The organism is Bartonella sp. AP3QHHD (assembly GCF_042195765.1).
Lineage (GTDB): Bacteria > Pseudomonadota > Alphaproteobacteria > Rhizobiales > Rhizobiaceae > Bartonella.
This window is the reverse complement of record NZ_JBHIPC010000085.1, coordinates 1-115,343: the sequence shown is the minus strand read 5'-3', so window position 1 is coordinate 115,343 and position 115,343 is coordinate 1. Positions and strand designations below refer to the sequence as shown.

Sequence of the window (115,343 nt, the reverse complement as noted above, 5' to 3'; positions counted from 1 at the left end):
AAAAGAAAACAGCACATATTAATCTTGTTGAAAGTAATGGGAAAAAAGTTGCTTTTTTGCGAACAGTTATTGCTCAACTTAATCTTCCAGCAACGGTTTATCACGCTAGAATTGAAGATATATATCAAAAAATTCCCATATCTGATATTATAACGGCACGGGGATTAGCGCCGCTTGATACTCTTTTACAACTCATTTTTCCTTTATTAACAGAAAAAACAATAGCTCTTTTGCAAAAAGGTCGGGATTACGCTACAGAAATAAAAAATGCCTCTGCCAATTGGCACTTTGATCTGTTAAAACATAAAAGTAAAGTTGATGAAAATTCTGTTATTTTGGAAATTTCTCATATTCGATCATATAGAGGGTAGAGCAAAATGAGCGAAACACGAATTATCGCTATTGCAAACCAAAAGGGTGGAGTCGGAAAAACAACCACAGCAATTAATCTTGCTACAGCTTTAGCGGCTATTGGTGAAAATGTCCTTATTATGGATGTTGATCCACAAGGTAATGCTAGTACAGGTTTAGGGATTGATCGTAATAGCCGTCCTTTATCTTCTTATGATGTTTTGGTTTCGGGCGTTTCAATTACACAGGCGGCTTTAAAAACAGCCGTACCCAATCTTTATATAGTTCCCTCTACACTTGATCTCTTAGGTGTGGAAATGGAAATTTCTTCATCAAAAGATCGCATACAACGCTTACGTAAAGCTCTCTATGATGATCCGGAAATGGAAAAAAAATTCAATTATATTTTAATTGATTGTCCTCCCTCCCTTAATCTTTTAACACTTAATGCTATGGGGGCTGCGGATTCTGTTTTAGTGCCTATGCAGTGTGAATTTTTAGCACTTGAAGGTTTAAGTCAATTACTTGAAACAGTAAAACAAGTGCGATCCGTACTTAATCCATCTTTAGAGATCCAAGGTATTGTTCTAACAATGTATGATGGACGTAATAACCTTTCAAATCAAGTTGTTGAAGATGTACGTTCTTTTATGGGAGATAAAGTTTATCGTACTGTTATTCCACGAAATGTAAGAGTATCAGAAGCGCCTTCTTTTGGCAAACCTGTATTGCTTTATGATCTTAAATGTGCTGGGAGCCAAGCTTATTTGCGTCTAGCATCAGAAATGATTCAACGTGAAAAACAAGCACGTGCTGCTGCTTAAAAATGTAAAATTTTTTGTAAGAAAACTCAAAGAGCAAAATTATGAACGATGATCTATCAAAAAAAAGACTAGGACGTGGATTAGCGGCATTGATTGGAGATATCAATTTAAACAACAATATTGCACGTTCATCAAGCTTTGATAAATTAAATGAATCCGGTAGTCTTTCTGAGCGATTTATTTCTATTGAATCTATTTCATGTAATCCTCACAATCCTCGGCGTCATTTTACTGAAACAGAGCTTGATAATTTGACACAATCAATTCGTCAACACGGTGTGGTTCAACCGGTTATTGTGAGGCCTTTAAGAGATCATCCTCATCGGTTTGAATTGATTGCGGGTGAACGGCGCTGGCGTGCAGCACAACGTGCAAATTTAAGTCAATTACCCGTTATTATTCGTGATGTGGACGATAAAACGGCTTTGGAATTGGCAATTATTGAAAATGTTCAACGTGCAGATCTTAATCCTATCGAAGAAGCAAAGGGATATGAGATGCTTCTAAATGAACATGATTATACGCAAGTAGATTTAGCGCAAGTTATAGGAAAAAGTCGTAGTCATGTTGCAAATACGCTTCGTTTGTTAAAACTTCCAGAAAAAGTACAACAATTCTTAACTGATGGACAACTTTCTGCAGGTCATGCACGTTGTCTTATAACCGTTGATGATCCACAAAATTTAGCTGAGAAAATTATTCGTGAAGGGCTTTCAGTACGTCAAACAGAAATACTTGCATATGAGCAAGCTAATCCTAAAACTAAAAAGCGTACCAATACGGAGAAAGATGCTGAAACAAAATCTTTAGAAAAATTACTTGCAGATGTGATAGGAATGAAAGTTATTATTCGACATGGTAAAAAAGGTGGAGATTTAAAAATACATTACTCTTCATTAGAACAATTAGATGAAATTTGTCGGCGTTTACAAAGTTAATCAATTGTTCTAAAAAGTTTTTTAACAGTTATCTTTTAAAATTTTTATTATTCTATACATATGCTCTTTAGCAAATTCTATATTGCTTGGAGGTAAAAAGTTTTTTTCATAAGTAGAATTTCCTTCATCAGTAAGTACATACAATGTCGCTTGAAGTGCTAGGTGAGCAATAACAAACTCTTTCGGTGTTATATTATTTTCTTTTAAAATATTCACAAGTTTTGGATTATTAGAAATATAGGCAGCGTATTTTTCAATATTATCATTATAATTATTGAAATCACTTTTTTTATTTGTTTGTTCTGGTTCTGAAGATAAATTTTTACATTCTATTTTTATTTTTTCCAGCTTTAAAAGAAGATCTTCCGTTAAGGGATAATTTGCAATGAAAGGCGGTATAAAAGAAAGATCATCTATTTCTTGTTTTTTTTCTTGAGCGTATGATGCAAAAGGAAAAATGAAGAAAAAGCACAATAGAAGTTTAAACATGACTAAAAATTATCCTTTCTTTTTTGAATTTCAATAAATATTTTTTCGTCTGTTATTCTTTATTTTTATAAAAACATTTGTTAAATATAATCGAAATAAACCCAATTATTAGGAATGATAAAAACACGGTGATTTTTTAATGTGTCATAGCTGATTAGTTGCTCAAAATGAGTTTTTCACAGTTATCTAAAAGAATTGTCGCTTTAAAAAAATGTTTTTTAACAAATTCAAGATTGTTTAGAAATATAGTATTTTTCTCAGTAGAATATTCCTTTTCAGGTACAAATATGAGAAGCGTTGATATTTCTTTAAGAGCTAAGGTTCATGAAGCAAAATCTTTCGGTGTTATATTATTTTCTTTTAAAATATTCACAAGTTTTGGTTTACTAGAAATATAGGTAGTGTAGTTTTCAATACTAGAGTGGATACTAGAATCATAAGTTATAAGATTATTTTTTGTTTCTGGAAGTAAGTTTTTACATTCTTTTTCAATTTTTTCCAGCTTTAAAAGAAAATCTTCTGTTAAGGGATAATTTGCAATGAGAGGTGCTATAAGAGAAGAATTATCTGTTTCCTTTTCCTCTGCCATTGTTTGTTGAATATGTATCACGAAAAGAAAAAGCAGGAACAAACGTAATACGAACTTACGCATGGTTAAAAATTGTCCTTTCTTCTTCGAACTTCAGCAAAAACTTCTTCATCTGTTTTTTCTTCCATTACAAGGTTCTTTCGCAATACACTATCATCCCAGCGGAGAAAGGGATTGGTGGCTTTTTCTTGCCCTAAGGTTACTGGTAAAGTCATAGCGTTTTTTGCACGTAGCAAAAAAACTTCCTCTATTCTTTGGTGGAGTTTTTTATTATGTGGGTCAATTGTTAGTGCGAAAAGAGCGTTATTTTTTGTATATTCGTGTCCACAATAGAGAAGTGTTTCATCAGGAAGTTTACGAAGTTTTTTTAAAGAATTCAGCATTTGTGCTGGTTTTCCTTCGAAAAGACGTCCACAGCCCAATGAAAAAAGTGTATCTCCAGCAAAGAGTAAATTCTTTTCAGGAAAATAGTAAGATAATGCGCCTAGAGTATGACCAGGTGTTGAAAGAGCTAAAAGAAGGAGTGAGCCAAAAGAAAAACTTTCATCAGGTTGAAGTGTTTTATCAAGATGATTGATCTTTTCTTTTTCTGCTTCTGGTCCGATAACCGTAGCGTTGTAAACTTGTTTTAATTCTGATAGGGCTTCTACATGGTCGTGATGATGATGAGTTACAAAAATAGTGTTAAGTGTCCAATTGTGGCGCTTTAAGGCATTGTGAATCGCTTTGCCTTCAGGAGCATCTATTGCAGCTGTCATACCACTTTTTTCATCATGAAGAAGTACACCGAAATTGTCTTCTCGACAAATAAACTGTTCAATCAACATATTTTTTCTCCCGAACAGTGTTTGGCGATGAATCTATAAAATAATCGGTAGTGATGATTTTTTTAAGAATCAGATTTGTCCTCTTCTGTAAAAAGTCCTTTTGAATGTTTTATAATTATAGGCATTTGGGTAAGCATGAAAAGGACTGTTATAGGCATGACGCCAAATACTTTGAAACTTGTCCAGAAATTATCGCTAAAATTACGCCAAATTATTTCATTCAAAATGGCAAGAAAAATGAAAAAAAACGCCCAACGATAGGTAAGTTTTTGCCAACCTAAATCATCAAGTTTTAAGGTAGAATCAAGAGCATAACGTAAAAGTGGTTTTTTAAAAAACATCCCTCCAAAAAGTATAAAAGCAAATAAGCTATTAATGATTGTTGGTTTCATTTTTATGAAAGTTTCATTATGAAGCCAGAGAGTTAGAAAGCCAAAAACTAAAACAAATATTCCTGAAATAAGAGGCATAATAGGAATTTGTCTTGCAAGGATCCATGATAAGCTTAGGGAAATAATAATAGCCACCATAAAAATAGCTGTTGCAGGGAAAATAGGCTTACTAAAATTTTGAAAAAATCCAATGTTTTTTATCAGCCATTCTCCCTTATAATTGGCAAAAAAGAAGGCAACCAATGGACCCATTTCCAAAAGAAACTTAAGTGTTGGTGAGAGAGAAATTTTTTTATTGTTATTCATCTTTTTTTCAGAATTATTGTGTAAATTAAGATTAGATAAAGGCTGTTTCATGCGTGTTTTCCTGCAATAGTTTCGGCAAAGTCAGAAGCAGAAAAGGGTTGAAGGTCTTCAATATCTTCTCCTATACCGATAAAATAAACGGGTAATTTATATTTTGCTGCGATAGCGACAAGAATTCCTCCTCGTGCAGTCCCATCTAGCTTTGTCATAACTAAACCATTAACACCAGCAATATCACTGAAAATGTCCACTTGGTTGAGTGCATTTTGTCCGGTTGTTGCATCAAGAGTTTGAAGGATTGTGTGGGGTGCTTGGGGGGTGTGTTTTTTTAAAACACGAATAATTTTTGCCAACTCATCCATTAATTCAGATTTATTTTGTAAACGCCCTGCTGTATCAATAATTAATACATCACTGTTTGTTTTTTTTGCTTTTTCATAAGCATCAAATGCTAAGCTGGCGGCATCTGCACCCAATTTTGTCGAAATAACAGGAGAATTGGTACGTTCACCCCAAATGTGTAGTTGCTCAATAGCAGCGGCTCGGAAAGTATCACCTGCTGCCAGCATAACTTTTAATCCCCCTTCTGTTAATTTGGCTGAAAGTTTTCCAATAGTTGTCGTTTTTCCAGTGCCATTTACACCTACCAGCAAAATAACATGAGGTTTATGGCTGAGATCAAGTTCTAATGGTATTGCAACAGGTTCCAGAACTTTTTTGACCTCATCAGCTACAATAGTATGAATATCATCTGGGGAGAGGTTTTTTCCGTAACGACTGGAAGCTAAAGTATTTGTGATGCGTGTTGCCGTCTCTACACCTATGTCAGCTTGGATAAGAATATCTTCGAGCTCTTGCAGTGTATCTTCATCAAGTTTTCTTTTAACAAAGAGATCGCCAATTGATCCGCTTAGGCGTTGTGAAGAAAGGGATAGGCCTTTTTTAAGGCGCCCAAACCACGCTGTCTTTTTTTGTTCAACAGAAGGTTCAGATAAAATTTCTTCATTCTTTTTTTCACGGATGTTGTCTGTGACAATAATTTTACCAGAAAAGGGAATTTTATCAGAATGGGATTCTAGAAATGGAGATTTTTCATCATATTTTGTAAGTATTGACTCTGGATTTTTTGTTTGTTCTTCTTTTTCTGTGTTTATAGAGATTTGATTATTTTTTGTCTTTTCATTTTTGTCTTTATTTTCTTCTATTATATCGCTTTTATCAGGAATAGAAATCTGTTGTTCAATTTCTTGCTCTTGAGATTTGTTAAAAGAGAATATTTTTTTTATAAAAGATTTAGTCATAAGAATTCTCCTGCTCAAGCAGCGTTTAATTTTGGAGGGACAGCAATCAATTTATCGCCATCATGATCAACGATAAGGGCTTGAACAATTGTTCCTGCTTTTGCACCTTTAACTTGTACAAGAGTATAATCTTCTGTTCGTCCGATTTCATCTTTTTCAACGAGAATTGTTTGTAGACTGTTTTGTAAATGAGCAAGATGCTTTTGGTAAGCCATATCACCTGCTTTACGCAATTTTTCAGCACGCAGCTTAACTATTTTACGGTTGATTTGTGGCATACGTGCGGCAGGTGTTCCTTCTCTTGGACTAAAGGGGAAGACATGGAGATGGGTTAAATTACAATCTTTGATTAAGGCAAGACTATTTTGAAACATCTCTTCTGTTTCTGTAGGAAAACCAGCAATTAAGTCGGCACCATAAACCATTGTAGAACGTTTGGCACGCAATTCTTGGCAAAATTGAATGGCATGTTCGCGCAGATGACGCCGTTTCATCCGTTTTAAAATCATATTATCACCTGCTTGCAAAGATAAATGCAAATGGGGCATGATTCTTGTTTCATAAGCTAAAAGATTTATGAGTTCTTCGTCTGCTTCAATAGAGTCAATAGATGAGAGGCGTAATCGGGCTAAGTCAGGGACATGATGCAAAATAGCTGAAGTTAATTTTCCTAGAGTAGCTTTTCCAGGAAGATCGTGGCCATAACTTGTAAGGTCAACACCTGTAAGGACCACTTCTTGGATACCCCCACCTATCAGCTTTTTAATTTGTTCTATGACAGCACCCATGGGAACTGAACGAGATGGTCCTCGTCCATAAGGAATAATGCAAAATGTACAGCGGTGATCGCATCCGTTTTGTACCTGTACAAAAGCGCGGGTGCGCTCTTGCATTGCACTGACCATATGTGGAGCAATTTTTTGTACTTCCATAATGTCATTGATATGCACCTTTTCAGAATGATTAATACCAAAATCAGGAAGTTGACGATAAGAATGAGCGTGAAGTTTATCTTCGTTTCCTAAAACAAGATCTACTTCTGTCATTGAGGCAAAATTTTGTGCTTCTGTTTGGGCTGCACACCCTGTTACAATGATACGCGCATGAGGATTTTCACGTCTTGCTTTGCGGATAGCTTGTTTTGCTTGTCGTACGGCTTCGGCAGTGACAGCACAGGTATTAAAGATAATAGCACCATCTTTAAGTTGATCTAGCCCTGAAGAAGTACTTTCTTTGCGAATGATTTCCGATTCGTAGCTATTAAGTCGACAACCAAAAGTTACAATTTCTATTGCCATCAGGAGTGATCCTTTTTGTAACACCCTGTTAAAGGGCTTAAAAAACCACTAAAGTGATATTTAATTGGTCCTGTCATGATAATATGATCGTCTTCTCGGTAAAAAATATTAAGTTTTCCCTTTGGTAAATTTACATCAACATGGCGCTCTGTAAGTCCACGACGATAAGCAGCCACTGCACTTGCACAAGCAGCACTCCCACATGCTTGTGTTAATCCTGCCCCTCGCTCCCATGTACGTAAATTTAGACTTTTCTTTGACGTTATGCAAGCAATGGAAATATTGCACCGTTCGGGAAACAGGGGATCATGTTCAAGTTTTGGCCCATATTTTTCTAATGGAATATGTTGAATATCATTTTCAACAAAAAAGATAGCATGGAGATTGCCAATGGATATGAGACAAGCGTCTTTTAGGGGACCAGCGATAATTTCTACGTGATTGGTATCAACTATTTCACGTGAAACAGGCATCTCTTTTGCATTGAAATTTGGGCATCCCATATCAACAGAAATGAGATTATCGGTTTGGTATTTTCCTTCAATAATTCCAGCGGGAGTTTCTAAATGAAATTTTTCACCAAAATTGTGATCTTTAAGCCATGCGATGACACAGCGGGTACCATTGCCACAAGCTTTAGCCATTGATCCGTCGGCATTCCATATTTCTATGCGGAAGTCGGTTTTTTTCTGGGTTGGTGTGTGGATAGCCATGATTTGATCAAAATGCATTTCAGGATCTGCCGACAAAGCAAGGATTGCTTGTGGTGTAAGAGCGTATGTGCTTTCACGCATATCAACAACAATAATTTGATTTCCAAGACCGTCCATTTTGCTAAATGGCGTTTTCATGAAATTTCTCTATTTCTAATGATTACTTATAAAAAGATATATGACTGAAAATATTATAAATTTCTAGTGTTTAATAAATATAAAATTGGGCACATAAATTATTTCTTTTAAAATAAGTGATTTTAACCTGTTTTTTTTAATTTGTTAATTTATCTTTGTAACTATAACAAATATTCGCTTAATTTTTTTGTGAACTTATTTATTGTCGTGGGAGAGAGTACAGACATGGCGTTTTCAAAAGTTTCGTTTTTCGTTGCACTATCAACTGTAATGTTTTTAGGGGGATGTTCAACAACACGGTTTGATGGTAATGACGATGGTAACGCATTAGAAGTTTTTTATCCATCTCAACAAATGACAATATTAGAAGCGTCTGATCTGTCGTCTACTTCTTCGTCGATATCTGAAGATGCAAACGCTCCGATGTATGAAAAAGGAGATTCTCAGAGCGATGGACGAATGGCTAGTCTCGAATTGCCAAGTAATGCTACTGATTTATTTCCTGCAAGTGTTGCTGGGGTGTGGAATCTTTCTATGGGAGGAAAAGTTTGCCGGATTGCAACTCCACAAACAAAGTTTGGACAAGGGTACCGTGCTGGTCCTTTACACTGTCCAGGAATTGCTTCCCAAGTGAGATCGTGGGCTGTTAAAGGAAAAAGATTATATTTTTATAATAACTCTGGACGTGTTATCCTCGTTCTTTATTCTTCAAATGTTGATCGTTTTGAGGGACGTACACTTGATGATCATCCCGTTATTTTAAGTCGTTAAATCATTTTTGATCGTTTATGACAAACTAAACTAGACGGACAGATTCTTGAAAAGTATTTGTATTTTTCATTGAGATCGGTTTGAAAAAGGTTTTTTGGATGATTCTCGTTTCAACACGTTATAAGGAGCTTGTCGCTAAAGGAGAGGTTTGTTTTGATCCCGCTCAATTAGCTATAACAGAATATTTTGATCATTTATTAAAAAAAATTGCGGAACAAAATATCTCTCATCCTTTGCCTTGGATATTTTGCTCTTTCTTTAACAGAATATTTAAAAGGAAAAAACAAAATATTTCTTGTGTTGTAAAACAAGGAGATGAAACAGGTTTTTTTCAGGGACTGTATATTTATGGTGAAGTAGGACGGGGCAAAACCATGCTGATGGATTTGTTCTTTTCTTGTTTGCCTAAAGGTCATAAAAAGCGTGCCCATTTTAATGATTTTATGGCTGATGTGCATGAGCGTATTAATTTTTATCGTCAAGCATCTGGGTGTGCAAAATTTAAACAAGATAATCCTATTTTAGCTGTTGCTGAGGATCTTGCACGAGAAGCAAAAGTACTTTGTTTTGATGAGTTTAGTGTAACGGATATTGCTGATGCTATGGTATTGGGGCGGCTTATTTCTGCTCTGTTTGATAAAGGAATTTTCTTTATTGCGACTTCAAATGTGGCGCCAGATAACCTTTATTGTAACGGTTTAAATCGTGAGCTCTTTTTGCCTTTTATTCAAGTTTTGAAAGCATATGTTCGTGTTGTTAATCTTGATGCAAAAACAGATTATCGCCTTGAAAAATCAAATCTACAACAGATGTATGTATCGCCGTTGGGGGTTCAAGCAAATGAATATATGGATCAAGCATGGACACTTGTATTGCGAGGACATAAGGAGATGTCTGATGAGCTTTCTATAAAAGGGCGCTTTATTCCTATTCCGCGCTTTGGTGCAGGATGTGCTCGTTTTGATTATGGGGATTTATGTGAAAAGCCTTTGGCCGCGGCTGAATATTTGTTATTAGGGGAGCGTTATCATACGATTTTTATTGATAATGTACCGGTCATGGATGATACATGTCGCAATGAAACAAAACGGTTTATTTTGCTTATTGATATTCTTTATGAGCGCCACATACGGTTGTTTATGTCGGCTGCGGCAGGGATAGGGGCTTTGTATAAAGGGCATGCGCAGATTACGGAAACATTTGAATTTCAAAGAACACAATCACGTCTTTTCGAAATGCAAAGCTACGATTATTTAAAACTTTGGGAAGAACATTTTCTTTTGAAGAAGAAGCATTGATTATACTTTTACCTTTACGTAAACTGTCAAAACAATAACTTTTTGAAATTAAAGAAATATAATAATTCTGTTGTATTTTTTTAAAATTCACTTTATCGATACATCGTGATAATTTTCTAATAGTTGTTTCAGCGGAGGGTTGTTGTTTCTGTAAGGAGATAAATTTGTAAATTTCATTTCTTTACTCCTTTTTATGATATTGTTTGAATATGGTTGAAGTCAAAAATATTCAGTATACGGACGCTGATGGGTGTGCGCTGAATTATCTAAAAGTTAGGAAAAAATAAAATGGCACGGAAAAAAATAGCTCTCATTGGTTCAGGTATGATTGGTGGTACTTTAGCACATATTATTGGGCTTAAAGAGCTTGCTGATGTGGTCTTATTTGATATTACAGAAGGTGTGCCACAAGGTAAGGCTCTAGATATCGCCGAATCTTCTCCTGTTGATGGTTTTGATATCAGTCTAAAAGGTGCTAATGCTTATGAAGCAATTGAAGGTGCTGATGTTGTTATTGTAACAGCAGGCGTTGCGCGAAAACCTGGTATGAGCCGTGATGAACTTTTGGGCATTAATTTAAAGGTTATGGAACAAGTTGGAGCTGGAATTAAAAAATACGCTTCTTCGGCGTTTGTTATTTGTATTACTAATCCCCTTGATGCGATGGTGTGGGCATTGCAGAAATTTTCAGGTCTCCCTACACATAAAGTGGTTGGTATGGCTGGTGTTCTTGATTCAGCGCGTTTTCGTCATTTCTTATCTGAGGAATTTAAGGTCTCTATTAAAGATGTGACAGCGTTTGTTTTAGGGGGCCACGGTGATTCAATGGTTCCTCTCGTGCGTTATTCAACGGTTGGTGGTATTTCTTTGCCTGATCTTATAAAGATGGGCTGGACAACACAGGGAAGAATTGATCAAATTATCCAGCGTACCCGTGATGGCGGTGCAGAAATTGTTGGTTTGTTAAAAACAGGTTCTGCTTATTATGCACCAGCAGCTTCTGCTGTTTCTATGGCTGAGGCCTACCTAAAGGATACTAAGCGTGTTGTGCCTGTTGCAGCTTATCTTTCAGGAGAATATGGGGTTAATGATACCTATGTTGGGGTACCTGTTGTACTTGGTGCAGGTGGTGTTGAACGAGTCATTGAAATTGATCTTGATAAAGAAGAAAGAGGTGCTTTTGATCATTCAGTAAATGCGGTTAAAAAGCTTTGTGAAGCTTGTATTGCTCTTGTACCTAGTCTCAAGTAAATTGAACAAGATTTAATTCATTAAAATAAGTATTTAGAATGTTAAAACTTTAGGATTAATAAGATCCATAAAAGAAAAGGACAAATGCATGAATATCCATGAGTATCAGGCCAAACGTCTGCTTCATGAATATGGAGCACCAATTGCAAATGGTGTCGCTGTTTATTCTGTAGAGCAAGCTGAAAAATGGGCGGAAAAATTGCCCGGACCTCTCTATGTGGTTAAAAGTCAGATACACGCTGGTGGTCGTGGTAAGGGTAAGTTTAAAGAACTTGGTCCTGATGCAAAGGGTGGTGTTCGGCTTGCACAATCTGTTGAAGAAGTTGTTGCAAATGTTCAAGAAATGCTTGGAAAAACTTTGGTAACCAAACAAACTGGTCCAGAGGGTAAGCAGGTCAACCGCCTTTATATTGAAGATGGTGCCGATATTGAACGGGAGCTTTATCTTTCACTTTTGGTTGATCGTAGCGTTGGTCGAATTGCTTTTGTTGTTTCAACAGAAGGTGGAATGGATATTGAAACGGTTGCTGAAGAGACACCAGAAAAAATATTCACGCTTCCCATTGATGCTGTAGAGGGTGTTACTTCAGCTGATTGTGCAAGACTTTGTGATGCGTTGAAACTACAAAGTAGTGCGCGAGAAGATGGTGAAAAGCTTTTTTCGATTCTCTATAAGGCATTTTGTGAAAAAGATATGAGCCTTTTAGAAATCAATCCGCTTATTGTGATGAAAGATGGTCACTTGCGTGTTCTTGATGCGAAAGTTTCTTTTGATAATAATGCTCTGTTTCGTCATCCAGATATTTTAGAATTGCGCGATCTTTCAGAAGAAGATCCAAAGGAAATAGAAGCATCAAAGCATGATCTTGCTTATGTTGCTCTTGAGGGTACGATTGGTTGCATGGTTAATGGTGCTGGGCTTGCTATGGCAACAATGGATATCATTAAGCTTTATGGAGCAGAGCCAGCGAATTTTTTGGATGTTGGTGGTGGAGCATCAAAAGAAAAGGTGACAGCTGCTTTTAAAATTATTACGGCCGATCCAAATGTTAAGGGCATTTTAGTTAACATTTTTGGTGGTATTATGCGTTGTGATGTCATTGCTGAAGGTGTGGTTGCTGCTGTTCGTGAGGTTGGTTTAAAGGTTCCCTTGGTTGTTCGTCTTGAAGGTACTAATGTTGAGCAAGGTAAAGCAATTATCAATGAGAGTGGTTTGAATGTTATTCCTGCTGATGATTTAGATGATGCTGCCCAAAAAATTGTTGCAGCCGTGAAGGGAGCTTAAGCTATGTCAATTCTTGTGAATAAAGAGACAAAAGTTCTAGTTCAAGGGCTTACAGGAAAAACAGGAACATTTCATACAGAACAGGCACTTGCTTATCATGGTACGCAAATGGTTGGTGGCGTTAATCCTAAAAAGGGTGGAGAAACATGGGAAGGTTTAAAAGGCGAAACTCTTCCTATTTTCGCTAATGTTGCAGAAGCAAAAGAAAAAACAGGTGCAGATGCTTCCGTTATTTATGTTCCTCCTGCAGGGGCTGCGGCAGCTATTATAGAGGCTATAGAAGCTGAAGTTCGTTTAATTATCTGTATTACGGAAGGTATTCCCGTTATGGATATGGTTAAAGTGAAGGCGCGATTAGAAAACTCAAAGTCTCGTCTTATTGGTCCTAATTGTCCCGGTATTCTTACACCAAATGAATGTAAAATTGGTATTATGCCTGGTTCTATTTTTAGAAAAGGTTCTGTTGGGGTTGTCTCGAGGTCGGGAACTTTAACTTATGAAGCCGTTTTTCAAACGAGTCAGGAAGGTCTCGGACAAACAACTGCTATAGGGATTGGTGGCGATCCTGTTAAGGGTACTGAATTTATTGATGTGTTGGAAATGTTTTTAGCGGATGATGAAACCGAGTCTATTGTTATGATTGGTGAGATTGGTGGTTCTGCTGAAGAAGAAGCAGCACAGTTTCTGCAAGATGAAGCAAGAAAAGGTCGAAAAAAGCCAGTTGTTGGCTTTATTGCTGGCCGTACGGCTCCTCCAGGACGTACAATGGGACATGCTGGTGCTGTTATTTCTGGTGGTAAAGGTGGAGCAGAAGATAAAATTGCGGCAATGGAATCAGCAGGGATTCGTGTGTCTTCTTCGCCATCACAGATAGGTAAGACTTTGATGTCAGTTTTGAAAGGCTAAAAGAAAGTTTCACCTGAATAAGAAAAGGTTCTTAGATTCAGGTGAGAAAACTTGAGTATAAAAAGGTAAAACTTTTTTGAATGTTCGAATCACTGCTTGTTTGTAAGCATTTAAAGGTCAAAAAGAGATATAAGGAGACGGAATAAATGTTCCGGAGAAGTATATGGCAAGGCAGGACGAAATAAATAGCCTTTTTGCACAGACATCATTTCTTTATGGTGGGAATGCGGATTATATAGATCAACTTTATGCTCAATATGAAAAAGATCCTACCAGTGTTGATTCACAGTGGCGTGCTTTTTTTGAAGGACTTCATGATAATAAAGAAGATGTTCTTAAAAATGCTGAAGGAGCAACATGGCAGCGTGATCATTGGCCATTAAAAGCAGAGGGTGAATTGATTTCTGCTCTTGATGGTGATTGGTCTTCTCTTGAAAAATATTTTGGCGATAAATTAAAGGAAAAAGCAATAACAGGTGCTGCACAAAAGGGAAAAACTTCCAGTGAACAAGATATTATTCGTGCAACACGTGATTCCGTTCATGCAATTATGATGATTCGTGCGTTTCGAGAACGGGGACATCTTCATGCGCAACTTGACCCTCTTCAATTGGCCGAAAAACAAGAAGATTATAAGGAACTTTCTCCAGAAGCGTATGGTTTTACTCCAGCTGATTACGAGCGTCCCATTTTTATTGATAATGTTTTAGGGTTGGAATATGCAACTATTCCGCAAATGCTTGAGATTCTCAATCGTACCTATTGTTCAACAATCGGTGTGGAATATATGCATGTTTCTGATCCGGTTCAGAAAGTATGGCTTCAAGAACGCATTGAAGGGCGAGATAAAAAAAATTCTTTCACACACCAAGACAAGAAAGCTATTCTGAATAAGCTTATTCAGGCAGAGGGATTCGAACAGTTTTTAGACACTAAATATAAAGGCACAAAGCGTTTTGGACTCGATGGTGGTGAGGCGTTGATTCCCGCTCTTGAGCAGATTATCAAATGTGGTAGTGCTTTGGGGGTTAGGGAAGTTATTTTAGGGATGGCCCATCGTGGTCGTTTAAATGTTCTTTCACAAGTTCTTGCCAAACCGCATAGGGCTATTTTTCATGAATTCAAAGGGGGATCTTACAAGCCTGATGATGTGGAGGGATCCGGTGATGTCAAATATCATTTGGGAACTACCGCTGATCTGGACTTTGATGGTAAAAAAGTTCATTTATCGCTGTTGGCCAATCCATCTCATCTTGAGATTGTTGATCCGGTTGTTATGGGAAAAGCACGTGCTAAACAAGATCAACTTATGGGACATGCGCATACTGATTTACTCCCATTAAGTGAGCGTTCAAAAGTGATGCCATTGCTTATTCATGGTGATGCCGCTTTTGCAGGACAAGGCGTTATCCAAGAAACTTTTGGTCTTTCAGGTCTTAAAGGTTATCGTGTTGCAGGCTCACTTCATGTTATTATCAATAACCAGATTGGTTTTACAACATCTCCACGTTTTTCACGTTCTTCGCCTTATCCATCAGATGTCGCAAAAATGATTGACGCACCAATTTTCCATGTGAATGGTGATGATCCTGAGGCAGTTGTTTTTGTTGCCAAAATAGCAACAGAGTTTCGCCAGATTTTCCATAAACCAGTGGTTATTGATATGTTTTGTTATCGCCGTTATGGGCATAATGAAGGTGATGAACCTTCCTTTACGCAGCCGCTTATGTATAAAGCAATACGTAATCATAAAACAACACTTCAACTTTATAGTGACCAATTGGTAGCAGAAGGAATGGTTACTTCAGAAGAGATTGAGCAACAAAAAAAATTATGGCGCGATAAACTTGAAGGTGAACTTGAAGCAAGTGCTTCTTATAAACCTAATAAGGCTGATTGGCTTGATGGAAGCTGGACGGGACTCAAAGCTTTTAGTAGTTCTGATGAGCAGCATTCTAGAACAACTGGTGTTGAATTAAAAACTTTAAAGGAAATTGGTCAGAAAATTGTTGAAATTCCGGCAGATTTTCACGTTCACAAAACCATTCAACGTTTTTTAAATAATCGTGCTAAAATTTTTGAAACCGGTGAGGGTGTTGACTGGGCAACTGCTGAAGCTTTAGCTTTTGGTTCACTTTGTTTGGAAGGAGCACCGGTTCGTCTTTCCGGTGAAGATGTTGAACGGGGAACTTTTTCACAACGTCATTCAGTTCTTTATGACCAAGAAAATGAGGCGCGTTATATTCCTTTGAATCATTTACAAAAGGGGCAAGCGCTTTATGATGTTGTTAATTCTATGCTTTCTGAAGAAGCTGTTCTTGGTTTTGAATATGGATATTCTCTTGCTGAACCACGAGGATTAACACTTTGGGAAGCACAATTTGGTGATTTTTCTAATGGTGCACAGGTCATTTTTGATCAATTTATTTCATCCGCAGAGCGTAAGTGGCTTCGTATGTCTGGTCTTGTGTGTTTATTGCCTCATGGTTTTGAAGGGCAAGGGCCGGAGCATTCTTCTGCACGTTTAGAACGGTTTCTTCAACTTTGTGCGGAAGATAATATGCAGGTTGCTAATTGTACAACCCCTGCAAATTATTTTCATATTTTGCGTCGACAAATTAAGCGTGATTTCCGGAAGCCATTGATTTTGATGACACCGAAATCACTTTTACGTCATAAGCGAGCTGTTTCTTTTCTCAATGAAATGGGGCCAGAAACAAGTTTTTGTCGTGTGTTGCTTGATGATGCAGAATGTCTCAAAGATTCTGTCATTAAGTTGCAAAAAGATAATAAGATTCGCCGTGTCGTTCTTTGTACTGGTAAGGTTTATTACGACCTTTATGAAGAACGTGAAAAAAGGGGTATTGATGATGTTTACCTCCTTCGTGTTGAACAGCTTTATCCTTTCCCTGCAAAAGTTTTGGTGAATGTATTATCGCGCTTTTTGCAGGCGGAAGTTTTTTGGTGCCAAGAGGAACCAAAAAACATGGGGGCTTGGTCATTTATTGAGCCTTATTTGGAATGGGTTTTGACGCATATTAATGCGCAATATTCACGTGCTCGTTATGCAGGACGTCCTGCGAGTGCGTCACCGGCCTCTGGGTTAATGGTGAAACACCTTGAACAACTGGCTGCGTTTCTTAAAGACGCGTTAGGTTCTTAATTTATTACTACTCTGATGTATGGAAAAATATTATGACTACTGAAATTCGTGTTCCTACTTTGGGCGAATCGGTTACCGAAGCAACGGTTGGCAAATGGTTTAAAAAACTTGGCGAAGCTGTCGCTATGGATGAGCCTTTGGTTGAATTAGAAACTGATAAGGTAACCGTTGAAGTTCCTTCTCCTGTTGCTGGGAAATTATCTGAAATCATTGCAAAAGAAGGCGATACGGTTGAAGTAAATGCTCTTTTAGGAGTGGTGAAGGCTGGAGAAGCTGGTATCTCCCAATCACTTTCACCTTCTGCTACACTTGTTCCAGCGGCTTCATCTGAATCGGAGAAGCCTGCTTTGAGCAGTGCAATGCCTCCTTCTCCTTCAGCAGCAAAATTGATGGCTGAAAATAATGTTGCAAAAAGCGATATTTCAGGTTCTGGAAAACGTGGACAAATTCTTAAAGAAGATGTTCTTGGTGGATTAAAACAAAGTACAAATGCTCCTACACCCTCTTCTTCTGCGACGAGTTCTTCGGCAACTCCTGTCCAAGAAACACGTGAAGAGCGGGTTCGTATGACGAAATTGCGTCAAACAATTGCTCGCCGTCTTAAAGATGCACAAAATGTAGCAGCAATGTTAACCACATTTAATGAGGTTGATATGTCAGCAGTGATGGATTTGCGCAAGCGTTATAAGGATCTTTTTGAAAAGAAACATGGTGTTAAACTTGGTTTTATGGGTTTTTTTACCAAGGCTGTTTGTCATGCATTAAAAGAACTTCCTGCTGTTAATGCAGAGATTGATGGGACAGATATTGTTTACAAAAACTATGTTAATGTTGGAATTGCTGTTGGAACGGATAAAGGGCTTGTTGTTCCAGTGGTGCGAGATGCAGATCAAATGTCATTGGCAGAGATTGAAAAAGAGATTGGTCGTTTGGGGCGTCTTGCGCGTGATGGAAAATTAGCCGTTTCTGATATGCAGGGCGGAACTTTTACCATTACCAATGGTGGTGTGTATGGATCGTTGATGTCAACACCGATTTTGAATGCACCACAATCTGGTATTTTGGGAATGCATGCGATTAAAGAGCGAGCAATGGTTGTTGAGGGTCAAGTTGTGATCCGCCCCATGATGTATTTAGCGCTTTCTTATGATCATCGTATTGTGGATGGGCAAGAAGCTGTGACTTTCCTTGTGCGTGTTAAGGAAAGCTTAGAAGATCCGGAACGCCTTGTTCTTGATTTGTAAAATACAGTTTTCAGGATGAAAGGAGAAACGGATGTCTTATGATGTGGCTGTGATCGGAGCGGGTCCAGGTGGTTATGTAGCAGCAATAAAAGCGGCGCAACTGGGACTTAAAGTAGCAATTATTGAAAAGCGTACAACATTAGGAGGAACATGTCTCAACGTTGGTTGTATTCCTTCTAAAGCGTTGCTGCATGCTTCAGAAGTGTTTTCTGAAACCCAGCATGGTTTTGAAACGCTTGGTATTTCTATTGGTAAATCTAAGCTTAATCTTGAACAAATGATGGTTCATAAGAAAGCTGTGGTGACAGCCAATACGAGTGGTGTTTCTTTTTTGATGAAAAAAAATAAAGTTGATACTTTTTTGGGGACAGCCAAAATTTTGAGTGCGGGTCATGTGGAAGTTGTTGCCAGAGATGGTAATAAACAAACAATTGAGACAAAAAATATTATTATTGCTACCGGTTCAGAGAGTTCAGGCATTCCAGGGGTGAATGTTGAAATTGATGAAAAGACTATTGTTTCTTCTACGGGAGCTCTTTCACTTGAAAAAGTACCAACGCATATGATTGTAGTAGGTGCTGGTGTCATTGGTTCAGAACTTGGATCAGTTTGGAGCCGTTTAGGTGCTAAGGTGACCATTATTGAGTATCTTAATAAAGTTTTGGGCTCAATGGATGGTGAAGTTTCACGGCAATTTCAGAAATTAATGGAAAAACAGGGGATTGAATATAAAACGGGTGCAAAGGTAACAGCTGTTACACAATCTGGCTCAACTGCTCAGGTGAGCTTTGAATCTGTCAAAGGTGGTGAATCTGAAACTTTAGAGGCTGATGTTGTGCTTATTGCTACTGGACGTTCTCCTTATACAGAGGGGCTTGGATTACAAGAGGCTGGTGTTCAGTTAGATGAACGCGGATTTATTGCAATTGATGCTCATTGGCAGACGAATGTTCCAGGAATTTATGCGATTGGTGATGTCGTAAAAGGGCCAATGCTAGCACATAAAGCAGAGGAAGAAGGCGTTGCTGTGGCAGAAATTTTGGCAGGTCAAAAAGGGCATGTTAATTTTGATGTTATTCCTAGTGTTGTTTATACACAGCCGGAAATTGCGAGTGTAGGAAGGACAGAAGAAGAGCTAAAAACTGCTGGTATTGAATATAATGTTGGCAAATTTCCTTTTATGGCTAATGGTCGTGCACGTGCAATGCAAAAGAGTGATGGGTTCGTTAAAATCCTTTCTGATAAAAAAACAGATCGGGTATTAGGGGGGCATATTCTTGGATTTGGTGCTGGTGAAATGATCCATGAAATTGCAGTTTTAATGGAATTTGGAGGTTCATCAGAAGATCTGGGACGTTGTTGCCATGCACATCCTACCTTATCAGAAGCCGTGCGTGAGGCAGCTTTGGCAACATTTGCTAAACCACTTCATATTTAAAAAGCTTTTAAAAAGTAAATTTTAAAAGGTACGGGGGGCAGAAAATATTTGTGAAGCATGCAACAACATTTTAAAACTTAAAAAAAGAATATAACCAATTGTATTGAAATGTTCCATTTGTTGTATGCTTTTCGATAGTTAATGTTTTAGATATCTGTTGTGCAGTTTTGATTGATTATTCTGTTGTGCACTATCGTTTAGAGCGGTGGTGTTTAGTCTATGTAAAGTTTTATATATGGGGTAGTTTTTATACTGTTATAAAATATTTAAGATAGGATTCTGAGCCTATCTGCGTGCTTTGTGTTAAGAAAACATCTCTCAAAATGCTTAAATCTACTTCGCGATGGTGTTCATGAATGGTATAGCTGTAAAGTTCCTCTTGAAATATATGAAATTCATTCAAACTGTTATAAGACCTATTGTGCACTATAATCTTTATGTTTAGTAAAAGTACACGCTGGTATTATAATACACTTTTTCAGTTCTCAATATTGCTAAAGCTCTTTATTATTTGAGAGTTTTCATAAGAGAATTTTTATTCTGTTCTTTTATCATTTTACCTCACACGCTCGTTTTGTTTGTGATGTGCAGACAAAAGATTTTAATTGCTTCAATGTGAGAGAGTTTGTGATTAAGAGAATTTTACAGTATTCAGCGTTATAAATCAACATGTTGTATATGATGGTGAATCATATGAAGAGAGAAGCCAAGAGGAATTCACCCAAAGAAATTGAATTGTTTAATGATTGGTGTGGGTTAAGGATCTTTGTCATTTAAGATGAAGAGGGGGGAGGGATTGAATATTCTACAAAATACCGCTCTTCTTTAAAAGAGCGGTATTTTTATATCTTTTGTTTATGACACTATCTTTTTGATGATAATGACAAGTTATACAGTGTGATTAAATTAGTTTTTCTTCTCTGTTTTTCTTGATCATTGCTCGCTATGTCTTAAAAAGATGCTATGTCTCTTCTTTAGGGTTGTTAAGAAATCGCAATTTTGCCAAAATATAACGAATAGCTAAAATTTTTTTGAAAACCATAATTACACGAGAATATTAAGTTTGTTTTCATTGGGCAGTTTTGTGATAACTTAAAAAATCAAGCATATGCTTTCTATAGGTATTAAAATTGTAATTTTTTATCCTCTTGTTGTTCTCTTATAAAAGTGGGAAGCCCCATATGATCAAGATATTTAAGGAAAGGGTGGGGTGGTAATTCTTCCACATTGACCATAGTTTTAACATCCCATTCACCTGTGGCAATAAGAAGAGCTGTTGCGGCTGCTGGTACGCCAGCCGTATAGGAAATGCCTTGTGCCCCAGTTTCATGAAAAGCTTGTTTGTGATCGGCTATATTATAGATAAAAATTTCTCTCGGGTTTCCATCTTTTTCGCCTTTAATAAGATCTCCAATACAGGTTTTTCCTGTATAGTCTGGGGCGAGAGAGGAAGGGTTGGGTAAGACGGCCTTTACGACTTTCAAGGGCACGACTTCTTGTCCTTCTGCTGTCTTAATGGGCTGTTCAGATAAGAGACCAAGATTTTTCAGAACCGTAAAAACAGTGATATAACGATCACCAAATCCCATCCAGAAACGGACATTCTCTACATCAAGATTTTTGGAAAGTGAATGAATTTCATCATGTCCTGTCATATAGGCTTTTTGTTTTCCCACAACGGGAAGATCCCATTCATGGCTGACTTCAAACATTTTATTGGAAGTCCATTTTTTATTTTGCCATGACCATACTTGTCCTGTAAATTCACGGAAGTTAATTTCTGGATCAAAATTTGTAGCAAACCAACGTCCATGATTTCCGGCATTAATATCAATAATATCAATATCTGTGATTTTATCAAAATAATCATCGCGCGCTAATGCTGCATAAGCATTCACTACACCTGGGTCAAAACCTGCTCCTAAAATAGCGGTTATACCAGCTTTTTCACATTCTGGACGCCGAGGCCATTCATAATTGCCATACCAAGGAGGTGTTTCACAAATTTTCAATGGGTCTTCATGAATCGCTGTATCGATATAAGCGCATTTTGTTTCAATACAAGCTGAAAGAACAGACATATTAAGAAAGGCAGAACCAACATTAATGACAATTTCACATTTGGTCTTTTGGATGAGCTTTATAGTTTCTTCTACATTCATGGCATTGAGCGAATGGCTTTTGAGAACACCTTGCTCTTTCATTGTGTTTTTTTCTTTAATAGAAGCAATGATGGCTTCACATTTTTTGAGTGTTCGTGAAGCAATATGAATTTCACCAAGAATATCGTTGTTTTGAGCACATTTGTGTGCAACAACTTGTGCAACACCTCCAGCACCAATAATGAGAACATTTTTTTTCATTGTAGGTCCATCTCCCTTTTTAATACTGTTGTATGACGTTTTTTATGGTTTATCTTTATGAAAGGCTTTCCTGATAGTCGTTATAGCTGAATTGGCGTTGAAGTGTTAATGTACCATCGCACTCTTTGAGAACAATAGCAGGCATTGTAACGCCATTAAACCAGTTTTTCTTGACCATTGTATAACCTGCTGCATCCTGAAAAGACAGTCTATCGCCTATTTTAAGAGGTTTTTGAAATTGAAATGTTCCAAAAATATCGCCGGCAAGACAAGATTTTCCACAAATCATAATTTCGTGTGGTCCTAGATTGGGTTCTAATTTGGCATTTTCACGATAAATGAGAAGATCAAGCATATGTGCTTCAATTGAGCTATCAACGATGGCTAGATTCTTTTCATTATACAATGTGTCAAGAACACTGACTTCTAATGTGGTGCTTTTGGTAATAGCAGCTTCTCCTGGTTCTAGAAAAAGAGTGACACCATGAGTTTTAGAAAATTGTTTTAAGCGTTTTGCGAAAGCTTCTAGAGGATAATTTTCAGCCGTAAAATGGATTCCGCCGCCAAGGCTTATCCAGTCAACAGCAGAAAAAAGTTCTGCAAATTTTTCTTCCATATATCCAAGCATTTGGTTAAAAAGATTAAAGTCAGCATTTTCACAATTGTTATGGATCATCAATCCGTTGATAAGAGGCAGAACTTCTTTGATAGCGCTTTGGTTTGTTTCTCCTAAGCGGCTAAAAGGGCGAGAGGGGTTGGCAAGATCAAAATTTGATGCGCTGATTCCTGGGTTTAACCTTAAACCTCTTTGAATGGTTTTTGTTGCATCAGAAAAGCGTTGAAGCTGTTGGATGGAATTAAAGATGATTTTATCTGCATAACCACAGGCTTCATCAATTTCATCATCTGCCCAAGCCACTGAATAAGCATGGGTTTCTTTGCCAAATTTTTCTCTTCCTAAACGTAGTTCATAAAGGGATGATGATGTGGTTCCATCCATGAACTCAGACATTAAATCAAAAACACTCCATGTGGCAAAACATTTTAAAGCAAGTAAAATTTTAGCTCCGGACATTTCCCGTAAACGAGAAATTGTTTGCATGTTTTTGATGAGTTTCGATTTGTCTATAAGATAGTAGGGGGTTTTTATCATCATTTATTCATTCTTTTTTGAAGGATCTTATTGCCAAGATCAACGTTTAGTACAAAGAGTAACAGAATGTCTCAAGAAAAAAGAATCTTAAGAAAAGAATCTGTTTCTGTCTAGCAAGAGAAAGGCTTTCTGTAATTACTGTTGTTTATTATGTTGAGTTTTTTGTTATGAGTATGAAAAAAAAATTATATTATGCTTTAGCTTTTGTATTTGTTAGCAGTTTTTTCATTATAACAACCACTCTTGTTAATTGGGGGCAAAATAGAAGTGACGCTAAAGCCAAACTGGTTACTCAGACTTCTGTCCTAGATAGTTCGGTGCCTCTGATTTTTACGGGGCGTAGAGAACTTAATGGTTTCAAAGGTTATCGTCATTATCGGCGTGGTTATCGTAAATACAGTGATAATTGGTGGTATCCTGAAGTGGCATTTGTTACATCACCGCACTTAAGCACAAAAGGCGCATCATTAAAAGTTGTACCAGATGCTAAAAAAGTGTTTTTAACGTTTTCTTCGGAAAAATTAGAAAAAAAAGAGCCATGGATGCTTAAACAACATATTGAATCTTGCCGTGCGCGTTATCGCTCTTATAATAAAAATGATAATAGTTTTCAGCCTTTTCATGGGGGGCGTAGGCAGTGTTTATCCCGCTTTTTTAAAGGATAGAAATTAAATAAAATTTTAATTGCTTCTTGTCGTGGGCGTTATTGTTCTTACAATAAAGAGAAGACTTGTGTGGTGCGCAGTATTTTCATGCAAGCATTGTTTTTTTTAAAAATTTAAATGCTTTTAAGTTTTATTAAATCTTATTATCATTAAGTGTGGAATGGGGGGGTGAGAATATAAGTTTTTGTTTTGTCGATGACAAAATATTAAGGTAAAATGGAGTTTAAAGAATGACAACACGGGAAGCAATGTTGGTATTGCTCGTTTTGCTTCCCTTTGGTGGAAGTGCTGTCATTGGCTTTTTTCGTTCGACAGCAAAAAATAATGAAGCGTGGTTTGCTGGGGTCGTCGCACTTTTCTGTCTTATTTTTACAATAATGCTTTATCCGGAAGTTCGCGGAAACCACATAGTGCGTTTAGATATTTCTTGGCTTCCAGAATGGGGAAGCGATTTTATTCTCCGCATAGATGGTTTGTCGTGGCTTTTTTGCTTGCTTATTACAGGGATTGGGCTGCTTGTTGTCATTTATTCACGTTATTACATAGATCCAGCGGATTCTGTACCGCGTTTTTTTTCCTTTTTTTTGGCCTTTATGGGATCAATGATAGGAATAGTTTTATCAGGTAATCTCGTCTTTTTGGTTGTTTTCTGGGAACTCACCAGTATTTTTTCTTTTTTGCTGATCGGCTATTGGTACCATAATGCAAGTGCGCGTGAGGGTGCGCGTATGGCTCTAACGATCACAGGTTTTGGCGGCTTTGCTCTTTTTATTGGAGTTTTATTGATTGGGTATACTGTTGGCAGTTTTGATTTGGATAAGGTGCTACAGTCTGGAGATATGATCCGGTCAAGTTCTCTTTATAGTCCTATCCTTATTTGTATTTTATTGGGAGGGTTAACAAAAAGCGCGCAATTTCCCTTTCATTTTTGGCTACCTAACGCGATGGCTGCTCCAACTCCCGTATCGGCTTATTTGCATTCGGCAACAATGGTAAAAGCGGGATTGTTTTTGCTTGTTCGTTTATGGCCTGTGCTCTCTGGAACAGAATCTTGGTTTTGGCTGGTTGGCTTTTCAGGACTCTCAACTCTTCTTCTAGGTGCTTATTTTTCGATGTTTCAGCAAGACTTGAAAGGACTGCTTGCGTACTCGACTATTAGTCATCTTGGATTAATTACAACACTTTTAAGTCTTGGTAGTCCACTTGCATGTGTTGCGGCAATCTTTCATATGGCCAATCATGCTACTTTTAAAGCTTCTTTATTTATGGCTGCTGGCATTATTGATCACGAGACGGGAACACGTGATATGCGTAAACTGTCAGGGCTTTATCGTTCTATGCCTATCACAGCAACTCTTGCTTTAGTTGCGAGTGCAGCGATGGCTGGGGTTCCTTTGTTGAATGGTTTTTTATCGAAAGAGATGTTTTTTGCTGAAGCTGTTGAAACGCATATGGAATCATGGCTCGATTGGATTGCGCCTTATGTGGCAACGCTAGCTAGTCTGTTTAGTGTGACCTATTCTATACGCTTTATTCATGGCGTTTTTTTAGGACAAAAGCCTGACAATTTACCCAAGACTCCCCATGAACCACCGCATTTCATGCGTTTACCAATGGAGCTTTTGGTGTTTATTTGTTTAGCGGTTGGTATTTTTCCTAATTTAACAATAGGACCTATTTTAGATAATGCGGTCGTGTCTGTTTTAGGAACAATGACAATTCCTTATAGTTTGGCTGTTTGGCATGGGTTTAACACTCCATTAGTGATGAGTTTTGTTGCATTATTAGGGGGCGGATTGCTCTATGCTGTCGGGCATCGTTATTTTTTATCCTGTGATGATGGGGCTCCTTTTTTCCGTCACTTAAAAGGACCGCGTATTTTTGAACGCATTCTCGTAATTATTTCTTGGAAATGGGCCCGTGCGGTGGAATCTGCTTTGTCAACACGCCGTTTGCAGATCCAATTGCATTGGATTTTTTGGGTCTGTTTTGCCTTTGTTGGTCTTTTACTTTGGTGCGATGGTTTCATTCCAGTGGGGACATTACCGCTTTTTCCACTTGATATTCCTTTTCTCGCTCTTTGGCTGGTTGGCGGATTATGTGCGCTTTTAGTTGCTTGGCGAGCAAAGTTTCATCGTCTTGCTTCACTTATGCTTTTAGGGGGAGCTGGTTTGATGACTTGTGCAACCTTTTTATGGCTTTCTGCTCCTGATTTAGCAATAACACAATTGGTTGTTGAGGTTGTTACAGTCGTTTTATTATTGCTTGGTTTACGGTGGTTGCCTAAACGTTTGCATGACCCTGGGCCAGCTGCTGTTCGTTTTTGGGTTCGCTTGCGTCGTTTCCGTGATTTCATCATATCCCTTGTAGGAGGTGCTGGTGTAGCATGGCTTTCTTTTGCAGTGATGACACGTCCCCAAGGTACAACGATTTCTGATTTTTTTCTAACGCATGCTTACTCAGATGCTGGTGGTCGCAATGTTGTGAATGTGTTATTGGTTGATTTCCGTGGTTTTGATACCATGGGAGAAATTGTGGTTTTGGGTGTTGTTTCCCTTACTGTTTTTGCCCTATTACGACGTTTTCGTCCTGCGCCTGAGAGTATTGATGCGCCTTTTCAACAACGTATCCAGAAAGCCTTTGATATAGCACAGCCTAATCGAAATGTGGGAGATACAGTATTGAATTATTTAGCTGTTCCTGCTGTTATTATGGGTTGGCTCTTTCCGATTATTATCGCTTTTGCTATTTATTTATTCATGCGAGGGCATGATCTGCCAGGAGGTGGATTTGTCGGTGGTATTACTTTGGCAATAGGATTTATTTTACAATATCTTGCACGCGATATTCGGTGGGTGGAAACGCATTTGAGAGTTTTACCTTTGCGTTGGATAGGCTTTGGCTTATTGTTGTCAGTCGTAACGGGGATGGGCTCTTGGTTTTTTGGATATCCTTTTTTAACATCCTTTTTTCGATATATTCATCTTCCGTTAATTGGGAAAGTTTCCATGGCATCCGCTTTTTTGTTTGATTTTGGTGTGCTTTCTCTTGTGTTAGGAGCAACTGTTCTCATTTTAATTGCACTTGCACACCAGTCAATTCGGAGTTACCGAATCGGTAAGAAACCTATTTTAAAAGAGAAGGAAAATTAATGGAAATTGTTCTTTCTTTGGGTATCGGTGTTTTTGTCGGATCAGGTATTTGGCTTGTTTTGCGTCCACGTACTTTTCAAGTCATTCTTGGTTTGTCCTTGATCTCCTATGGTGTTAATCTTTTTATATTTTCAATGAGTAGACCGCGTAGTAATGCTGCTCCAATTGTTGATCCTACCCCTGTTATTAATCCAGCTAATTATGTCGATCCTCTCCCACAAGCCTTGGTTTTAACTGCAATTGTGATTGGTTTTGCAACAACAGCTTTATTTTTAGTTATCTTGTTGGTTTCACGTGGTTTAACGGGTTCTGATCACGTTGATGGACGTGAGGTGCAATAATGGAAATAGGAGTGCATCATCTCCTTATTTTGCCTATTCTTTTGCCGTTAATCACTGGAGCACTTCTTCTTTTTTATGATGAACGTCGTGCAAGACTTAAATCATTCATCAGTCTTTCTTCTGCGGGACTGTTGGTCGTTACTGCTATTTTATTGATTATACGTACTCTTGAAATAGCACCGGCTTGCGATGTTTATCGACTTGGTAATTGGCCGTCTTCTTTTGGAATTGTTTTAGTCCTTGATCGCTTAAGCGCTATGATGCTTTTACTTTCCAGCTTGTTGATGACTAGCGTGTTGGTTTTTGCGCGGGCTCATTGGTACAAAGCTGGTTCTCATTTTCAGTCACTAATGCAATTTTTTATGGTGGGGATAAATGGTGCTTTTTTGACTGGTGATTTATTTAATTTATTTGTGTTTTTTGAAGTTATGTTAACAGCTTCCTATGGGCTTGCTTTGCATGGTTCTGGTCAGACACGCGTGCGCGCAGGGTTGCATTATGTCGTGGTTAATCTTGTTGCTTCATTATTTTTTTTAGTTGGTATAGCGCTCATTTATGGAGTCGTTGGTACTCTTAATATGGCCGATTTGGCTGTTAAAATAAAATATATATCTTCTACAGATATTGTTTTGTTCGAAATAGGTGTTGCACTTTTAGGTATTGCTTTTTTGCTTAAAGCGGGTATGTGGCCGCTTAATTTTTGGTTGGTGCCAACTTACAGTGCAGCAGTAGCACCAGTTGGAGCTTCTTTTGCACTTTTGAGCAAGGTGGGTATTTATATTATTTTACGTTTAACGTTGCTATGGTTTGGTTCTGAAAGTGAATATTTTAACCATTTTGGTCATACGGTTTTGTTTTATGGTGGGCTTGCCACTATGATTGTTGGTTTTATTGGGGTATTGGCAAGCCAAGTTTTGGTGCGTTTGGCAGCTTATAGTGTCCTTGTCTCTTCTGGTACATTGTTGGCCGCGATCGGGATCGGCAATGCAGCACTGACAGCAGGTGCACTTTTTTATATTGTTTCTTCAACTTTAGCACTGGGAGCTTTTTTTCTTTTGGTAGAGTTGGTTGAACGCTGTCAAGATGTGGCTGCAAATGTTCTTGCTGTCACAATGGAGGTGTATGGTGACGATGAAGAGGAGGAAGAAGATGAAGTTGGCATCTATTTTCCGGTAACCTTGGCAATTCTTGGAGCTTGTTTTGGTATTTGTGCCATTTTGATTATTGGATTGCCGCCTTTTTCTGGTTTTGTTGCTAAATTTATGATGTTCATGGCAATTTTAAATCACAGTAGAGAGGATTTTTCTGTCTCTCTACCGGTTTACCAAGATTGGCTTTTTGTAGTTTTTGTCACTCTCTCTGGTTTTGCGGCTTTGATTGCATTGACACGAACGGGTATCCGAACTTTTTGGGTTTCTCTTGAAGGGCGTATTCCCCGTGTGCAAGTGATAGAATTTGCGCCTATTGCCGTTCTCCTTGCTTTGTGTTTTCTTATAACAATTGTAGCCAGTCCTGTTAGTCATTATATGTCTGAAACTGCTAAGACTTTGTATGAACCTCAAAACTATATTGGGAGCGTTTTAACGGATTTTTCTCTCGAAAATAGGGAGGTGAGTAAATGAATCGTTTTTGTCCTTCCCCTTTTTTCAGTGGTGTCATTGTCCTTATGTGGCTTATTTTAAATGGTTTTAGTTTAGGGCAATTTCTTTTAGGGATTTTAACCGCTTTGTTTTGTGGTTGGATGATACGGCTTCTGGAGCCGGAGAAGGCTGTTATTAAAAGCTGGAGTGCGGTTTTTCGTCTCGTTTTTCGAGTATTTATAGATTCTATATTCTCAAATTTTTCGGTGACTTGGTTTGTTTTAACAAAAAGGTCTCGAGAGCAGAAATCTGGTTTTATTGTAGTACCTCTTCTGCTTCATAATCGCACTGCTTTGGCTATTTTAGCATGCATCCTTTCGGCAACCCCTGGAACTGCTTGGGTTGCCTATAATAGTAAAAAGGGTGAACTTTTGCTTCATGTCTTAAATTTTAAAAATGGATATGATTACAAACAGTTGATCAAACAACGGTATGAGCAATTGCTTTTGGAGATTTTTTTATGAGTATGGTGATTCTTTATTGGGGGCTTTTCTTTTCACAGTTTTTTTTAAGTTTAGCGGTGATTTTCGCGCTGTTTCGGTTGATTCGTGGTCCACGGGCGCAGGATAGAATTGTTGGTTTGGATGCCCTTTATATAAGCACTATTCTTTTGTTTCTTACATTCGATATTCGTTCAGGAACAACCGCTTATTTTGTCGCAGCTCTCATTATTGGATTGTTGGGATCTGTCTCAAGCATCGCTTTGGCGAAATTTCTTATGCGGGGGGAGATTATTGAATGAAAGATGATATATCGCTTGTGGTTGCTATTGCTATCACAGTTTTCTTAATATTAGGGTCTGGATTGACATTGATCGCAACGATAGGTTTGGTGCGTTTTTCCAATTTTTATAAGCGTTTGCATATGCTTTCAGTATGTACGAGTTGGGGCGTTGGTAGTATTCTTATTTCTTCATTTCTTTATTCAATATTTGTGGACCATTATTTTGTTTTTCATGAAGTGTTGCTAATGTTTTTTTTATTTTTAACAGCACCGGTAGCTTCTATGTTGCTCTCACATACAGCAGCTTATCGACATCATTCAGAAGAACAGTCAGAAAAACCGCTGGCTCTTTTATTACACCAGACGGAGGAAAAGTCATCCACGTCAGAAGGAACATCAAGAGATGAGAGCCAGCGCGGTTCTTGAAATGTAAGAACCTTCTTTATTCTGTGCTTTTTTCTTCTACACAGTGGATGGGCTTTTCTTCTTTTGGATCATTAATAAGATCGTAAAATATGGCTTCATTTTTAGTTATCCACCAAATGTATTGACCACCCACATATTTTCCTCCAGAAGCGGCAATTACATTAGAACCAACGATGCGCTTACCGTTCCATTTTAAATCAACAAGCGCAATATTGCCAGCATTATGATAAGTTGCCTCAACATGCTCTTTGCTTGTTCCCATGTCGCATTGATAGGAGACGGTCTCTGTTGTTGGTTCTGGATCATTTGGTACTTCAATGACTAAAGAACTTGCTAATGCATTAATTGAACCGAGAAGGAACACACTTAAAGTAATGAAAAATTGTTTAGTAAAAGAAATTTTTTTCATAATATTTCCCGTGTTATTTAAAATAATAATGTTGACTCATCTTTACATAGGATAGGTTTTTTTTCTTCTGGATCCTGAGCAAGGTCATAAAGCGTGACTTCTTTGTTCTTCTCCCACCAGATGTACTGAGCTCCTGCAAATTTTGCTCCTGTTGCCGCGATGACATTAGCAGCAATGACACGATCACCGTTCCATTTGAAATCAACCAACGAAATATTGTCAGCATTAAGATAAACTGCCTCTACGCGCTCTTTACCTGTTTCAGTATCACACTGATAGGTAATGGTCTCTGTTTTGGGCTCTGGATTGTCTGGTACTTCAATGATTAAAGAACCAGCTAAGCTATTGTTTGAGCTGAAGAGTGATAAACTTAAAGCGGTGAAAAATCCTAAAATGTGCAAAGTTTTTTTCATGATGCTTCCCTATATTCCTAATATTGTGCACAAAGAATAATTTGACTGATACGATGGTGTCTACGGCAGGATTCGAACCTGCGACCCCAGGATTCATACCACTTCGATTTTCACCGCCAGCCTTATCGGCTGTTTGTGGTCTGGACTGTCTCTTCACCTTAAAGCTTTTGCTCTTTAGGTGCTGCCCGTTCAGTCTCTACACCTTTCTCTCATTTGAAAAGAGACTTGGCTCGGGATTGGCATATAGTCGCCCATGAAGCTTTCCCCGAATTTGAGCAGATTCACTTTGAGGATTTCTCCTCAAAGTGCCCAATTTCTTTAGGAATCCTGTGCTCTATCCTACTGAGCTACGCAGACATCATCATATTTAATCTTTAATAGAAGTATAAAAACGAATCAATTATATTCAATATGAATTAACGAATTTCTGTTAATTTTTGTTCCAAAAAGGATAAAACTGCATCTGGTGAAACATTTTTTGCAATAAATGATTGGCCAAGTCCGCGTGTTAAGATGAAAGTCAAATTGTTTTGCGAAACTTTTTTATCTTGGGCAATGAGATTCATTAAAGTTTCAGCATCTGGTAGACTCCCTGGGATATCCTTTAATTGTGTAGGCAATCCTATAAATTTGAAGTGCGCTTCAATGCGTTGTGTAAGCGTGGGGCTTATTAAATTTAATTGAGCAGAGAATTGATGAGCTAGAATCATCCCAATTGCTACGCTTTCGCCATGGATTAAACGGTTGGAGTCATAAGCGGTTGCTGTTTCAAGCATGTGTCCAAATGTATGGCCAAGATTTAAGAGTGCACGCTCTCCCGTTTCGTACTCATCGCGTGCTACAATGTCAGCTTTAAATTGGCATGAGCGAACAATGGCCTCTGTTCGCATAGGGCCATTAGAGAAAATTTTCTGCCCATTTTTTTCAAGCCACTCAAAAAAGTCAGGTTGGTTAATGAGACCGTATTTTACTATTTCTGCGTAGCCAGCGCGAAATTCGCGCGGCGGCAGGGTATCAAGAAGACACGTATCAGCAATAACGCATTGTGGTTGATAAAAAGCACCGATAAGATTTTTGCCATATTGGCTATTGATTCCAGTTTTTCCACCAACAGAGGAATCAATTTGTGCAAGAAGCGTTGTGGGCATTTGAATGAAGTTCATACCACGGCGGATTATACTTGCCGCAAATCCTGCTAGATCGCCAATGACACCACCGCCAAAAGCAATAACACAGTCGCCTCTTTCTAAACGCGCAGCAAGAATTTGATCGATGACAACTTGCAGGGTTGAAAATGATTTTGATTGTTCTCCCGCTTCTACAATAATAGGGACAGTATGAATTTTATTTTTTGTTAATTCTGCTTGCAATATCTCCAAATGAAGGGAAGCAACATTTGTATCTGTAACAAGCGCCAAGCGCGTTTGATGAGGATCTTTTTTATTAAGAGCATGTTTAATTTGTGAAGCAGCTTGTGTAATCAGACCCGGACCAATGATGATATCGTAACAGTGTTTGTCCAGTTTAACAGTAACGGTTTTGGTTTGCATGCTGGTTATCCCTATTGTTAATTTCTGTGTATAGGTAGTGCTGTACGGATCGTATAACATTTTGTGCTACGGTATGACGGCTTTCTTTATGACTGTTAATTGTTAAGTTTGCCTTTGCATAGATAGGATAACGCTGTTCCATGAGTTTTTGCATGGTTTCTTTAGGATTGGCTGTTTGAAGCAAGGGACGTGTCGGGTGCTTTGAGACACGTTGCATGAGGATATCAAGATCGACTTTTAGCCATATGGATATACCATTTTTGTGAATGGCTTTTCGGATATTTTCATTTATATAGGCACCACCACCTGTTGCTAAAACAAGGGGATTTTTTTTCATGAGGTTTAGAATAACACGCTGTTCAAGAGCACGAAATTCGGATTCACCATAAATTTCAAAGATTTCCGTAATTGTCATTTGTGCAGCTTTTTCAATTTCTTGGTCAGAATCATAAAAAGGTAAACGGAGCATGGTGGCGACGCGTTTTCCGATCACTGATTTGCCTGCCCCCATAAGACCAACAAGGACAAGTGCTCTTTTATCAAGGGACGATAAGAGCTGATTCTTTATTTGTGTTATGGGAACGCGTTTTGGTCGATTGCTTTTCATAACTTTATTTCGGCATTTATCCATCTTAAAGTCAATTCCTGTTAATCTTTGTGAGGCATAATACGAGATAGAATATTTTTGGGTAGGTTATTGTCTTATGCCAACATTGACTAGATTTTTGATGATTCTTTTCATTTTGCTTTCTGTTCTTTTCATTATAATGGGTGCTCTTGTGGTTTGGGTTGAACCAGTAACTGTGGATATGTACATTGATGTTCCCTTGGATTCATGGAATCTTTCTACGGAAGCGAATCAATGAAATGAAAAGTGGTGCTGTGATAGATCATTTTCTTGAGATGATGAGTGCGGAGAGAGGGGCTTCGTCTCATACGCTTGCGGCTTATCAGCATGATTTGCAGTGGGCACAAGACGAATTGTCTTCACACTCTGTTTCGCTTTTTTCAGCACAAAAAGAAGATTTAATTACCCTTTTGTCGCTTATGCATACTTTTGGTTTTGCGGCATCGTCGCAAGCGCGCCGTTTATCAACTTTGCGTCAGTTTTATCAATTCCTTTATGCTGAAGGGTTGAGAGCAGATGATCCCTCTCATGATATTGATGCACCTCGTCAGAGGCGTCCTTTGCCCAGAATCATGAGTGAAGATGCAGTGATAAAATTGCTTGATTTTGCGGAGTTAGAAGTCAATCAAGCAGACTATGGGTCCAAAGGTTATTTCCGTGCACTGCGTCTTCAGCTATTGATTGAAATGCTTTATGCAACAGGGTTACGTATTAGTGAGTTGGTGAGTCTGCCGGTTCAGTCTGTTCGAAGGAAGGAATACAGCGTTTTGGTTCGTGGTAAGGGCAAAAAAGAACGAATGGTGCTGTTATCAAAAAAAGCATGTCAAGTTCTTTCACAGTGGTTAAACTTGCGTGATCAGGGAAAGGATGCTACGAGTTCTTATCTTTTTCCTGCGCATTCCGAGACAGGATATATTGCTCGTCAAGTCGTTGCACGAGAGTTGAAAAATCTCGCTAGAAGAGCAGGGATAGGAAGTGATAGCTTTTCTCCCCATGTGTTGCGTCATGCTTTTGCTAGTCATCTTTTGCAAAATGGTGCTGATTTGCGTGCCGTTCAACATTTGTTAGGTCATTCTGATATTGCTACCACTCAGATTTATACCCATGTGTTGGAAGAGGGACTTTATCGTTTAGTCAATGAGCATCATCCACTTGCCGATGAGCAAAAGGCTCGTTAAAGAAAAGGTGATGTTTTTGAAAAAGACTTTATAAAGCAAATTATAAGTGTATAAGTGACACTGAATGAGTTGATACAAATGTATAATTATCTTGATTTTGAAAAACCAGTTGCTGATCTTGATGGGAAAATTCTTGAATTAAAAAAAATTTCTCAGGAAAAAGGCAGTCTTGATATGAGTGACGAGATTGCTCGTCTTGAAACGCGTTCCCAAACAGCGTTGCGCGATATTTATAAAAAATTATCGCCGTGGCAAAAAACACAAGTCGCTCGTCATCCGGATCGTCCCCATTTTATGGACTATTCTAAACGCCTATTGAGTGATGTTACGCCTTTGGCCGGAGATCGCAAGTTTGCTGAAGATGAGGCTATTCAAGCGGGGTTTGCACGCTTTAAAGGTGAGGCCATTGCTTATATCGGTCAAGAGAAAGGTCACGATACGGAAACACGTTTGCGCTATAATTTTGGTTCTGCACGTCCAGAAGGCTATCGTAAAGCTGTACGTATTATGGAAATGGCTGACCGCTTTGGTTTGCCACTCCTCACTTTTATTGATACAGCAGGTGCTTATCCTGGGGTAAGCGCTGAAGAACGTGGGCAAGCGGAAGCAATTGCTCAATCAACAGCTACAACTTTGCGTTTGAAAGTTCCTGTGGTTTCCGTTGTTATTGGAGAAGGCGGTTCTGGAGGGGCGATAGCAATCGCGGCTGCCAACAAAGTTTATATGTTGGAGCACGCAATTTACTCTGTTATTTCACCAGAAGGAGCAGCTTCTATCTTATGGCGTGATCCAGCTCGTGCAAAAGATGCTGCAATGAATATGCGTATTACCGCTCAAGATTTGTATCGCTTAAAGATTATTGATGGCATTATTTCGGAACCTTTAGGGGGAGCGCATCGTGGCAAAGAGATTGTCATTGATGCAACGGGTGATGTTATTTCAGAGGCTTTAAAAGCTATGGCTGGAAAAGATGGTCAAGTGCTTAAACAAGAGCGAAGGGAAAAATACCTTCAAATTGGTCGATCTCTAACATAGATTATTTTTTGTGAGGGGTGTTGGATTGGAGTTTTATTCGATGACATTTAGCAGATTCCTCGCTGTGTGTGTGTTGTTTGTAATGGGACTATTGACAGCATGTGAAGGAAGATTACCAGCCTCTATTCGCGCTAAAGTTGAGCAGCCGTTGCCGCAAGAAATCAAAAATAGAATGGTTCTGTATGATATAGATCCCTATGCACCGATTATGATGCGGTTTTTTAAGGAAGAAAATCTTGCTGAAGTTTGGAAGCAATCTCGTTCAGGACCTTTTATCTTGGTTGCTCGCTATGGCATTTGCAAATGGTCTGGTAAGCTTGGACCTAAATATAAAGAAGGGGATCTTCAGACACCAGAGGGTTTTTATACTATTAGCGCAAACCAAATGAATCCTTATTCAAAATATTATCTCTCTTTTAATATAGGATTTCCTAACCTTTATGATCAGGAAAATGGTCGCACAGGAAGCAATCTTATGGTTCATGGTTCTTGCTTTTCCGCAGGTTGTTATTCTATGAGTGATAAGAACATGGCTCAGATTTATGCGTTTGCACGGGATGCTTTTAAAGGAGGACAAAGAGAGTTTCAGTTGCAGGCTTTTCCTTTCCGCATGACCGAGGATAATATGTCACGTCATAGCAAGAATCCTCATTATCAATTCTGGATTATGCTTAAGAAAGGTTATGATTTTTTTGAAAAAAATCGTCAACCTCCAACTGTTGAGGTTTATGGAAAACGTTACGTTTTTAATCGCGATATTGATACAAATTCAGTTTCTCTAATGCAGTGAGTGGTATTGTATCCTACTGCACCGTAAACACTATCACTTAATAATGGTGATACAGGATATGCAAAAACTTTGCACATAAGATGTTTAAGTGAGTGGTCAATATTTTAAAGTGCAGAGTTTTTTCATAGAGCTTTATGTAAGTAAATCATATGAAGTGGGAAGCCAAGAGGAATTTTCTCAAAGAAGTTGGATTGTTTGCACATCGTTACTGGTATCAATCTTCGTTTTTAGTGAAGAGTAAGTTAATATAAAATGTACCTCTCTTTTTATTTCTTTCAAAGAGTTTTATTCTTTTATGCTGTGAAATATTGTCTTGTCGTGCTGTTATATAAGATACATTCACATATTTTAAAATGCGATATTGCCTCTGTCTAATTTTGGTTTTTTTCTTAACAGGGATTTTGATTTCAATTAGCTTGAATAAATATAGAGTTGAGCAGAATATTTTAGAACCAAGAATTTGGCCAATCGGTCTGTGAAATGAATCACATGAAATGGTTTGCAGATGAAGCGCATTTAGAGAGAAAACAATCTATTTGCAGATTGATGGGTATTAAATTTTGTATCATAACAATTTGATTTATAATGATAATTTAGTTTTTAAGTCAAATTAGAACCCTGAATACCGTAAGCTTCTCTCATTTCAAAGCCGTTCCATGTTGAATAAATTAAAACCATTTGCTTGCACGTTACAAGCGGGGATAGCCGCGTGGGTGAAACTGTGCAAGAAAGACTAAAATGCTTTTTACAAACCGTCTCAAGTACCAAGAGCTGTTTCAACATTGGGAATTAGCAAAGTGTGTAATGGTGCCGGTTTGCTCCTTTAAAAGCATAAAGATGGTGGTGCTAATGAATTTAATGTTATATCATTGAAGGGGAGAAAAAATTAAAATTTTATTCCTGGAATGACCAGGGGATTTTCTAAGAGAGCTGTTTTGTCTGCAGTATCTATTGCTGGTTTATTAAAAAAAGCATTGAGGAGCTTTTGTATTGCGTCTTTTTCAACACCATCGGCAATGATGACGAAACGTGTTTGTTTTATTCCTTTTGGCCATGCTGGCAATCTTATGGGAGGATGAAAAAATGTTTGTACGCCATGTAATACAAGTGGGCGATAAGGGTCATCACGTAATGCGATAATTGCTTTAATACGTAATAATTTTGTACCATAACGCTCTTGTAGGAGATCTAAAAAAGCCTCAATTGTGGCGTAATCAACAGGACCCTCACAGTTTAGTGAAAAGGTACGAATGGTTTTATGGGGGCTATGATCATGTGGGGTAGTCGTAAGATTTTGTTTAAGTTTTGTATTTTCTACTTTTTCATCCCATAATGTGTTATTTATTAATAGATTTGAACAGAAATCTTTAGAATGGGCGTCAATGATTTGTGCTGTAGGATTCATTGTTTTAAGTGTGCTAAGGAGTGCATCTGAAAGCGTTTGTGGGTCTCTAAGATCTGTTTTGGTGAGAATGATTTTATCAGCAAATATTAATTGTTTATATATTTCAGGATAGCGCTCACATATGGAAAGTGGGCTTAATGTATCAAATGTTGCAAGAACAGCATTTATGGACAATGTTTGAATAAACAATGGGTGGCTTAAAAGTATTTGTAAAATAGGGGCGGGATCAGCCATCCCTGTGGTTTCAATGATAATATGATGGAGTTGTTTGATCTGTCCTGTCTGAACGCGATTTATTAAATCAATTAATGTGTCGATGAGATCACTGCGTAAATTGCAGCATAAGCAACCATTGGCAAGCTCAATAATTCCTTCTGTTGTTTTTTCAACCAGAAGGTGGTCAATACTGATTTCGCCGAATTCATTGATGATAACAGCACATTCTGTTAGAAGAGGGTCTTGTAGCATACGGTTGAGCAAAGTTGTTTTGCCAGAGCCTAAAAAACCCGTAATAAGCGTGAGAGGGATGCGCTTTATTTTCATGTTAATCATCAATCATAGTTTTGTTTTTAAAAAATATATCTCAGTATGTCTAACCAATTTATAATGATGTCCGTGAGGGATGTAATGGTTAATCCCTCATGAGATCCATTGTACCACTATCTTTACGCTTATAAAGGTAGGTGCACGTGGGTATATTATACACTTTTTAGCGTCAATGTTATGATAATTCTTGGTTCTTGAAAGGACTTATAGGAAGGATTTTTATTCCTTGTTTTAATTATTTTATCTACATGTTCATCCACCTTGTGGCGCGCAAGAGACTGGTTTTATTGATTCAACAAATACAGATTTGAAATGAGAGAATCTTACAATACTTGTGGTTTTGACATAAGGTACAAAATAATTAATTATCATTATAAATCAAAGTATTATAATTAATTGTAGATTATGATTTATGGCTTTTTATAGAATGGTTTGCGTGCCTTTTATACGGAATATAGGGTTTTCTTAGTGGTTTTACTGTCATTTTAGGTGTTTGTGGCGTACGAATGAGGTGTACTGATAAAGGATGAGAAAAAGAAGGTGGAGCAATGATAAAAGGTGAGGTGAGAATAATATTTCCTTGATCATCATATGATTTTGCATGCATTTTTATGGCTTCAGGTGTGCATGTTTGTTGTCTCATATTGTTGGCTTTTGTTATGTTGCTCCCATAAGGTTTTAATGTTGCTAGTGTTAATTGGGGGTTTCCTTGGTGCAAAAATCCTATTTCAAGAAGTTGTGCAGCTTTTTCTTCTCTTTCACTTATGTTGTTAGCACCTAGAATGACAGCAATAATTGTACGTTTATTGCGGGTGGCTGAGGCAACAAGATTAAAACCAGAGGCACAAATAAAGCCTGTTTTCATACCGTCTATCCCATAAAAACGGCCAATGAGGTTGTTTGAGTTATGTTGGATTTTTCGATTATTACCAAAATCAATGGCTGGAATAGAAAAATAATGAGCATATTGTGGAAATTCTCTACGTATTTGAACGGCTAAAAGAGCAATATCGCGTGCCGTGGAATAGTTTTGAGGATCTGGTAAACCACTTGCGTTCGCAAAATGGGTGCCAAACATGCCTAAACGTTTAGCTTCGCTATTCATTTTATGTACAAAATCTTTCTGTGAACCCGCAACAGCTTCACTCATGGCAATGGCTAAATCATTGGTAGATTTAACCATGGTGATACTTAAGGCTGTATCAAGTGTGAGTACAGAACCAGCTTTATAGCCTGAACGATATGAGGGAGCTTTTGCGGCGTATTCGCTGATGGTGATATGTTTGTTTGGTGAAACTTCTCCTCGGCTCATGGCACGAAAAATAACATAAGCGGTCATTAATTTTGTCAAGGAAGCAGGATACCAACGCTCAAAAGCTTGATTATGTTTTAAGATACGCCTCGTTGTAACATCAACAGAAATAAAAGGCTGCGCTAAAGCAACAGCGCTGGATAAACTCAAAATCACAGAAAAAAATAAATTATAGAAGAGACGTTGCATTAATTTAAATCTAGTTCCCTCTTATTCGTTATTTAGAATTGTTTTAATGTAGCACACAAAGCTTTTAAGTCTAGGATAGGGAGGAAAGATGGTTAATTGCTGTATCCGTTGTGTCTGTGGGATAAAAACCAACACTCATTTTTATTTTCCCCTTGAATTTGGTTTGATGACTTAAGTATCTCAAGAAATACTTTTTAAATAATGAAGATTGTACAAGATTTCATGTTCTTGGAGGGATTGAATTTCTCAGAAAGGAATGAATCTGTATAATCATGCATTTTTCTTGCTCTCCTGTTAGGATAGCCCTTGGCACTTGAGACGGTTCGTAAAAAGCATTTTAATCTTTTCTTGTATCGTTTTATTCACACAGATATCCCCGCTTGTAATGTGTAAGAAAATGATTCTAATTGATTCAACCTAGAATAGATTTGAAATGAGAGAATCTTACGGTATTCAGGGTTCTCATTCAAGTTGAATAACGCTAAAACATCCTTATAAGTCAATGAGATGTATGTTATTTAAATGATTTTAAAGAGAGGAAGAATTCTTTTTCAAAAAAATTTACACATTGATTATTTCTTATCATGTACATGTGTTTTATAATTTTGAATTAGAAAGTTTGAAGTATCTTTCTTATATTTTTGTTCCCTATACTCCGCTCAATATACAAAGTTATGCATTATTCTTATCAATTAGTGCATTGTTTCATGATGATTTAGTTTTTGAAGTTTCTGAACAGCGTATGGTGGCATAGGAGGAGGGGTAGGATCTTGAGCTGCTAAGAGAAGCAGTTCATCACACGCTTTTTCAGTTTTTTGGACAAGTTGATCTAGAAAATCACGTTTGCTTAAACCCGCTTCTATCGGGGGAAGAATACGGACACGAATTGTTCCGGGATAGCGGCGAAAATTATTGCGTGGCCAATATAAACCCGCATTGTGTGCAATAGGGACAACTTGAAGTCCTAATTCATTATAGAGCGCGACAATTCCTGACTTATAATCTGGTTCTTGACCGGGTTGTCGGCGTGTTCCTTCGGGAAAAATCAAGATTTGGCGCCCTTGTTTTACTTTCTCTTTTGCTTTTTGTATAATCATTTTTAAAGCTTTGATGGGTGTTGTGCGGTTAATGGGGATAATTTGCGTTTTTGCCATATACCAGCCAAACAATGGAATCCACATCAATTCACGTTTTAAAATGAGAGTGGGATCATCAAAATAAGGAACAAGACTGAAAGTTTCCCAAGCTGATTGATGCTTTGGAGCAATGATATAGGGGCCTTTGGGAAGATTTTCTAAACCTTCAATCTCATAACTTGTGCCTGCGATGTATTTTTGCAAAAAGAGTGTAACGCGTGCCCATGTTTTAGGGACAATCCATGCCTTTTTGCGGGGCATTAAAAAATAAACGGGAGCGTAAAGAATCATTTGTATGAAAGTTGTTGTATAAAAAGCGAACGTAAAAAGAATAGAACGAAGGATAAGCACTACATTTTCCATTTTATATCTATAAGAAGACTTCATATATAATATAATTCACATGAGAAAACATCTTCTTTATGTTTTCTCAAGCATCTATTTTTTCGGTAACTCATTTTCCGATATTTAAAAACAGAAGGAAAGAGGTTAATGGAATTACAAAAAGATAAACTTTTTATTCCACGGATTTTATCTATTGCGGGAACAGATCCTTCTGGTGGCGCTGGAATGCAGGCGGATTTGAAGGTTTTTTCAGCTATGAAAACTTATGGTATGAGTGTGGTTACAGCTGTTGTTGCACAAAATACTCAGGGTGTGCGTTCTTTTCAGGCATTAGATGCTTCTTTTGTTGCAGATCAAATTGATTCTGTTTTTGAGGATATCCATGTTGATGCCGTTAAAATTGGTATGGTTGCAAATGCTCAGATTGCACAGGTTATTGCAGAACGTCTTGCTTATCATAAAGTGCGTTTCATTGTTTTTGATCCGGTTATGGTTGCAAAAAGTGGTGATGTTCTTTTAAAGTCTGATGCAATTGAAATTATGCGTGATGTTCTTGTGCCGATGTCAACTTTGATCACGCCAAATTTGCCTGAAGCTGCACTGTTATTGGGGGGTGAAGTGCAATGGTCTTTAGAGACTATGTATCAATATGCTCCACGACTCTTGGCGCTAGGGTGTCATGCAGTTTTGTTAAAAGGGGGACATTTGAATACGCTTACCAAAAATAGCACAGAAAATTACGATTGTTCTAGTCCAGACCTTTATTGTGATTGTGAAAACCTTTTTATACTTGAAGCTTCTCGTCTTTCAACTACTCATGATCATGGGACAGGGTGTACCATTTCTGCTGCCATTGCAGCTCTGTTACCTACTCAACCTTTGGATTGCGCTGTTAAACAAGCAAAAGATTATTTGCATGGCGCTTTAACTGCTTCAGATGCTTTAAAAGTAGGGAAAGGGCGAGGGCCGCTTCATCATTTTTATGCATTATGGAAAGATTAATACAACGATTGATTGTGAAAAATCTTCACTCTATGAATTTGTTTTGTCATTATATGATGTTTTGGACTTATGACTGATAAGTGTTAGCGCATTGTAGCTTAACAGTTATTTTGTATTAAGAAGGATAAGAAAAAATGTTATAATTTGCTTCTTTTATATATTTTTTACGATTAATCTATCCTGTTTCAGAGGCAATTTTGAGTATAAAAAAGAGAGCAAGGAATTGTAAAATCAGGATTTGATAGCAAAAAGAGTAGAGGGAAAGACCTTTTACAAGGCGATATTAAAGCTGGCGGATCCTGCTATATTCGCTGTTTCTTATATTGGTGGCAAAACAGGGTGAGTCAAAATCGTCATCAAAATTATTATATATCTAACATTTACATAGTTTTTGTCAGCATGGATAGGGTTTTCTAAATAGAAATTGATACTTCCTGATGGAATTATTAATGATCTTTCAGGTGATGTGGTAAATTTTTTTCGGATATTACAACGTCATTATCCTTTTTTATGGAACTGCTTTATAGAATTATTGGCGTTTCAGATGAGTAGCTATGAGGAGTTTCAACATTTAATACAGCAAGATCTAGAAACTTTTACGAATTTAGAGCGGATTTTAAGGTTTTTATATTTATAGTGATTCAGTTTTAGCGAGAAGGTAGTCGATTGCACAATCGGAGTTTCAATAGACCTGTAGCGTATGGTTTAATCTTTTCAAAATTGAATTTTTATTCTGTTGTTTAGCTGATGTTACCATTAAACATTTAAAATGGTCTGATTTTATTGTGCACTATGACGGTTTCAATACTTTATGTTACCTTATCTTGATTTGAAGTTATGTTCCTCATGTAAAATAGAATGCACTTAATATTGTTAATTCACATGTCTATTTTAAAGAGATTTCTCTCAAAGTGTGTCACATCCATTTTATAATAACGTTCGTGAATGGTCTAAAGCCTTTATGAAGTGTATAAAGCTATTATGCTTCCCATTTTTACGTTTTCAAGGTGAAAGGGGTACCTCCCTATACTATTTTAGCTCCCAATGTTGCGATAATCTTTGGTATTTCAGAGCGTTCAGAAGAAGAGTTTTTATTCCTTTCTTCAAGTGAATTTTATTGATGCCTCAATTTTTCCTGTTATGCGTGAGTAGATGATTGTGAGTGATTTTAATGTATAGAGATTTGAAATGAGATAATCCTATGATATTTGAGACGCTTGCTCAATATGAATAATGATAAATTATCTTTATAAATCAAGTTATTAATTTATTTTTGTGTTGAAGATTATTCTGGATAAGAATTTGTTCAAGAAAGAGGATTATCAAATGATGTGCCAGAAATCCCAAAAACTTAATTTACTCTAAATAATAGGTGAAAACAGTTTATTTCGTTTGAAAATAATTACAATTAGCGTGAGGGATTTTTCATCATCAACTGTGACATAGAAAAAGAAACAATACACATAAAGGACCTTTAAATGATCTTTGAAAGATTTTTTAAGCTCCTTTGGTTATTTTATAAAGCGAAAATTTTTTCTATTAATTAACTAACAGACTAACCATCTAACAAATTATGATGCAACTGTCGTTTTAAATGTTTGCTTTCGAGCTCTTCATAAATATCAGTAACAGACAGTAGATTATCGATCATATAAAAAAATTACATTTGTTCAACTTAGATTTGTGATAGATATATTTATTTAAGACAAAGTAAAAAATAAGAAAATTTGAGTGAGCCATTTGAAACAATTATGTTTATAAAACTGATTTTAGCTTTTCACTATCAGTATTAAAGGCGATTGGCCAAGCTTTCTTGGTTATATCGATTGCTTGATCATATTTGAGTTCTGCTGAAAATAATAAATTCTTTTAATTGATGAGCAAAAAAGAATTCAGAGCTAAACCACTATGTGTTTATTGGAATAAATTTTAAATTCACCAAAGTTTGTAAAGCCCAATTTTTTATAAATGCTAATTCCCTCGTGAGAGGCTTGCATACCAATAACATGATATCTCTTTCTTTTTAAATGCTCAATAGCAATTTTTGTCATGAATGTCCCAATACCTTTTTTCTGAAAATCTGGCTTGGTGACAATATCATACAATCCACCAATCCCATCCGCTTTAATACAAAAACATATTGCTATAGGATTGTTATTTATATAACCAACGAACATCTCTACATCAGAGTCTTTTTTATAACAACGCCCTATTGTTTCATAAAATATAACTGCTTCTTCATTAAAAGGCTCGAAGACTGATGCCATAACATTTCCATAATCTCTAAAATCTTGAAGTGATTCAACTTCCTTGATTTTGAAGCTATCTGGCATAGAAGTAACATGTGAGTCTATATCTTGCGCTAAAGCTGCCATTCCTACCTCTGTTTCAACATGCTCTAAGCCAATAGATAAGAGAACTTCATCAACTTTATAATGAGATGAATGAGGTCCAACCCACTAAACTAAAGGTAGTTTCTGCGCATTAAAGGAAGCGATTATAGATTTTGCCTGCTCTACAGGTATAGTTTCTTGTAAATTTTTAGAAGAGATAATATTGAATGTATCTGAAGCGAATGTTGAATTAATAGAAGACACGCCATTTGAAAAATCAACAACCTTCATTTTAGGGCACAATTTTGGTAAAAAACGTACTTTTGAACAAAAATTATTCATCTAATGATAAGTCAATTTTTGATTTGTTTAACATTTGTTTTTCTTGTCATTGCTCATCATTTCTAATTAATCTTTTATACGGGGGCTGTAAAAAATCCGTCTAAGTTAAAAATTATTATCTTAAATCTAAGCCCCCAATCCAATAGATGCTTCATAAGAAATTACGAATCTTAGAAAAACTTTGAAAAAAAATAAATTGATACAAGATCGAGTGGAAAAATATACAAAACCTGCTGGCAAGCTACATACAGCTACAACAACCGATGACAAGCTATAACTCCACACAAGAACGAATAAATACAAAATTCAATGGAGCGGGCGATGGGATTCGAACCCACGACCCCAACCTTGGCAAGGTTGTGCTCTACCCCTGAGCTACACCCGCTTACCGATTCGATATATGTCTTGTCTGTATGGCGTAGGCTTCTACGAATTGCAACAAAAAAATATCATTTTAGTTTGATTTATTTTGTCCATGTTTAAATAAAATGAAATAAAGATTGATTTTAGAAAATTCTTCAGTAATAGATTATTCTTTTTTTAATTTTTGCATGGAGAGGGGTGGAATATAATGTTGAAGAGAATAAATATATTAGGGATTATCATTGCAACTGTTTTTATGATGAACAGTGTTGCAAAGGCAGATGACCAAGTTAAACGCGTTAAAGTTGCAATAACGCAAATTATGGTCCATCCTGCTGCGGATGCCGTTCGTAAAGGTGTGGAAGATGTTCTTACAGAAAATGGTTATAAGCAAGGTGAAAATTTTCAACTTACCTTTTTATCAGCGCAGGGTAATATTTCAACAGCAACGCAAATTGCACGTAAATTTGTTGGTGATAAACCCGATGTTATTGTAGCAATTACCACGCCTTCAGCACAAACGATGCTTGCGGCAACAAAAACAATTCCTATCGTTTTTGCGGCGATTTCTGATCCTATCGGAGCTAAAATCGTTTCTTCGCTTACCAAACCTGGCGGTAATATGACGGGGAGTTCTGATCGTATAGATGTTGCAGAAAGTGTTAAACTTTTACAAGAAGTAAAACCAGATTTGAAAAAAATTGGTTATCTCTATAATGCTTCTGAAGCAAATTCTGTTTCAACACTTAAGGTGTTAAAAGATGCGGCAAAAAAAGTTGGAATTGAAATCATTCCTTCATCAGCACCAAAACCTTCAGATGTTCAGGCGGCAACACGGGCTTTAATAGGTAAGGTAGATATCATTTTTATTCCCGCTGATAATACGGTTCTTTCTGTTTTAGAGGGGGCAGTAAAGGTCTCACAGGAAGCAAATGTTCCTGTATTTACTGTTGATGCTAATTCTATTGGACGCGGTCCCTTTATGACGCAAGGTGTGAATTTCTATGATGTAGGGGTTGATGCTGGGAAGTTGGTTGTGCGTATTCTAAAGGGTGAAAAGCCTGGTGATATTGATGTTGTGCAGGCGGCTAATAATGACATTCGAATTGATATGAAAGCAGCAAAAAAAGCGGGGATTGTTATTCCGCAGGCAGTTATTGATCGTGCAACAAAAGTGATTCAATGACTTTCATTGATAGGATGTTGATACAATAAAATACGTTAAGTTTTCATGGGGATTGTCTTTACATGAATATATTTGCGTTTTCTGGCGCTGTAGAATTAGGTCTTATTTATGCGTTTGTGGCTATAGGGGTTTATCTCTCTTTTCGCGTTTTGGACTTTCCTGATTTAACAGTTGATGGCTCATTTCTTCTTGGGTCTTGTGTCTGTGGCGTCTTGATTCTTTTAGGTTTTAATGCATGGACAGCTATGGCATGTGCTTTTTGTGCAGGCATGGTAGCTGGTTTATTAACCGCTCTGTTGAGTTTGCATTTTGGTATTTTGAATCTTTTAGCTTCTATTTTAACAATGTCGGCACTTTATACGGTTAATCTTCGTATTATGGGAATTATGGGAGGGTCTAATGTTAATTTAGCTCTTGCTGATACGGCGTTAACGCCCTTTTATAATCTGTTTGGTTTGTCTGATATTTTTGTGCGTCCTCTTTTCGTTGGTATTGTGTTGCTCGTTATGGCGTTTTTGATTTGGCGCTTTTTGGAAAGTGAGATTGGTCTTGCTATGCGTGCAATGGGCGCTAATCCACGCATGGCGACGGCGCAAGGTGTTCATACATCAGCATTGATATATTTTGGAATGGGGCTTTCCAATGCGTGTGTGGCACTTGGTGGTTCTCTTTATATTCAAACTGCGATTGCAACAGATATTACCGGTGGAATTGGAACAATTGTTTTTGGATTGGCAGCCGTGATTATTGGTGAAACTCTCTTTCGTACGCGCAATATTTTTTGGATTATAATCAGCTGTATTGTAGGGTCTGTACTTTATCGTGTGGCGGTGCAATTTGCATTTGAAGCAAATGGCATTGGTATTGATACGTCGACAGATCTTCAGTTGATTACTTCGTTGTTGGTTGTTTTAACCCTTATTGTGCCACGCTATTGGAGGAGGCATAAACGTGATTGAATTTTTTCATGTTGGGGTCACATTTAAACCGCAAACACCTTTGGAAAAACAGGCTTTAATTGATATTAACCTGAAAATTGATCAGGGTAGTTTTGTTACGGTTATTGGTTCAAATGGTGCTGGTAAATCAACTTTGCTCAGTGTTTTAGCGGGTGCAACGCTTCCCTCAACGGGGAAAGTGGTTATCAATGGACAAAATGTTTCTAGGCAATCAGTCAGTGAACGCGCTGGAAAGATTGCTTGTGTTTTTCAAGATTCTTTAGAGGGAAGTTGTGGTTCTTTAACAATTGAAGAAAATTTGGCTCTTGCTGCTCTTCGAGGAAGTCGTCGTGGTTTACGTGCGGCTTTAAATCATGAGAAACGGCAATTTTTTCGAGAGAAAATTGCTCAATTAGGCATTGGTCTTGAAGCATATATTCATAATCCTATGGATAGTTTGTCAGGTGGGCAACGCCAAGCAGTTTGTCTTGTGATGGCAACATTAGCACATGCGGATGTTTTATTGCTTGATGAACATACCTCAGCGCTTGATCCTGGAATGGCTGATTTTGTGATGCGGTTGACTGAAAAAATCGTTGAAGAGAAAAAATTAACGACTATCATGGTGACTCATTCTATGCGTCAGGCTCTTGATTATGGCGATCGTACCTTGATGTTGCATGGTGGAAAAGTGATTTTGGATGTCTGTCATGAAGAGCGTAAGGGCTTGGATGTAAATGATTTAATTGGCATGTTTCAGAAAGTTCGCGGGGAAGTTCTTGATGATGATGAACTGTTAATGGATTAATAGTGTGGCTCAGAAAAAAGCACATGAAGTTGATCAGTTTCTAATGCGCTTTTCACGTGCTTTTCCTATTGTTCTCATTTATGGGCCAGATCGTGGTCTTATTTGTGAGCGTGCACAATGTTTTGCAAAACTTACACGGGTAGCAATAGAAGATCCATTTTCGACAATTCGTTTGGATGCTGCTGAAATTGATAAAGATCCTGCACGTTTAGAAAATGAAGCGCGTACGTTATCGCTTTTTGGGGGAGATCGTTTGATATGGATCTCTAATGCTGCTAACCAAAAAGGTTTTCTTGCTGCCTTAAAGCTTTTAATTGAGAAACCACCAGAAGCTTGTTTTATTCTCATTGAGGCAGGGGATTTAAAAAAAGGAACAGGGTTGCGCAATGCTGTTGAAACAGCATCAAAAGCGATGGCTTTGCCCTGTTTTGCCGATGATATGCGTTCTCTTGACGGTTTGATTGATGAGGTTTTAGGACAGTTTAAGAAGACTCTTTCTTTAGATGCACGTAGATGGTTGCATGAATGTTTAGGGGCGGATCGCCTTGTATCACGAGGTGAATTAGAAAAGCTTTGTCTTTATGCTGCAAATGTTCGTATTACTCTTGAAGATGTGAAAGCTGTTGTAAGCGATGTCAGTGCTCTTTCTCAAGATGAAGTCATTGATGCTCTTTTATTGGGCGATATATCAGGCTTTGAAGCGCATTTTAACCGACATGCAGCAGTGCAGGGGGCACTTTTTTTAATTTTGAGTACAGCTCAAAGGCATTTTCAGCAATTACAGCTATTGCGTTATCAGGTAGAGGTTGAAGGAAATTCACCTTTTACGGTGGTTTCTCAGGCACGTCCTCCCATTTTTTTTCAACGGAAAAAGATCGTTGAACAAGCTTTAAAATATTGGAAGTTAGAACAAATTTCTTATGCAATGGAAAGAATTCAGAGTGCTGTTTTAGACAGTCGTAAAAATCCACTTTTGGGCGAAGCTATCATTCGTCAAGTTTTGTTAGGGCTTACAATTATTGCACGACGCCAGATGGCAGCTTAACAGCCTAGAAATATAATGATTTTTTATTTTTGGTATACCACAGAGGTATTTTCAGTAATTAAAACTGTTATGCTATCAAGTAGAGGTTGAGGGAACTTGTATTTTTGAGGATGTATTTTAGGAGCTTGAAAGCTTGATAGAAATTTTTCTTCAAAAGAAATAGTTTATTTTCAAAAGGCCATTTTGAAACAGTTTTATTATTTTGTTGTGTCGTAAAATACTGTTTTTTAGGGTAGTGATACGAGGCCCATATCAAATTTTATGTGTTCGATGTTTTTTTGTGTGGGTATTTGGTGAATATTAGGTTGGTTCATAGAGTCTTAATGGAGTAACACCCCCGTGTAAAAAAGAGTATCTCAAACAACAGAAGACACTTGTATGGTAGATTCATACGCTTTCTTAGAAATATTTTTCAATGCGCGTCATATCTATTTTGCGGCGGTGTTTATGAATGGTGTAGAAGTAAAGTTCCTTGTGAAGAATATAAAACCCATAGAGCAACTCTATCTTTATGCTTAATAAAAGTGCAAGTCGACACTCATTATATACTTTGCTAGCCTCTAATGTTGCTACAGTTTTTAGCATTAGAAAGCGTTTTTCATCATTTTTGCTCACATGTCTTCTTGTGATGTGTAGACAAGAGATTTTAATTGATAAGAGGGTTTGTGATGGAAGAATTTTACAGTATTCGAAGTTATGATTCAAATTGAAAAAAGTATTATTTTTATAAATCAATGTATTATAGATTAATTGAATCACATAAAATAGTGAGCCAGAGGAATCTTTTAGACAAGAAAATGAATTATTTGCAGATTGGTATGAATTAAGAATCTTCGTGGGATGAGGAGAAAGTCAAAATAGATTATGATGAAAATGACAACACCTATGGGGAAACTTTTATGTTTGATATAGAGATGATTATCTTAGCAATGAATGTGTCTCATAAACAGAGCTAGCCATTGTTTATTATTAATAATTTATTATTTTTCATATTGAATCAATCAGAACAATGTCTTTTGCACGTCATAAGTGGGGGCGTGTGGATAAAAATTGTGCAAGAAAGCACTAAAATGCCTCTTATGAATGCTCTCAAATTCCAAGGTTTTTTGCAACATTGGGGGTAGGAAAATATAATGATAGTGTTTTATTAAGTGTGAAGAGGGTCGTGCTTAATAGATTTATAGTTATAACATTTACGAACACTGTCGTGAGATAGGCTAGAGAGCGAGATGCCTTTTTAAAACAAACGCATGAATTTGTAATCCAAATCTATTCTATTTAGGGCGTTCTGTTTTACGTGAGGGGTGTGATTCCATTAAAGGGATATTCGGTGTTTTTATTATCAAACTTTTTCTTTATTGAGAGGTCGTGTTTTTCTCATATTTATTTGATTTATGGTATCCGGAATCTGGAGAGGAAAATGTTTTTAATGGTATCTTTTGGTATGCGTTGTTTTACGGTGTTTTCAATATTCGCGAAACTTATGTTGTTGTTGTAGGTGGAGGCTTAATACGTTTTTATATAGGTCTGATGTACAAATTAATGAACGTATCGGGATAATTGGAGAAGAGCTAGTGTCTGCTTACGCTTTTGATGTGTTTTTTTGTGAGTAAAATTAGTAAGATAAAGTAAACTGATGGGATTTTATGTAGAGTCGTTGTTATCCTCATTGAGAGTGCATTTTATTTTGTTTCGGTGATGCGCTTTGATCAGTAATTAAGAGGGAGTTTTAGAGCGTGATGTTAGATTTCTCGTCATTTATTTTTTATGTGTTTTCTAGGTAAAGTGATCTGTTGTCAGCTTGCGCAGGTGATAATTGGTAAACTGCGTTATTCTTTATTCCCTAGTTGTCATTTTTTAATGTTTTACGCATAACTCTTGAACAAACAAACAAGAAAATTGTGATTTTACAATTAGTCTTTATTGCCATTTGCAAAGAATCTTTGAAGGTGAAAGATGCTCCATATTCAGTTTGAAAAAATAGCACTCATTGGGATCGGTCTGATTGGGTCTTCTTTAGCAAGAGTGATTAAAAAGAAAAATCTTGCGGCTCAGATTTCTATTGCAACACGTCGTCCAGAAACCCTGAAAAGAGCGCGTGAATTGGAGCTTGGGGACTTTTATACGACAGATAATACAAAAGCTGTTGAAGGAGCAGATTTGGTTATTCTTTCTGTTCCTGTTGGGGCTAGTGCAGAAGTGGCAAAAACCATTCGTGATCATTTAAAACTTGGAGCGATTGTGAGTGATGTTGGTTCTACGAAAGCGTTGGTTATTGCGGAAATGGCACCTTTATTGCCAAAAACGGTTCATTTTATTCCAGGGCATCCAATTGCTGGAACGGAATATTCAGGACCGGATGCTGGTTTTGCTGATTTATTTATGAATCGTTGGTGTATTTTAACGCCTTTTGCGGATAGCGATGCTGCTGCTGTCGCACAATTAACAGCGTTTTGGGAAGCTTGTGGTGCGCGTGTCGAAAAGATGGAACCTAAGCATCATGATCTTGTTTTGGCTATTGTTTCACATTTACCCCATTTGATTGCGTATAATACTGTTGGGACAGCGAGTGATTTAGAAAAAGTAACAAATTCGGAAGTAATTGCTTATTCCGCTTCCGGTTTTCGTGATTTTACGCGTTTAGCATCTTCTGATCCCGTTATGTGGCGAGATATTTGTTTGCATAATAAGGATGCTATTTTAGAAATGTTGAGCCGTTTTAGTGAGGGGCTTACTTTTTTAGAACGGGCAATTCATTTAGGAGATGGTGAGACACTGTTTAACTTTTTTACACGTACGCGTGCTGTACGTCGCAATATTATTGATGCTGGACAGGAAATTGATGCTCCTGATTTTGGACGTCAGAGTGTTTCTAAAAAAGGGTGAATAAAAGCAAGGGTTTTTTGTTGAATTTCGTTGGTTTTTTCTAGAAATCGATAAGAAGTTTTTTCTTTATTCAGTCATAGATTGCAATAAAAAAGAGTGACGATTGCTCCGATACAGATAACCATGACTTTAAAAGGTTTTATGTGTGCACGATCATCTTGCTTAGCTCTCTATAGGGCATATAATGTACAGAAGAGGTTACTGATCTGTAGAAGTAACAAAAAAATGAGGTCGTTGTAGAACTTCATAGAGTGGGTTATTGTTTTTGTTTTGGTATAAAGTCGGGCTTGACCGTATTGATTATTGACCGTTATATTGCAACATTGCAAAATGTTTATTTGCAGAGCTTTGATGATTTTTATAAAACTTGAAATAGACTGAGGAAGAGTTTTACCAGAAAGTATTGAGTTTTGTTAAAAAATATCTTTTGGTATAGCTATCGTATTTTGGGTGACGCAGTAAGTCATTATTGGCGTGATAATGGGAGTGCTTTTGCAAGCCATGTTGCGCTATCGGGGCTTTTAGCATTTTTCCCTTTTTTTATTTTTGGAACATCGTTTGCTCGTTTTCTAGGTGCTTTTACCTATACACCGCAAAAAATTAAAGCACTGGTGCAGTTATTGCCTGATGTTATCGCAGAGCCTTTATCTCAGGAAATTGTCAATGTTTTAACCATTCATCGAGGAGGTGTGTTGACGCTTTCTGTCATTGGAGCGGCTTATTTTGCTTCTAATGGGATAGAGGCTTTGCGTACGGCTTTAAATAAAGCTTACCGTGTTACTGATCGACGGAGTTTGTTGTTTTGTCGTTTTCAAAGTCTGTTTTTTGTAATCCTTGGAGCTGTTGGTCTTGTTGTGATTAGCTTTTTATTGATTCTGGCGCCTTTGTTGATCAAAATTATGCAAAATCATTCTTTTTTTATGACTGAATATATTGCTGCTATTCGTGTATGGCGTTATACAGTTGCAATCATTATTTTGTTTATCAGTCTTTTGATTGTTCATAAATGGCTTCCAGCAGGGCGGCGGAAATTTATAGATATTTTACCAGGAATAGTGGTGACAATGTTTATATGGTTTATGGCTTCTATCGCTTTTGCGCAATATTTAACGATGTTTGATTATATTTCTACCTATGCAGGGTTGGCATCTATTATGGTTGCTATTATTTTTCTCTACATATTGAGTGCAATTTTTATTTTGGGAGGAGAAATAAACGCGGCGATAATGTTTTATCGCAAGGATTTGCAACATTCAGATGAATGAAAGAGTTTATTATTACTTGAAAGCCAAGGTATGAGTATCCCAATAAAGCCTGCTATCACTTTGTTGATTGATGCAGATGCTTGTCCCGTAAAAGATGAAGTTTATCGTGTGATGAATCGTTATCAGCTTAAGACATTTGTTGTGGCAAATCGTTCTTTGTCCCTTCCAGATGAAGCACTCATTGAAAGAGTGGTCGTTTCTGGTGAATTCAATGGTGCTGATGATTGGATCGTAGAACATGTGCGTGAGGCAAGTATCGTTATTACCAGTGATATTCCTTTAGCAGCGCGGGTTGTGCAAGCTGGGGGTTTTTGTCTTTCGCCAACGGGGCGTATTTTTGATGTAAATTCAATTGGTCAGGCTTTGGCGATGCGCAATTTGATGGAAGATTTGCGTGGACAGGGCAGTATAATAGGTGGTCCCCGTCCTTTTTCTCGTAAAGACCGTTCTGCTTTTTTGTCAGCACTGGATCTTGTTATACAACGTTTAAAAAGACGCGGTTATTAAAGTTATAGGGCTTCTTTAATGACTGCTTTTATAAGTGCTTTGGCATCGTCATTGGCCCATGGAGCTACACCATTGAAAGAAGCAATGAGATATCCTTCTTTATCAATGAGCAATGTAATGGGGAGTCCTAAAGCGAGCCCCTGTTTTCTAACATTGTTGAAAATATCCATTGTTTCATCGCGATAGTAAAGCAAATTATCTGAATGAATATTCTGTAAAAATTGCTGAATTTTTTCAGGAGAAGCAGTTTTATCGATATTAATAGCTATGACATCAAAGTTTTCTCCACCTAATTCACGTTTTAATTGCGCAAGTTCAGGCATTTCTGTGCGGCAAGGTGCACACCAAATAGCCCATAGATTGACCAGCATTGGTTTTCCGGTAAATTCGCTGAGTGTGCGCTCTTTTCCTTGAATATCCTTGAAAGAGAGTTTATTCATATCTGAGAGCGTATCAGCAAATCGTATGTGGCTAAAAAAGCCTTTTGCTGCTTTTCGTATCGCCATCATTTTTTCTGCTCGTGCTTTATTAATGTTTATTTCTTGTGCTTGTGCTGCTGAAATGAAATTGAAAAGAAAAAACTCTCTTTTGGTATCGTAGTTTATGGTTGCGTATAAACTCAGTGCAATGATAAAGAATGCAAGGGAGAGTTGCCTTTTTTTATTGTTTTTTTCGCTGATGAAAATTTGAAAAATCATAATTTTGTCCTTTGGATGGGTGTTTTCAGAATATGACAGATGAGAAGTTAAAGAACCAAATGTGGGGTGGTCGGTTTGCGGCAGGTCCTGCTGCAATTATGGAAGAAATTAATGCCTCTATTGATTTTGATCAAAAACTTTATCGACAAGATATTGAAGGTTCTCTTTCTCATGCAGCTATGTTAGCGCAAACGAAAATCATTTCACAATCAGATTATGAAAAAATTGTTCATGGTTTGAAACTTATTCGCCAAGAAATTGAAGACGGTAAATTTGTTTTTTCACGAAAGCTTGAAGATATTCATATGAATATTGAAGCGCGGTTGAGTGCGTTGATTGGTCCTGTAGCAGGACGTTTGCATACGGCGCGTTCACGCAATGATCAAGTTGCTGTTGATTTTCGCTTGTGGGTACGTGAAGCAACGCAAAAAATAGCACAAGCTTTAAAAGGATTGATAGAGCAATTACTTATTCGCGCAGAACAACATGTTGATACCTTTATGCCAGGCTTTACGCATTTACAATTGGCTCAACCCGTAACATTGGGTCATTATATGATGGCTTATGTTGAAATGTTTGGTCGAGATTTATCGCGGATGCGTGATGCTGTTGAGCGAATGAATGAATCGCCTTTAGGGGCGGCTGCTTTAGCGGGGACAGGCTTTCCAATTGACCGTTTTATGACAGCAAAAGCGCTAGGCTTTCGGGAACCTACACGCAATTCAATTGATAGTGTTTCAGATCGTGACTTTGCATTGGAATTTTTAAGCGCTGGCGCTCTTTGTGCAACACATCTTTCGCGATTGGCGGAAGAAATTGTCCTTTGGTCAAGTGCACAGTTTTGTTTTATTCATTTATCAGATGCTTTTTCAACAGGGTCTTCCATTATGCCACAAAAGAGAAATCCTGATGCGGCAGAGTTAGTACGAGCGAAAGCAGGTCGATTGAATGGTGCACTTATGGGATTGTTAACGGTGATGAAAGGATTACCGCTTGCTTATTCAAAGGATATGCAAGAAGATAAGGAATATGTGTTTGATGGGGCTTTGAGTTTGGAATTATCACTAGCAGCAATGATAGGGATGATTGCTGATTTGAAAGTGAATAAAAAAGCCATGAAACAAGCAGCGGATTTAGGGTATGCAACAGCTACAGATTTTGCGGATTGGCTTGTACGCAATTTAGGGATTCCTTTTCGCAAAGCACATCACATCACAGGGTGTGCTGTGGCATTGGCAGAAAAAAAACAGTGTCGCCTTCATGATTTATCATTAGATGAACTTCAAGCAATTTGTCCTGATATCAATGCGACACTTTTTGATGTTTTGACCGTTGAAAAATCTGTTGAAAGTCGTAAAAGCTTTGGGGGAACAGCGCCTTCAGAGGTTCTTCGGCAAATTGCGTATTGGAAAAAGCGTCTCGTGAGCGCTTGAGTGATTGTATTTTAAAGGTAAAAAAGAAATCGAGATGAGGAAAGAGGACAGATGAAAATTATATTAAAGGGGTTGGTGATTGTCCTTTTGGGGGGCTTGGGTATCGTTGGGTGTGGGCGTAAAGGGTCATTAGAGTTACCTCCTTCAACAGGAGTGAATTCTTCACAAGGAACTTTTGTTTCTCAAGGCAAAACAGATAAACCTTTTATTCTTGATCGGTTAATACAATAGGAATTTTTATGCGTTTTTTTTCTTATCATCAGGGTGTGCTTCACGCTGAAGATCTTTCTCTTTTGGAACTTGCGCGGGAAGTTGGAACACCTTTTTATTGTTATTCAGCTAGCGCAATCGTTGCACATTTTAAAGATTATCAGAATGCATTTCATGATATGCCGAGTTTAATTGCTTATGCGGTTAAAGCGAATTCCAATCAAGCAGTTTTACAACTTTTAGCTAACAATGGAGCGGGAGCTGATGTGGTCTCAGAAGGGGAATTACGGCGTGCACTTGCTGTTGGTATTCCTGCGCAGAATATTGTTTATTCTGGTGTTGGTAAAACAGTGAGAGAAATAGATTTTGCTCTTGCACAAGATATTTATTGTTTTAACGTTGAATCAGAGCCAGAACTTGAACAATTATCGGCGCGGGCTGCTGCGCTTTCAAAAACAGCTCGTATTTCTTTACGCCTTAATCCTGATGTGGATGCTAAGACTCACAAGAAAATTACAACAGGTAAGTCTGAGAATAAATTTGGTATTCCACTGTCTTTGGCGGGTGATGCATATAAAAAAGCAGCTCAATTGCCCGGTCTTCATGTGTGTGGTGTTGATCTCCATATTGGCAGTCAAATTTGTGATTTAAAACCGTTTGAGGATGCATTTGTTATTGTTGCAGATTTTGTGCGTCAATTATGGAATAATGGTTATGCGATAACCCATATCGATATTGGGGGCGGGCTTGGTATTCCTTATGGTTATGAGCAGAATCCAGTACCTTCTCCTTTTGAGTATGCAGCACTGGTAAAGAAACATATTGCGCCTTTAGGGATCAATATTATCCTAGAACCTGGGCGTAGTATTGTTGGTGAAGCCGGTGTGTTGGTGTCATCGGTTGTGTATTTAAAAAAGGGGGAAGGACGAAATTTTGTTATTGTTGATGCGGCGATGAATGATTTCATGCGTCCAACACTTTATGATGCGTGGCAAAATGTAATGCCAGTGAAAAAAACACCAATAGATGCCCCTCTGATTAATGCTGATATTGTTGGTCCTATTTGTGAAACTGGTGATTATTTAGGCTTGGAACGTTCTTTACCAGTGTTGAAAGCGGGTGATGTTTTGATGTTAACAGGAGCAGGAGCTTATGGCGCAGTGATGGCAAGCACTTATAATAGTCGACTTTTGGTGCCGGAAGTTCTGGTTCAGGATACGCGTTATGCAGTCATTCGTCCACGCCTTGATTATGCACAATTGATAGGCTGTGATCATATTCCAGATTGGATTGAGCCCAAATTAGATTGAGCATTATTAAATATTTTGGGTCTTATTTTTACTAAACTTTGATGAAACAATTTATTTTCTAGAAATTGTTTTGTATGGGGTTTATGATCTTAATGCACCACGATAAAAGGGGATAAATGCTTGTTTATGAAAAATAAAAACATCAAAGGTTTTGCAATGAAGCTTTTGTGTGTGCGCATTTTGATGTGGGGGATCCTTTCATTTGAACGGATGTGGGTACGGTTGTTGCCATTTTTCCTCGTTCTTAGTCTCTTTTGTTCGTTTAGCTGGTTGGGACTTTTTGGTATTTTGGGCTATTGGTCACATTTGCTCTTACTTGGGGTTATACTTATTTGTGCTGGGGCGAGTTTATTTTTTCTTATTCGTTTTCGGTTTCCCACAATGCGGGAAGTAAATTGCCGCCTTGAACGCGTCAATGATCTTAGACATCAGCCTTTGAATATTCAGACAGATCGTTTATGTTCTGAAAATGATGAAGATTTTAGTGCTGTTATTTGGCGTGAACATCAACGCCGAATGGCAAAGCAATTATACCATTTAAAAACGGGATTTATCTCTCTTAATAGTGCGGATTATGATCCTTTGGCTTTGAGGGCTTTGTGTGCTCTTCTTTTTGTGTGCGCTTTTAGTTTTTCTTTTGGTTCACAAGGGGGGCGTTTGGCTGATGCCTTTGATTTTCGTCCTGTCGTTGATGAAAAACTCATGCGGATTGATGCTTGGGTAACACCACCTGCTTATACCGGTGTGGCACCGATTTATTTGACAAAAGATGAGAAAACACAACTAGAAATCCCTGAAGGGAGTAATGTTGTTGTGCGTGTTGTCAATGGGGCTGGCATTACAGTAAAAGCAAAATCTGTAGAAGATGGGAGGGAAGTTTCGTTTTCAGAGAAAACGGAACAAACAGCTTTGAATGATCCAATTGTTCATTTTGAAACACATTTAAAGCATTCAATAAATTTATTTGTATCATCACGTCGTAAAAAACAGCAATGGCATTTGCAGATAATTAAGGACACGCGTCCAACAATTCATTGGTTGGAAAAACCAGGGAGGATTTTAACGGGATCATTGGAGTTACGATATGTGGTGGATGATGATTATGGTGTGACAAAGGCTTTTGTTGAAATAGAGCCTTTTCTTCCTCAGAATAAAAGTGCTTCTTCTCTTTATAATGCTCCGGAAATAGAGCTTCTTCTTCCGCGTGGTGGAAAGGGGAAAATGCGAATGGTGCAGGATATATCAGCGCATCCATGGGCGGGTTCGCAAGTCAAAATTACTTTGGTGGCAGAAGATGGTGCGGGGCAGAAAGGGCGTAGCAAAACTTTTGTTATGATATTACCACAGTGTGTTTTTTCGAATCCTGTTGCACGCGCAGTGGTTGAACTGCGTCGTTTATTAGCTCTTAATCCTTTAGCGCGAGAGCGGGTACTTGATATGCTTTCTGCTTTGCTTGTGCGTCCAGAAAAGGGGTTGCAAAATGCATCGCATTTTATTGTTCTACAAAGTGCGTGGACAAGACTTTCTTTAGCACAAACAGACGAGGATTTGCGCGATGTGGTGGATTATTTATGGCAAATTGCTTTGGGTATTGAAGATAATCAGCTTGAATCCGTGCAAAAAAAGTTAAAACAAGCACAAGCTGCTTTACGTGATGCACTGCGTTATGGTGCTTCAGCGGCAGAAATTGAACGGCTTATGGCAGATTTACGTCAAGCTATGGATGAGTATATTCGTGCTTTGGCTGAAAAAGCACCGGATAGTCAAGTTTCTAAAAATTCTAAAAGCTCAAAAAGTCCTAATCTTTCTGAAGCTACATTACAAGAAAAGCTAAATTTAATTGAGGAAATGGCTAAAACAGGCTCTTCTTTAGCAGCTGAACAACTCTTGGCGGAAGTTGAACAGACGCTTGATCATTTGCATGTGCAAAAAGGCAATCAAAATGAGGGAGAAAAAAGCCAATCTGCACAAATGAAAGAAAAGATGGACCAGCTTGGAGATTTAATGCGTCGTCAGCAAGAAATTCTCAATGAAACACATCAGTTAGAGATGGAACAAAAACGCGGAGAAAATGTACCGGAAACACAAAAAAAATCTTTAAAAAAACGTCAAGCTGAATTGCAATCTGAATTATCAACATTAGAAAAAGAATTATCAGAACGAGGATTTGAAACAGGGGGCGCATTGAAAAGGGCAGAAGAAAAAATGAATTCTGCGGAAAATGCGCTTGATAATGGAAATCATCAGGTATCTATACAAAATCAGTCTGATGCTTTGGAATCTTTGAGGCAAGGTGCACAAAATGTTTTGAAAAAAATGCGCGAAACACTTAAAGAAACGGGAGATGAGCAAAATGCTGATTCTGGTCCTAAAGATCCGTTAGGACGTCCACTTTCTTCAAAAACAGATGAAGAACAAGAAGGCGAGGCACTACCACAAGAAAGTGATCAAATGCGTACGCGGCAGATTTTGGATGAAATTCGCAAACGTCTTGGTAAAGAGCATCTTTCAGAAGAAGAAAAAAACTATCTTGAAAGATTGCTTCATTTTAATTAACCAGTGTTGGCTTTTTTCTTAATTGATGTCAAAAACAGTGTATGAAGAACCTCTATGGGGTTTATCTCCAAAAAAATGATTAAAGTGCTTGTAAGGCAATAATCATCCTGTTGTACTGATTTTTTAATCATTTAAGTTTAAAATATGCAATATTGAAATGTTCGCTATTGCGGAAAAAAAGCAGAAGTCCATATAGGTTTGGTATATGAAAATCTGTAATGTTTGAAATTTGTTTCTACATGGTATGTTGAGTTGGATATCGTTACGCTGAAAGATTTTTATGCTTCTGCACTTGGACTACGTGTGCAAAAGACGCTGTGTGACCAATTGAATTTATGGTGGCCTGATCTTACGGATAAACGGATTATGGGATTGGGTTATGCACTTCCTTATCTTTCTACATTGCGTGAACGTGCCCAACAATGTTTTGCTTTTATGCCTGCTGCTCAGGGTGTTTCGCCTTGGCCTTGTTCTGAGCAAGTTGCTACAGCGCTTGTTTTTGAAGAAGATTTGCCGCTTCCTGATGCGTCAGTTGACTGTATTTTATTAGTACATGCATTAGAATATACAGAAAATTCATTTGAAACGTTGAATGAAATATGGCGTGTTTTAGCACCCAATGGCCACTTGATCGTTATTGTACCTAATCGCTCTGGCTTTTGGGCGCGCAATATTACTACGCCCTTTGGTTATGGCGAACCCTATAGTCGGCAACAAATTACTCGTTTGTTCGAAAAAACAAATTTTGTTTCTGGGCCAATACAAGAAATTGTACACTATATGCCCTCTACGGGGTATTTTTCGCGGTTGTTCTCATTTTTTTACGAGCCATTTGCTCGCTATCTTTTGCCTTATTTTGGTGGACTCTTAATGTGTCAGGCACAAAAACGTGTTTATCAGGGTTTGCTCGTACAGCGTCGTCAGTCGCGACGTATTTTTATTCCTGCTTTATCGCCACAGACAAGAAATATTTTAATTTATAAAGATAATTAATCATTTTGTCATTGTCATAAGAACCGCAAGTATAGAAGGATTCTCTTATTTCAATTTTTTGCATTTACAATTTAAAAATATTCTTTTGTACATTAATATGTGGAATTGGTATGTGAATAAAAATCTCAAGTATCTATATACCGAACCATATTTCATGAATAGTGGAAACATTTTAAAAGAAAAAAATACTGGTATCTTCGTAAAAATAGCAGAGATCCAAGGGATCTTGCATAATATGGTTTATGGTGGTTAAAAACTGTACAAGGAAGGATTAAAATGCTTCTTATGAACCATCTCAAGTATCAAGGGCTCCTCTGCAACATCTAGATCTAACATAAGTGTGTGATGGTGCTGGCTTATTCTTTTATAAACGTAAAGATGGTGGTGCTCAGTGGCTTTATCGTTAGGATAAACATTTAGCGTTATATCATTAATTATATAACCTCTTAAGAGGAGATAAAATCATAAAGAATAGAAGAAAATTATAAAGATAAAAAACATCTCTCAATTTAGGCTAGTGAATGTGAGATAAAGCAGTGCGTGGAGCGGTTTTTCTGAAAAAATAATCATAAATAGCAATCATCTAAAGATGATAGTTATGATCAAGAATGTTGCTAAAAGATATCACGATTATTTATATGCGAAACATATTAAAAACTTTAGAAAGAACAAAAGCATGTGAAACAGAAGTTACAAAGTATATCGTGAGGGTTGAAAGCATTTTTGTTTTTGGTTCTCATGTTGGAATATTTCGTTTTTTATTCATAATGTTATATATTTTGTCATAAGAGTACAGATAAGAGTAAGTTCTATGTATATGTAATAGCATTCGAATTATACGTGAAGTTTTTTCATCTCGTTTCTGTTTTCATTTAGGATATTAAAATTATTTTTGAAACAGAAAATCTCGAATTAAAGATTTAAACGGTAACCATTTTGATCTGTTATGAGAATTTGCGCATTGGACGGATCGTTTTCGATTTTTTGTCGCAAACGATAGATATGGGTTTCTAAAGTATGGGTGATAATATTTTCATTATAACCCCAAACTTGTTCTAACAATGTTTCACGGCTGACAATTTTATCATTGGCATGATAGAGACATTTAAGGATCGCTGCTTCTTTTTCTGTGAGACAGATTTTATTGTTGCATTGATCAAGAAGAAGTTTTTGTCTTAGTTTAAAAGTATAGGGACCAATATGAAAGGTTGCGTCTTCATTTTGTTCATATTGGCGCAACTGTGCCCGAATTCTCGCTAATAGCACCGCAAAGCGAAAGGGTTTTGTTACATAATCATTGGCGCCTGTTTCAAGATCTAAAATATTATCACAGTCTGTATCATAATTTGTTATCATGATAATGGGGGCACGAAATCCTTGGGTGCGTAATTGTTTAACGGCTTTGTAGCCATCAAGATCAGGAAGTTGAAATCCCAAAATAGTGAGATCAATATTTTCTTCTTGGATTATTCTCATTCCCGCTTCTGCTGTTTTTGCTTGGAAAATTTTAAACTCTTGATGCATTTGAAATTGTTCTACTAAAATGGGGCGTAGATCATCGTCTTCAACGATTAAAAGAGTATAGTGGTTCATGTTTTTCCTTATAGGCATGTTGATGCACTGATTGATATAGTTTCATGAAAAATGAGATTTCATGCAAGAAAAATTAAAAGAAGAAAATTAAAAAAGAACGCTTCTAAAAAATAAACTTTTATAATTTCTAATGGTTGCTTGCTGAAAAGAAGGTATTCCGTCTGCAGAGTATTTTACGTATTGGTTGGAAGCGTTTTTTATGTTCTAGAACGTGTTTTAGCTATTGAGTGTCATCATCTTTACGCTTATGGAGAAACAAGCTAGCACTATCATTCACTTTGCCAGCTCGTGGGTGTTGCGGACAGTCCTTGGCACTTGAGACGATTCATAGGAGGAATTTTTAGTGCTTTCTTTCACGTTTTTTATCTATATGGGACTTTCTCCGCTTAGAATGTGCAAGCAAATAGCTTTTGATTGATTCAATATAAAACAGGTTGGGAATGAGAGAATCCTGCGGTATGAGGCGCACTCGTCCAACATGCAAAACAATAAACACGCAATATGATTCGTTTTTTAAGTGTGAAGAGAATTGTGCAACACCTAGCACATATGCACTGTTTAGGAGAATTTCACGATCATTTTTATTGTTTTTTATCCACGTTCAGTTTTGTTTTTTCGTTGCATTTGTGTGCGAAGGGGGCTGTGTGTTATGTTCGTGGTGTTGCTTATTATAATTGTTGAGTAAGCCTTGCCTTTAGCAATGCCGAAAAGATGCATCATAAAGAGGTTTTTTGTGTAATTTGGAAGGAGACTGTATTGAGAAAGAGTGCAGGATAAAAAATGACAAAGAAAAATATCATATTTATACATTTAGCATGAGAATACCTCAACAGAAGGATGTGTTGAGCTTATTCTTCTGCGCTATGAAGCATCTTTTTATATGAGTTAATGAATAAAAATTATTGTTTTAAGATAAAAGCATTTCCTCCTTAAGGTTGCCCATTAAACAGACTTCTTTCCATTCATCTTCTGTTACGGGTTGCACTGATAAGCGGCTGGCTTTGACCAGCACCATATTTGCTAGTTTGGGATTGGCTTTAATTTGTTTTAATGAAACAGGTGTTGGCATGTCACAAAGTGCACGGATGTCCACACATTCCCAGCGTGGATCAGAGCTTGTAGAATCAGGGTGCGCTTCAGCACATATTTCTACAATTCCTACAATTTCTAAACCTTTATTTGAATGATAAAAAAAACCTTTATCACCATATTTCATAGCGCGCATATTGTTACGGGCTTGATAATTGCGTACACCATCCCATTGTTCGCCATCAGCTCCTTTTTTCTTTTGCATCTCCCATGACCATTTATGGGGTTCAGATTTAAAAAGCCAATAAGCCATGAGTTCTCCTTTTTCATAGACTGTTATGCATTTTTATAAGCATCTTTGTAATACCATCAACGATGATTTTTAAAATGGGGTAAAGAACGACTATTATCTATTTTTTCTTGTTTCAAAATAATGTGTAGTAGAGAGACACGCTCCATTGATATTTCATGTTGTATAAAAGTATTTTGCTCTTTGCTTATCTTTTCAGCTATGGTTTGAAATGCGGTTACTATAAGAGTTTGTTGGAAAAAATTAAGAAAATTGGTTCTAAAAAGCTTTAAGATTACAATGACAATGAAACGAATAAATGATCAAAGATGATGAGGTCAACGAATGGCATTCATATCTATGCTTAGTGGGAGAGAGTAGATCTTATTATGCTGTAAAATACCGTCATTTGAAGTGTAATGATATAAGGTAGTTTTTTGAAACATGAAGTTTTTAAGAATGTGTGGTGAATATTTAGGTTTACGTGTCGATCTTTGGGTTAAGTGAATTGTGTTAGTGGGAAGCAGGTGGAATCTGCTCGATAGAGAATTCGGACTATCTATAGACCGGATTGAGTAGAAATCTTCGTTCTTTAAGATGTGTGTAGGACGTCAATTTTATTATGCTTTTGTTCCACGGCGTCCCATCCCGATCAAGGGCGGGGCTTTTTCATCTAATGGCCAGCGTGAGCGGGGTGCAATGTCAAGAGAGTTTGTTTCTCCTCGTACGAGTTTTTGTGCACCGGCAAAAGCAATCATTGCAGCATTATCGGTACACAAGGAAAGAGGAGGGGCTATAAATTCAAAACCATGTTGATGGGCAAGTTTTTGCAACGTAGAGCGAATGGCTTGGTTTGCGGCAACACCGCCTGCGACAACCAAAGCAGGAGAACGCTTTTCTTGATCATGAGAGAGAGGATATTGGTGGGCAAAGTGCTGTAGAGCGAGGTGAACGCGATCACGTACTGTATCGGTTACGGCGGCTTGAAAACTTGCGGCAATGTCAGCAATATCATTTTCTGTAAGAGGAGCTATGGCTGTTGCGGCTTGTCGAACAGCAGTTTTGAGTCCTGAAAAAGAAAAATCTAATCGTTTTTCACCTTTTAAAGGACGTGGAAGAGGGATGCGATTTTTATCACCAAATAAAGCTGCTTTTTCAAGTGCTGGTCCACCAGGATAAGGAAGACCTAAAAGTTTTGCTGTTTTATCAAAGGCTTCTCCTAATGCATCATCAATAGTGGTTCCTAAACGTTGGTAGTTGCCTACTCCATGAACAATGATTGTTTGTGTATGACCCCCTGAAACTAAAAGTAATAAATAAGGGAAGCTGACGTTGTGCGTTAACACAGCTGTTAAAGCATGTCCCTCTAAGTGATTTACCGCAATAAATGGTTTGCCAGTGGCAAGAGAGAGTGCTTTTGCGCTCATAACGCCTACCAACAATCCTCCTATCAAACCAGGTCCACTGGTGGCTGCAATGCCATCAATATCTTTTAATTTTGTGTTTGCTTCTGTTAGTGCTTGCAGAATTAAATGATCAAGAACTTCAACATGGGCACGAGCAGCAATTTCAGGAACAACACCGCCGTAAGGTGCATGGTGATCAATTTGACTCCAAACAACATTGGAAAGAATTTGGCTGTTTGATTCATTGTTATACTCAATGACAGCTGCTGCCGTTTCATCACAACTTGTTTCTATTCCCAGCAGACGCATTTTAAACAAAACCTTATATTGAAGCTTCTTTCCTGCGTGCGTACCATGAACAGAAAAAGATGCAAAGTATTTCTCTTAGAATTGATTTTTCTATGAAAAATATGTGTTTTGGCATTTTCTTTGAATTTTATGATATCATGGATTAAAAAATAAAGCTGTATTTTCGAGTATAAAATGCAAATGTTTTTTTTAAAACTTGTCTATTAAAGGCGATAATTGTAAATATTATTGAGAAAAGCTGCGTTTTTAAAACTTTTTTCATTTTATTATTTTATCATTAAAAAAAGTGTGCACGAAAAGTGACAGAGATGGTCGATTCTTCAAAACCAAAAGTTAAACCACATTATGCTGGTACGCGCCGTAAGAAACCAGTTATTGAACATGAAGCTGTTCCCCATGATTCAGAGGAAAAAATCCATAATTCTGTAGAATCTCATGCGCGAGAAAAACAGAATATGCAAGGTCAGGATAAAAGTATCTCTAGTACAACTTGGCTTTTCTTGTCCCTTTCTGGGATTTTGGGAGGATTCATTGCTTTGGGAGTTTTTATGGGGCTTCAATGGGCTGGTTTTTTTCCTTCTCCTTTTGTGGAAAATTCTGCTGGAGGAGAAAAAGCTTTGCAGATTGCTGAAGCCGCAAAAAGTCAAGGTGAAGACACAAAGGAACAATTGAGGCGGGTCTTTCAAGAAATTGATACGTTAAAAACAGAGTTTTCTTCTTTTTCATCACAACAGTTTAAAACAACGAAAAATGATGAACTATCGAAAGAAGAAAGCAAAAAAGCTTTTGCGATTTTAGAGGAAAAAGTAAAAGCTCTTGAAGAAACTGTACAAACTTTTGTTAGAAAGTCGAAAGAGATAGAGACGGCTTTGTCTGTTGGGCAGAGCAATGCAAATGATCTTGCTGCGTTAAAACAACAGTTAGAAGCACTACAGGAAGAAACTGCTGTTAAAAATAGTGAGAAAAAAGAAATAGATACCGCGCTCTTTACTGCAATTAGTTCATTAAAAAATGCTATAGAGCGTGGTGGATCTTATAATAATGAATTAAAGCTGTTGCGGCAATTATCGCCTTCGATTAATGGACTTGATGTGTTGCAAAAAACAGCTACTGTGGGTCTTCCAAGTTCAGCACAACTTTCAGTTGATTTTGCTCATGTTGCTGATGCAATTGTTGGTACGCAAAATCTTGTTGCGTCAGATGCTGGTTTTTTTGACCGAATTTTAGCGTGGATAAAAGGGCTCATTGTTTCGCGACCGATTGGAAATGTTGAAGGGACAACGCTGGGGGCTATTGCGGCACGCATGGAAGTTGCCATTCAAGCTGGTGATTACGAAAAGGCTTTGAGCGAATGGCAATCATTGCCCCAAAGTGCAAAAGATGTTTCAATGGATTTTGTTAAGCAGCTTGAAAGACATATTGCTATTCAACAGTTGTTGCAGCAATTGTTATTGTCTGTGCAACAAGGATCTTTTAAAGCAACAAAGATGTAAATAGGCCCAAGATGATACGTGTTTTTATTTATATTTTTGTTGTTTGTATCCTCGGTTTAGCTTTCACGTGGGTTGCTAATCACAATGGTATTTTTGTTCTCACATTTTTGCATTTCAGATTTTCTGCTTCATTTCTTACAGTGTTAAGTGTGCTTATTTTATTTTTTGTAACGCTGGTGCTTTTATGGTGGTTATTGTCTTTCTTTTTTTCCATACCGAATGCTCTTTCCAATTATTTTTATAAACGCCATCAAAAGCGTGGTTACGAAGCTCTTTCAAAGGGGATTCTTGCAACTTTTGCTGGTGATAGTATGGTTGCGCAAAAAATGGAAGCACGTGTTGCTAAATATCTTGCAGGGAAACAAGAGCCATTGGTAAAACTCTTACAAGCGCAAACCTTGTCTTTACAAAATGACTCTGTTCGCGCCATCGGTCTTTATGAAGAGATGAGAAAGGAAGATCCGACAAAACTGGTTGGACTTTATGGTTTGTTTCGTGAAGCAATGAAGAGTAAAGCTTATGAGGCAGCGCAACAATATGCTGAAGAGGCACTGACTTTATCGCCAGCACTTTTATGGGCGCATCAGGCGGTGCTTGATCGGTTAAGTACTGAGGGTAAATGGGATAAGGCACTTACTATTTTTGAAAGAACGCAAAAAGCTCTCCCGCGTTCTATTCGCGCGATTCCAGAGCGGCAGCATATACAGGTTTTACTACTAAGTGGGCAGGCACTTTCTTTGTTTGATACACATCCTGTACAAGCACGTGAAGCTATTTTGAAAGCCCATAAATTGGCGCCTGATTTTGTTCCAATAATAGTTATTGCTGCTGATATTCTTTATAAATTAAACGAAACGCGTAAAGCGGATAAAATGATTATAGCGGCTTGGCAAAAGGAGCCTCATCCTGACTTGGGAGCGCTTTATCTTGAAAGAGAAGAAGGAGCCATTGGGCGATTGAAAAGGGCTAAGACACTTGCTTCTTATAATAAAGATGCATTTGAGTCGGCTTTCCTTATTGCTAAAGCAGCTTTGGATGCTGGTGAAACAGCATTAGCAAGAGAGAAGGCACAAAAAGCATTACAATGTCATCCACGGGAAAGTGTTTATTTATTGTTGGCAGATATTGAAGAGGCACAGGGAAACAATCAAGGTGCTGTGCGTCAATGGCTTTCTTTAGCACTTCGTGCTGAACGTGATCCAGTGTGGATGTGTGATGGGGCCATTTTTTCTTCTTGGTCAGTGGTTTCTCCAATCAGTGGACGTTTGGGCTGTTTTGAATGGAAGGCGCCTCCTTGTATGCCTTCTCTCACATTAGAGGCGGACAATATTGTGTCGAAAAGGCAAGACAAAGAGTATGTTATGGGAAAAAGTGATGATGTTGGAGATAAGAAGCTTGAAAAATTAACACCTGTAGATGATTCTCTTTTGCATAATGTGCAGGTGGAGAAACAAGATATAAAAGAAAAAGATGTAAAAATGTTCAGTCAAACTCACTTAAATGTTGATGATCCAGGGGTTAAAACAGAAGAAGAAACATCTTTATCGAGGAAAAAATTTCGTTTATTTTAAATTGCACCAATGTTGATAATACGAATGTTTTCTCAGAAGAAACAATTGACCTAGAAGAAAAAATATCGTTAGTCTTGTCCAATAAAATTATTCTCTTATGCTTTAAAAATAAAGTTTTGCTTGGTAGCAGAGGTGATTGGTTAAAAAATGTTTTTAAATCAGAGATGTCTTGATAAAAAACAAAAAAATAACAAACCAAGGATTGCTGTCGTTATTCATCGGCGCTCTACTTATACTGGTCGGTTGGGAAAATTTTTACAACAAAATGGTTTTGTTCTTGATATTTATCGTCCTATTTTTGGACAAAAACTCCCTGATACATTAGAGCATTATGCCGGCGTTGTTATTTTAGGGGGACCGATGAGTGTGAATGACAGCGAAGCCTATATTGGTGAGGAAATTGATTGGATTTCGTTATCACTAAAGGAAAATAAGCCTTTTTTGGGTATTTGTCTTGGAGCACAAATGTTAGCGCGAAATCTAGGGGGGCGCGTTGGTACAAGAAGTGATGGGACTGTTGAAGTCGGCTGGTATCCACTAGAAGCAACCCCACAAGGGAAGGAATTGATGAATTGGCCAGAGATGGTCTACCATTTCCATGATGAAGGTATTTATGATTTACCGAAAGAGGCAATGCTTTTGGCAACAGGGAATACATATCCTACACAAGCTTTTCGTTATGGAAACAATGCATGGGGCTTGCAGTTTCATGCTGAATTTACACGCGCTATGATGCGGCGTTTGGTCGTGCGTTCGGCACATAAATTGACTGAAAAAGGTGCTCAACCTGCTTGTGCACATTTGAAAGGTCGTTTAATCTATGATCGAGCTTTGAGCCAATGGTTTGAAAGCGCATTACACCAGATTTTTTGTACACCGCCCGTACTTGTGTGATTATTGACAAAGCATTGATTTATATAGGTAATTCATGGTTTTATATATTGAATGAGAACTCCGAATATAGTAAGGTTTTCTCATTCCAAATCTGTGTATGTTGACTCAATAAAAACTTCTTGCTTGCATGTCACAAGTAGGGCTGGTATGTGGGCAAAAACTGTATAAGAAAAGACTAAAAATGCTTCTTATGAACTGTCTTAAGTGTCAAGGGTTGTCGCAACATTTGGGGGCTAGCCAAATATAATGATGGTGCTGGCTTGGCTCCTCCATAAGCGTAAAGATGGGGGGCTCAATGGCTTTATCGTTAAGAGACACTATTCATTATCATTTTTGTTGTGCTGTAAAACAGTATGGTTTAAGGCAGAGGTAGAAAATCTATGTAAAACTTTACACATGAGGTGTTTTTTGTTAAAGGGTGTAATGGGTTTTTTTTAAGAAAATCTTGTTTATTAAGCTTATGAGATACTATACTTTAGAACGATGTATAGGGGCTTCTTGAAGTGATCAGTAGATAAAATCCGATCGATTAAGAAGTTGGATTGTGTATAAACTGAACGTGGTTGGGAATCTTTATCCTTTTTAGGGTGGGGAGGAAGTTAAGAGATAAAGAAAGTTTGAATATTGTCTAAATCCTTTCAAATACCATCATCACAAAAAAGTTTTTCTTTGAGTTATTTAATTTGTGGGCTCTTTTGTCTTGCTCTGATATTTATTTATAGCGCACTCTGGTTTTTTTTTCACGTAAAATAGAAGACTATGTTTCTGATATATTCACAAAAGTATCTTCCCATAATATGGCGGCGGTATGTGAGAATGTGCACAAGGATGGTTATCCTTTACGTGTCGGTGTTGTTTGTGACAAGTTTCAATTTTCTTGGCCTTTACATGGGGTTTCTTTATCGACGGGGCGTTTGACAGCTGGTGCACCAATTTACGCACCTCATTTGGTCGAGTTTAATGTTCATTCTCCTGCATTAATTGTTTTTTCCGGAAAAACTCCCATAGTATCGCATTGGCGCAATTTGGTGATTGAAACAGAGCCTTATTGGAAAACGGGTAAAACATTGAAATTTATAGCTGAAGGGCTTGATATTTCATCTTTTTCCTCTTCCCCTGAAGATCAAAAGCTTCAAGAAGCATTAAGAGCACAAACGGCAGATAAAAAAACGACACAAGAAAATATTGAAGATCCGGCATCTTTGCAAAATACGCATGACGTGATTATTCAGCCGTTAGAGCCACAAGATATGCCTCAAAAAATAACGGCAGAATTTTTGCGTTTTGATCTAAAACATGAAAAGAATAATTTATCGGGACATATAACTTTTGACGGTTTTGATGCTTCTCCTTTTTTAAAATCTTCTTTTGTTGATATTCCTAAAATTGATGGCAATTTGAAATGGATTTTAAATGACATCTCTTTTCAGTCTGAAGATGAAGAAAAAAATTGGCAACAGCGACTGTATGGAAAAAGTGGACTTTTAAAGCAAGGTGAATTGACTTTTCATACAGGTGGTGCAGTGCGTATTAGTGGACCTTTTTCTTTTGATGATGAAGGATATTTGACAGCAAAATTTGAACTTGTCCTTATTCAGTCCATGAAGCTTCTTGACACTCTGCAGCACTTATTTCCCGCGCAAGCCAATAATCTTCAAGCGTTATTTTTTATTTTGGGTGTTTTGCCTAAAAATGCGGACGGCACTCCCGTTCTTTCCTTGCTCATTAACAATGGGTGGGTAAAATTAGGCTTTTTAAAACTTGGTCGTCTTGCTCCGCTTTAGGTGTTGTACCAAAGTCTTTTTTCATTTTTACTACCAAATTTCGATTTTTTCTGATTTTCATACTTTTTTTGCAATTTTAGAGTGTCAAAATCTATTTTAACAAAATGCGTATTTAATGGTAAAAAAATAGCTATAAAAATAAAAAATTACCACCTACTCCTAATTCGTCCAACCTCTTTTCACTTAGTACAAAATCTTATGTCAAACTACATATAGCAACAGTGTTTGTATGGAAAAAGTGGCATTTTAAAGTATGCTGAATTGCCTTTTTATACAGGTGGTGTGGTTTTTGTTAGGAACCTTTTTCTTTATATATGGAATGAGCATATTGCATATATTTGTTTGGGTGTAACCTCTTAAAACAAGTAAATAGCCTAGTTGGAGGAAGATATGAAGTTGTAAAGGGGAAAATCAACATCCATCTTTACTGTCATTTTTTATTCGATTTTATGCATTTCAAAAGCAGTTACAGTTATATCTTTTAAATAATGGATTAAACTTATCCTTTTATTTCTGATATTTTTTAATGAAGCCATATGTCTTCCACGTAAAACAGAATATATTTGTATTGCATATTTACGTATTTATTAAAACAATATTTCTCAGTGCTTCTTATTTCACGATGTCGCCTATGAATGGTATAACGATAAAGCCATTAAACACCACCATCTTTTCGGTTATGGAGTAATAAGCTAGGGGGCAACACCATCATATTATATTTGCTAACTCCCAATGTTACTGCAGCTTTTGGCACTTGGGGCGGTTTATGAGGGGCATTTTTAGTCCTTTCTTTACTGTTTTTATCTATTCGGTTTTCCCATTTGCAATATGCAAGGGGAAATGGGGTTAATTGACAGTAAAATTTGAATTTATTTTTTATTTTGAGTGCTCTGTCTAAAAATGCAGGATAGGGCTTCCGTTCTTCCCTTGCTGATTAGTCATGGATGGATAGAACGGAGCAAAAGCTTAGCTGTTTTGTACAGCTTTTAAGTCTGAAAGTTTATGTTTTTAGGGTGAAAAATAAATCCTGTTGTTTGTTTGAAATTGTTGCAAACAATTCTATTGTGATAAATAGCGAGATTTTTATTTTTGGAACCTTGCCTAAAAATGCAAACTCCCGCTCTCTATTTTTGTTGGTTTGTTGTAGTGGTGGGATAGAACGGGAGATTGAGTGGGTCGTTTTGTATTTGCTTTAGGTTTGAAAGCCAATATTTTGAAGTTGAGAAATCAATCCTGCTGCAAAGGTAAAACGAGAAATATTGAGATCATTTTCAATAAGGGCGCTAATGCGGTTTGTAATGTTGTGAATATGATCTTCTTCTGTTTTTTTCCAAGTGTCAAAAGGATCTTTTTTCTTTCCATGATTTTTGAGGATTTTCATAACGATTTGCCGAAAGCTTTCAGAAACATTTTCTTTGGCTTGGCTTAAAGCCATACTATCATAATAATCTACTACAGGGATTATACGACTTGCTTCGTTAATGCGGTTTATACGAATGATTTGCGCAAGTGAAAAGTAGATCTCTGCGGTTTTAATAAGATCACTGTTGCTTTTTTTTGCAATTAAAGAAATATCACAGATTGTTGAAGCAGCTTCCAAGAGGGCTAATTGTTTCGCTAATGCTTTTGGTGCTCCCTCTTCGCTGTAGTGTAATGCTTTTTCTTCAATCTTTTGCTTAATATCGTTGTCGTGAGAATGCATAAGCTCTTTTTCAATAACGCTACGGGCTTGCTTTATTGTTTTTACAATTTCTTCTAATGGACGTGAGAGATCTATGTTGTGCAAACCCCAATTGGTTGTTTCAAAGAGCATTGGGTTCATTGTTGCGTAGAATTTATTTTGGACAAGACCGGGTATTTTATTATCAAGCTTATCAATTTGCTCAGACAATTGAGGAATTTCGAAACCATCGCGGATGGCAATGAAAACGCGAATAATATTTTCAGTCTTTTGTTCTGTTGCATCGTGTAGTCTATTAACAAAAGTGGGGCCTCCACGATTTACAATATCGTTGGCAATCAGCGTTGCGATAATATTACGACGCAATTGATGGTTAATAACTTCCTTCTTAAAATTTTCTTGAATTTGGGTTGGAAAATAGTTCAGCAAGGCTGTATTGAAATAGTGATCATCAACAATGGGGCTATTAGCAATTTCTTCTTTTAAGGTCAATTTAGCATAGGCAAAAATAACGGCGAGTTCTGGACGGAGAAGACCTTTGCCTTGGGTTGTTCTTTGTCGTAAAATTTGCTCATCAGGGAGTATTTCAACTCTACGATCTAGAAGCTTTTTTTGTTCCAAATCGTGCATAAAGCGTATTTGATAGGGCAAATCAGTAGTGCTTTGGTTTTCCGCCAAAGAAAGCGCAAGGGGTTGTAGATAATTGTTGCGCAAGACGAGTTGCTCGACTTGAGGCGTCATTTTTTTCAAGAGCTTATTGCGATCTTCGCGGGTTAACGTTTTGGCACGTAGTGCTGATGCAAGAACAATTTTGAGATTGACCTCAATATCAGAACAATTCACACCAGCAGAATTGTCAATGGCATCCGTATTGCATCGACCACCATTTAAGACATATTCAATCCGTCCACGTTGTGTAACACCAAGATTAGCTCCTTCACCAATAATTTTTGCACGCACTTGTTCTCCGGTAATGCGTATTGCATCATTTGCGCGATCACCTACTTGGGCATCGTTTTCTGTTGCAGCACGGATATAAGTACCAATGCCACCGAACCATAAAAGATCAACAGGGGCTTTGAGAAGAGCAGAGATAATTTCAAAGGGTGTTCCTGTTTGTTTTTCGAAACCAATGGCTTGTGCTGCTTCAGGTGAGAGAGTAATGGTTTTTTCTTTTCGTGAGAAGATACCACCGCCCTTTGATAATTTGCTTTGGTCGTAATCCTGCCAGCTTGAGCGAGGCAGTTTGAAGAGACGCGTACGCTCTGCATAGCTTTCGTCTATGTTCGGATCTGGGTCAATAAAGATATCGCGGTGATCAAAAGCGGCAATCAATTTTGTTTGTTTGGAAAGCAGCATCCCATTGCCAAAAACATCACCAGACATGTCGCCAACACCGACACAGGTGAAGGGCGTTGTTTGAATATCGTGATTAAATGACTCTCTAAAATGTCTTTTGACGGCTTCCCATGCACCTTTAGCTGTAATACCAATGTCTTTGTGGTCGTAACCTGCTGAACCTCCAGAGGCAAAAGCATCATCAAGCCAAAAGTGGTTTGCTTGGCTGATGGCGTTGGCTGTATCAGAAAAAGTTGCTGTTCCTTTGTCTGCCGCAACAACAAAATAGGGGTCAGGGTCATCATGACAGATGACATTGTGGGGAGAACTTATTTTGCCGTTAATCAGATTGTCTGTAATGGAGAGCAAAGCTGTTATAAAGTCTGTATAAGCTTGTCGTGCTGCTTCTATGATGACAGCACGGTCATTTGTTTGGGGAAGCCGATGGGGATAGAATCCACCTTTTGCACCTGCAGGAACGATAACCGCATTTTTAACTTGTTGGGCTTTGACTAAGCTAAGCACTTCGGTGCGATAATCTAATGCACGGTCAGACCAACGAATTCCGCCACGAGCGATAGGTCCAAAACGCAAATGGACCCCTTCAACTTCTGGTCCATAAACAAAAATTTCTCGGTAAGGGCGCGGTTCAGGCAAACCTTCAATCTGGCGCGGATTTAATTTGGTGGCTAAAATACGCCGTGGACTTCCATCAGGAAGAGGTGTAAAGGCATTCGTTCGTAAACTCGCCTCGATAAGGTTACAATAACGGCGTAAAATGAGATCATCATCTAAACCAGAGACTTTCCGTAATTTTTCTTCAATGCGCTTTTGAATGACTTGTTGGTTTTTTTCCCGTTCTTTTTCTGTATGGCTTTGATGAAATTTTAAATGAAATAAAGCATAAAGATCTTGAGTAATGTCAGGATAAGCATTTAAAGTTTGGGCAACGCGATCTTGCGAATAAGGAATTCCAGCTTGTTGGAGATAGCGCCCATAATGGCGCAAAATAACAATTTCATGCCAATCAAGCTCAGCTGTTTGGGTGAGAGCATTAAAGCCGTCATTATCAGCATTTTGTGCCCAAATGGCTTCAAAGGTTTCGGCGTGTTTTTGACCGTCTTTTTCAAAATCGATACAGCGTTGGAAAGTACTTTCTAGCTGCATATCATGAAGATACACAGAGCGCCCATTGCCATCTGGTAATTCAAGGGTTTGTTCAGCAATAACGCGAAACCCCATGTTTTCAAGGAGTGGTACACGTTTGGAAAGGGCAAGTGCTTCATGGCGGTGAAAAAGCCGAAGAGAAATGCACTGTTTTTCTTTGTTTTGTGCGTGATAAAAGATCACGAAAAGGGGCTTTTCATCATGAAGACTTAGAATATGTCCGGCATCGTTAATAGCGTCTTCAGCTGAAAATAAATCACGATAGCTGTTGGGGAATTCACTGGCTAGACGTGTTTGTTGCTCTGTTATTTTCTTGTTAAGAGCGATGGCTTGAACCCTGTCTTCCCAACTTCGTGCAATCGAACGTACATGTTGTTCAAGTGTGGAGCGCTCGTGAAGAGGAACAGTTTCATTTCCTTTGCGATGGATGATATAATAGACACGTATAAGAGTGCTTTCCAAAAATAGCGGATAAGATTCAAAAAAGTCACCTTTATAAAGCTCAACAAAATGTTCGCCAACTTTTTCACGCAGGCTGCTGCTATATTGGTCACGCGGTACGTAGACCAGGATAGAAACAAAGCGTCCAAAAGAATCAGTGTGGGCAAGAACCCGTAAACGTGGGCGCTCATCTAATTGTAGAATAAGCTTAGTGTTTTCTGTCAATGTATCAACATCAGAGCGAAACATTTCATCTCTTGGATAGGTTTCTAAAGCACTGATGAGTGCTTTTCCTGAATAATCGGCGTGATTGTGTCCAAGACGTTGAATAATAGTTCGGGCTTTTTCTTTTAAGAAAGGAATTTGCAAAATAGAACGTGTATAAGCTGAGGAGGTAAAAAGCCCTACAATGCGTAATTCTCCACAGAGTTGGTTTTCTTTATCAAAGATTTTAAGACCAATATAATCGAGCCAAACAGAACGGTGAATTTTGGAGCGGCTGTTCGCTTTTGTCACGATAAACAGATTATCGCTTTCCATGAAGGATAAAACTTCTTGAGGAGGTTCTTTCATGCTTTTATCGTCAATAATATGAATAGAAGCATCCGTGAGTATACCAAGTTCAATATTACTCGCTGTAAAGGATTTTAGGGGTTTTTGGTCTTTGATGAAGTTGTAAGTGCGCATACCAAGGAAAATGAAATTATCGTCCATTAGCCAGTGAAGAAACTCAATGGCTTTTTCGCCTTCTTGTTTGTAGTGCGGGGGAAGACTTATTTGGTAGGCATGAATATGCTTTTCAACTTCTTCAAGCATAGGTTTCCAGTCTTGTACAGCAGCATTAACCTGTTCAAGAACTAAGGTGAGTTCATTTTCAAGTTTTTGTATTTGCTGTTTGTTTAATGACTCGATGTGAATTTGCATCAGACTGATGCGTTTTCCAGAAGCACAATCAATAATGGGGTGTGCAATCAAATAGATATGGTTTTTGTGTTGATTGAAAACATTTAAAATAGAATCGAGAAGGAAGGGTTTGTTATCATTGACAAGCGTGATAACGGTTACAGGTCTGTTACTACGGGTTAAATTTTGCTCAAAGCAGATGGTGTTGTTTCCCGTCTGATGGAGATTAAAAGCTTTTACCGCGATGGCTGTGGCCTTTTTAAGTTCTTCATTTTCATAATAAGTAATATCTTCTTTATCGGTTTGGGCAAAAAGGATTTGTTCTATTTTATCTTGGGTGTTTTTTGTTTCTGTTTTTTTTTGTTGCAACACATTCACTCTCCCTTTTTGCTCTTAAGGGGTCTTTTCTTCTCTTTTTAAAAGCAGACCATTATATTTTTTATATACTGTAACACCTTCTTTCTGAAGAAAATAGCTCTTTATTTGGAAAGAATGAGTTTGTTTTTGCTATTTTTAGTAATATTTTGTACTTTAAAGAAATATTTTGCTTCAAGGAAAGGGCATTTTTAGTATTTTTGTATGTTAATAGTTTGTTTTTTAAACTATACAAAATGAAAGTAAAAAAAGAAGCAAAAGTAAAGAGAGAATGGCGCATTTACCAGAAAGACTTTTAAGTGGTTACCAAAACTTTATAAACAATCATTTTTTATATAAAATAGCAGATTATCAGCAATTGGCGATTGAGGGGCAGAAACCTGAAGTTTTGGTCATTGCTTGTTGTGATTCGCGTGCAGTACCAGAAATGATTTTTGATGCTAAGCCAGGGGAAATTTTCACTCTGCGCAACGTGGCGAATGTGGTTCCTCCTTTTTCTCCTGATGACCAATATCACGCAACATCAGCAGCTCTTGAATATGCTGTGCAATTGCTTGAGGTGAGACATATTGTTGTTTTTGGTCATGCCCATTGTGGAGGCATTCGTACTGCTCTTAATGAGACATATAAATCTTTATTATCAAATGATTTTATCGGTCAATGGATAAGTCTCTTAGCTCCAGCAGCAGAAATCGTTTTGAATAATAAGTCGCTGTCTTGGCCAGAAAAACAGACGGCATTAGAGCAGCTTTCTATTCACCATTCGTTGAGAAATTTAGAGACGTTTCCGTGGATAAAGCTTCGCAAAGATCAAGGTTTTTTGACATTGCATGGGGTTTGGTTTGATATCTCTAGCGGAAAATTATGGAGCATGGAACAGGAAACAGGTTGTTTTATGCGTGTTGAAGTTGAAAGTTTTGAAGTATAGTATTTGTTGTTTTTATTTCTTCGTATAAAAAGATATTTTATGATAAAACTTGACAAAGCTGGGGTTTTATTGTTTGAAGGAGCAAGCTTTCAGTGACAAAATTAACTTGGAGCCACCGACTGAGACCCCGGTTTAAGGGTATAAAGAGATCTCAGAGGTCAACATCCGACGGCGCGATGCGTTCTCGGATGCTATTTTGGTTTGTTTGTTATGCAACAATGAGGTAAATGATGTTTGAATCCTTGCAAGAGCGACTTGGTTCTATCCTGTCTCATTTGACGGGACGTGGCGCTTTATCGGATCAGGATGTTGTAGAGGCGCTGCGTGAAATTCGTCGCGCTTTATTGGAAGCTGATGTTGCTCTTGATGTTGTGCGCTCTTTTACCGATAGAGTTCGGGAAAAAGCTGTTGGGGCCGAAATCGTTAAATCAATTAAACCAGGCCAAATGGTGGTTAAAATTGTTCATGATGAATTGGTTCATATTCTTGGAAATGAAAGCGTTCTGAGTGATTTAAATGCACCAGCTCCTGTTGTTATCATGATGACTGGTTTGCAAGGTTCGGGAAAAACAACCACAACAGCAAAGCTTGCAAAACGTTTTACTGATAAGCACAATAAAAAAGTTCTCATGGCGTCATTAGATACACGCCGTCCCGCTGCACAGGAGCAATTGCGCCAATTGGGAGAGCAGGCAAAACTTGCAAGCTTGCCTATTATTGCGGGTCAGCTGCCCGTTGATATTGCATCACGTGCCGTGCAGGCTGCTAAATTGGGTGGTTATGACGTGCTTCTTCTTGACACAGCAGGACGTAATCATATTGATGAAGCTTTGATGCTCGAATTGGCTGAAATTAAAGCATGTTCCCTTCCTCATGAGATTATGTTGGTGGCTGATAGTTTGACGGGGCAAGATGCCGTTCATCTTGCTCGTTCTTTTGATGAGCGTGTAGGGATTACGGGGATTATTTTAACACGGATGGATAGTGATGGGCGTGGTGGCGCTGCTCTTTCTATGCGTGCTGTTACAGGTAAACCAATTAAAGCAATTGGAACTGGTGAAAAAATAGATGCTTTAGAAGAATTTCATCCCAGTCGTATTGCTGATCGTATTCTCGGAATGGGGGATATTGTTTCTTTGGTTGAAAAAGCTGCAGAAACAATGGATCACGAGAAAGCTGCTGCTTTTGCAAAAAAAATGCAAGCCGGAAAATTTGATCTGAATGATCTTGCAGAACAGTTGCAGAAAATGAAAAAACTGGGTGGAATGGGCGGTATTATGGGCATGTTGCCAGGGATGGGGAAGGTCAAAGAGCAGATTGCGGCTGCGGGGTTTGATGATCGTTTGTTTGATCGTCAATTGGCCATTATTTCATCTATGACACCGAAAGAGCGGGCGAATCCAGAGCTTTTAAAACATAGCCGCAAACAACGAATTGCTAAGGGGTCTGGTACGACAGCGGCTGATATTAATAAACTTTTGAAGATGTATCGCCAAATGGCTGATATGATGAAAGCCATGGGTGGTAAAGGAAAAAGTGGTTTTATGGGAAAAATGTTGGGAGGCCTTGGTTCCAAAATGGGTTTTGGTGGTATGGGAAACTTGGGAGGGGATTCTTCAGCTATGCCGGATTTGTCGGGATTGGATCCAAAGCAATTCTCAATGCTTCAAAAGCAAATTGAAAATGGTAATGGAGGGAAGCTCTTGCCCGGACTTCCTAAGCGTGGACCTACATTTCCTGGTTTTTCCAATGGCATTGTCGATGGGGGAAATTTTCCTCAGCATCCTAAGAAAAAATAAGATGTAAAGAGGGAAAGGAATATAATGCAGGAAACAGTATTAAACGAATTGGCACATTTACGAGCATCCATTGATAATTTTGATGCAACCTTGATTCATATCTTAGCAGAGCGGTTTCGTTGTACGAAAGCTGTTGGGCGCTTAAAAGCCCATTATGATTTGCCTAAAGTAGATCCTCTGCGTGAGCAATATCAGGTAGCGCGTTTGCGGCAATTGGCTATAGATAGTCATCTTGATCCTGATTTTGCTGAAAGATTTTTAAAATTTATTATTAAAGAAGTTGTGAGTCATCATGAAGTTATTGCTGAAGAGCAAAAAACAAAAAAAGTCAATTTAAACGAAAGCCAGAGCTGACAATAGGAGATAAAATATGGCATTGAAAATTCGTTTGTCCCGTGGAGGTTCAAAAAAACGTCCTTACTATCATATCGTCGTTGCAGATGTTCGTAGTCCGCGCGATGGACGGTTTCTTGAACGTGTTGGTGCATGGGATCCAATGTTGCCTAAAGATGGACCGAGGGTGAAACTTAATGAAGAACGTATCCAATATTGGCTTGCGCAAGGGGCTCAACCAACAGATCGCGTTTTACGGTTTTTAGATGCAGCTGGCTTGAAAAAGCGTCCAACTCGTAATAATCCACATAAAGGTGAACCGGGTAAAAAAGCACAAGAACGTATAGCAGCAGCAAAGCAAGCGGCAGAAGAAGCAGCGGCAGCGGCTGAAGCAGAATCTGCTACAGCATAAGAAGCATGGTTGTTTAATCAACGTGTTTTTAAAAGCTTTAGAAAAATAAATATTATCCGTTTTTGTCTATCAAAAACGGATTTTCTTTAAAAAGCTGCTTGTTTAAACCGCGCTGGTTTTTTTTAAAAATCAATGGCGCGGCCTTTAATTTCCCAGTCTCCATAGCGGGAAGGGTCTTTGCCGCCGCGTCCGCCGTTTTCTAAAGGTTGTTCTTTTTTTGTTGCGCGTTTTCGTCTTTCCTCAGCTTCTTTAAGGGCGCGTTGTGCTGCGGGAGAAAGAGATTGCTGTTTAATGACAGTTGCATTTTTTTTGCTTGTTTTCTCATCTTTTTTATTCATTTTACACCTATTCCATTGAAAAAGCAGAAAGAAAACACCATCATATAGTATTGATTGACTTTTATCATGGAGTTTTTTGAGTAATGAATATAATGCGTACAGCTATGCTTTTGGCTTTTTTAACTGCTCTTTTTATGGGAGTTGGTTATCTTGTTGGAGGGGGTGGTGGCATGGTCATTGCTCTTTTGATGGCAAGTGGTTTAAACTTTTTTTCTTATTGGAATTCAGATAAAATCGTTTTACGCATGTACGGGGCGCGTGAAGTTGATCAGCATTCAGCACCAGTTTATTATAAGATTGTAAGCGATTTAGCTAAAAAAGCTTCTCTTCCTCAACCAAAAATTTATGTTATTGAGAATGCACAGCCAAATGCTTTTGCGACGGGACGTAATCCGCAAAATGCAGCTGTTGCTGCAAGTACTGGGTTGTTAGAGCGGTTAAGCGCTGAGGAAATTGCCGGCGTTATGGCGCATGAGCTCGCACATATTGAGCATCGTGATACGTTAACAATGACTCTAACCGCAACGATTGCAGGGGCAATTTCAATGCTTGGTAATTTTGCTTTCTTTATGGGAGGACAGCGTAACTCTTCAGAAGATTCTCATGGCGCAGGGGCAATTGGAGGATTTATTGCATTGCTTGTGGCGCCTTTTGCAGCGATGCTGGTGCAAATGGCGATTAGCCGTACACGGGAATATGCTGCGGATCGTAGAGGGGCTGAAATATGTGGTAATCCTTTATGGTTGGCTTCGGCATTGCGTAAGATTGCTGATGGGGGACGTGGGGTATATAATGAAGAAGCAGAGCATAATCCAGCAACCGCGCATCTGTTTATTATTAATCCTTTGAGCGGTGAGGGAGCGGATAGTCTTTTTTCGACACATCCAGCAACTGCAAATCGTATCGCTGCTCTTTATCAGCAAGCAGAAGAGATGAAAGGGGCTCTTGCCAAAAGTGTGGGATGGAATAAAGAAGACGCTATACATGAAAAAAGCAGCGGGATGAACTATGGAGATTTTCATAGTGGTCAGACTCATGTATTAGGTGAACAGGAAAACAGTTCTTTTCAACGTGTTACAAAACGTCCTTCTTGGCTTCGTTATGAAAATTCAAAAAGATCTCGTTCATAGAGTTATTGAGGGAGCTTTTGAGAAAACTGTGATATAAAGGTGGTGTTTTGAAACACAAAAAAGCGGGGCATGTGTCTGAAAAAAATGTTCCAGGATTAGCTGTTCGGCAGGTGTGTGTGCGTCTTTTTGGGGCGGTAGTTGATAAGTACACGCCTCTTTCTGGTTTGACAGATAATGAACACGGAAATCCACAATATTTAAAACTTTCACAACGAGATCGTTTGTTATGTCGGGCTATTTTAACAGCTTCATTGCGTCATCGAGGGCAGATTATGGCGGCTCTCTCACGCTTTTTGGCGCGTCCTTTGCCTTCACAAGCACTTTCACTTCAGAATCTTTTGCATATCAGTGTTGCACAAATTCTTTATCTTGATATTCCTGATCATGCGGCTATTGATTTAGCTGTGCGTGTGGCGAAACTTGATCCTCGAATGCGCCGTTTTTCAGGGGTAGTGAATGCTCTTTTGCGCAATGTTGCGCGTGAGGCAGAGCCTTTACGCCAACAAGTTCCTACCATTGAAGGTGTTCCAGCGTGGTTTGGACAACTTTTAGTGTCAGCTTATGGAACAGAAAAGGCACATCAGATTATCGCAATTCAAAGTGTGGAACCCCCTCTCGATTTGACAGTGAAATCTGATAGTGGTGGATGGGCTGAAAGGCTTGGTGGTGTGGTATTGCCCAATGGTTCTGTTCGATTGAATCGTCTGGAGTGTTCTGTTTCTGATTTACCAGGCTATCGTGAAGGGTCTTGGTGGGTTCAAGATTTCGCTGCATCGTTGCCTGCTTGTTTACTTGGGAGTATTGAGGGTAAACGCGTTTCTGATCTTTGTGCGAGCCCTGGGGGAAAAACAGCACAATTGGCTTTGCAAGGGGCTGAGGTGACTGCAATTGAGCTTTCTGCTAACCGCATAAAGCGTTTAAAAGAAAATATGGAACGGCTTCATTTTTCAGTTCACATTTGGCAGGGCGATGTGAGAAATTTCTATCCCACACAGCTTTTTGATGCGGTTCTTCTTGATGCTCCTTGTTCTTCTACAGGAACAATCCGTCGTCATCCAGATATTTTATGGACGAAATCGAAGGATGATATCGTCAAGTTAGCGGCGTTGCAATATGATTTGCTTGTCGCAGCAATTTCTTTGGTGAAGGTAGAGGGGCGGATTGTTTTTTCCAATTGTTCATTGGCAAGAGAAGAAGGTGAAGATCTTATTGAGAAAATTTTGTCGACACGCAATGACATTGTTTTAGACCCTATTTGTCCAGAGGAAATAGGAGCACTGGAGCATTTGCTTTGTGAGGGGGTGTTACGGACAACGCCTGCGGATTTTTGTCATAAAAATTTTGATGCTGAGAAAACCGTATTTTTAGGAATGGATGGTTTTTTCGCTGCGCGCTTACGAAAAATTGCTTAATTAACGCTTCATTTACAAAAATGGTCGAAATTGTATTTGATTCAGCATAAATGGAGATGAAATTTTGGCGGTTGCGGTAAAAGCTCCTCAGGTAAAAGTGGCAGCCTGTATCGATACGATACAGAATGTTATGCGGCGTTTATGGGTTGGACCATTGTTTCGTTGGCGATTTTCAGGGTTTCGTCCTCATAAAATTTTAGCGCATCCCATGGATTTGCATGTAGCAGACTCTATGATGGCGCATGAATTTTATCATGGTCGTTTTGCTTTTGCTGGTCACATTGTTCATTCTGGTGCTGTTTCGCCGTTTTCATTGGTTCCACCAACGCTAGAATGGGAAGCGGCTCTACATGATTTTCATTGGTTGCGCCATATGGAGGCAGCAGGAAGTGATTTAGCTTCTGCACATGCACGCTCTCTTTTAGAAGATTGGTTTGACCATGCTGGCAAGAAGGTAAAAGGACTTGCTTGGAGTGGTCCTGTTGTGGCGCGGCGCTTGATTTCATGGATTTGTCATTCGAAAATGTTGTTAGAAGGGGCAAGTGAGCGGTTTGAAAAACGCTTTTTGCGTGCACTTGGTTTGCAATTTCGTTATTTGCGCGTGACAATTTGTAGTATGGAGCACAATGATCAACGTTTACAAGCAGCAGTGGCTTTGACATTCGCATCTCTTGCTTTGCCTGTTTCTGTGGCAGTGAAAAAAAAGGTACAAACGACGCTTATAGAGGAGCTTTCCCGTCAAATCCTAGTTGATGGTGGGCATATTTCCCGTAGTCCTGTTATTTTGCTGAATTTGTTATCGGATTTATTGTCGTTACGGCATCTTTTTATGCGTAGCAATGAAACGGCACCCCGTATTTTGATTGATTCTGTTGAGCGTATGTTGCCAGCTTTACGATTCTTTATCCATGAGGATCAGACGTTGGCCCATTTTAATGGGGTTGGTCCCCTTGTGTCGGAACGGTTATCATCACTTTTGGAGCTTGATGAAACAGGAGGACATCCTTTTAGTTATGCCCGTTATTCAGGATTTCAGCGCTTAAAAGCCAATCAAACAACAGTGCTTGCAGATACAGGAAAGTTTCCACCCCGCTCTGTAGCACAGCAGGCTTGTTCGGGGTGTTTGTCTTTTGAAATGTCTTCACAAGGGCACCGTTTTATTATCAATACCGGTGTTAATCCTGATGGGAGGGAAGATTATCGACATTTAGGGCGTGTTACTGCAGCACATTCAACAGCTACGCTTAATGATTGTTCAGTGGGTTCTTTTTATCATAAAAAGAAAAATGGCGCGCCATTTTTGTTTGATGGACCAACAGATGTTCAAGTGTGCCGTATAGATGATTCAGAGAAGACGGGTTTTATTGCGAGTCATAATGGTTATGTGCGACCCTTTAATCTTATTCATGAGCGTGGTCTTATTTTGGCGACAAATGGAGATACGATCGAAGGTTTTGATCGCTTTTTTATGCCAAGTAAAGGGAGAAAGAGACACAAGAGTGTGCAAAATGAACAAAATTATGTTGCTGTTCGATTTCATCTTCATCCACAAGTTGAAGTTAACTATGATGGCAAACGTGTGTGTTTAGCCGTAAAGAACGAGAACGTGAAGAGCGAACAAATATGGTATTTTATATCGCCTGACGCAGATATTTGTCTTGAAGATTCGATTGATTTTGCAGAATTAACAGGTCCACAACGGACACAACAGATTGTTTTATATTTTCGTCCTGCATTTCAGGAAAAAGTTCGTTGGCGTTTTATCCGTAAAGCGTTTGATAAAAAATTAGAACATTGTTCCAACCCATAGTATATTGCGTTTTATATTGCGTGTCGCAAAACATTATTGTTTATTGTGGTAATATTCTCAAAATTTGAAGATCATATCAATTTTATACACGAAGCATTTTTTGGGAGTATGGGTTGGATGTTTTTAGGCAAGGTTTGCTCATAGAATCTCATGAGGTGATGCTAAAGGGATTGGCTTCAGAAAAAAAGTTTTTGAAAGACCCTTGTTGACAGATGAGTACTAGTTAAGGATTTTGATCCTTTAAAGATATGGAGAGAAAATTAAGTCGTTGCTTATCTTCGATAAGTTTTTAAGTGTGATGTTGGGATCAATATTTCTCTCTGAGAGAGTTGCATTAATAGGGCTACACTCCTCACGAAAAACAGAGCGCTATTGTATTGTATATTCACGGACTTATTTTAAAGAAAAATCCCTTAACGCTTCCAAGCCTATTTTGCGACGATGCCCGTGATGGGTATAACGGTAAATCCATTAAGCACCCCCCATCTTTACGCTTATGAAGGAGCAGCTCGGCACTATCACACTATTGATCAGTGTCCAATGTTTGTAACAAGCTCTTGGCACTAGAGATGGTTCATAAGAGGCATTTTTAGCCTTTTCTTAATGGCTTTTATCCATACAGCTCCCCCCGCTTGTAACGTGCAGGCGAATGGTTTTGGTTGATTCAACATACATAGATTTGAAATGAGAGAAACTTACGGTATTCGGGGTTCTAATTTAATATGAATAACGCTAAATTATTATTACAAATCAAATGTTGTACATCACAGAAGCATTGAAAATTCGAGAAACAATACATTACAATGTCCAAGAAAAATAACCCTTCTGCTCTTTGTTATTATACTAAAAATGAAGTCATAATAACAAACCACAAAATGCGCACTTTTTTATAGCAAAGCATTCTCTCAAATATCTCAAACAATTTTCATAAAGATTTACGCGAATAACGTCGTGCAATTGAATCAATATCACCTCGACAAATTCCAAGATCGCTGAGTTCATATGTTGAAAGACGACTTAACGCATTAACGGTTCGACGATAACGGCGCCAATTACTATAAAAACGTAGAATATTCATATCCTCTACTCAAACTTTTCATTACACTCTTTAGTTTAAGAATAGAGTATATTACTAAAAAGAGTTGTGTTATAATATCATAGCAGGTATGCATCTACATACAAGATAATATCCCTTTAACATTTTCCTCATGCGAAAGGGTAACCATTAAAAATATCAACAAGAACATCTTATCCCTAATCAATGGCTAAATTATGTGCATTTTCTGCGGTGATAAACTTCTTCACGTGTAGATTCTTTGGATTGAATAACTGCTTCCATTTCAACAGTTATCAATAGTCATACGATAATTATGAAAAATTCCTTGAAACATTTGTCTCATACGAAAAGAAAAGCAGCAAAATTATTAATGGCGGAAGTGACGTGTTCCTGTAAAAACCATCGCTAACCCCTGTGCATCAGCAGCGGCGATAACTTCTTCATCACGCATGGAGCCTCCTGGTTGAATAACTGCTGTTGCTCCTGCTTCAGCTGCTGCTAATAAACCATCTGCAAAAGGAAAAAATGCATCTGATGCAACAACAGATCCTTTTGTGAGAGTTTCTATTAAGCCTGCTCTTTGCGCACTTTCTGCTGCTTTACTTGCAGCAATTTTGGCTGAATCGATGCGGCTCATTTGTCCGGCTCCAATTCCAACTGTTGCGCTATTTTTCGCGTACACAATAGCATTTGATTTAACGTGCTTTGCTACACGAAAAGCAAATTGAAGATCACGCATTTCATCTTGAGTTGGTGCCCGCTTTGTCACTACTTGCAATTTAAGATCATCGACTACCACGTTATCACGTGATTGCACTAAAATACCTCCTGCAAGTGTTTTCGCAAGAAGTCCTCCACAGCGTGGATCAGGAACTCCACCTGTAATGAGCAAACGAAGATTTTTTTTCTTGGCAATAATTTCACGTGCCGCCATTGTGGCATCAGGAGCAATAATCACTTCTGTGAAAATTTTAACAATCTCTTCAGCACATTCCTCATCAAGGATTTGATTTAAAGCAACAATTCCACCAAATGCCGATACATTATCACACATAAAAGCTTTCAAATAAGCTTCTTTCAAATTTTCTCCTTCCGCAACACCACAAGGATTGGCATGTTTAATAAGAGCGACAGCAGCGGTTTTTTGCGGATCAAATTCTGCCACGAGTTCAAAGGCTGCATCTGTATCATTCAGATTGTTATAAGAAAGCGCTTTGCCTTGTAAAAGTTTTGCTGTTGCAATACCAAAACGTTTTTCATTATTGCGATAAAATGCTGCCTGTTGATGTGGATTTTCTCCATAGCGCATAACGTTTTCAAGATGACCAGAAAAACTCTGCCACGATGGAGTTTCAATTTCTAAATCCCGTGCAAACCATGATGCTATTGCCGTATCATAAGCAGCGGTGTGTGCATAAGCGCGCATTGCTAGCTGATGACGCATAGATAAGCTTAAACATCCATTATGCTGCTTTAATTCAGCTAGAATCGAATCATAATCTTTTATCGCTGTTACAACACCGGTATAAGCATAATTTTTTGCCGCGGCGCGAATCATCGCCGGTCCACCGATATCAATATTTTCAAGAATCGTTTGCCCATCAGCTCCCGAAAGGATCGTCTCTTCAAAAGGGTAAAGATTCACCACCAAAAGATCAATTACATGAATGCTGTTCTTTTCCATAGCTTCCCTATGGTTAGGATCTTCTCTTACCCCTAACAAAGCACCATGAATCAAAGGATGGAGTGTTTTTACACGCCCATCCATTATTTCAGGAAATCCGGTAACTTCAGCAACATCTTTTACGGGTAAACCAGCCGCTATGAGGGTTTTGGCTGTTCCTCCTGTTGAAATTAATTCAACATTGTAAGTAGCATGAAGGGCTTGTGCAAAAGCAACCACATCCGTTTTATCAGACACAGAAAAGAGAACACGACGAACCCGATGAAGATCAGGTATGGGAAAATTTTTGGCAACAACACCCATAACAGCAGCCTTAAAAATGAAAGAGTTAAAATTCTAGTAAAACACGCTTATACGTTTATAGCATAAGCCTTTAGCAAAATACACTGAAAGGATAAACTGTCTTTTTAGAATATAGGATGATTCACCTTTTTCTATTATCCTGTAAAAACCTCTCATTTGAGGTGTGGTGATAGGTATAAAAGTCTCATTGAGACATTAAATATTTTTTTGTTGCTTATAACTCAATATCTCATCTTCATAGCAGTTGTGAAACAAAAAATGTATCCGTATGTTCTTTGCTATATTAGCTTTTATATTAGATGAAGGCGAAAGTATTGCGTATATCAATTGGAGTAATCTCTGAAATGGGAAACAATCTAATGAAGCAAGAATATAAAATTATAAAGGCAAAAATGAGTGCTCATCTTTTCTATTATTTTAAAATTTAGCTTTATATTTTTTAAAAGCGTTTATGACAATTCTTTTTAAGAGTGAAGATAATGCATTTCTTCACATTTTGGGGCATTACATCTTTAATGAATCAACCCTATTTTATGATGTTTTTTTGATAAGAGTGTCGCGTAAATCTTTTGTGGATGGTATAAAGTTCATTGTATGCTTATGATCTTTAATTTAACAAAGGCGCAAGTTGGTAGCTTTTATTCTCTTTATCAGTTTTCAAGATTCTAAAAATTTTTGTTACTTGAGATGGAAGAGGTATTTTTTTTTAGTTTTTTTGCCGTAGCAGAAAAAGAAAACCTCCTAACACACCAGTAGCTAAAATAAACCACGTGATTGCATAAACGAGATGATTATTTCGAAAATGGATAATCGTAAGACCAACGACGGGAAGTTTTGCTTGTGGAGATGTTTTTCTGGCATCAATGAAATAAGGGGCAACAGTGGACAAACCAAGTTTTTGTGCCATAGCGGGGAGATCGCGCGTATACCATAAATTTTTGTCAGGATTATTTTTACGCGGGAAAAATCCATTTTTTTCACTCATGCGTAATAAACCTATAATCGTTGTTTGTTCTGTGTCTGTGGTAGAATTTTGCTGAGATAAGGCATTTGTATGTGATTGCTCTGTGTTTTGAAAATTGTTACGTTCATCCATGGGGATAAAGCCACGGTTGATAAAGATCAGTGTATTATCAGCAGTTTTTAAAGGAGTCAAAACCCAATAGCCTGTAGTATTTTGAGCGGCAGCAGTGACTAAAATATTTTTATCTGTTAAAAATTTTCCTGTGATAATAACAGGTTGATATTCATATTTTTCAAAAGTAACATCTGACCATTGATTTTTTGGAGGGGCTTTTATGGGGGGCAAATGAATGCGTTGATTGGTACTGGTGATAAGATTTGTTTTCCAGTTTAACCGTTGTACTTGCCATATACCTAATGCACTGAAGAGAAGAAAAAAACAAATACATAAAGTTCCAAATAAAAAAGAAGAAAAACGGCAAGAATTTCCCTGAAGCTTTGTCATAGGGGGCTCTTTTTTGCTCATGATTTGTGCTTCCTTTCGGGACAATAGGCTTTTATTCTAACATGTATATATTAAAAAAAACATTTTGTACGCGTTTTGGTGGAATTTGCACGCCTTATTGAGGAAAAAGATGAAAAATGAGCCAACAAGAGATGAAAAAGGTTTTATAAAAGACTTGACCTTTTGTTGTCGACCCCCTATTAGAAAGAAACTTCCCAATGATGCCCGTTCAAGGTTGCATTGCGCGTGTTTTGCGTTCATTGTGTCCTTTGGGTATGGGGATTTGAAAGTTTCTTAGAGTTTAAGGGTGAAGTTTATGTCTCGTGCATGTGAATTGACAGGGAAGACGGTTCTGTATGGTAATAATGTTAGCCATGCGAATAATAAGACTCGGCGTCGTTTTTTACCAAATCTTTGCAATGTGACATTGATTTCAGAGGTGTTACAGCAAAGTTATCGCTTGCGTATTTCAGCAAATGCGTTGCGTTCTGTTGAGCACCGCGGTGGTCTTGATGGTTTTTTGATTAAAGCAGACGATAAAGAGTTGTCACAACGTGCGCGTTTGTTAAAACGCCAAATCGTTAAGAAAAAAGCTGAGCAAGAAGGTGAGCAGAAGGCTGAACAAGCAGCGTAATTTTCAGCGTTATTGTTTTTGGCTTTTTTCTTTTTGATCGCTCTGTTTTATTGGTTCCATATCCCAGGTTAAAAAAATGTCTTCAAGCGGTCTTTTATTAGAACAGCAAAAGAAAAGGTATGTTGTTTTTTCTATTTTTGCAATGTGCCTTGCTGTCACGGCTTCTAATATTTTAGTTCAATATCCTGTCTATTGGTTTGATTTGAATGCGCTGTTGACTTATGGGGCTTTTACCTATCCATTTGCTTTTCTAATCAATGATTTGACCAATCGTTTTTATGGTCCATCTGCTGCGCGGCGTGTGGTTTATGCTGGTTTTTTTACGGGTGTCTTTGTTTCTTGGATATTGGCGACACCACGGCTTGCACTTGCTTCTAGTTTTGCATTTTTATTTGGGCAACTCCTTGATATTGTTGTTTTTACTCCTTTGCGACGTAAAACATGGTGGAAAGCACCTTTAGCAGCAGCGTTGGTTGGTTCAGCTTTGGATACAGTGCTGTTTTTTGCTCTTGCTTTTTCTAGCTCGTTTGCTGTTCTTGATAAGATAACAGGCTATGCTGATAGTTCACTAGTGGAGAGTACTGTTTTGGGAGGGATAGGCATGCCAGTTTGGTTATCGCTTGCTTTTGGTGATTTTTCGGTAAAAATTATTATGAGCCTGTTTATGTTGATTCCTTATGGAACAATTCTTAATATTGTAAAGCTTCCTCTTTATCAAAGTCCTTCAAAGGATGATTCTTCTTTTGTTTGTAACAAATAATGGTCTTTGTTCTTTTGTTTTGCTAAAGAAGAGGGGAGGGGAGTTCTGTCCTCTAAGGGCAGAATTTAAGCGGATTTATAAGAGGTATTTTGATTCTTTTCTCAAGTTGTATTTATCCATACATCATCTATGCTTACGATGTGTAAGGAAATGGTTTTGACTGATTCAGTATGGGATAAGAGCATCTTATCAGCATTAAAAACAGATAATAAAGCTCTTATAAAGGATCAAAAATGTTTTGTTAAGAGTTGTGATGTCTTACTTATGATTATTTGAGCTATAAGAAACTTGGTTCTTATAAAGGAAAAAACATTTCGATATACATTTGGGTAGTATATAAATAGAAAAATAAATACCAATGGTATCAAGTATTTTTTGACAGTTTTAAAATTTGGTTATACTGATATTTATCATTATTTTAGTAACAAATGTTTGTGCAGATATGTTAATGAATTTACAATTTGTTATAATGCGATCTCTGTAGAATTTGGCAAACGCTTCGAGTGTTTATTTTAGATAATTGTAGGTTAGAAATGCGATACTTGGAGCTGATAGTATGAATAAAATGATAAATCAAACAGATCATACAGAGGCTTTATTTGATAATTTTGTATTAACTTCCTTGAAAAAACAGAGAGAGACTAGGGAGTTGCCTATTGTAAAATCACTTATTCGTTATCCGGGAGGGAAAAGTCGTGCTGTTCCTATGATTATTAATAACTATATAAGGAAACAGAAAACTTTATGTTCTCCTTTTGTAGGAGGCGGTTCAATTGAATTAACCTTAGCAAAAAGAGGAACAAGGGTTTATGCTTATGATGCTTTTAAGCCGCTTGTTATTTTTTGGCAGATGCTTTTGAAAGATGCTTCAGCTCTTGCAGAAAAAGTGAGAGAATATGAAGATATGACTCCCGTAATGTTTTATAATCTCCAAAAAACTTTTGGGAATATTAAAAATCAATTAGAGATTGCTGCCGTTTTTTTGTTCTTAATCGTTCTTCTTTTTCCGGAACGACACTTTCTGGTGGTATGTCTCCAGGACACCCCCGATTCAATTATCGTTCTATTGAACGGCTTAAAGATTTTAAGATTGAAAACTTCATAGTGGAACACAGAGATTTTACAGAAAGTATTCCTAAACACTCTAACGATTTTCTTTATTGTGATCCTCCGTACCTTATTAATCAAAAACTTTACGGTCACAAAGGCGATAAACATAATTCTTTTGATCATCAAGCTCTTGCTGAACTTTTGAGAAAGCGTCAAGGATGGGTTTTATCTTATAATGATTGTGTGGAAGTTAGAGAACTTTATAAAGGACATACAATACTTAATCCTGAATGGACTTACGGTATGGGAAACAATAAAAAATCAAATGAACTCGTAATTTTGAGTAAGGATCTTTAGGAAATTGCATGAATCAGGTAGAAAATGGAAAAGCCTTTGAATATGCTTTGGCTATGGGTTTTAAAAAAGCAACAAAGGCTTCTATAGAGTTTAATTCGTCTTTTCAAATAGCGGAGTCTTTTTATAATTTATTTAATGATACTGAAAAAAGGCTTTTAAATCTTGCTTCTATTGAAGCAGCCATTTTTTACAGTTACATGATAAAAATATTAGAAACACGAAAACTATTGTTCTTCAGGAAGATTTTGTTGGGATCAAAGGAGATGTCCGTGATATTATTTTAAAAGTTCCTGAAAATCCTATTGGTATTTCTGCAAAACATAATCATAGCGCTATCAAACATCCTCGCCTTTCCAGTAAAATAGATTTTGGTAAAGAATGGACAGGTTATTCTTGTAGCAGCGTTTATTTCAATGAAGTTAGTCCTATTTTTGATTATTTAGCAGAGCTTAGAGATAAGAAGATGTTCTTTAGAGATATAGAGGATAAAGACAGCAGAGTTTATCTTCCAATCCTAGAAGCTTTTTCTAAAGAACTTCAAAGGCTTTGTTTAGATTATCAAGATAAATTTGTGAAGCTATTGTTTCAGTATGTTATAGGTTCTTATGATTTTTATAAGATTATGATAGATACAAGATCTAAACAAAAACGGGTTATTATTCAGTCTTTTAATTTGAATGGCACTCTAGGATATGGTCGTAAATGGAAAATTCCAAGCAAAATTTTATCCGTTGCACTAAAACCAGAAAGTAAAAACAAACTCATTATAATTTTGAAGATGGTTGGAGCATTTCTTTTAGGATTCATAATGCATCCAGTAAAGTAGAAGCTTCCTTAAAGTTCGATATTCAATTTGTGGGATTATCTTCTCAGGTTGTTAGTCATCAAATTCCGATGGTTTAATGATAGAGATAATTTTTTAAAATGTAATCGTTGCTGATTCAAGGCAGGTTTATTTCTTATGAATATGAGTTCTTTTATCACTAAAAAGTATTTCTAATTGTTTTGTTATGGCGTCGGCGAGTTCTTCAGCATTCATAATTGTTACAGCACGTTGATAATAACGTGTGACGTCATGACCAATTCCAATGGCAATGAGTTCGATAGGGGAGTGTGTTTGGATTTCTTGAATCACTGCGCGTAAGTGTTTTTCTAAATAATTGCTGGAGTTGACCGATAGTGTCGAATCGTCAACAGGAGCACCATCAGAAATGACCATGAGGATGCGACGTTGTTCACGCCGTGATAAAAGGCGTTGATGAGCCCAAATCAAAGCTTCTCCGTCGATATTTTCTTTTAATAATCCTTCTTGCATCATCAAACCTAAATTGCGTTGCGCGCGACGCCATGGGGTATCAGCACTTTTATAGATGATATGGCATAAATCATTGAGGCGTCCAGGATTATGGAGTTTGTTTTGGGTAAGCCATTGTTCGCGCGATTTGCCCCCTTTCCAAGTTTTGGTGGTAAAACCTAAAATTTCAACTTTGACACCACAACGTTCAAGAGTTTGTGCCAAAATATCAGCACAACTTGCAGCAACGCTAATGGGGCGTCCACGCATTGAGCCAGAATTATCAATGAGGAGTGAAACAACTGTGTCCCGAAATTGGGTGTTGCTTTCCATTTTAAAAGAAAGGGGTTGCATGGGGTCAATAATTAGACGTGGAAGCCGTGTTGTATCAAGATATCCTTCTTCAAGGTCAAAGTTCCAGTTGCGATTTTGTTGCGCCATCAAGCGGCGCTGGAGACGGTTTGCTAAACGTCCAACGATGTTTTGCAGATGATTGATTTGCTTATCAAGATAACGGCGTAAGTGATCTAACTCGTTTTCAGAACAAAAATCTGTTGCTTCCAAAATTTCATCAAATTGACGGGTGAATATTTTATAATTGCCAAGTCTTTGCATTTGTTCCGAATCAGAAAAAAGGTGTTTGGGTTTGCTCGGCTTTTCTTGCCAAGGTCCATTTTTTTGCTCGCCGTCAGCTTGATCATTGTTGTTTGATTGTGTCGCTTGTGTTTTTCCATCATCTTGCACATCACTTTCTTGTTCAGTGCTGGTTTGTTCTTCACTTTGAGCGTGTTTTTTGTTTTTACTCTCTTCTTCTCTTTGGTCTTGAGGTTCACACGCATTTTTTAATTTTTTATTGTTTTCACTGTTAGAAGCTTCAGCTTGTTGCACTGTCATTTTGAGTGTAACAAGCATTTGGCGAACAATCTGTGCAAAAGCTTGTTGGTTGTAAATATGATGTGGGAGTTCATTGAGTTGTGATGCTGCTTTTTGTTCGAGTTCTTGACGCCACAATTCTAAAACAGGACCCGCTTCTCTTGGAGCTGCGCGCTTTGTTATTTTTTCACGCAATAAAAGTGCAATCGCTTCTTGGATGGGGGCTTCACTTTGGTTGCTAATCTTATGATAATGGGCTCTTTTGTATTTATCGGCGAGCATGACATCAAGATTTTTTGCAAGTCCCTCCATGGCTAAAGTACCAATTGCTTCAACACGTGTTTGTTCGAGGGCATCAAAGATAGCACGTGCTTCTGATTCTGGTGGAGAAAATTGCATGTGAATGCGGTTGTCATGCCATGCTTTGCGCAGAGCCATGGAATCACCTAGTCCGCGGGTAATGGTGATGTCTTTATTCGTTGCGTATTGAGGTAATTCTGGTAAACGCGCGCAACTTTCGCTTAAAGATGGTCGGTTATGACTAAAGGAAACTTCAAGGTTGTTTGTGCCTGCAATTGCACGCATACAGGTGGAAAGTGCTTTTTTAAAAGCTTCAGCATTAAGAGTGTTGTTGGAAGAGTCCTTTGCCAGATTTTTGTTGTCGCCAATATCGGTAGCCATGAGTGACAGATTCCTTAAGGCGAAACACCATGAATGAGTGATTCGGGAAGCTCTTGTCCAAAGGCGCGTTGATAAAATTCTGCAACAGTGGCACGTTCGAGTTCATCACATTTATTGAGAAAGGTTAATCGGAAGGCAAAGCCGACATCTTGAAAAATTGTTGTATTTTCTGCCCAAGTAATGACGGTACGTGGACTCATGACAGTTGAAAGATCTCCATTGATAAAAGATTGGCGTACCATATCAGCAACATGAACCATTTGTGAAATTGTCTTTTTTCCCTCAGCCGTTTGAAAAGATTTGACCTTTGAACAAATGATATTAACCTCTTTATCATGGGGTAAATAATTGAGTATCGTAACAATAGACCAGCGGTCCATTTGAGCTTGATTGATCTGTTGGGTACCATGATAGAGACCGGTTGTATCACCAAGACCAATGGTGTTTGCCGTTGCAAAAAGACGAAATGCTGGATGGGGAGAGATGACACGGCTTTGATCAAGTAAGCTTAGTTTTCCAGAGGTTTCAAGAACGCGTTGGATAACAAACATAACATCGGGACGCCCTGCATCATATTCGTCGAAAACAAGAGCAATATTATTTTGATAAGCCCATGGCAAAATGCCCTCTTTAAATTCAGTGATTTGTAAGCCATCTTTTAAAACGATAGCATCTTTTCCTACAAGATCGATACGACTTACATGACTATCAAGATTAATGCGAAGACAAGGCCAGTTAAGACGTGCAGCAACTTGTTCAATATGCGTTGATTTCCCTGTACCGTGATAGCCAGAAACCATTACACGGCGGTTAAAGGTAAAACCTGCGAGAATCGCTAAAGTTGTTTGCTGATCAAAAAGATAATCAGGATCGATATCAGGAACATGGGGACTTTTTGTGCTAAAAGCAGGGACTTTCAGATCTGTTTCAATATGAAATAGATCGCGAGCACAAAGTGTAATATCGGGCAAATTTTCAACGGTAAGATTTGTCATTATGTTTCTGGAAGGGAGAGGACGCTATTTATTCATTAGAAACGATACAAGAGTTAAAGTATTTATGCAATGCTCTATAATGAGAGCCTTAGATATTGAAGAAAGATTTTTTTACGTATTCTATAATGTTTTGCAAAAAAGTAACATTTTGCGCAAATAATGATGGTCTAAATGAAAATAGACTCATATAAGCGCATGTTTTCAGCACAAACCAGACTTTTTTAGCAAATTGTAAGCATGTAAAACATCACGAAAGCGCTCTTCTGAAGCACGATTACCACCATTGGAATCAGGATGGTGCTTTTTTACCAACTCTTTATATTTCATTTTGATGTCTTCTGCTGAAGCGTTTGCCTGTAGTCCCAGTGTATCAAAAGCTTTTGCTTCTAAGGGCTTTAATTTTCGTGAGAACTTATTGCTTGAATGCTGCCCAGTAAAAAGCGTGAAGGGATCGCGCATGCGATTTTGATAGGCAGCTGTGCCAGAGCGAATCTTTGCATAATTCGCGGCTGTTTTTTTCGATGTACCATTGCTCAGATCTGTAGGCCATGTCGGACGATGTCCTGTGAGAGCATCCTTTTGAAATTTTGCGATATCTTTATTGCTAAGACCAGAGAAGTAATTAAAATTTTTATTATAGGCGCGTACGTGTTCAATACAAAAATATAAATATTGTCCTTCGTGATTTCGACCTGCTGGTGCTTTATGGGACCCTGTTTTTTCACAACCTTCCCACTGACACTGTTGTGCTTCTGGCTCAGCTTTTTGTTTTTTATTTGAGCTTATGCGAATTGAATCGAATAATTTAGATGTTATTGTCATATTATTGGTTTATGCAAAATTGATTAATTTTACAAGAATTGACTTTTGAAAAATTTGTTTTCACACTTATTCTATTATGAAAAAGGTTATTTTTGCACGTTCATTTTGTTTGAGGAATGAAAAATGTTTATAGAAACAATAATTCAGAGAAAGCTTCAGGATGCTTTTCATCCGCAAAAGCTTGAAGTGATTAACGAAAGTCATCTTCATGAGGGACATCCTCATAATGAACATGCTTTTGATGGTAAAGGAGAAACACATTTTCGAGTGAAAATTTTATCTTCTTCTTTTTCTAATATGACACGCGTAGAAATACATCGAGCGATTTATAAAGTTTTACAAGAAGAGTTAGCTACTTGTGTTCATGCTTTGGCACTTGAGGTTGAAACACTCTAATTTTTTGATGAGACGTTTTTAGGAACGGGGATGGGCCTTTTGATAGATTTTTAACAAATGGTCTGTATCGACGTGGGTATAGATTTGTGTGGTGGAAAGACTAGCGTGCCCAAGAAGTTCTTGAATCGTGCGCAAATCTCCCCCCCGTGATAAAAGATGGGTGGCAAAAGAATGGCGCAGTGTATGAGGCGTTACAGTTTCTGGTAAACCAAGGCTTGCTCGTAAGTTGCGTACAGTTTTCTGAATAATGGCGGGCTGTAGGGGACCGCCTCGTGCCCCGCGAAATATGGGTTGGTTATCCACTAAAGGATATGGGCAACATTTGAGATAATTTTGTACAGCTTCGTAAACAATTTTGATGAGAGGAACAAGGCGTGTTTTGCCGCCTTTTCCTGTTATAAATAAACTTGTTTTTTTAGGATCAGAAAATTGTTCTGGTGTGAGGCTTAAGGCTTCTGATATTCGCATTCCACAGCCATAGAGAAGCATGAGGACAGCCGCATTACGAGCGCTGATCCAAGGTTCATTTTCTAGCTGGTTTTCTTGTTTGACTATGTGAAGTGCTGATTTGATCGCTAAAGGTTTTGGGAGCGATCTTGGGTGTTTGGGGCTTCGGATAAGCTGAGCCGCCGGAACATTGACGATTCCTTCACGTGATAGGTACTTGAAAAAAGAACGGATGCCTGCTACTCCGCGGCTTAAAGAACGAGCACTTACATTGTTTGTACGCCGATAAGCAAGATAAGCACGCAAGTCACTGATGCGTAAATGAGCAAGATCTGTAAGGGTTGGTGTATGATTTAAGTGTTGACAGAGAAAAGACAAAAATTGCCGCGTATCACGTTCATAGGCTTGCACTGTTTGTGCTGACATACGACGTGTTTGGGTAAGACACTCTAACCAATTTTTCCTTGCGTTTAAAAGTGCATGGTCTGCTGGAATGAGAGGAATATTTTCATCTTTTCTCTTGTCGTTTTTGATAGGCATTATCTAGTTGAGAGTTTCTTTCTTTTTAGATTTTTCATCGTTAGAATGACCATTCTTGTTTTGGGGTTGCTCTTCACGATTGATAAGTTGCTTTTCACCTTTGAGAGAGAGTATTTTCACAAGATTGTGTGTTGACATCAAATGCGCAAAAATTAATCCTAAAAAGCCATTTTTATGAAGTTTGGCAAGTTGGCTTGCTGATAATTTATTCAATTTTTCTTCATCAACAACCCAAAAATGTTCCAATTGCGCTGAGAGACCTTTATCGTTTTTCACATTGATGGATTTTTGGCTTAGAAGATCCATTTCTACAAGAACATCAATAAACTCAGAGGTTTTCTCCATAGCGATTTTAAAACTTTCAAGAAAGCGAATACGTTCTTCCATAAAAGGAGAAATAGAGCCATCGGAATTAAAAAGTTCTGTTCCTGCAACTTCATTAAACATACCGGACTGTTGATCAAAGCAGACAGAAAGTTCTTTTTCATTGCTAATTTGTGCCAAAACAAAAGGATAGCGACGGACAAAAGCTGGAACATAAGTATTGTTTTTCCAACTTTTATCAGAAGCGATATAGTCATTTTCGTCATTAGAAAGACCGACAAGAGCTGCGGATGTGTAGTGCCGTTTTTTTTGTTCATCTTCGGCGCACATAAATAAAATAGGATAGTCTAGTGCTGCTTGAAAATATTCAGTACTTGCTAAAGGAACCCAATGAGTATCCTTGGCAAAAGACATATCAGTTGGAGGAGCAAATTTTAGATTTTTATGGGAAATTTTGTTGATTGGTGTGATATCTTTGTAAAATAGCATAATATTTGCCATAAGACTTTCTCCTTTATTAATTTGTTTTTGTTACCAAGAAAGGTCTTTTAGAAGATTGTCTCATATGGCAACAAGATTGAATAGAAAACTATAAGATTGAAGGGTTCATTTTTGAGAGATAATATTTTTGCATGAAGTATAATAAAGAAAAGCTTAAAAATAAAGTCTATCTTGCCATTATTGGTATGCCTCATGGTATAAAAGGAGATGTTTTTGTTAAAATTCTAAGTGCTGAGCCACAGCGTTTCAAGTTTTACAGCACTCTTTATGATGATATGGGGCGTTCTTATGAAATTGTAACTCTTCGCATACAAAAAAATAAGGCGATTGTACGTTTTAAAGGGGTAGAAAATCGTAATGCGGCTGAGTCTTTAAAAGGTATTCGCCTTTATGTGACGCGTGATCAATTAATTGATGATTTGATGGAGGATGAGTTTTATCAAGTCGATTTAATAGGCTTGTGTGTCCAAGATTGTGGGGGAAAAATCTTAGGTGAAGTGTGTGGTTTTTTTAATTTCGGGGCTGGTGATTTGCTTGAAATACGTTTGAATACAGGTAAAAGAGTTCTTATTCCCTTTAGTAAGGCGGCGGTACCAGAAATTTGTATGGATTCTGGTTTTCTTGTTGTTGATCCCATGGCCGCTGGTTTAATTGATGGGGGAGACAATGATAAAAAGGAAATAGCTTGAATCTAAAAATAAAGATGAAGGTAAAAAACAACAGATGAATTTCGTCAATAAAAAGTGGAATGTGTGAAAATATTAAAAATGCTCTTTTGAGCAGATATTGTAAGCACTTTATCTCGAAATAGTCCTGAATTTTTAGAGTCTTTTTTAGTGCAAGTATTTAGAAGGATCGTATTGAATATGGCGCAGATCAAGGAGACTCAAATTAACTCTATAGCGTTAAAAGTCTTGTTTGTGCTATTTTTGCTATTAAGAGTCTGTTTAAGAAAATAAGGATAAGAAATAAAATGAAGTTTCAGGCGCGCGTTTTAACCCTTTATCCTGAAATGTTTCCTGGTTTTTTAGGGTATTCTTTAGCAGGGCAAGCTTTAGAGCGTGGAATTTGGTCACTGGAGACGGTACAGATTAGGGATTTTGCTTTAGACAAACACCATAGCGTTGATGATAAACCTGCTGGTGGGGGAGCTGGTATGGTAATGCGGGCGGATGTATTGGCGGCTGCTCTTGATTGCTGTCCACAGGATTCGCCAAGATTGTTGATGAGTCCACGTGGACGCCCTTTTGATCAAGCTTACGCGCATAGCTTGGCTCGTGATACGGGTGTAACGTTAGTTTGTGGACGTTTTGAAGGGGTTGATGAGCGAGTCATAGAAGCACGAGAATTAGAAGAAGTTTCTATTGGTGATTATATTCTTTCAGGGGGTGAAACAGCTGCATTGGTTATCTTAGATGCTATTATACGTCTTCTGCCTGGAGTGATGGGGAATGCAGCTTCTGCAAGGTGTGAAAGTTTTGAAAATGACTTGCTGGAACATCCGCAATATACCCGCCCTTCTCTTTTCGAAGGGCGGGGTATTCCGCCTGTATTGCTCTCAGGTCATCACAAAGCGATCGCAGATTGGCGTCAAAGCCAAGCCGAATTGTTAACACGTCAACGTCGCCCTGATCTTTATGCGCGTTATAATAAAAATCATCAGAAAACTTGATTCATATGATAAGGTGGTGTATTGCATGGCTCTCTTTTTAGAGAGTTTTTTATAAAAGGTTTTCTGTAGTTCCAAAATTAAAATGAAGGAATGGTGTATTCGCTCCTGTGTAAGACATAGCCTAAAGAGCTCCTTATTCTTAATAAAGGCTTTTTTGGTAAGAGTTGAGCGCTCTGACTGTTCGATAAAGAACATGAAGGATAAAAGAAATGAATATTATCGCACAGCTTGAAGCTGAACAATGTGCAAAAATTGAAGAAAAGCGCCAATTTCCAGCATTTCAGCCAGGAGATACAGTCCGTGTCATGGTGCGTGTGACGGAAGGTACACGGACGCGTGTTCAGGCTTATGAAGGTGTCTGTATTGCGCGTTCAGGCGGTGGGTTGAATGAGACCTTTACAGTACGCAAGATTTCTTATGGTGAAGGGGTGGAGAGGGTATTTCCTGTTTATTCTCCTTTGATTGAAGGTGTTGAGCTGGTGCGCCGTGGTAAAGTGCGCCGTGCAAAACTCTATTATCTACGTGGCTTGAGAGGTAAAGCTGCACGTATCGCTGAAAAGAGAGATTATCGGAAAAAAGCTGAAAAGGTTGTTGAGAAAGTAGAAGCAGCATCTGTCAGCACAGATGTTGAAAAGCAAGTTTCTGAGTAAAGATTATATCGGCTAAACTTTATGCAAAAGCGGCTTTTATGCCGCTTATTTGTGTCTTTCTTGATTCGTTTTGCCTTTTAAAAGGCTTGGAGTGGACATAAAAATGTTCAATCTATCAATTTTTCCTCTTTTTATTCTTAATTATGGGTGCAGTTTAAGAGACTATTGCATATATCGTGAATACTCAAAAGGATAAGTTTAATCTGAAAAAATGTCTGTTTATATTTGGAAACGATTTTAGACCTTTGACGTGAAGATAAAAGTGTATTAGATTAAGGCGAGTTTTGCGGATCATATCCAGGGAGTAATCGGTTTTTTATGCGTGACCTTTAATCCGTTATTTGAGACAACCGACCTGTAATATCGGTATCTTGAGATGCCAAACAAGTAAAAACGAGAGAGTATGTTTAGTCGTTTTGCGCGAACTTTCTCGTTCATTGCGGTTGCAAAAACCAGGTCAGGATATTTTATGATAAACCAGGTCAGGATATTTTATGATAGAGACAACTAGGATAAAAGAGCGCCCTCGTTCCCCTCATATAAGTATTTATCGTTGGACAATTACTATGGCCATGTCCATTGCACACCGAATTACGGGTATGGCGCTTTATGTTGGAACGGTTTTTCTTGCTGTTTGGTTAATTGCTATTGCGTGTGGCGAGGAGACATTTAGAACAGTTTACGAAATTTATAGTTCTTGGTTTGGATTGTGTATTTTGTTTCTTTATACTTTGGCAGGGGTTCATCACATGGTTGGTGGTGTTCGCCACATTGTTTGGGATCTGAAGCCTTGCTTTTTGGCAAAAGAAAAGGCAACAGTCACTGCGTGGGCGACAGTTTTTATTTCTCTTATTGTTACTTTTGCGATTTGGATTATTGGATATACGGTTGTTTAGCTGGGGGTGAAAAGAGACATGAAAAAAGATTTTCGAACGGAACTTGGAAAAGTACGGGGGCGTGGCAGTGCTCATGAAGGAACAGAGCATTTTTGGCTAGAACGTTTGACGGGGTTTATCAATCTACCACTTTTGATATTTTTTATTGTTCTTATTCTTTCGCTTGTGGGCAAGGATTATAGTATTGTGCGTGCAAGACTTGCACATCCTATTGTTGCTATTTTGATGGGATTGATGACTTTTTCGGTCCTTTATCATATGAAACTTGGTATGCAGGTAGTGATTGAAGATTATATTCCACGTGAAGGTTTTCGGATATTCTTTTTGACGTTAAATATTTTATTTTGTTTTCTCATAGGTGGTATCATTATTTTTTCTCTTTTGAAAATTGCATTAGGGGGTTAAACAAGTATGGCGGGTACAGGATCATCTCTGGGTGCTAAAGCAGGTAACGCCCCTTATCGCACTGTGGATCATAAATTTGATGTTGTTGTTGTTGGGGCAGGTGGTGCAGGATTACGTGCGACACTGGGTATGGCAGAACAAGGATTAAAGACAGCTTGTATTACGAAGGTTTTTCCAACGCGCTCACATACGGTTGCAGCACAAGGGGGAATTGCTGCATCGCTTTCAAATATGGGACCTGACAATTGGCAGTGGCATTTATATGATACCGTGAAAGGTTCTGATTGGTTGGGCGATACCGATGCAATGGAATATTTGGTGCGTAATGCTCCTGCTGCTGTGTATGAATTAGAACATTATGGCGTTCCTTTTTCGCGAACGCAAGAAGGCAAAATTTATCAGCGTCCTTTTGGTGGACATACGACACAATTTGGTGAAGGTCCACCTGTTCAGCGTACTTGTGCAGCAGCTGACCGTACAGGCCATGCCATTTTGCATACGCTTTATGGACAAAGCTTAAAGCATGATGCGCAATTTTTTATTGAATATTTTGCACTCGATCTCATCATGACGGATGGGGTTTGTACGGGGGTTGTGGCATGGAATCTCGATGATGGTACAATACATCGTTTTTCTGCCAAAATGGTTGTTCTTGCAACCGGTGGTTATGGACGCGCTTATTTTTCTGCGACATCGGCGCATACCTGTACGGGTGATGGTGGTGGAATGATCGCACGCGCTGGATTGCCACTTCAGGATATGGAGTTTGTGCAATTCCATCCGACAGGGATTTACGGTTCTGGCTGCTTAATTACAGAAGGAGCTCGTGGTGAAGGAGGCTATTTAATCAATTCTGAAGGTGAACGCTTTATGGAGCGTTATGCACCTTCCTTTAAGGATTTGGCTTCACGTGACTTGGTTTCGCGTTGTATCACACTTGAAATTCGTGAAGGGCGTGGCGTTGGACCTAAGAAGGATCATATTCATTTGGTTCTCAATCATATTGATCCTGCAATCTTGCATGAGCGTTTACCAGGGATTTCAGAATCAGCACGGATTTTTGCAGGGGTGGATGTAACAAAAGAGCCTATCCCCATCTTGCCAACGGTTCATTATAATATGGGTGGGATTCCTACCAATTACTACGGGGAAGTTCTCAATCCAACGGCTGATTCGCCTGATCGTATTCAACCAGGGCTGATGGCGGTAGGAGAAGCAGGATGTGCTTCTGTTCATGGTGCTAATCGCTTGGGGTCAAATTCATTAATTGATCTTGTGGTGTTTGGTCGTGCTGCTGCCATTCGCGCGGGTGAAGTTATTGATCGGAATGCAGAAATTCCACCCATCAATGAAGAAGCTGTTGACGAAATTATAGCGCGTTTTGATCGTTTACGTTTTGCACAAGGGGCAATACCAACAGCTGTATTGCGTGAAAAAATGCAACGCACGATGCAAGAAGATGCAGCAGTCTTCCGTACAGAAGATTCTTTGAAACAGGGATGTCAACGGATGAATAAAATCTGGGGGGAATTGTCGGATCTCAAAGTCACAGATTGTTCTCTGATATGGAATTCTGATTTGGTTGAAACATTAGAGCTTGAAAATCTCATGGCGAATGCAATCATGACTGTTCATTCTGCCGAAGCACGTTCAGAAAGCCGTGGCGCTCACGCTCGTGAAGATTATCCAGAGCGTGATGATAAAAACTGGCGTAAACATACGATTTCACATTTGTCAAAAGAGGGTAAGGTGACATTATCATATCGACCTGTCCATGTGGACCCGTTAACATCTGAAGCTGATGGTGGGATCGATTTAAAGCGCATTGCACCTAAAAAACGGGTTTATTAAGGGGAGAATGAAATATGGTACAAATTAAGCTTCCCAAAAATTCTCAAGTAAAACCGGGAAAGGTTTGGCCTAAACCTGAAGGTGCTACAAAGCTGACGGAATTTCACGTGTATCGTTGGTCGCCTGATGATGAGGAAAATCCTCATTTAGATACTTATTATGTGGATCGTTCTGCTTGTGGTCCTATGATTCTTGATGGGCTTTTGTTTATTAAAAACCATATTGATCCAACTTTGACACTTCGTCGATCATGCCGTGAAGGCATCTGTGGTTCATGTGCGATGAATATTGATGGAACCAATACATTAGCTTGTACCAAAGGGATGGATGATGTAAAACATCCCATTAAGGTCTATCCGTTGCCTTCCATGCCGGTTGTTAAAGATTTGGTTCCTGATTTAAAGCGTTTTTATGCACAACACCGAGTCATTGAGCCTTGGTTGCAAACAGTTTCTCCTGAACCTGCAAAAGAATGGTTACAAAGTCACTCCGATCGCCAAAAAATCGATGGCCTTTATGAATGTATTTTGTGTGCGTGTTGTCAGACTTCATGTCCAAGTTATTGGTGGAACGGTGATCGTTATTTGGGGCCCGCTGTTTTGCTTCAAGCTTATCGCTGGATTGCGGATTCACGTGATGAGATGTGTGGTGAACGTCTTGATAATTTAGAAGATCCTTTCCGCCTTTATCGTTGCCATACGATTATGAATTGTGCGCAAACTTGTCCAAAGGGATTAAATCCAGCGAAAGCGATTGCTGAAATTAAAAAACTCATGGTTGAACGCCGCCTTTGAAAATTTACTGATTGATCAAAATAAAGCGCAAGGTGGGAAATTGTATCTCCTTTTAGCAATTAAATCTCTAAAAGAAGATCGGCTGCTTATGGGGGCGCAGTAGCTATCATCATTCTAAAAGTGAAGTAATCCCTAAAAATTTAAGCAATTCTTGCAATGGCTGAGCAGAAAACTCATAGTTGAATATTATCTTTGAAAATTAACCGATTAATGAACAGTAAAAAGAAAAATAGAAAATTGTGCGTGTTTTTTGTGCCTCTTTGAGGCTTAATCTCTAAAAATTTATTGGCTTCTATAAGGCGGTTAGTATAGTTATTATTGCCTTTAAAAAGGCATTAGTCTTTCGAGTAAACTATACTTTAAATAGCGTTCTATGTAAAAACAATAAAATCAATATGCCATGTGTTTTTATTTTTATTAAATTCGCATCATAATTTATACTTTGACGCAGATTCAATTGATCATTTTTTATAAAAAAGATCACTCTGTATAAATATAGCACAAAAAATAAATGCTGATACAAATATTATAACGCATGTAAATTATTCATATGAAATACAAAGAAGTGATCATTATGACAGTTTGTCATTTTACGATACGTTTATTATAATATCGAAAACATTGCGAATATTCAGGATTAGGAATTTTTGATAACATCATTTATATATTTAAAGGTCATATTTTTTATTTTAAAGATTGGATTGTTAATAGCATTAAAAAACAAAATTTATAGTTCTTAAAAAATGGAGAACGTAAAATCCCTATCTATTGTAGAGATAGATCATACAGTTCAGGGGGAAGTAATTTAAAATTATTGTAACGTCATAGATTTAAATTCATTAAAGAGCAGATAAGACGTTTGAAAAATAGCAAATTTATAGGTTTCTCTAAAAATTTAGAAAACGATAGTAAGAATTCTAAGAACACATGTTGCGAATGTGGAATAAGCGGTGTTTGTAGGTTCGTTTGAGTTGAATAAATTCAATAATCAAAGAAAATATGTTGTATTTGACGAGTTTCGGAGGTTTTGATTTTATATGTTTTTATCTATAAAAAAATAGAGATTTCTAGGTTTAGATCTTATTTATTATGTTAGGGTATTTCATTGTTCTTGTATGTATGCCTAAGAAAGTTGTTTAAGCAGTAAAAGTGTTTTTTATTTTTCAGCATAAAAGATATTTCTTAACATGAAAAAGAGGTGTCCAAGTATTAACGGTATAATCAGTCATTGTTTTGGTATTTATTCTGTTGTGCCATAAAACACTATCGTATTTAGGATGTGGTAATTAGAGTGGTTAGAAGGTGAAATCTGCTAGGCGAGGGGGCGGATTGTTTGCAGATTAGTTTGCGTGTTAAGAGGCTTCGTCCTTTGAGGTGTGATAGGTGGAGTCTGTTAGCCAATTACGTAAATGAGAGCGAAATCTACGTGGACAGGTTTTTAGTCTAATCTCTCTTATATACTGTGATAGGAAATTCACATTAATAAGGACTACGACCGGTTACAGAAAACAGAAATCATTGCGAAAAAACAAGCGTGCTTATTTTAAAATTTTTAATATTTGTGATCATAATGGCATGCGAAATCTCCTGTAGTATCACGCAAACCGTTCGTATTCTCGAGCCAAGAATTGTTCATATATCCTCTTCAATCTGATCTTCACGAATTGATGCAAGAGATGGGTACGAACACCTGTAAGAATAAGCAGATGCAAAGCCAGTTGTATCATTATTGTTGCTTTGCAGAGTGTTTGATAAAAATCTGGAACATTTCTCCAATTCATTGTCGGTTTATTAATGACTTTATGGCGTTGTTTTTCTAAAAGAGCTTTTGCTGTTGCAGCTTTCACTTATCAGATGGGAGTTAAGAGTATTATGTATCTCTGTTGGCGTAATCTTTGAAAGTCGCTATACAGCCTCCTAATTTGAGGAGAATATGAAGCTGTAAAGGTGCAAACCAGTTTCCATTTTTAGCATCATTTTTAAATTCTGCTTTACGACTTTTAAAAGCATCTAGAGTAATGTCTTTTAAATAATAGAGATTACGCATTGCTTCACGCTTTTGTTTCTCTCGTTCTTTAATAAGATCAAAACCTTTATGTAAAACAGAACGCCCCGAACCAAATACACTTTGCTTGTCAATTTACACGCTTGTTTTTAAGAAACCTTTCTTTAAGGTGCCTAAGCTTATTTCACTACAGAGCTCGTGGATGGTATAATGGTAAAGCTCCGATGAATAATATAAAATTTATAGAGCATCTCCATTTTTACACTTCATAAAAGAGCAAGTTGGACGCCATTAGACACTTTGCAAACTCCCAATATTGTGACAATTTTGGGCATTTTGGATGGTTTATAAAAGGCATTTTTAGTGCTTTTTGTACAGTTTCATTCTATACGGCTTTATTTACTTATAATGTGCAAGAGACATGGTTTTGGTTAATAAACAGCTTTGAAATGAGAGAATCCTACGGTATTAAGATCTTTTATCCAACACGCAAAATAATGAACACTCTTTATAAGACAATGTGATGCATCTTAAGAAGAGTGATTGTAGATCTGTGCTTTTAGGAATTTTTTCTTTTTGAGGTGCAGAGAAGAGAGCAGGAATATTCAGAGTAGAGCTTACCTTATGTAATCTATGGATATCGTCTTTAGGAGAGGGACATAAGCCACGTGATATGGTTAGCAAAGCTTGCTTAAGAGAAATTTGGTTGTTTACGAACAACTGGAGGTTAAGAATCTTTCTTCGTCCGAAGAAGACGTTGATATGCCACTATACTTTTTATTACCAAATAGAATGTGGTTTATGGATGCTAAATTGAAATGATAATTTATTTCGTATGAGGTTTTCCGTATTTGGAGATTGTTTGGTTAAAAAACACATTTATTAATCACTTGAAGATAGCACTTAGAATTTTTAAACGATAAGTTTTGGTCTTGATGACGATAATTGTTTGTGATGATCGAAAGTATCTATTTTACGAAGCTTTCATTGATAGGCGAATCAAAATTTATTCTTTTCTTTTGTTTAAATATTTATTTTGCAGCTATTTTTTCTTTTTTGCATCAAAGATACTTTTTCAAAAGGTAAATGGAAAGAATGATCAAAGGCAAGAGAATAGAGAGAGCCTTATGTATAATTTGGTTTTCTCGTAGAGTTGTTGTCTATTAACTTTTTTCTTTTTTTCTTCATGAAGAGTGTAGAAAATCCATTGGAGAAGCAAAGAGAATAGGAAAAGTTAAATAAATAGCCGTAACAATTAGTTACGGCTATTTTTGTTTGCTTCATATTACCGAGAGAGGAAGCTCCCCTTAAGCGATTTTTGATTTAGCAAAAATCGGGTCGTAAAAGACTTCAGAGAGTTTTCTATCTTTAAAGAACAACACTACGTCAACTGTTGTATAGAGAACGATTTTTATCATTTCTAACTCGAGTTGCCGGCCAATTTCTGATCTTTTAATCAAGGTGGCACATCGCTCAAATGTCTGCAAAGCGCTGTTGGCATGCGTTGTTGTAATCGATCCGGGATGACCAGTGTTGAGCGAATTGAGATATTCCCATGCTTCATTGCCTCGCAATTCAGCGAGAAAAATTCTGTCAGGCGACTGACGCATACACGCATCTAGGCATTCTTCAGCTGAAACACGACCTACATTGTTACCATAAATCATATGTACATGATTGGGATGATTGGGTAGAAAAAGCTCATGAACATCTTCAATTGTGATAATACGCTCCTCTACAGGGACCTTTTCAATTAAAGAGCGAGCAAATGTTGTTTTACCAGATCCTGTTTTGCCTGCGATAATAATGTTGCGTTTGTGAAGGACGCATTTTTCCAAAAATTCAAGAATTTTTCCCTCACGTTTACTTTGTAAGAGTTGAACTTCAAATGGTTCCAACCGTGTGAAGTCCTGCCTCGATAACAAGTTATTGGCTTCTTTTGCTGAAGGCTTATTAAAACTTACATCAGAAAAATCGTCAAAAGCCCCTTCTTCTTTGAGTTCTTCTAACGTCTTAACTATGAGAGAATGTTTACGAATTACAAAGGAAAGAGCACCATCAACAACAGCTGGTGTTTGTATAATTGTACCACGTTGCCCACCAGGCAAGAGCACATAATTAATACTTCTGGGAGCCATACCGTTATAAACGATAATAGCTGTAATAAGCGTTTGCAAAAAAGTGGTTGTTAACTCTGGTACGCTATGTACTTGCCAACCCTTAAAGCTTTTCGTCCATACTTCACAGGGGCGGCAAATCGATAATTCAGTGATCGTGGGATCTTCTAAAAAACAATCAAGCGGTTGCAGAAGCTGAAAAACTGCTTGATCTTTTTGTATCGGGTTAACGTGTGACGAGACTGTAGACATCGCTGAAATCCAGATCACGAGCAACAAAAATATTTACTCGTTCGCCTTGGTTTTTGTAAAGTGTTGGTGTGATATTGATGGAATTCTGAAGAACATCGATTGCTATAGATTCAGCATTCTGAGCTCCTTTATTTTGTGAGTTATCTTTATTTTCTTTGCTGCTTTTACCAACTTTTCCTCTTACCCATTCTCCTAAATCACCGATAATGCTTACCATAATTGCACTACCAAATCGTTCCCAAAAATGTCTGTCAACCCAGCCACCAATACCCGCTTCACCCAGAGGACCTGTGCCTGGTGAGTCAAGATTGACAACAACACCAGAAGGCGTTTCAATGCGTAACCATTGCACAAACACGCGCGTTTGTCCTTGTTGTATGCCACTTTGGTAAAAACCAACGACTTTAGAACCACGGTCAAGCAAAACAACACGTCCACTCGTGGAATAAATATCGCGTGTTAAATGACACGTCGTCATTCCGGGTTGTGATGTAATGATTTTTGTTTCTAACGTACAATCTATTTGCGTTCCTTGTGTAATCAAAAAGTCACGGTTACGAAGTTGCATCGCATGTGATTGACCTAAACGCACGGGCTGAAGGTTATCAAATAATACGCCATTACCTCTATCATTATTCGATGCTTTATTATTTGTATCTGTAGATCCTTCGCTACCACCGTTGTTAAGGCTAGAACTGAGCATACGCTTGCGTGCTAATTCTTCAGAATCTTGGAGCATATGTGGAGGAATGGCTGTTTGAAGAAGTTTACTCAAGGCCGGTGGAATATCCAAGTTTGAATCTTCTATTTGTGTTGATTTTTCTGCTTCTTCTACAATCTTTGGCTCTTCTATAATCCGAGGGACATAGTTTGGTATAATTTGCTGTACTATTTGTTGTGGTTTTTCTTCCTCAACCTCCACGGTATTACGCATTTTAAAAGCTTTCCAAGTCAAGGCAATCGGTATCGCTACTATGACAATAAGTCCTACCATTAACAATGCACGGGTACCTGGAATTGTCGGACGACGTTCAGAACCTAGTTCGGATCCTCCATAGGCACCTTCAATATGTTTTTGCTCGACGTTGTCCAGTTTTGTACCTTTTCCCTCTCCTTCCTTATTGTCAAACATCATTTTCCTCCTTTATTGATACGATAAACCACCGAAGATACTGTCCCTGTTGTGTTTGGTACGCCATTGGGGTCATAGGCTTCATTAAAAACAGCTAGAGCGCGTTTACCAAGCCGTATGAGCCATTTAGGATTGACCTTATGAACGGCGATAATATCATTAGAACTGCCGATAACGGTGCGTGGTATTAAGCTTTCATTGCCTTCAGCATCTACGACATAAATCGATGGCATATCCATGTTAGCGGGAAATTTGAAGTAAGTAATACGCCCATTGTCCCAAGCATTTATCGGAGCAATATCTTGGTGACCGCTCATGGTATAACTGAGATTATAGCCGTTGACGCTTTGGTGAAAACCACGTTCAATCGCAAGGCGTCGATTGTTTTCTTCTGACTTTTCATCGTTTGAATCGGGATAATGGAAAGCCAATTCATATGTTGATCCCGCACGGTCATTCCGAAATTGTAGTCGGAATTTATAACTCCGTTTGTCGGTTACAACGATGAGATTGGTATTGGCAAGTTCTGCTTTTGGTTTAATAAAAATATGCCGCCCTTTATGAGCAAAGGCATAGGCTTCAGAATCGCCAAAGGCATGAGTTATGTACTGTTCACCTTCTTCAAGAATAATATGTGTTGCCACACCAAGAACTGTTTCGATTTGAACCACATCGGCTTCGTTATATGTTATATAGCGAATGCGGTGATCATATTGTGAATTTGATGGACTTTTGAGCGCCTGCACAGGTACCGTATAAAGAGAAGAAAACGAAGACAATAGAACAACGAACGCAAGTTTTTTCATAACAATCAATTCCTTAATCATTCAACAGTATTTCTGGGTCAGAACGGTAACTTGTTACTTGAAAACCAAGGGGGTTAAGCAATCGATCAGATGATTTCATGGGTGCACCAACATAGGTGTAACCAATTGTTGCAATTTGGTGCTGTTTTGGTCCAGTAGCAGCACCGTTGCTGTCAAGTTGCTGAGTCGTAAAACGTACAGTTGCTTGACCGAGTCCATTAGGCTGGATTGATCGTACTTTAACTGTGATACGTGCTTTGTTGGAAAGCACTTTGTCCCGTGCATTTTCTCCATCATAGATTTTATAATATTCTTGTTGAACAGATGCCGCACTTAAAAGTGCTGTTGTGTCATAGTTCAGTTGAATAGTATCGTAGTCGTAAGTTTCGCGGTTAAGCACATATTGATTTAGCCAATATCTATCTACAACTTCACCATAGCTTTCTTCGTGTTCACGCATGATTGAGATAACATCAACTGCACCTGTCGTATTATCAACGCGCAATACTAAGGGAGTTGGAGCTGGTTGAGAAAATCCAACAACTCCACATATCATACCGAATAAGCCAAAAAGACCCACAGTACTCGCAACACGCCATGCCGTTCTGCGCGACCTTATAAATTCATTGATAAGATCACGTTCTAAGCCACGGCTTTCTTCATAATAACTTCTAAGTTGTTCGGCTTTCACTGGTTTTGCTTGTTTTGTTTTCATCTGTCTCCTCGCTTGATTTCGGCAGGGATTGTTTTATTAATAGGCACANTAGCAATTGCTTTTGAGGAAATACCCGTGACATATGTTTGTGTTACCTGGTTAATTTTATCGAAAAGTTGCGTGAACATAGTAAAGTTCATGGCATTCCTCTTTAACGAATTTTCAACTTTTTATCACCTTGAAACATAGATACATGCTAAACACTTCATTTGCATTTATACAGTCCCTAAGTATTTTCACCACGATATCTTGGCTTTGATAAAATCTCTGTGTCTCTTTGAATTATTGGGATAGTACTGAACCCTGTAAATTAGCTTTTGTGTTCATCGTATGATCGGTATCTGTTTTTTTTCATTGTTAAAAAACATCATATCAAGTTCGCGTCTTTTCCTTTTGATAAGTGATTGCTCAGCATCATGTAAATACGCTACCATTTCCATTTTTATAAATTCATTTTGGATCATAGCTAATGTACCATCGATATGTGCTTGAAGATCTGCAATGTCTTTCAGTTTTTCTTTTGTTTGAAGCTCATCGAGTAGTCCTCTGAGGTATTGAAAACGACTTTCTATGTTTTCAAAACTTTCCAAACTCACAGCTTTATCTTGAACAGATACAGATTGTAAACGCCCAGAAATAGCTTTGCTGATTTGATCAAAGTTCCCAGAAACTTTGTTTTCTTCCTCCAAGACCTCTTGATATGATTGCCTTGAAAGCTTACTGTCTGTATAAAGAAATTCTGGCTCTTTAAGAAAAAAACTAGAAAAGTCTATTTGCTTTGGGTTTGTTTTCTGATCCTTTGTTATAGCCTGATAAGCTTTTTCTACTTGTGAAAGTTGTTGTCTTTTCGAATCAAGCTGCTTTTTTAAGAGCTCAATAATTTCTCCTTTTTTTAAAAGCTGAAGGATTTCCGAATATTCTGCTGATAGAGCAGGTTGTGGCGGTGAAGCAGGTTGTAGCGATGGAGCAGGTTGTGGCGATGGAGCAGGTTGTGGCGATGGAGCAGGTTGTGGCGATGGAGCAGGTTGTGGCGATGGAGCAGGTTGTGGCGATGGAGCAGGTGAATTCTGTTTAGTATGTGATTCCGAAAGAATCTGTGCCCTTAAAAGATTTAGCCGCACGCTACTACCTAAATGACTTCCATCAAAATTGCTTGCATGTGCCAAATTTATCNTATCTTGGCTTTGATAAAATCTCTGTGTCTCTTTGAATTATTGGGATAGTACTGAACCCTGTAAATTAGCTTTTGTGTTCATGAAAAAAGCAAATGTTGTAAAGAGCTTTATTCGCTAAATTCTTACACTGGGCATATCTGTGTACTGAAAGTTCACTATTTTTCCATACAATTTACGTTTTTGTATTTCGATAAGGAGCTCTTCATTATCGCGTAAATTTCTGACCATTTGTAATTTTGCATATTCATTTTGGAGCATGGATGACATGTTCCTGATGCGTGTTTGTAGCTCGAAAACTTCCGCTAGATTCGTTGTTCTATTTATCTCATCTAAGAAATCGATGATTTGCGTAAAGCGCTTCTCTACGTCTTTGAAAGTTTGCAAGCTTACAGCTTTTTCGACAATTCCACTATATTTAAGACGCTTATCAATTATTTGTCGCATCATCTTTGGCGGAAGGCTCCAAAAGTTTGCCCTTTTCTCTTCGGCATAAATAGAAAATGAAATGTCTTTGAGATTGGGATACTCAGTCACAAATAGGTTATGGTAGTTTTGGTTTAGTTTTGCGTAGATAGGCATATCGTGTAAGAAAAAATTCCCCTCCTCTTTTATTCTTAGTTCTGTTATTCTACTTCCTGTTATAGATTGATAGACTTTTTTCGCGTTATTGATCTGCTCTTCAGTTACTTTAATTTTTTCTGTTAACAACTGAATAATTTTCAGATATTCTGTTGAGGAGGAGATTTGGATAGTTGAAGTTTGAGCGTCAGAACCCCAACTAAAGTTAGACCTTAGAGTTAAATCTATCATTGCCAAAAGACTAATCATTCCTATTGTAATAAATCGTTTTTTCACCTTAACACTCCTCTTTTTGACGATTAAAAAAGCCCAACATTTTTTATCATTATTATAATTTTAATAATAAAGTAAAGCATATAATTTACGATAATTTATCTTTTCTTAATTTCATTTTTTAATTTATGAAAATAGCTCAATTTCAGTGCGAATATTTTTTACTTTAGGATTGGATATTCTTGTTATTTTATCGTGTGCATTTAAAGTTTCTGTTATGNCTATCATTGGGCTGTTTTAGCTTTGGTGCTAATGCACAAGCCGATAAAAGGTTTGCAATCAAAATTACAAGAATGATATTTTTCATTTTAATATGACTCTTTTTACTGTTATATACATTCTGATATTTGTTGTCATTATTATAATTTTGACACTAAAGTAAAGTGTATAGTTTACGATAATTTATCTTTTCTTAATTTCATTTTTTAATTTATGAAAATAGCTCAATTTCAGTGCGAATATTTTTCGCTGTAGGATGAGATATTTTAGTTATTTTATCGTGTGCATTTAAAGTTTCTGTTACGAGAATCATTTCTTTCTAGCTACATCCTCTAGTTTCTATGTTTCCATAGATGTCCAAATGTAATGCCTTTTGCGAGAGAAT

Annotated in this window: 95 protein-coding genes, 1 tRNA gene and 3 pseudogenes (1 of these 99 running past the window's edge); 59 read left to right on the top strand and 40 right to left on the bottom strand. The window is 37.8% G+C overall.

The annotated features are described in order from the left end of the window. The 3 genes in view from rsmG to ACFIL7_RS05685 are tightly spaced (at most 41 nt apart) and all read left to right on the top strand, a layout consistent with a single transcriptional unit that may run on beyond the window. A protein-coding gene (gene rsmG, locus ACFIL7_RS05695; RefSeq protein WP_375633639.1) for a 16S rRNA (guanine(527)-N(7))-methyltransferase RsmG crosses the window boundary here: on the top strand, positions 1–371 show its 3' portion. It extends 277 nt beyond the left edge of the window; 371 of the gene's 648 nt are visible here — the last part of the coding sequence; its start codon lies beyond the left edge, outside the window; its stop codon occupies positions 369–371. A gap of 6 nt (positions 372–377) precedes the next feature. After that, complete coding sequence (locus ACFIL7_RS05690; RefSeq protein WP_273790170.1) at positions 378–1,175, top strand: ParA family protein; 798 nt, start codon at positions 378–380, stop codon at positions 1,173–1,175. 41 nt (positions 1,176–1,216) lie between these two features. Continuing rightward, positions 1,217–2,113: a ParB/RepB/Spo0J family partition protein gene (locus tag ACFIL7_RS05685; RefSeq protein WP_375612765.1), complete on the top strand. Its 897-nt coding sequence runs from the start codon at positions 1,217–1,219 to the stop codon at positions 2,111–2,113. Positions 2,114–2,134: 21 nt separating this feature from the next. Here ACFIL7_RS05685 and ACFIL7_RS05680 read toward each other — a convergent pair whose 3' ends face one another. From ACFIL7_RS05680 to dapF, 7 genes are all read right to left on the bottom strand, one after another. Next, positions 2,135–2,602: a hypothetical protein gene (locus tag ACFIL7_RS05680; protein ID WP_375633638.1), complete on the bottom strand. Its 468-nt coding sequence runs from the start codon at positions 2,600–2,602 to the stop codon at positions 2,135–2,137. Positions 2,603–2,924: 322 nt separating this feature from the next. Next, positions 2,925–3,191, bottom strand: coding sequence for a hypothetical protein (locus tag ACFIL7_RS05675; protein ID WP_375683432.1), 267 nt, complete (start codon positions 3,189–3,191; stop codon positions 2,925–2,927). A 65-nt stretch (positions 3,192–3,256) separates the two neighbouring features. Next, positions 3,257–4,018 (bottom strand): hydroxyacylglutathione hydrolase, encoded by a 762-nt coding sequence (gene gloB, locus ACFIL7_RS05670; protein ID WP_375628534.1) that lies wholly within the window; start codon positions 4,016–4,018, stop codon positions 3,257–3,259. A 62-nt stretch (positions 4,019–4,080) separates the two neighbouring features. Further along, complete coding sequence (locus tag ACFIL7_RS05665; RefSeq protein WP_375620900.1) at positions 4,081–4,767, bottom strand: septation protein A; 687 nt, start codon at positions 4,765–4,767, stop codon at positions 4,081–4,083. Beyond that, on the bottom strand, positions 4,764–6,017 hold the full coding sequence (gene ftsY, locus ACFIL7_RS05660) for a signal recognition particle-docking protein FtsY (RefSeq protein WP_375638139.1): 1,254 nt from the start codon (positions 6,015–6,017) through the stop codon (positions 4,764–4,766). Before ftsY ends, ACFIL7_RS05665 begins: the two co-directional genes overlap by 4 nt. 14 nt (positions 6,018–6,031) lie before the next feature. Continuing rightward, a complete protein-coding gene (gene mtaB, locus ACFIL7_RS05655) occupies positions 6,032–7,315 on the bottom strand; it encodes a tRNA (N(6)-L-threonylcarbamoyladenosine(37)-C(2))-methylthiotransferase MtaB (protein WP_375612759.1) in 1,284 nt (427 codons plus the stop codon). Beyond that, positions 7,315–8,166 carry a diaminopimelate epimerase gene (gene dapF / locus ACFIL7_RS05650; protein ID WP_375628539.1) on the bottom strand — a complete coding sequence of 284 codons (852 nt, stop codon included), beginning with the start codon at positions 8,164–8,166 and terminating at the stop codon, positions 7,315–7,317. The genes mtaB and dapF overlap by 1 nt, the downstream gene beginning before the upstream one ends. 225 nt (positions 8,167–8,391) lie before the next feature. Between dapF and ACFIL7_RS05645 the strand changes: the two genes are divergently transcribed. The 8 genes from ACFIL7_RS05645 to lpdA all read left to right on the top strand — a co-directional run bounded on the left by ACFIL7_RS05645 (position 8,392) and on the right by lpdA (position 19,522). Beyond that, a complete protein-coding gene (locus ACFIL7_RS05645) occupies positions 8,392–8,937 on the top strand; it encodes an AprI/Inh family metalloprotease inhibitor (protein WP_375620904.1) in 546 nt (181 codons plus the stop codon). Positions 8,938–9,035: 98 nt separating this feature from the next. Beyond that, positions 9,036–10,235: a cell division protein ZapE gene (gene zapE, locus ACFIL7_RS05640; RefSeq protein ID WP_375638137.1), complete on the top strand. Its 1,200-nt coding sequence runs from the start codon at positions 9,036–9,038 to the stop codon at positions 10,233–10,235. A gap of 288 nt (positions 10,236–10,523) precedes the next feature. Then, entirely contained in the window at positions 10,524–11,486 is a 963-nt protein-coding gene (mdh, locus tag ACFIL7_RS05635; RefSeq protein WP_375683431.1) for a malate dehydrogenase, read from the top strand. Between the two features lie 88 nt (positions 11,487–11,574). Continuing rightward, complete coding sequence (gene sucC, locus ACFIL7_RS05630; RefSeq protein WP_375633629.1) at positions 11,575–12,771, top strand: ADP-forming succinate--CoA ligase subunit beta; 1,197 nt, start codon at positions 11,575–11,577, stop codon at positions 12,769–12,771. Positions 12,772–12,774: 3 nt separating this feature from the next. Then, positions 12,775–13,677, top strand: a complete 903-nt coding sequence (gene sucD, locus ACFIL7_RS05625; protein WP_375633942.1) for a succinate--CoA ligase subunit alpha — start codon at positions 12,775–12,777, stop codon at positions 13,675–13,677. 163 nt (positions 13,678–13,840) lie between these two features. After that, positions 13,841–16,840 carry a 2-oxoglutarate dehydrogenase E1 component gene (locus tag ACFIL7_RS05620; protein ID WP_375633940.1) on the top strand — a complete coding sequence of 1,000 codons (3,000 nt, stop codon included), beginning with the start codon at positions 13,841–13,843 and terminating at the stop codon, positions 16,838–16,840. Between the two features lie 32 nt (positions 16,841–16,872). Then, the gene (gene odhB, locus ACFIL7_RS05615; RefSeq protein WP_375606076.1) at positions 16,873–18,084 is read left to right on the top strand and encodes a 2-oxoglutarate dehydrogenase complex dihydrolipoyllysine-residue succinyltransferase; all 1,212 of its coding nucleotides are present in this window, start codon (positions 16,873–16,875) and stop codon (positions 18,082–18,084) included. 31 nt (positions 18,085–18,115) lie between these two features. Then, complete coding sequence (lpdA, locus tag ACFIL7_RS05610; RefSeq protein ID WP_375633625.1) at positions 18,116–19,522, top strand: dihydrolipoyl dehydrogenase; 1,407 nt, start codon at positions 18,116–18,118, stop codon at positions 19,520–19,522. A gap of 1,124 nt (positions 19,523–20,646) precedes the next feature. Here the strand turns inward: lpdA and ACFIL7_RS05605 are convergent. Continuing rightward, positions 20,647–21,885, bottom strand: coding sequence for a saccharopine dehydrogenase NADP-binding domain-containing protein (locus tag ACFIL7_RS05605; protein ID WP_375633624.1), 1,239 nt, complete (start codon positions 21,883–21,885; stop codon positions 20,647–20,649). A 55-nt stretch (positions 21,886–21,940) separates the two neighbouring features. Next, positions 21,941–23,038: a carboxynorspermidine decarboxylase gene (locus ACFIL7_RS05600; protein ID WP_375633736.1), complete on the bottom strand. Its 1,098-nt coding sequence runs from the start codon at positions 23,036–23,038 to the stop codon at positions 21,941–21,943. A gap of 167 nt (positions 23,039–23,205) precedes the next feature. Here ACFIL7_RS05600 and ACFIL7_RS05595 point away from each other — a divergent pair, with 167 nt between their 5' ends. From ACFIL7_RS05595 to mnhG, 7 genes are all read left to right on the top strand, one after another. Further along, a complete protein-coding gene (locus ACFIL7_RS05595) occupies positions 23,206–23,703 on the top strand; it encodes a BA14K family protein (RefSeq protein ID WP_375633623.1) in 498 nt (165 codons plus the stop codon). 230 nt (positions 23,704–23,933) lie between these two features. Then, on the top strand, positions 23,934–26,855 hold the full coding sequence (locus tag ACFIL7_RS05590) for a monovalent cation/H+ antiporter subunit A (RefSeq protein ID WP_375633932.1): 2,922 nt from the start codon (positions 23,934–23,936) through the stop codon (positions 26,853–26,855). After that, entirely contained in the window at positions 26,855–27,196 is a 342-nt protein-coding gene (locus ACFIL7_RS05585) for a Na+/H+ antiporter subunit C (RefSeq protein WP_375617427.1), read from the top strand. The genes ACFIL7_RS05590 and ACFIL7_RS05585 overlap by 1 nt, the downstream gene beginning before the upstream one ends. Further along, complete coding sequence (locus tag ACFIL7_RS05580; RefSeq protein ID WP_375633621.1) at positions 27,196–28,818, top strand: monovalent cation/H+ antiporter subunit D; 1,623 nt, start codon at positions 27,196–27,198, stop codon at positions 28,816–28,818. The genes ACFIL7_RS05585 and ACFIL7_RS05580 overlap by 1 nt, the downstream gene beginning before the upstream one ends. After that, positions 28,815–29,300 (top strand): Na+/H+ antiporter subunit E, encoded by a 486-nt coding sequence (locus tag ACFIL7_RS05575; protein ID WP_375683430.1) that lies wholly within the window; start codon positions 28,815–28,817, stop codon positions 29,298–29,300. The genes ACFIL7_RS05580 and ACFIL7_RS05575 overlap by 4 nt, the downstream gene beginning before the upstream one ends. Next, a complete protein-coding gene (locus ACFIL7_RS05570; RefSeq protein ID WP_375633620.1) occupies positions 29,297–29,578 on the top strand; it encodes a K+/H+ antiporter subunit F in 282 nt (93 codons plus the stop codon). The genes ACFIL7_RS05575 and ACFIL7_RS05570 overlap by 4 nt, the downstream gene beginning before the upstream one ends. Beyond that, positions 29,575–29,985 carry a monovalent cation/H(+) antiporter subunit G gene (gene mnhG / locus ACFIL7_RS05565; RefSeq protein WP_375633619.1) on the top strand — a complete coding sequence of 137 codons (411 nt, stop codon included), beginning with the start codon at positions 29,575–29,577 and terminating at the stop codon, positions 29,983–29,985. Before ACFIL7_RS05570 ends, mnhG begins: the two co-directional genes overlap by 4 nt. A gap of 16 nt (positions 29,986–30,001) precedes the next feature. On the opposite strand, the gene ACFIL7_RS05560 is transcribed toward mnhG, so the two are convergent. The 4 genes from ACFIL7_RS05560 to ACFIL7_RS05545 form a co-directional block, all read right to left on the bottom strand. Beyond that, positions 30,002–30,394 (bottom strand): MliC family protein, encoded by a 393-nt coding sequence (locus tag ACFIL7_RS05560; RefSeq protein ID WP_375633929.1) that lies wholly within the window; start codon positions 30,392–30,394, stop codon positions 30,002–30,004. A gap of 17 nt (positions 30,395–30,411) precedes the next feature. Beyond that, positions 30,412–30,807: an MliC family protein gene (locus ACFIL7_RS05555; RefSeq protein WP_375617422.1), complete on the bottom strand. Its 396-nt coding sequence runs from the start codon at positions 30,805–30,807 to the stop codon at positions 30,412–30,414. Positions 30,808–31,223: 416 nt separating this feature from the next. Continuing rightward, a complete protein-coding gene (aroB, locus tag ACFIL7_RS05550; RefSeq protein WP_375642806.1) occupies positions 31,224–32,357 on the bottom strand; it encodes a 3-dehydroquinate synthase in 1,134 nt (377 codons plus the stop codon). Then, a complete protein-coding gene (locus tag ACFIL7_RS05545; protein WP_375633735.1) occupies positions 32,332–32,964 on the bottom strand; it encodes a shikimate kinase in 633 nt (210 codons plus the stop codon). The genes aroB and ACFIL7_RS05545 overlap by 26 nt, the downstream gene beginning before the upstream one ends. Before the next feature lie 260 nt (positions 32,965–33,224). Between ACFIL7_RS05545 and ACFIL7_RS05540 the strand changes: the two genes are divergently transcribed. From ACFIL7_RS05540 to ACFIL7_RS05530, 3 genes are all read left to right on the top strand, one after another. Further along, entirely contained in the window at positions 33,225–34,163 is a 939-nt protein-coding gene (locus ACFIL7_RS05540; RefSeq protein ID WP_375617420.1) for a site-specific tyrosine recombinase XerD, read from the top strand. Between the two features lie 78 nt (positions 34,164–34,241). Then, on the top strand, positions 34,242–35,198 hold the full coding sequence (locus tag ACFIL7_RS05535) for an acetyl-CoA carboxylase carboxyltransferase subunit alpha (RefSeq protein WP_375633734.1): 957 nt from the start codon (positions 34,242–34,244) through the stop codon (positions 35,196–35,198). A 40-nt stretch (positions 35,199–35,238) separates the two neighbouring features. Beyond that, on the top strand, positions 35,239–35,988 hold the full coding sequence (locus tag ACFIL7_RS05530) for a L,D-transpeptidase family protein (protein ID WP_375617418.1): 750 nt from the start codon (positions 35,239–35,241) through the stop codon (positions 35,986–35,988). An 886-nt stretch (positions 35,989–36,874) separates the two neighbouring features. On the opposite strand, the gene ACFIL7_RS05525 is transcribed toward ACFIL7_RS05530, so the two are convergent. From ACFIL7_RS05525 to ACFIL7_RS05515, 3 genes are all read right to left on the bottom strand, one after another. After that, positions 36,875–37,936, bottom strand: a complete 1,062-nt coding sequence (locus tag ACFIL7_RS05525) for a CobW family GTP-binding protein (protein WP_375633924.1) — start codon at positions 37,934–37,936, stop codon at positions 36,875–36,877. A 406-nt stretch (positions 37,937–38,342) separates the two neighbouring features. Next, positions 38,343–39,440, bottom strand: coding sequence for a D-alanyl-D-alanine carboxypeptidase family protein (locus ACFIL7_RS05520; protein WP_375633922.1), 1,098 nt, complete (start codon positions 39,438–39,440; stop codon positions 38,343–38,345). A 692-nt stretch (positions 39,441–40,132) separates the two neighbouring features. Next, positions 40,133–40,939: a 1-acyl-sn-glycerol-3-phosphate acyltransferase gene (locus ACFIL7_RS05515; protein WP_273790137.1), complete on the bottom strand. Its 807-nt coding sequence runs from the start codon at positions 40,937–40,939 to the stop codon at positions 40,133–40,135. Positions 40,940–41,068: 129 nt separating this feature from the next. On the opposite strand from ACFIL7_RS05515, the gene thiD reads away from it, so the two are divergent. Next, positions 41,069–41,923: a bifunctional hydroxymethylpyrimidine kinase/phosphomethylpyrimidine kinase gene (gene thiD, locus ACFIL7_RS05510; RefSeq protein ID WP_375617415.1), complete on the top strand. Its 855-nt coding sequence runs from the start codon at positions 41,069–41,071 to the stop codon at positions 41,921–41,923. Positions 41,924–43,821: 1,898 nt separating this feature from the next. Here thiD and ACFIL7_RS05505 read toward each other — a convergent pair. Further along, positions 43,822–44,298: a GNAT family N-acetyltransferase gene (locus tag ACFIL7_RS05505; protein ID WP_375633918.1), complete on the bottom strand. Its 477-nt coding sequence runs from the start codon at positions 44,296–44,298 to the stop codon at positions 43,822–43,824. 181 nt (positions 44,299–44,479) lie between these two features. Between ACFIL7_RS05505 and ACFIL7_RS05500 the strand changes: the two genes are divergently transcribed. Next, entirely contained in the window at positions 44,480–44,602 is a 123-nt protein-coding gene (locus ACFIL7_RS05500; RefSeq protein ID WP_375633916.1) for a hypothetical protein, read from the top strand. Between the two features lie 306 nt (positions 44,603–44,908). On the opposite strand, the gene ACFIL7_RS05495 is transcribed toward ACFIL7_RS05500, so the two are convergent. Continuing rightward, positions 44,909–44,983 (bottom strand) — tRNA-Gly (locus ACFIL7_RS05495). A 186-nt stretch (positions 44,984–45,169) separates the two neighbouring features. On the opposite strand from ACFIL7_RS05495, the gene ACFIL7_RS05490 reads away from it, so the two are divergent. The 7 genes from ACFIL7_RS05490 (at position 45,170) to ACFIL7_RS05460 (ending at position 53,596) form a co-directional block, all read left to right on the top strand. Next, the gene (locus ACFIL7_RS05490; protein WP_375633609.1) at positions 45,170–46,147 is read left to right on the top strand and encodes an ABC transporter substrate-binding protein; all 978 of its coding nucleotides are present in this window, start codon (positions 45,170–45,172) and stop codon (positions 46,145–46,147) included. 62 nt (positions 46,148–46,209) lie between these two features. Further along, entirely contained in the window at positions 46,210–47,106 is an 897-nt protein-coding gene (locus tag ACFIL7_RS05485) for an ABC transporter permease (protein ID WP_375634319.1), read from the top strand. Then, positions 47,099–47,893: an ABC transporter ATP-binding protein gene (locus ACFIL7_RS05480; RefSeq protein ID WP_375618340.1), complete on the top strand. Its 795-nt coding sequence runs from the start codon at positions 47,099–47,101 to the stop codon at positions 47,891–47,893. Before ACFIL7_RS05485 ends, ACFIL7_RS05480 begins: the two co-directional genes overlap by 8 nt. 4 nt (positions 47,894–47,897) lie before the next feature. After that, on the top strand, positions 47,898–48,938 hold the full coding sequence (gene holA / locus ACFIL7_RS05475; protein WP_375633607.1) for a DNA polymerase III subunit delta: 1,041 nt from the start codon (positions 47,898–47,900) through the stop codon (positions 48,936–48,938). Between the two features lie 1,956 nt (positions 48,939–50,894). Then, positions 50,895–51,824, top strand: a complete 930-nt coding sequence (locus tag ACFIL7_RS05470; protein WP_375683429.1) for a prephenate/arogenate dehydrogenase family protein — start codon at positions 50,895–50,897, stop codon at positions 51,822–51,824. 410 nt (positions 51,825–52,234) lie between these two features. Then, on the top strand, positions 52,235–53,089 hold the full coding sequence (locus ACFIL7_RS05465) for a YihY/virulence factor BrkB family protein (protein ID WP_375633605.1): 855 nt from the start codon (positions 52,235–52,237) through the stop codon (positions 53,087–53,089). Positions 53,090–53,119: 30 nt separating this feature from the next. Next, the gene (locus ACFIL7_RS05460; RefSeq protein WP_375642809.1) at positions 53,120–53,596 is read left to right on the top strand and encodes a YaiI/YqxD family protein; all 477 of its coding nucleotides are present in this window, start codon (positions 53,120–53,122) and stop codon (positions 53,594–53,596) included. A gap of 2 nt (positions 53,597–53,598) precedes the next feature. Here the strand turns inward: ACFIL7_RS05460 and ACFIL7_RS05455 are convergent, their stop codons facing one another. Then, the gene (locus ACFIL7_RS05455; protein WP_375642810.1) at positions 53,599–54,294 is read right to left on the bottom strand and encodes a TlpA disulfide reductase family protein; all 696 of its coding nucleotides are present in this window, start codon (positions 54,292–54,294) and stop codon (positions 53,599–53,601) included. Positions 54,295–54,326: 32 nt separating this feature from the next. Between ACFIL7_RS05455 and argH the strand changes: the two genes are divergently transcribed. From argH to ACFIL7_RS05430, 5 genes are all read left to right on the top strand, one after another. Further along, positions 54,327–55,727, top strand: a complete 1,401-nt coding sequence (argH, locus tag ACFIL7_RS05450; RefSeq protein WP_375654846.1) for an argininosuccinate lyase — start codon at positions 54,327–54,329, stop codon at positions 55,725–55,727. 51 nt (positions 55,728–55,778) lie between these two features. After that, positions 55,779–55,958 (top strand): LPS translocon maturation chaperone LptM, encoded by a 180-nt coding sequence (locus ACFIL7_RS05445; RefSeq protein ID WP_375618333.1) that lies wholly within the window; start codon positions 55,779–55,781, stop codon positions 55,956–55,958. Between the two features lie 8 nt (positions 55,959–55,966). After that, on the top strand, positions 55,967–57,247 hold the full coding sequence (gene lysA / locus ACFIL7_RS05440) for a diaminopimelate decarboxylase (protein WP_375683428.1): 1,281 nt from the start codon (positions 55,967–55,969) through the stop codon (positions 57,245–57,247). Between the two features lie 126 nt (positions 57,248–57,373). Then, the gene (locus ACFIL7_RS05435) at positions 57,374–59,803 is read left to right on the top strand and encodes a TIGR02302 family protein (RefSeq protein ID WP_375683427.1); all 2,430 of its coding nucleotides are present in this window, start codon (positions 57,374–57,376) and stop codon (positions 59,801–59,803) included. A gap of 222 nt (positions 59,804–60,025) precedes the next feature. Then, entirely contained in the window at positions 60,026–60,796 is a 771-nt protein-coding gene (locus ACFIL7_RS05430; RefSeq protein WP_375632423.1) for a class I SAM-dependent methyltransferase, read from the top strand. A gap of 912 nt (positions 60,797–61,708) precedes the next feature. On the opposite strand, the gene ACFIL7_RS05425 is transcribed toward ACFIL7_RS05430, so the two are convergent. The 3 genes from ACFIL7_RS05425 to tsaD form a co-directional block, all read right to left on the bottom strand. Next, complete coding sequence (locus tag ACFIL7_RS05425; protein ID WP_375633600.1) at positions 61,709–62,389, bottom strand: response regulator transcription factor; 681 nt, start codon at positions 62,387–62,389, stop codon at positions 61,709–61,711. A gap of 907 nt (positions 62,390–63,296) precedes the next feature. After that, positions 63,297–63,731 (bottom strand): EVE domain-containing protein, encoded by a 435-nt coding sequence (locus ACFIL7_RS05420; protein WP_375634332.1) that lies wholly within the window; start codon positions 63,729–63,731, stop codon positions 63,297–63,299. A 596-nt stretch (positions 63,732–64,327) separates the two neighbouring features. Beyond that, entirely contained in the window at positions 64,328–65,422 is a 1,095-nt protein-coding gene (tsaD, locus tag ACFIL7_RS05415) for a tRNA (adenosine(37)-N6)-threonylcarbamoyltransferase complex transferase subunit TsaD (protein WP_375671992.1), read from the bottom strand. A gap of 308 nt (positions 65,423–65,730) precedes the next feature. Between tsaD and ACFIL7_RS05410 the strand changes: the two genes are divergently transcribed. The 4 genes from ACFIL7_RS05410 (at position 65,731) to ACFIL7_RS05395 (ending at position 71,164) form a co-directional block, all read left to right on the top strand. Beyond that, positions 65,731–66,915, top strand: coding sequence for a COG4223 family protein (locus tag ACFIL7_RS05410; RefSeq protein ID WP_375671991.1), 1,185 nt, complete (start codon positions 65,731–65,733; stop codon positions 66,913–66,915). Positions 66,916–66,926: 11 nt separating this feature from the next. Further along, positions 66,927–68,486 carry a heme biosynthesis protein HemY gene (locus tag ACFIL7_RS05405; protein ID WP_375642816.1) on the top strand — a complete coding sequence of 520 codons (1,560 nt, stop codon included), beginning with the start codon at positions 66,927–66,929 and terminating at the stop codon, positions 68,484–68,486. Positions 68,487–68,633: 147 nt separating this feature from the next. Further along, the gene (locus tag ACFIL7_RS05400; protein ID WP_375606037.1) at positions 68,634–69,380 is read left to right on the top strand and encodes a glutamine amidotransferase; all 747 of its coding nucleotides are present in this window, start codon (positions 68,634–68,636) and stop codon (positions 69,378–69,380) included. A gap of 797 nt (positions 69,381–70,177) precedes the next feature. Then, positions 70,178–71,164, top strand: a complete 987-nt coding sequence (locus tag ACFIL7_RS05395; RefSeq protein ID WP_375634907.1) for a DUF2125 domain-containing protein — start codon at positions 70,178–70,180, stop codon at positions 71,162–71,164. Positions 71,165–72,356: 1,192 nt separating this feature from the next. Here the strand turns inward: ACFIL7_RS05395 and ACFIL7_RS05390 are convergent. Then, entirely contained in the window at positions 72,357–77,066 is a 4,710-nt protein-coding gene (locus tag ACFIL7_RS05390) for an NAD-glutamate dehydrogenase (RefSeq protein WP_375683426.1), read from the bottom strand. Between the two features lie 274 nt (positions 77,067–77,340). Here ACFIL7_RS05390 and ACFIL7_RS05385 point away from each other — a divergent pair, with 274 nt between their 5' ends. The 4 genes from ACFIL7_RS05385 to rpsP all read left to right on the top strand — a co-directional run bounded on the left by ACFIL7_RS05385 (position 77,341) and on the right by rpsP (position 80,541). Beyond that, the gene (locus tag ACFIL7_RS05385) at positions 77,341–77,997 is read left to right on the top strand and encodes a carbonic anhydrase (protein WP_375633594.1); all 657 of its coding nucleotides are present in this window, start codon (positions 77,341–77,343) and stop codon (positions 77,995–77,997) included. A gap of 230 nt (positions 77,998–78,227) precedes the next feature. After that, positions 78,228–79,796: a signal recognition particle protein gene (gene ffh / locus ACFIL7_RS05380; protein ID WP_375634440.1), complete on the top strand. Its 1,569-nt coding sequence runs from the start codon at positions 78,228–78,230 to the stop codon at positions 79,794–79,796. Positions 79,797–79,820: 24 nt separating this feature from the next. Further along, entirely contained in the window at positions 79,821–80,150 is a 330-nt protein-coding gene (locus ACFIL7_RS05375) for a chorismate mutase (protein WP_375633593.1), read from the top strand. A 16-nt stretch (positions 80,151–80,166) separates the two neighbouring features. Continuing rightward, the gene (gene rpsP, locus ACFIL7_RS05370; protein ID WP_375634339.1) at positions 80,167–80,541 is read left to right on the top strand and encodes a 30S ribosomal protein S16; all 375 of its coding nucleotides are present in this window, start codon (positions 80,167–80,169) and stop codon (positions 80,539–80,541) included. A gap of 122 nt (positions 80,542–80,663) precedes the next feature. Here the strand turns inward: rpsP and ACFIL7_RS05365 are convergent, their stop codons facing one another. Further along, complete coding sequence (locus ACFIL7_RS05365; RefSeq protein WP_375606032.1) at positions 80,664–80,879, bottom strand: DUF1674 domain-containing protein; 216 nt, start codon at positions 80,877–80,879, stop codon at positions 80,664–80,666. An 83-nt stretch (positions 80,880–80,962) separates the two neighbouring features. On the opposite strand from ACFIL7_RS05365, the gene htpX reads away from it, so the two are divergent. The 3 genes from htpX to ACFIL7_RS05350 all read left to right on the top strand — a co-directional run bounded on the left by htpX (position 80,963) and on the right by ACFIL7_RS05350 (position 85,231). Further along, complete coding sequence (htpX, locus tag ACFIL7_RS05360; RefSeq protein ID WP_375634341.1) at positions 80,963–82,009, top strand: zinc metalloprotease HtpX; 1,047 nt, start codon at positions 80,963–80,965, stop codon at positions 82,007–82,009. Positions 82,010–82,056: 47 nt separating this feature from the next. Beyond that, complete coding sequence (locus ACFIL7_RS05355; protein ID WP_375634343.1) at positions 82,057–83,421, top strand: RsmB/NOP family class I SAM-dependent RNA methyltransferase; 1,365 nt, start codon at positions 82,057–82,059, stop codon at positions 83,419–83,421. 64 nt (positions 83,422–83,485) lie between these two features. Next, positions 83,486–85,231 (top strand): heparinase II/III family protein, encoded by a 1,746-nt coding sequence (locus ACFIL7_RS05350; protein WP_375634345.1) that lies wholly within the window; start codon positions 83,486–83,488, stop codon positions 85,229–85,231. Positions 85,232–86,156: 925 nt separating this feature from the next. Here ACFIL7_RS05350 and ACFIL7_RS05345 read toward each other — a convergent pair. From ACFIL7_RS05345 to ACFIL7_RS05335, 3 genes are all read right to left on the bottom strand, one after another. Continuing rightward, positions 86,157–86,309 (bottom strand): DUF1127 domain-containing protein, encoded by a 153-nt coding sequence (locus ACFIL7_RS05345; RefSeq protein ID WP_273790070.1) that lies wholly within the window; start codon positions 86,307–86,309, stop codon positions 86,157–86,159. A 346-nt stretch (positions 86,310–86,655) separates the two neighbouring features. Next, positions 86,656–88,275: a bifunctional phosphoribosylaminoimidazolecarboxamide formyltransferase/IMP cyclohydrolase gene (gene purH / locus ACFIL7_RS05340; RefSeq protein WP_375683425.1), complete on the bottom strand. Its 1,620-nt coding sequence runs from the start codon at positions 88,273–88,275 to the stop codon at positions 86,656–86,658. Between the two features lie 706 nt (positions 88,276–88,981). Then, complete coding sequence (locus ACFIL7_RS05335) at positions 88,982–89,764, bottom strand: SURF1 family protein (protein ID WP_375633588.1); 783 nt, start codon at positions 89,762–89,764, stop codon at positions 88,982–88,984. A 295-nt stretch (positions 89,765–90,059) separates the two neighbouring features. Between ACFIL7_RS05335 and rpmB the strand changes: the two genes are divergently transcribed. The 5 genes and pseudogenes from rpmB (at position 90,060) to ACFIL7_RS05310 (ending at position 93,447) form a co-directional block, all read left to right on the top strand. Next, the gene (rpmB, locus tag ACFIL7_RS05330; protein WP_375633587.1) at positions 90,060–90,377 is read left to right on the top strand and encodes a 50S ribosomal protein L28; all 318 of its coding nucleotides are present in this window, start codon (positions 90,060–90,062) and stop codon (positions 90,375–90,377) included. A 76-nt stretch (positions 90,378–90,453) separates the two neighbouring features. Beyond that, the gene (locus ACFIL7_RS05325) at positions 90,454–91,137 is read left to right on the top strand and encodes a VUT family protein (protein ID WP_375633586.1); all 684 of its coding nucleotides are present in this window, start codon (positions 90,454–90,456) and stop codon (positions 91,135–91,137) included. Between the two features lie 556 nt (positions 91,138–91,693). Further along, positions 91,694–92,544, top strand: a pseudogene (locus tag ACFIL7_RS05320) (DNA adenine methylase). A gap of 8 nt (positions 92,545–92,552) precedes the next feature. Then, positions 92,553–92,828 carry a hypothetical protein gene (locus ACFIL7_RS05315; RefSeq protein ID WP_375633585.1) on the top strand — a complete coding sequence of 92 codons (276 nt, stop codon included), beginning with the start codon at positions 92,553–92,555 and terminating at the stop codon, positions 92,826–92,828. Next, positions 92,753–93,447 (top strand): annotated as a pseudogene (locus ACFIL7_RS05310) (HaeIII family restriction endonuclease). The gene ACFIL7_RS05315 and the pseudogene ACFIL7_RS05310 overlap by 76 nt, the downstream one beginning before the upstream one ends. Before the next feature lie 49 nt (positions 93,448–93,496). On the opposite strand, the gene cobT reads toward ACFIL7_RS05310, so the two are convergent. From cobT to ACFIL7_RS05295, 3 genes are all read right to left on the bottom strand, one after another. Continuing rightward, positions 93,497–95,392: a cobaltochelatase subunit CobT gene (gene cobT / locus ACFIL7_RS05305; RefSeq protein ID WP_375683424.1), complete on the bottom strand. Its 1,896-nt coding sequence runs from the start codon at positions 95,390–95,392 to the stop codon at positions 93,497–93,499. 14 nt (positions 95,393–95,406) lie between these two features. Beyond that, a complete protein-coding gene (gene cobS, locus ACFIL7_RS05300; protein ID WP_375612717.1) occupies positions 95,407–96,387 on the bottom strand; it encodes a cobaltochelatase subunit CobS in 981 nt (326 codons plus the stop codon). Positions 96,388–96,588: 201 nt separating this feature from the next. Further along, on the bottom strand, positions 96,589–97,209 hold the full coding sequence (locus ACFIL7_RS05295; protein ID WP_375606021.1) for a J domain-containing protein: 621 nt from the start codon (positions 97,207–97,209) through the stop codon (positions 96,589–96,591). Positions 97,210–97,332: 123 nt separating this feature from the next. Here ACFIL7_RS05295 and ACFIL7_RS05290 point away from each other — a divergent pair, with 123 nt between their 5' ends. Continuing rightward, positions 97,333–97,605, top strand: coding sequence for a BolA family protein (locus tag ACFIL7_RS05290; protein WP_375612716.1), 273 nt, complete (start codon positions 97,333–97,335; stop codon positions 97,603–97,605). Positions 97,606–97,623: 18 nt separating this feature from the next. On the opposite strand, the gene ACFIL7_RS05285 is transcribed toward ACFIL7_RS05290, so the two are convergent. Both ACFIL7_RS05285 and ACFIL7_RS05280 read right to left on the bottom strand, forming a co-directional pair. Continuing rightward, a complete protein-coding gene (locus ACFIL7_RS05285; protein ID WP_375636540.1) occupies positions 97,624–98,592 on the bottom strand; it encodes a tyrosine recombinase XerC in 969 nt (322 codons plus the stop codon). 3 nt (positions 98,593–98,595) lie between these two features. Continuing rightward, positions 98,596–99,417, bottom strand: coding sequence for a SapC family protein (locus ACFIL7_RS05280; protein WP_375636538.1), 822 nt, complete (start codon positions 99,415–99,417; stop codon positions 98,596–98,598). Positions 99,418–99,548: 131 nt separating this feature from the next. On the opposite strand from ACFIL7_RS05280, the gene rimM reads away from it, so the two are divergent. The 7 genes from rimM (at position 99,549) to ACFIL7_RS05245 (ending at position 105,685) form a co-directional block, all read left to right on the top strand. Beyond that, a complete protein-coding gene (rimM, locus tag ACFIL7_RS05275; protein WP_375618306.1) occupies positions 99,549–100,106 on the top strand; it encodes a ribosome maturation factor RimM in 558 nt (185 codons plus the stop codon). A 284-nt stretch (positions 100,107–100,390) separates the two neighbouring features. Further along, the gene (gene trmD, locus ACFIL7_RS05270) at positions 100,391–101,089 is read left to right on the top strand and encodes a tRNA (guanosine(37)-N1)-methyltransferase TrmD (RefSeq protein ID WP_375612244.1); all 699 of its coding nucleotides are present in this window, start codon (positions 100,391–100,393) and stop codon (positions 101,087–101,089) included. Positions 101,090–101,298: 209 nt separating this feature from the next. Beyond that, positions 101,299–101,739: a 50S ribosomal protein L19 gene (rplS, locus tag ACFIL7_RS05265; protein WP_375612245.1), complete on the top strand. Its 441-nt coding sequence runs from the start codon at positions 101,299–101,301 to the stop codon at positions 101,737–101,739. Positions 101,740–102,233: 494 nt separating this feature from the next. Then, positions 102,234–102,635, top strand: a complete 402-nt coding sequence (sdhC, locus tag ACFIL7_RS05260; protein WP_375639816.1) for a succinate dehydrogenase, cytochrome b556 subunit — start codon at positions 102,234–102,236, stop codon at positions 102,633–102,635. A gap of 18 nt (positions 102,636–102,653) precedes the next feature. Continuing rightward, positions 102,654–103,040 carry a succinate dehydrogenase, hydrophobic membrane anchor protein gene (gene sdhD, locus ACFIL7_RS05255; protein WP_375612246.1) on the top strand — a complete coding sequence of 129 codons (387 nt, stop codon included), beginning with the start codon at positions 102,654–102,656 and terminating at the stop codon, positions 103,038–103,040. A gap of 6 nt (positions 103,041–103,046) precedes the next feature. After that, on the top strand, positions 103,047–104,891 hold the full coding sequence (sdhA, locus tag ACFIL7_RS05250) for a succinate dehydrogenase flavoprotein subunit (RefSeq protein WP_375634365.1): 1,845 nt from the start codon (positions 103,047–103,049) through the stop codon (positions 104,889–104,891). 14 nt (positions 104,892–104,905) lie between these two features. Beyond that, entirely contained in the window at positions 104,906–105,685 is a 780-nt protein-coding gene (locus tag ACFIL7_RS05245) for a succinate dehydrogenase iron-sulfur subunit (RefSeq protein ID WP_005774220.1), read from the top strand. Positions 105,686–107,555: 1,870 nt separating this feature from the next. Here ACFIL7_RS05245 and ACFIL7_RS05240 read toward each other — a convergent pair. The 8 genes and pseudogenes from ACFIL7_RS05240 to ACFIL7_RS05205 all read right to left on the bottom strand — a co-directional run. Continuing rightward, positions 107,556–107,732 (bottom strand): hypothetical protein, encoded by a 177-nt coding sequence (locus ACFIL7_RS05240; protein ID WP_375618303.1) that lies wholly within the window; start codon positions 107,730–107,732, stop codon positions 107,556–107,558. Positions 107,733–108,997: 1,265 nt separating this feature from the next. Then, positions 108,998–110,059, bottom strand: coding sequence for a P-type DNA transfer ATPase VirB11 (gene virB11 / locus ACFIL7_RS05235; RefSeq protein WP_375634367.1), 1,062 nt, complete (start codon positions 110,057–110,059; stop codon positions 108,998–109,000). Continuing rightward, positions 110,034–111,191, bottom strand: coding sequence for a type IV secretion system protein VirB10 (gene virB10, locus ACFIL7_RS05230; protein WP_375618344.1), 1,158 nt, complete (start codon positions 111,189–111,191; stop codon positions 110,034–110,036). The genes virB11 and virB10 overlap by 26 nt, the downstream gene beginning before the upstream one ends. Next, positions 111,191–111,997 carry a P-type conjugative transfer protein VirB9 gene (gene virB9 / locus ACFIL7_RS05225; RefSeq protein ID WP_375606008.1) on the bottom strand — a complete coding sequence of 269 codons (807 nt, stop codon included), beginning with the start codon at positions 111,995–111,997 and terminating at the stop codon, positions 111,191–111,193. The genes virB10 and virB9 overlap by 1 nt, the downstream gene beginning before the upstream one ends. Positions 111,998–112,010: 13 nt before the next feature. Then, entirely contained in the window at positions 112,011–112,712 is a 702-nt protein-coding gene (locus ACFIL7_RS05220) for a virB8 family protein (protein WP_375606007.1), read from the bottom strand. 323 nt (positions 112,713–113,035) lie between these two features. Continuing rightward, positions 113,036–113,878: a type IV secretion system protein gene (locus ACFIL7_RS05215; protein WP_375683423.1), complete on the bottom strand. Its 843-nt coding sequence runs from the start codon at positions 113,876–113,878 to the stop codon at positions 113,036–113,038. A gap of 123 nt (positions 113,879–114,001) precedes the next feature. Continuing rightward, on the bottom strand, positions 114,002–114,742 hold the full coding sequence (locus ACFIL7_RS05210; RefSeq protein WP_375633577.1) for a type IV secretion system protein: 741 nt from the start codon (positions 114,740–114,742) through the stop codon (positions 114,002–114,004). A 220-nt stretch (positions 114,743–114,962) separates the two neighbouring features. Beyond that, a pseudogene (locus ACFIL7_RS05205) lies at positions 114,963–115,046 on the bottom strand (TrwH protein); the annotation flags it as partial. Positions 115,047–115,343 lie beyond the last annotated feature (297 nt).

Bases quoted from the DNA above. Each gene is read 5' to 3' on its own strand.
- ACFIL7_RS05690 (WP_273790170.1), top strand. From the start codon at position 378: ATGAGCGAAACACGAATTATCGCTATTGCAAACCAAAAGGGTGGAGTC.
- ACFIL7_RS05685 (WP_375612765.1), top strand. From the start codon at position 1,217: ATGAACGATGATCTATCAAAAAAAAGACTAGGACGTGGATTAGCGGCA.
- ACFIL7_RS05680 (WP_375633638.1), bottom strand. From the start codon at position 2,602: ATGTTTAAACTTCTATTGTGCTTTTTCTTCATTTTTCCTTTTGCATCA.
- ACFIL7_RS05675 (WP_375683432.1), bottom strand. From the start codon at position 3,191: ATGGCAGAGGAAAAGGAAACAGATAATTCTTCTCTTATAGCACCTCTC.
- gloB (WP_375628534.1), bottom strand. From the start codon at position 4,018: ATGTTGATTGAACAGTTTATTTGTCGAGAAGACAATTTCGGTGTACTT.
- ACFIL7_RS05665 (WP_375620900.1), bottom strand. From the start codon at position 4,767: ATGAAACAGCCTTTATCTAATCTTAATTTACACAATAATTCTGAAAAA.
- ftsY (WP_375638139.1), bottom strand. From the start codon at position 6,017: ATGACTAAATCTTTTATAAAAAAAATATTCTCTTTTAACAAATCTCAA.
- mtaB (WP_375612759.1), bottom strand. From the start codon at position 7,315: ATGGCAATAGAAATTGTAACTTTTGGTTGTCGACTTAATAGCTACGAA.
- dapF (WP_375628539.1), bottom strand. From the start codon at position 8,166: ATGAAAACGCCATTTAGCAAAATGGACGGTCTTGGAAATCAAATTATT.
- ACFIL7_RS05645 (WP_375620904.1), top strand. From the start codon at position 8,392: ATGGCGTTTTCAAAAGTTTCGTTTTTCGTTGCACTATCAACTGTAATG.
- zapE (WP_375638137.1), top strand. From the start codon at position 9,036: ATGATTCTCGTTTCAACACGTTATAAGGAGCTTGTCGCTAAAGGAGAG.
- mdh (WP_375683431.1), top strand. From the start codon at position 10,524: ATGGCACGGAAAAAAATAGCTCTCATTGGTTCAGGTATGATTGGTGGT.
- sucC (WP_375633629.1), top strand. From the start codon at position 11,575: ATGAATATCCATGAGTATCAGGCCAAACGTCTGCTTCATGAATATGGA.
- sucD (WP_375633942.1), top strand. From the start codon at position 12,775: ATGTCAATTCTTGTGAATAAAGAGACAAAAGTTCTAGTTCAAGGGCTT.
- ACFIL7_RS05620 (WP_375633940.1), top strand. From the start codon at position 13,841: ATGGCAAGGCAGGACGAAATAAATAGCCTTTTTGCACAGACATCATTT.
- odhB (WP_375606076.1), top strand. From the start codon at position 16,873: ATGACTACTGAAATTCGTGTTCCTACTTTGGGCGAATCGGTTACCGAA.
- lpdA (WP_375633625.1), top strand. From the start codon at position 18,116: ATGTCTTATGATGTGGCTGTGATCGGAGCGGGTCCAGGTGGTTATGTA.
- ACFIL7_RS05605 (WP_375633624.1), bottom strand. From the start codon at position 21,885: ATGAAAAAAAATGTTCTCATTATTGGTGCTGGAGGTGTTGCACAAGTT.
- ACFIL7_RS05600 (WP_375633736.1), bottom strand. From the start codon at position 23,038: ATGATAAAAACCCCCTACTATCTTATAGACAAATCGAAACTCATCAAA.
- ACFIL7_RS05595 (WP_375633623.1), top strand. From the start codon at position 23,206: ATGAGTATGAAAAAAAAATTATATTATGCTTTAGCTTTTGTATTTGTT.
- ACFIL7_RS05590 (WP_375633932.1), top strand. From the start codon at position 23,934: ATGACAACACGGGAAGCAATGTTGGTATTGCTCGTTTTGCTTCCCTTT.
- ACFIL7_RS05585 (WP_375617427.1), top strand. From the start codon at position 26,855: ATGGAAATTGTTCTTTCTTTGGGTATCGGTGTTTTTGTCGGATCAGGT.
- ACFIL7_RS05580 (WP_375633621.1), top strand. From the start codon at position 27,196: ATGGAAATAGGAGTGCATCATCTCCTTATTTTGCCTATTCTTTTGCCG.
- ACFIL7_RS05575 (WP_375683430.1), top strand. From the start codon at position 28,815: ATGAATCGTTTTTGTCCTTCCCCTTTTTTCAGTGGTGTCATTGTCCTT.
- ACFIL7_RS05570 (WP_375633620.1), top strand. From the start codon at position 29,297: ATGAGTATGGTGATTCTTTATTGGGGGCTTTTCTTTTCACAGTTTTTT.
- mnhG (WP_375633619.1), top strand. From the start codon at position 29,575: ATGAAAGATGATATATCGCTTGTGGTTGCTATTGCTATCACAGTTTTC.
- ACFIL7_RS05560 (WP_375633929.1), bottom strand. From the start codon at position 30,394: ATGAAAAAAATTTCTTTTACTAAACAATTTTTCATTACTTTAAGTGTG.
- ACFIL7_RS05555 (WP_375617422.1), bottom strand. From the start codon at position 30,807: ATGAAAAAAACTTTGCACATTTTAGGATTTTTCACCGCTTTAAGTTTA.
- aroB (WP_375642806.1), bottom strand. From the start codon at position 32,357: ATGCAAACCAAAACCGTTACTGTTAAACTGGACAAACACTGTTACGAT.
- ACFIL7_RS05545 (WP_375633735.1), bottom strand. From the start codon at position 32,964: ATGAAAAGCAATCGACCAAAACGCGTTCCCATAACACAAATAAAGAAT.
- ACFIL7_RS05540 (WP_375617420.1), top strand. From the start codon at position 33,225: ATGAAAAGTGGTGCTGTGATAGATCATTTTCTTGAGATGATGAGTGCG.
- ACFIL7_RS05535 (WP_375633734.1), top strand. From the start codon at position 34,242: ATGTATAATTATCTTGATTTTGAAAAACCAGTTGCTGATCTTGATGGG.
- ACFIL7_RS05530 (WP_375617418.1), top strand. From the start codon at position 35,239: ATGACATTTAGCAGATTCCTCGCTGTGTGTGTGTTGTTTGTAATGGGA.
- ACFIL7_RS05525 (WP_375633924.1), bottom strand. From the start codon at position 37,936: ATGAAAATAAAGCGCATCCCTCTCACGCTTATTACGGGTTTTTTAGGC.
- ACFIL7_RS05520 (WP_375633922.1), bottom strand. From the start codon at position 39,440: ATGCAACGTCTCTTCTATAATTTATTTTTTTCTGTGATTTTGAGTTTA.
- ACFIL7_RS05515 (WP_273790137.1), bottom strand. From the start codon at position 40,939: ATGGAAAATGTAGTGCTTATCCTTCGTTCTATTCTTTTTACGTTCGCT.
- thiD (WP_375617415.1), top strand. From the start codon at position 41,069: ATGGAATTACAAAAAGATAAACTTTTTATTCCACGGATTTTATCTATT.
- ACFIL7_RS05505 (WP_375633918.1), bottom strand. From the start codon at position 44,298: ATGGCAGCTTTAGCGCAAGATATAGACTCACATGTTACTTCTATGCCA.
- ACFIL7_RS05490 (WP_375633609.1), top strand. From the start codon at position 45,170: ATGTTGAAGAGAATAAATATATTAGGGATTATCATTGCAACTGTTTTT.
- ACFIL7_RS05485 (WP_375634319.1), top strand. From the start codon at position 46,210: ATGAATATATTTGCGTTTTCTGGCGCTGTAGAATTAGGTCTTATTTAT.
- ACFIL7_RS05470 (WP_375683429.1), top strand. From the start codon at position 50,895: ATGCTCCATATTCAGTTTGAAAAAATAGCACTCATTGGGATCGGTCTG.
- ACFIL7_RS05460 (WP_375642809.1), top strand. From the start codon at position 53,120: ATGAGTATCCCAATAAAGCCTGCTATCACTTTGTTGATTGATGCAGAT.
- ACFIL7_RS05455 (WP_375642810.1), bottom strand. From the start codon at position 54,294: ATGATTTTTCAAATTTTCATCAGCGAAAAAAACAATAAAAAAAGGCAA.
- argH (WP_375654846.1), top strand. From the start codon at position 54,327: ATGACAGATGAGAAGTTAAAGAACCAAATGTGGGGTGGTCGGTTTGCG.
- ACFIL7_RS05445 (WP_375618333.1), top strand. From the start codon at position 55,779: ATGAAAATTATATTAAAGGGGTTGGTGATTGTCCTTTTGGGGGGCTTG.
- lysA (WP_375683428.1), top strand. From the start codon at position 55,967: ATGCGTTTTTTTTCTTATCATCAGGGTGTGCTTCACGCTGAAGATCTT.
- ACFIL7_RS05435 (WP_375683427.1), top strand. From the start codon at position 57,374: ATGAAAAATAAAAACATCAAAGGTTTTGCAATGAAGCTTTTGTGTGTG.
- ACFIL7_RS05425 (WP_375633600.1), bottom strand. From the start codon at position 62,389: ATGAACCACTATACTCTTTTAATCGTTGAAGACGATGATCTACGCCCC.
- ACFIL7_RS05420 (WP_375634332.1), bottom strand. From the start codon at position 63,731: ATGGCTTATTGGCTTTTTAAATCTGAACCCCATAAATGGTCATGGGAG.
- tsaD (WP_375671992.1), bottom strand. From the start codon at position 65,422: ATGCGTCTGCTGGGAATAGAAACAAGTTGTGATGAAACGGCAGCAGCT.
- ACFIL7_RS05410 (WP_375671991.1), top strand. From the start codon at position 65,731: ATGGTCGATTCTTCAAAACCAAAAGTTAAACCACATTATGCTGGTACG.
- ACFIL7_RS05405 (WP_375642816.1), top strand. From the start codon at position 66,927: ATGATACGTGTTTTTATTTATATTTTTGTTGTTTGTATCCTCGGTTTA.
- ACFIL7_RS05400 (WP_375606037.1), top strand. From the start codon at position 68,634: ATGTTTTTAAATCAGAGATGTCTTGATAAAAAACAAAAAAATAACAAA.
- ACFIL7_RS05395 (WP_375634907.1), top strand. From the start codon at position 70,178: ATGGCGGCGGTATGTGAGAATGTGCACAAGGATGGTTATCCTTTACGT.
- ACFIL7_RS05385 (WP_375633594.1), top strand. From the start codon at position 77,341: ATGGCGCATTTACCAGAAAGACTTTTAAGTGGTTACCAAAACTTTATA.
- ffh (WP_375634440.1), top strand. From the start codon at position 78,228: ATGTTTGAATCCTTGCAAGAGCGACTTGGTTCTATCCTGTCTCATTTG.
- ACFIL7_RS05375 (WP_375633593.1), top strand. From the start codon at position 79,821: ATGCAGGAAACAGTATTAAACGAATTGGCACATTTACGAGCATCCATT.
- rpsP (WP_375634339.1), top strand. From the start codon at position 80,167: ATGGCATTGAAAATTCGTTTGTCCCGTGGAGGTTCAAAAAAACGTCCT.
- ACFIL7_RS05365 (WP_375606032.1), bottom strand. From the start codon at position 80,879: ATGAATAAAAAAGATGAGAAAACAAGCAAAAAAAATGCAACTGTCATT.
- htpX (WP_375634341.1), top strand. From the start codon at position 80,963: ATGAATATAATGCGTACAGCTATGCTTTTGGCTTTTTTAACTGCTCTT.
- ACFIL7_RS05345 (WP_273790070.1), bottom strand. From the start codon at position 86,309: ATGAATATTCTACGTTTTTATAGTAATTGGCGCCGTTATCGTCGAACC.
- purH (WP_375683425.1), bottom strand. From the start codon at position 88,275: ATGGGTGTTGTTGCCAAAAATTTTCCCATACCTGATCTTCATCGGGTT.
- ACFIL7_RS05335 (WP_375633588.1), bottom strand. From the start codon at position 89,764: ATGAGCAAAAAAGAGCCCCCTATGACAAAGCTTCAGGGAAATTCTTGC.
- rpmB (WP_375633587.1), top strand. From the start codon at position 90,060: ATGTCTCGTGCATGTGAATTGACAGGGAAGACGGTTCTGTATGGTAAT.
- ACFIL7_RS05325 (WP_375633586.1), top strand. From the start codon at position 90,454: ATGTCTTCAAGCGGTCTTTTATTAGAACAGCAAAAGAAAAGGTATGTT.
- ACFIL7_RS05315 (WP_375633585.1), top strand. From the start codon at position 92,553: ATGAATCAGGTAGAAAATGGAAAAGCCTTTGAATATGCTTTGGCTATG.
- cobT (WP_375683424.1), bottom strand. From the start codon at position 95,392: ATGGCTACCGATATTGGCGACAACAAAAATCTGGCAAAGGACTCTTCC.
- cobS (WP_375612717.1), bottom strand. From the start codon at position 96,387: ATGACAAATCTTACCGTTGAAAATTTGCCCGATATTACACTTTGTGCT.
- ACFIL7_RS05295 (WP_375606021.1), bottom strand. From the start codon at position 97,209: ATGACAATAACATCTAAATTATTCGATTCAATTCGCATAAGCTCAAAT.
- ACFIL7_RS05290 (WP_375612716.1), top strand. From the start codon at position 97,333: ATGTTTATAGAAACAATAATTCAGAGAAAGCTTCAGGATGCTTTTCAT.
- ACFIL7_RS05285 (WP_375636540.1), bottom strand. From the start codon at position 98,592: ATGCCTATCAAAAACGACAAGAGAAAAGATGAAAATATTCCTCTCATT.
- ACFIL7_RS05280 (WP_375636538.1), bottom strand. From the start codon at position 99,417: ATGGCAAATATTATGCTATTTTACAAAGATATCACACCAATCAACAAA.
- rimM (WP_375618306.1), top strand. From the start codon at position 99,549: ATGAAGTATAATAAAGAAAAGCTTAAAAATAAAGTCTATCTTGCCATT.
- trmD (WP_375612244.1), top strand. From the start codon at position 100,391: ATGAAGTTTCAGGCGCGCGTTTTAACCCTTTATCCTGAAATGTTTCCT.
- rplS (WP_375612245.1), top strand. From the start codon at position 101,299: ATGAATATTATCGCACAGCTTGAAGCTGAACAATGTGCAAAAATTGAA.
- sdhC (WP_375639816.1), top strand. From the start codon at position 102,234: ATGATAGAGACAACTAGGATAAAAGAGCGCCCTCGTTCCCCTCATATA.
- sdhD (WP_375612246.1), top strand. From the start codon at position 102,654: ATGAAAAAAGATTTTCGAACGGAACTTGGAAAAGTACGGGGGCGTGGC.
- sdhA (WP_375634365.1), top strand. From the start codon at position 103,047: ATGGCGGGTACAGGATCATCTCTGGGTGCTAAAGCAGGTAACGCCCCT.
- ACFIL7_RS05245 (WP_005774220.1), top strand. From the start codon at position 104,906: ATGGTACAAATTAAGCTTCCCAAAAATTCTCAAGTAAAACCGGGAAAG.
- ACFIL7_RS05240 (WP_375618303.1), bottom strand. From the start codon at position 107,732: ATGCGTAATCTCTATTATTTAAAAGACATTACTCTAGATGCTTTTAAA.
- virB11 (WP_375634367.1), bottom strand. From the start codon at position 110,059: ATGTCTACAGTCTCGTCACACGTTAACCCGATACAAAAAGATCAAGCA.
- virB10 (WP_375618344.1), bottom strand. From the start codon at position 111,191: ATGTTTGACAATAAGGAAGGAGAGGGAAAAGGTACAAAACTGGACAAC.
- virB9 (WP_375606008.1), bottom strand. From the start codon at position 111,997: ATGAAAAAACTTGCGTTCGTTGTTCTATTGTCTTCGTTTTCTTCTCTT.
- ACFIL7_RS05220 (WP_375606007.1), bottom strand. From the start codon at position 112,712: ATGAAAACAAAACAAGCAAAACCAGTGAAAGCCGAACAACTTAGAAGT.